Annotated in this window: 119 protein-coding genes, 2 tRNA genes, 1 pseudogene and 1 riboswitch (2 of these 123 running past the window's edge); of the genes and pseudogenes, 72 read left to right on the top strand and 50 right to left on the bottom strand. The window is 70.5% G+C overall.

Annotated features, from left to right (window positions below; all coding sequences use genetic code 11):
• A protein-coding gene (locus OG329_RS23365; RefSeq protein WP_405797795.1) for a hypothetical protein crosses the window boundary here: on the bottom strand, window positions 1-32 show its 5' end (the start). 181 nt of this gene lie to the left of the window's left edge; the window shows 32 of its 213 coding nt (coding positions 1-32); its start codon is at window positions 30-32; the stop codon falls past the left edge of the window.
• Between the two features lie 150 nt (window positions 33-182).
• Between OG329_RS23365 and OG329_RS23360 the strand changes: the two genes are divergently transcribed.
• Together OG329_RS23360 and OG329_RS23355 are read left to right on the top strand one after the other, a co-directional pair.
• Complete coding sequence (locus OG329_RS23360; protein ID WP_405797794.1) at window positions 183-1,025, top strand: helix-turn-helix domain-containing protein; 843 nt, start codon at window positions 183-185, stop codon at window positions 1,023-1,025.
• Window positions 1,006-1,263: a DUF397 domain-containing protein gene (locus OG329_RS23355; protein ID WP_405797792.1), complete on the top strand. Its 258-nt coding sequence runs from the start codon at window positions 1,006-1,008 to the stop codon at window positions 1,261-1,263. Before OG329_RS23360 ends, OG329_RS23355 begins: the two co-directional genes overlap by 20 nt.
• On the opposite strand, the gene OG329_RS23350 is transcribed toward OG329_RS23355, so the two are convergent.
• Window positions 1,238-1,711 (bottom strand): MarR family winged helix-turn-helix transcriptional regulator, encoded by a 474-nt coding sequence (locus tag OG329_RS23350; protein ID WP_405797791.1) that lies wholly within the window; start codon window positions 1,709-1,711, stop codon window positions 1,238-1,240. The genes OG329_RS23355 and OG329_RS23350 overlap by 26 nt on opposite strands.
• Before the next feature lie 89 nt (window positions 1,712-1,800).
• Between OG329_RS23350 and OG329_RS23345 the strand changes: the two genes are divergently transcribed.
• Window positions 1,801-2,547 carry an SDR family oxidoreductase gene (locus tag OG329_RS23345; RefSeq protein ID WP_405797789.1) on the top strand — a complete coding sequence of 249 codons (747 nt, stop codon included), beginning with the start codon at window positions 1,801-1,803 and terminating at the stop codon, window positions 2,545-2,547.
• On the opposite strand, the gene OG329_RS23340 is transcribed toward OG329_RS23345, so the two are convergent.
• From OG329_RS23340 to OG329_RS23330, 3 genes are all read right to left on the bottom strand, one after another.
• On the bottom strand, window positions 2,540-3,061 hold the full coding sequence (locus OG329_RS23340; RefSeq protein WP_405797787.1) for a DinB family protein: 522 nt from the start codon (window positions 3,059-3,061) through the stop codon (window positions 2,540-2,542). The genes OG329_RS23345 and OG329_RS23340 overlap by 8 nt on opposite strands.
• Before the next feature lie 112 nt (window positions 3,062-3,173).
• Window positions 3,174-3,563, bottom strand: coding sequence for a RidA family protein (locus tag OG329_RS23335; RefSeq protein WP_405797786.1), 390 nt, complete (start codon window positions 3,561-3,563; stop codon window positions 3,174-3,176).
• Between the two features lie 150 nt (window positions 3,564-3,713).
• Window positions 3,714-4,679 (bottom strand): superoxide dismutase, encoded by a 966-nt coding sequence (locus OG329_RS23330; RefSeq protein ID WP_405797784.1) that lies wholly within the window; start codon window positions 4,677-4,679, stop codon window positions 3,714-3,716.
• A gap of 150 nt (window positions 4,680-4,829) precedes the next feature.
• On the opposite strand from OG329_RS23330, the gene OG329_RS23325 reads away from it, so the two are divergent.
• The 4 genes from OG329_RS23325 (at window position 4,830) to OG329_RS23310 (ending at window position 8,217) form a co-directional block, all read left to right on the top strand.
• Window positions 4,830-6,176: an erythromycin esterase family protein gene (locus OG329_RS23325; RefSeq protein ID WP_405797783.1), complete on the top strand. Its 1,347-nt coding sequence runs from the start codon at window positions 4,830-4,832 to the stop codon at window positions 6,174-6,176.
• Between the two features lie 284 nt (window positions 6,177-6,460).
• Window positions 6,461-7,375 carry a hypothetical protein gene (locus tag OG329_RS23320; protein WP_405797782.1) on the top strand — a complete coding sequence of 305 codons (915 nt, stop codon included), beginning with the start codon at window positions 6,461-6,463 and terminating at the stop codon, window positions 7,373-7,375.
• A 132-nt stretch (window positions 7,376-7,507) separates the two neighbouring features.
• Window positions 7,508-7,885, top strand: a complete 378-nt coding sequence (locus OG329_RS23315; protein ID WP_405797780.1) for a type II toxin-antitoxin system RelE/ParE family toxin — start codon at window positions 7,508-7,510, stop codon at window positions 7,883-7,885.
• Window positions 7,882-8,217 (top strand): helix-turn-helix domain-containing protein, encoded by a 336-nt coding sequence (locus tag OG329_RS23310; RefSeq protein ID WP_405797778.1) that lies wholly within the window; start codon window positions 7,882-7,884, stop codon window positions 8,215-8,217. The genes OG329_RS23315 and OG329_RS23310 overlap by 4 nt, the downstream gene beginning before the upstream one ends.
• Window positions 8,218-8,362: 145 nt before the next feature.
• Here the strand turns inward: OG329_RS23310 and groL are convergent, their stop codons facing one another.
• The 4 genes from groL to thrC form a co-directional block, all read right to left on the bottom strand.
• Window positions 8,363-9,988, bottom strand: a complete 1,626-nt coding sequence (gene groL / locus OG329_RS23305; protein WP_405797776.1) for a chaperonin GroEL — start codon at window positions 9,986-9,988, stop codon at window positions 8,363-8,365.
• A gap of 318 nt (window positions 9,989-10,306) precedes the next feature.
• On the bottom strand, window positions 10,307-10,510 hold the full coding sequence (locus OG329_RS23300) for a cold-shock protein (RefSeq protein ID WP_005315736.1): 204 nt from the start codon (window positions 10,508-10,510) through the stop codon (window positions 10,307-10,309).
• A 358-nt stretch (window positions 10,511-10,868) separates the two neighbouring features.
• Window positions 10,869-11,144, bottom strand: coding sequence for a ubiquitin-like small modifier protein 1 (locus OG329_RS23295; RefSeq protein ID WP_405797775.1), 276 nt, complete (start codon window positions 11,142-11,144; stop codon window positions 10,869-10,871).
• 55 nt (window positions 11,145-11,199) lie between these two features.
• Entirely contained in the window at window positions 11,200-12,504 is a 1,305-nt protein-coding gene (gene thrC, locus OG329_RS23290; protein WP_405797774.1) for a threonine synthase, read from the bottom strand.
• Window positions 12,505-12,519: 15 nt separating this feature from the next.
• A riboswitch (SAM riboswitch) is annotated at window positions 12,520-12,647 on the bottom strand.
• A 117-nt stretch (window positions 12,648-12,764) separates the two neighbouring features.
• Here thrC and OG329_RS23285 point away from each other — a divergent pair.
• The 3 genes from OG329_RS23285 to OG329_RS23275 all read left to right on the top strand — a co-directional run bounded on the left by OG329_RS23285 (window position 12,765) and on the right by OG329_RS23275 (window position 15,463).
• Complete coding sequence (locus tag OG329_RS23285; RefSeq protein WP_405797773.1) at window positions 12,765-13,706, top strand: glucosyl-3-phosphoglycerate synthase; 942 nt, start codon at window positions 12,765-12,767, stop codon at window positions 13,704-13,706.
• Window positions 13,707-13,798: 92 nt separating this feature from the next.
• Window positions 13,799-13,921, top strand: coding sequence for a hypothetical protein (locus tag OG329_RS23280; RefSeq protein ID WP_405797772.1), 123 nt, complete (start codon window positions 13,799-13,801; stop codon window positions 13,919-13,921).
• A gap of 117 nt (window positions 13,922-14,038) precedes the next feature.
• Window positions 14,039-15,463, top strand: coding sequence for a trehalose-6-phosphate synthase (locus OG329_RS23275; protein WP_405797771.1), 1,425 nt, complete (start codon window positions 14,039-14,041; stop codon window positions 15,461-15,463).
• Window positions 15,464-15,479: 16 nt separating this feature from the next.
• Here OG329_RS23275 and OG329_RS23270 read toward each other — a convergent pair whose 3' ends face one another.
• From OG329_RS23270 to OG329_RS23255, 4 genes are all read right to left on the bottom strand, one after another.
• The gene (locus OG329_RS23270; RefSeq protein ID WP_405801974.1) at window positions 15,480-16,910 is read right to left on the bottom strand and encodes an SDR family NAD(P)-dependent oxidoreductase; all 1,431 of its coding nucleotides are present in this window, start codon (window positions 16,908-16,910) and stop codon (window positions 15,480-15,482) included.
• 316 nt (window positions 16,911-17,226) lie between these two features.
• Entirely contained in the window at window positions 17,227-18,069 is an 843-nt protein-coding gene (otsB, locus tag OG329_RS23265; RefSeq protein ID WP_405797770.1) for a trehalose-phosphatase, read from the bottom strand.
• A 17-nt stretch (window positions 18,070-18,086) separates the two neighbouring features.
• Complete coding sequence (locus OG329_RS23260; RefSeq protein WP_405801973.1) at window positions 18,087-18,305, bottom strand: DUF3263 domain-containing protein; 219 nt, start codon at window positions 18,303-18,305, stop codon at window positions 18,087-18,089.
• Between the two features lie 132 nt (window positions 18,306-18,437).
• Window positions 18,438-19,658 (bottom strand): extracellular solute-binding protein, encoded by a 1,221-nt coding sequence (locus tag OG329_RS23255; RefSeq protein ID WP_405801972.1) that lies wholly within the window; start codon window positions 19,656-19,658, stop codon window positions 18,438-18,440.
• A 365-nt stretch (window positions 19,659-20,023) separates the two neighbouring features.
• Here OG329_RS23255 and OG329_RS23250 point away from each other — a divergent pair, with 365 nt between their 5' ends.
• The 4 genes from OG329_RS23250 (at window position 20,024) to OG329_RS23235 (ending at window position 24,188) form a co-directional block, all read left to right on the top strand.
• Window positions 20,024-20,917, top strand: a complete 894-nt coding sequence (locus OG329_RS23250) for an ROK family protein (RefSeq protein ID WP_405801971.1) — start codon at window positions 20,024-20,026, stop codon at window positions 20,915-20,917.
• On the top strand, window positions 20,917-22,131 hold the full coding sequence (nagA, locus tag OG329_RS23245; RefSeq protein ID WP_405797768.1) for an N-acetylglucosamine-6-phosphate deacetylase: 1,215 nt from the start codon (window positions 20,917-20,919) through the stop codon (window positions 22,129-22,131). The genes OG329_RS23250 and nagA overlap by 1 nt, the downstream gene beginning before the upstream one ends.
• 179 nt (window positions 22,132-22,310) lie before the next feature.
• Window positions 22,311-23,231, top strand: coding sequence for a 1-phosphofructokinase family hexose kinase (locus tag OG329_RS23240; protein WP_405797766.1), 921 nt, complete (start codon window positions 22,311-22,313; stop codon window positions 23,229-23,231).
• Between the two features lie 39 nt (window positions 23,232-23,270).
• Complete coding sequence (locus tag OG329_RS23235; protein ID WP_405797765.1) at window positions 23,271-24,188, top strand: ketose-bisphosphate aldolase; 918 nt, start codon at window positions 23,271-23,273, stop codon at window positions 24,186-24,188.
• A gap of 39 nt (window positions 24,189-24,227) precedes the next feature.
• Here the strand turns inward: OG329_RS23235 and OG329_RS23230 are convergent, their stop codons facing one another.
• The gene (locus OG329_RS23230) at window positions 24,228-25,247 is read right to left on the bottom strand and encodes a carbohydrate-binding protein (RefSeq protein WP_405797764.1); all 1,020 of its coding nucleotides are present in this window, start codon (window positions 25,245-25,247) and stop codon (window positions 24,228-24,230) included.
• 195 nt (window positions 25,248-25,442) lie between these two features.
• Complete coding sequence (gene cdgB / locus OG329_RS23225) at window positions 25,443-27,323, bottom strand: diguanylate cyclase CdgB (RefSeq protein WP_405797762.1); 1,881 nt, start codon at window positions 27,321-27,323, stop codon at window positions 25,443-25,445.
• 551 nt (window positions 27,324-27,874) lie between these two features.
• Here cdgB and OG329_RS23220 point away from each other — a divergent pair.
• Window positions 27,875-28,393: a flavin reductase family protein gene (locus OG329_RS23220; protein WP_405801970.1), complete on the top strand. Its 519-nt coding sequence runs from the start codon at window positions 27,875-27,877 to the stop codon at window positions 28,391-28,393.
• 39 nt (window positions 28,394-28,432) lie between these two features.
• Here OG329_RS23220 and arfB read toward each other — a convergent pair whose 3' ends face one another.
• Complete coding sequence (arfB, locus tag OG329_RS23215) at window positions 28,433-28,864, bottom strand: alternative ribosome rescue aminoacyl-tRNA hydrolase ArfB (RefSeq protein WP_405797760.1); 432 nt, start codon at window positions 28,862-28,864, stop codon at window positions 28,433-28,435.
• A 147-nt stretch (window positions 28,865-29,011) separates the two neighbouring features.
• On the opposite strand from arfB, the gene OG329_RS23210 reads away from it, so the two are divergent.
• Together OG329_RS23210 and OG329_RS23205 are read left to right on the top strand one after the other, a co-directional pair.
• Entirely contained in the window at window positions 29,012-29,587 is a 576-nt protein-coding gene (locus OG329_RS23210; protein WP_354606872.1) for a TerD family protein, read from the top strand.
• 239 nt (window positions 29,588-29,826) lie between these two features.
• On the top strand, window positions 29,827-30,324 hold the full coding sequence (locus OG329_RS23205; RefSeq protein ID WP_405797758.1) for a hypothetical protein: 498 nt from the start codon (window positions 29,827-29,829) through the stop codon (window positions 30,322-30,324).
• Window positions 30,325-30,500: 176 nt separating this feature from the next.
• Here the strand turns inward: OG329_RS23205 and OG329_RS23200 are convergent, their stop codons facing one another.
• Window positions 30,501-31,238 (bottom strand): pentapeptide repeat-containing protein, encoded by a 738-nt coding sequence (locus OG329_RS23200; RefSeq protein WP_405797757.1) that lies wholly within the window; start codon window positions 31,236-31,238, stop codon window positions 30,501-30,503.
• A 135-nt stretch (window positions 31,239-31,373) separates the two neighbouring features.
• On the opposite strand from OG329_RS23200, the gene OG329_RS23195 reads away from it, so the two are divergent.
• Window positions 31,374-32,540 carry an NAD(P)-binding protein gene (locus tag OG329_RS23195; protein WP_405797756.1) on the top strand — a complete coding sequence of 389 codons (1,167 nt, stop codon included), beginning with the start codon at window positions 31,374-31,376 and terminating at the stop codon, window positions 32,538-32,540.
• A gap of 106 nt (window positions 32,541-32,646) precedes the next feature.
• A complete protein-coding gene (locus OG329_RS23190; RefSeq protein ID WP_405797755.1) occupies window positions 32,647-33,657 on the top strand; it encodes a zinc-binding dehydrogenase in 1,011 nt (336 codons plus the stop codon).
• Window positions 33,658-33,708: 51 nt separating this feature from the next.
• Here OG329_RS23190 and OG329_RS23185 read toward each other — a convergent pair whose 3' ends face one another.
• From OG329_RS23185 to OG329_RS23175, 3 genes are all read right to left on the bottom strand, one after another.
• On the bottom strand, window positions 33,709-34,224 hold the full coding sequence (locus OG329_RS23185; RefSeq protein WP_405797753.1) for a hypothetical protein: 516 nt from the start codon (window positions 34,222-34,224) through the stop codon (window positions 33,709-33,711).
• Between the two features lie 198 nt (window positions 34,225-34,422).
• A complete protein-coding gene (locus tag OG329_RS23180; protein WP_405797751.1) occupies window positions 34,423-34,920 on the bottom strand; it encodes a GNAT family N-acetyltransferase in 498 nt (165 codons plus the stop codon).
• 24 nt (window positions 34,921-34,944) lie between these two features.
• Window positions 34,945-35,835: an aminoglycoside phosphotransferase family protein gene (locus tag OG329_RS23175; protein ID WP_405797749.1), complete on the bottom strand. Its 891-nt coding sequence runs from the start codon at window positions 35,833-35,835 to the stop codon at window positions 34,945-34,947.
• Window positions 35,836-35,951: 116 nt separating this feature from the next.
• Between OG329_RS23175 and OG329_RS23170 the strand changes: the two genes are divergently transcribed.
• From OG329_RS23170 to OG329_RS23155, 4 genes are all read left to right on the top strand, one after another.
• Window positions 35,952-36,404, top strand: coding sequence for a rhomboid-like protein (locus OG329_RS23170; protein WP_405797747.1), 453 nt, complete (start codon window positions 35,952-35,954; stop codon window positions 36,402-36,404).
• Window positions 36,401-37,798, top strand: a complete 1,398-nt coding sequence (locus OG329_RS23165; protein ID WP_405797746.1) for an NAD(P)/FAD-dependent oxidoreductase — start codon at window positions 36,401-36,403, stop codon at window positions 37,796-37,798. The genes OG329_RS23170 and OG329_RS23165 overlap by 4 nt, the downstream gene beginning before the upstream one ends.
• Window positions 37,799-37,921: 123 nt before the next feature.
• Window positions 37,922-38,521 carry a TetR/AcrR family transcriptional regulator gene (locus OG329_RS23160; RefSeq protein WP_405797744.1) on the top strand — a complete coding sequence of 200 codons (600 nt, stop codon included), beginning with the start codon at window positions 37,922-37,924 and terminating at the stop codon, window positions 38,519-38,521.
• 110 nt (window positions 38,522-38,631) lie between these two features.
• On the top strand, window positions 38,632-39,201 hold the full coding sequence (locus tag OG329_RS23155) for a carboxymuconolactone decarboxylase family protein (RefSeq protein ID WP_405797742.1): 570 nt from the start codon (window positions 38,632-38,634) through the stop codon (window positions 39,199-39,201).
• Window positions 39,202-39,311: 110 nt separating this feature from the next.
• On the opposite strand, the gene OG329_RS23150 is transcribed toward OG329_RS23155, so the two are convergent.
• The gene (locus OG329_RS23150) at window positions 39,312-40,337 is read right to left on the bottom strand and encodes an IS630 family transposase (protein WP_405801848.1); all 1,026 of its coding nucleotides are present in this window, start codon (window positions 40,335-40,337) and stop codon (window positions 39,312-39,314) included.
• A 134-nt stretch (window positions 40,338-40,471) separates the two neighbouring features.
• Here OG329_RS23150 and OG329_RS23145 point away from each other — a divergent pair, with 134 nt between their 5' ends.
• The 5 genes from OG329_RS23145 (at window position 40,472) to OG329_RS23125 (ending at window position 45,076) form a co-directional block, all read left to right on the top strand.
• Window positions 40,472-41,398 (top strand): fumarylacetoacetate hydrolase family protein, encoded by a 927-nt coding sequence (locus tag OG329_RS23145; protein ID WP_405797741.1) that lies wholly within the window; start codon window positions 40,472-40,474, stop codon window positions 41,396-41,398.
• Entirely contained in the window at window positions 41,398-42,657 is a 1,260-nt protein-coding gene (locus tag OG329_RS23140; RefSeq protein WP_405797740.1) for a VOC family protein, read from the top strand. Before OG329_RS23145 ends, OG329_RS23140 begins: the two co-directional genes overlap by 1 nt.
• A 3-nt stretch (window positions 42,658-42,660) precedes the next feature.
• Complete coding sequence (locus OG329_RS23135) at window positions 42,661-44,259, top strand: bifunctional 3-(3-hydroxy-phenyl)propionate/3-hydroxycinnamic acid hydroxylase (RefSeq protein ID WP_405797738.1); 1,599 nt, start codon at window positions 42,661-42,663, stop codon at window positions 44,257-44,259.
• Window positions 44,260-44,519: 260 nt separating this feature from the next.
• Window positions 44,520-44,666, top strand: coding sequence for a hypothetical protein (locus tag OG329_RS23130; protein ID WP_405797737.1), 147 nt, complete (start codon window positions 44,520-44,522; stop codon window positions 44,664-44,666).
• The gene (locus OG329_RS23125) at window positions 44,663-45,076 is read left to right on the top strand and encodes an NUDIX hydrolase (protein ID WP_405797735.1); all 414 of its coding nucleotides are present in this window, start codon (window positions 44,663-44,665) and stop codon (window positions 45,074-45,076) included. The genes OG329_RS23130 and OG329_RS23125 overlap by 4 nt, the downstream gene beginning before the upstream one ends.
• A gap of 169 nt (window positions 45,077-45,245) precedes the next feature.
• Here OG329_RS23125 and OG329_RS23120 read toward each other — a convergent pair.
• The 3 genes from OG329_RS23120 to OG329_RS23110 form a co-directional block, all read right to left on the bottom strand.
• Window positions 45,246-45,310: transfer RNA gene (locus OG329_RS23120), tRNA-Ser, on the bottom strand.
• 301 nt (window positions 45,311-45,611) lie between these two features.
• A complete protein-coding gene (locus OG329_RS23115; protein ID WP_405797733.1) occupies window positions 45,612-46,280 on the bottom strand; it encodes a YdcF family protein in 669 nt (222 codons plus the stop codon).
• Window positions 46,277-47,077 (bottom strand): GntR family transcriptional regulator, encoded by an 801-nt coding sequence (locus OG329_RS23110; protein ID WP_405797731.1) that lies wholly within the window; start codon window positions 47,075-47,077, stop codon window positions 46,277-46,279. The genes OG329_RS23115 and OG329_RS23110 overlap by 4 nt, the downstream gene beginning before the upstream one ends.
• 532 nt (window positions 47,078-47,609) lie before the next feature.
• Here OG329_RS23110 and OG329_RS23105 point away from each other — a divergent pair.
• From OG329_RS23105 to OG329_RS23020, 18 genes and pseudogenes are all read left to right on the top strand, one after another.
• The gene (locus tag OG329_RS23105; RefSeq protein WP_405797730.1) at window positions 47,610-48,080 is read left to right on the top strand and encodes a transcriptional regulator; all 471 of its coding nucleotides are present in this window, start codon (window positions 47,610-47,612) and stop codon (window positions 48,078-48,080) included.
• Window positions 48,081-48,157: 77 nt separating this feature from the next.
• The gene (locus tag OG329_RS23100; RefSeq protein WP_405797728.1) at window positions 48,158-48,340 is read left to right on the top strand and encodes a hypothetical protein; all 183 of its coding nucleotides are present in this window, start codon (window positions 48,158-48,160) and stop codon (window positions 48,338-48,340) included.
• 96 nt (window positions 48,341-48,436) lie between these two features.
• Window positions 48,437-48,706, top strand: a complete 270-nt coding sequence (locus OG329_RS23095) for a DUF6284 family protein (protein WP_405797727.1) — start codon at window positions 48,437-48,439, stop codon at window positions 48,704-48,706.
• Complete coding sequence (locus OG329_RS23090; RefSeq protein WP_405797726.1) at window positions 48,703-49,053, top strand: hypothetical protein; 351 nt, start codon at window positions 48,703-48,705, stop codon at window positions 49,051-49,053. The genes OG329_RS23095 and OG329_RS23090 overlap by 4 nt, the downstream gene beginning before the upstream one ends.
• Window positions 49,050-50,414: a hypothetical protein gene (locus tag OG329_RS23085; RefSeq protein ID WP_405797724.1), complete on the top strand. Its 1,365-nt coding sequence runs from the start codon at window positions 49,050-49,052 to the stop codon at window positions 50,412-50,414. Before OG329_RS23090 ends, OG329_RS23085 begins: the two co-directional genes overlap by 4 nt.
• Complete coding sequence (locus tag OG329_RS23080) at window positions 50,414-50,806, top strand: RRQRL motif-containing zinc-binding protein (RefSeq protein ID WP_405797722.1); 393 nt, start codon at window positions 50,414-50,416, stop codon at window positions 50,804-50,806. Before OG329_RS23085 ends, OG329_RS23080 begins: the two co-directional genes overlap by 1 nt.
• 97 nt (window positions 50,807-50,903) lie before the next feature.
• On the top strand, window positions 50,904-51,305 hold the full coding sequence (locus OG329_RS23075; protein ID WP_405797720.1) for a DUF6251 family protein: 402 nt from the start codon (window positions 50,904-50,906) through the stop codon (window positions 51,303-51,305).
• Window positions 51,302-51,496: a hypothetical protein gene (locus OG329_RS23070; protein WP_405797718.1), complete on the top strand. Its 195-nt coding sequence runs from the start codon at window positions 51,302-51,304 to the stop codon at window positions 51,494-51,496. Before OG329_RS23075 ends, OG329_RS23070 begins: the two co-directional genes overlap by 4 nt.
• Window positions 51,497-51,581: 85 nt before the next feature.
• Window positions 51,582-51,998 (top strand): hypothetical protein, encoded by a 417-nt coding sequence (locus tag OG329_RS23065; protein ID WP_405797717.1) that lies wholly within the window; start codon window positions 51,582-51,584, stop codon window positions 51,996-51,998.
• A gap of 17 nt (window positions 51,999-52,015) precedes the next feature.
• The gene (locus OG329_RS23060; protein WP_405797715.1) at window positions 52,016-52,351 is read left to right on the top strand and encodes a hypothetical protein; all 336 of its coding nucleotides are present in this window, start codon (window positions 52,016-52,018) and stop codon (window positions 52,349-52,351) included.
• Between the two features lie 335 nt (window positions 52,352-52,686).
• Window positions 52,687-54,579, top strand: coding sequence for an FtsK/SpoIIIE domain-containing protein (locus OG329_RS23055; RefSeq protein WP_405797714.1), 1,893 nt, complete (start codon window positions 52,687-52,689; stop codon window positions 54,577-54,579).
• 202 nt (window positions 54,580-54,781) lie between these two features.
• Complete coding sequence (locus tag OG329_RS23050; protein WP_405797712.1) at window positions 54,782-55,186, top strand: ASCH domain-containing protein; 405 nt, start codon at window positions 54,782-54,784, stop codon at window positions 55,184-55,186.
• 152 nt (window positions 55,187-55,338) lie between these two features.
• Window positions 55,339-56,124, top strand: a complete 786-nt coding sequence (locus OG329_RS23045) for a hypothetical protein (protein WP_405797711.1) — start codon at window positions 55,339-55,341, stop codon at window positions 56,122-56,124.
• A pseudogene (locus OG329_RS23040) lies at window positions 56,121-56,977 on the top strand (bifunctional DNA primase/polymerase). Before OG329_RS23045 ends, OG329_RS23040 begins: the two are co-directional and overlap by 4 nt.
• Complete coding sequence (locus OG329_RS23035) at window positions 56,974-57,333, top strand: hypothetical protein (RefSeq protein WP_405797710.1); 360 nt, start codon at window positions 56,974-56,976, stop codon at window positions 57,331-57,333. The pseudogene OG329_RS23040 and the gene OG329_RS23035 overlap by 4 nt, the downstream one beginning before the upstream one ends.
• Complete coding sequence (locus OG329_RS23030; RefSeq protein ID WP_405797708.1) at window positions 57,330-58,859, top strand: YfjI family protein; 1,530 nt, start codon at window positions 57,330-57,332, stop codon at window positions 58,857-58,859. Before OG329_RS23035 ends, OG329_RS23030 begins: the two co-directional genes overlap by 4 nt.
• Window positions 58,860-59,179: 320 nt before the next feature.
• Complete coding sequence (locus OG329_RS23025) at window positions 59,180-59,380, top strand: helix-turn-helix domain-containing protein (protein ID WP_405797707.1); 201 nt, start codon at window positions 59,180-59,182, stop codon at window positions 59,378-59,380.
• Window positions 59,381-59,442: 62 nt separating this feature from the next.
• On the top strand, window positions 59,443-60,840 hold the full coding sequence (locus OG329_RS23020; protein WP_405797705.1) for a tyrosine-type recombinase/integrase: 1,398 nt from the start codon (window positions 59,443-59,445) through the stop codon (window positions 60,838-60,840).
• Between the two features lie 46 nt (window positions 60,841-60,886).
• Here the strand turns inward: OG329_RS23020 and OG329_RS23015 are convergent.
• A tRNA-Thr gene (locus OG329_RS23015) sits at window positions 60,887-60,960 on the bottom strand.
• Between the two features lie 204 nt (window positions 60,961-61,164).
• Between OG329_RS23015 and OG329_RS23010 the strand changes: the two genes are divergently transcribed.
• From OG329_RS23010 to OG329_RS23000, 3 genes are all read left to right on the top strand, one after another.
• Window positions 61,165-62,301, top strand: a complete 1,137-nt coding sequence (locus tag OG329_RS23010; RefSeq protein ID WP_405797703.1) for an ABC transporter ATP-binding protein — start codon at window positions 61,165-61,167, stop codon at window positions 62,299-62,301.
• Between the two features lie 209 nt (window positions 62,302-62,510).
• Window positions 62,511-62,933, top strand: coding sequence for a hypothetical protein (locus OG329_RS23005; protein WP_405797701.1), 423 nt, complete (start codon window positions 62,511-62,513; stop codon window positions 62,931-62,933).
• Window positions 62,934-62,971: 38 nt separating this feature from the next.
• Window positions 62,972-63,688, top strand: a complete 717-nt coding sequence (locus tag OG329_RS23000) for an NDP-sugar synthase (RefSeq protein ID WP_405797699.1) — start codon at window positions 62,972-62,974, stop codon at window positions 63,686-63,688.
• Between the two features lie 184 nt (window positions 63,689-63,872).
• Here the strand turns inward: OG329_RS23000 and OG329_RS22995 are convergent, their stop codons facing one another.
• The 7 genes from OG329_RS22995 to OG329_RS22965 all read right to left on the bottom strand — a co-directional run bounded on the left by OG329_RS22995 (window position 63,873) and on the right by OG329_RS22965 (window position 71,276).
• On the bottom strand, window positions 63,873-65,633 hold the full coding sequence (locus tag OG329_RS22995; RefSeq protein WP_405797697.1) for a DoxX family membrane protein: 1,761 nt from the start codon (window positions 65,631-65,633) through the stop codon (window positions 63,873-63,875).
• Window positions 65,634-65,773: 140 nt separating this feature from the next.
• Window positions 65,774-66,724 carry a 23S rRNA (guanosine(2251)-2'-O)-methyltransferase RlmB gene (gene rlmB, locus OG329_RS22990; protein WP_405797695.1) on the bottom strand — a complete coding sequence of 317 codons (951 nt, stop codon included), beginning with the start codon at window positions 66,722-66,724 and terminating at the stop codon, window positions 65,774-65,776.
• Window positions 66,725-66,929: 205 nt separating this feature from the next.
• Window positions 66,930-68,348 carry a cysteine--tRNA ligase gene (gene cysS / locus OG329_RS22985; protein ID WP_405797694.1) on the bottom strand — a complete coding sequence of 473 codons (1,419 nt, stop codon included), beginning with the start codon at window positions 68,346-68,348 and terminating at the stop codon, window positions 66,930-66,932.
• Between the two features lie 116 nt (window positions 68,349-68,464).
• The gene (locus tag OG329_RS22980) at window positions 68,465-68,869 is read right to left on the bottom strand and encodes a PPOX class F420-dependent oxidoreductase (protein WP_405797692.1); all 405 of its coding nucleotides are present in this window, start codon (window positions 68,867-68,869) and stop codon (window positions 68,465-68,467) included.
• 141 nt (window positions 68,870-69,010) lie between these two features.
• Window positions 69,011-69,562 (bottom strand): 2-C-methyl-D-erythritol 2,4-cyclodiphosphate synthase, encoded by a 552-nt coding sequence (gene ispF, locus OG329_RS22975; protein ID WP_405797691.1) that lies wholly within the window; start codon window positions 69,560-69,562, stop codon window positions 69,011-69,013.
• Window positions 69,552-70,307, bottom strand: coding sequence for a 2-C-methyl-D-erythritol 4-phosphate cytidylyltransferase (gene ispD / locus OG329_RS22970; RefSeq protein ID WP_405797690.1), 756 nt, complete (start codon window positions 70,305-70,307; stop codon window positions 69,552-69,554). The genes ispF and ispD overlap by 11 nt, the downstream gene beginning before the upstream one ends.
• 486 nt (window positions 70,308-70,793) lie before the next feature.
• Window positions 70,794-71,276, bottom strand: coding sequence for a CarD family transcriptional regulator (locus OG329_RS22965; RefSeq protein WP_003953493.1), 483 nt, complete (start codon window positions 71,274-71,276; stop codon window positions 70,794-70,796).
• Window positions 71,277-71,915: 639 nt separating this feature from the next.
• Here OG329_RS22965 and OG329_RS22960 point away from each other — a divergent pair.
• Window positions 71,916-72,668: a DUF461 domain-containing protein gene (locus tag OG329_RS22960; RefSeq protein ID WP_405797688.1), complete on the top strand. Its 753-nt coding sequence runs from the start codon at window positions 71,916-71,918 to the stop codon at window positions 72,666-72,668.
• An 89-nt stretch (window positions 72,669-72,757) separates the two neighbouring features.
• Here OG329_RS22960 and OG329_RS22955 read toward each other — a convergent pair whose 3' ends face one another.
• Both OG329_RS22955 and OG329_RS22950 read right to left on the bottom strand, forming a co-directional pair.
• Entirely contained in the window at window positions 72,758-73,438 is a 681-nt protein-coding gene (locus OG329_RS22955) for a response regulator transcription factor (protein WP_189110519.1), read from the bottom strand.
• Window positions 73,435-74,697, bottom strand: a complete 1,263-nt coding sequence (locus OG329_RS22950) for a sensor histidine kinase (RefSeq protein ID WP_405797687.1) — start codon at window positions 74,695-74,697, stop codon at window positions 73,435-73,437. Before OG329_RS22950 ends, OG329_RS22955 begins: the two co-directional genes overlap by 4 nt.
• A 200-nt stretch (window positions 74,698-74,897) precedes the next feature.
• On the opposite strand from OG329_RS22950, the gene phoU reads away from it, so the two are divergent.
• Both phoU and OG329_RS22940 read left to right on the top strand, forming a co-directional pair.
• A complete protein-coding gene (phoU, locus tag OG329_RS22945; RefSeq protein WP_405797686.1) occupies window positions 74,898-75,578 on the top strand; it encodes a phosphate signaling complex protein PhoU in 681 nt (226 codons plus the stop codon).
• Between the two features lie 202 nt (window positions 75,579-75,780).
• Entirely contained in the window at window positions 75,781-75,930 is a 150-nt protein-coding gene (locus OG329_RS22940; RefSeq protein ID WP_405797685.1) for a hypothetical protein, read from the top strand.
• Window positions 75,931-76,025: 95 nt separating this feature from the next.
• Here the strand turns inward: OG329_RS22940 and OG329_RS22935 are convergent, their stop codons facing one another.
• A complete protein-coding gene (locus tag OG329_RS22935) occupies window positions 76,026-76,787 on the bottom strand; it encodes a phosphoglyceromutase (protein WP_405797684.1) in 762 nt (253 codons plus the stop codon).
• Between the two features lie 118 nt (window positions 76,788-76,905).
• Here OG329_RS22935 and OG329_RS22930 point away from each other — a divergent pair, with 118 nt between their 5' ends.
• Window positions 76,906-78,195 carry an MDR family MFS transporter gene (locus OG329_RS22930; RefSeq protein WP_405797682.1) on the top strand — a complete coding sequence of 430 codons (1,290 nt, stop codon included), beginning with the start codon at window positions 76,906-76,908 and terminating at the stop codon, window positions 78,193-78,195.
• A 14-nt stretch (window positions 78,196-78,209) separates the two neighbouring features.
• Here OG329_RS22930 and OG329_RS22925 read toward each other — a convergent pair whose 3' ends face one another.
• From OG329_RS22925 to mshA, 3 genes are all read right to left on the bottom strand, one after another.
• Window positions 78,210-79,874: a N,N-dimethylformamidase beta subunit family domain-containing protein gene (locus OG329_RS22925; RefSeq protein WP_405797680.1), complete on the bottom strand. Its 1,665-nt coding sequence runs from the start codon at window positions 79,872-79,874 to the stop codon at window positions 78,210-78,212.
• Window positions 79,875-79,991: 117 nt separating this feature from the next.
• Window positions 79,992-80,537, bottom strand: a complete 546-nt coding sequence (locus OG329_RS22920) for a YbjN domain-containing protein (protein ID WP_405797679.1) — start codon at window positions 80,535-80,537, stop codon at window positions 79,992-79,994.
• Window positions 80,530-81,873 (bottom strand): D-inositol-3-phosphate glycosyltransferase, encoded by a 1,344-nt coding sequence (mshA, locus tag OG329_RS22915; protein ID WP_405797678.1) that lies wholly within the window; start codon window positions 81,871-81,873, stop codon window positions 80,530-80,532. Before mshA ends, OG329_RS22920 begins: the two co-directional genes overlap by 8 nt.
• Before the next feature lie 189 nt (window positions 81,874-82,062).
• On the opposite strand from mshA, the gene OG329_RS22910 reads away from it, so the two are divergent.
• The 3 genes from OG329_RS22910 (at window position 82,063) to OG329_RS22900 (ending at window position 85,880) form a co-directional block, all read left to right on the top strand.
• Window positions 82,063-82,929, top strand: a complete 867-nt coding sequence (locus OG329_RS22910; RefSeq protein ID WP_405797677.1) for a class I SAM-dependent methyltransferase — start codon at window positions 82,063-82,065, stop codon at window positions 82,927-82,929.
• Window positions 82,930-83,113: 184 nt separating this feature from the next.
• Window positions 83,114-84,262, top strand: coding sequence for an NlpC/P60 family protein (locus OG329_RS22905; RefSeq protein WP_405797676.1), 1,149 nt, complete (start codon window positions 83,114-83,116; stop codon window positions 84,260-84,262).
• 307 nt (window positions 84,263-84,569) lie between these two features.
• The gene (locus tag OG329_RS22900) at window positions 84,570-85,880 is read left to right on the top strand and encodes a PP2C family protein-serine/threonine phosphatase (protein WP_405797675.1); all 1,311 of its coding nucleotides are present in this window, start codon (window positions 84,570-84,572) and stop codon (window positions 85,878-85,880) included.
• 31 nt (window positions 85,881-85,911) lie between these two features.
• Here OG329_RS22900 and OG329_RS22895 read toward each other — a convergent pair whose 3' ends face one another.
• The 4 genes from OG329_RS22895 to OG329_RS22880 all read right to left on the bottom strand — a co-directional run bounded on the left by OG329_RS22895 (window position 85,912) and on the right by OG329_RS22880 (window position 88,391).
• Entirely contained in the window at window positions 85,912-86,253 is a 342-nt protein-coding gene (locus tag OG329_RS22895; protein ID WP_405797673.1) for a DUF2516 family protein, read from the bottom strand.
• Between the two features lie 115 nt (window positions 86,254-86,368).
• Window positions 86,369-87,043: a hypothetical protein gene (locus tag OG329_RS22890; RefSeq protein WP_405797672.1), complete on the bottom strand. Its 675-nt coding sequence runs from the start codon at window positions 87,041-87,043 to the stop codon at window positions 86,369-86,371.
• A 17-nt stretch (window positions 87,044-87,060) separates the two neighbouring features.
• Window positions 87,061-87,537 (bottom strand): helix-turn-helix domain-containing protein, encoded by a 477-nt coding sequence (locus tag OG329_RS22885; protein WP_405797670.1) that lies wholly within the window; start codon window positions 87,535-87,537, stop codon window positions 87,061-87,063.
• A gap of 164 nt (window positions 87,538-87,701) precedes the next feature.
• Window positions 87,702-88,391, bottom strand: coding sequence for a nitroreductase (locus tag OG329_RS22880; RefSeq protein ID WP_405797669.1), 690 nt, complete (start codon window positions 88,389-88,391; stop codon window positions 87,702-87,704).
• A 101-nt stretch (window positions 88,392-88,492) separates the two neighbouring features.
• On the opposite strand from OG329_RS22880, the gene OG329_RS22875 reads away from it, so the two are divergent.
• Complete coding sequence (locus tag OG329_RS22875; RefSeq protein ID WP_405797668.1) at window positions 88,493-89,083, top strand: TetR/AcrR family transcriptional regulator; 591 nt, start codon at window positions 88,493-88,495, stop codon at window positions 89,081-89,083.
• A gap of 78 nt (window positions 89,084-89,161) precedes the next feature.
• Here the strand turns inward: OG329_RS22875 and OG329_RS22870 are convergent, their stop codons facing one another.
• Window positions 89,162-89,350, bottom strand: coding sequence for a DUF1918 domain-containing protein (locus tag OG329_RS22870; RefSeq protein WP_405797667.1), 189 nt, complete (start codon window positions 89,348-89,350; stop codon window positions 89,162-89,164).
• 215 nt (window positions 89,351-89,565) lie between these two features.
• On the opposite strand from OG329_RS22870, the gene OG329_RS22865 reads away from it, so the two are divergent.
• Window positions 89,566-90,444: a GNAT family N-acetyltransferase gene (locus tag OG329_RS22865; RefSeq protein ID WP_405797665.1), complete on the top strand. Its 879-nt coding sequence runs from the start codon at window positions 89,566-89,568 to the stop codon at window positions 90,442-90,444.
• On the opposite strand, the gene arsM is transcribed toward OG329_RS22865, so the two are convergent.
• Complete coding sequence (arsM, locus tag OG329_RS22860) at window positions 90,419-91,198, bottom strand: arsenite methyltransferase (RefSeq protein WP_405797663.1); 780 nt, start codon at window positions 91,196-91,198, stop codon at window positions 90,419-90,421. The genes OG329_RS22865 and arsM overlap by 26 nt on opposite strands.
• Before the next feature lie 76 nt (window positions 91,199-91,274).
• Between arsM and OG329_RS22855 the strand changes: the two genes are divergently transcribed.
• The 3 genes from OG329_RS22855 to OG329_RS22845 are packed head-to-tail and all read left to right on the top strand — an operon-like array spanning window position 91,275 to window position 93,209.
• A complete protein-coding gene (locus OG329_RS22855; protein ID WP_405797661.1) occupies window positions 91,275-91,655 on the top strand; it encodes an ArsR/SmtB family transcription factor in 381 nt (126 codons plus the stop codon).
• Between the two features lie 44 nt (window positions 91,656-91,699).
• A complete protein-coding gene (gene arsB / locus OG329_RS22850; protein ID WP_405797660.1) occupies window positions 91,700-92,797 on the top strand; it encodes an ACR3 family arsenite efflux transporter in 1,098 nt (365 codons plus the stop codon).
• Window positions 92,790-93,209 (top strand): arsenate reductase ArsC, encoded by a 420-nt coding sequence (locus tag OG329_RS22845; protein WP_405797659.1) that lies wholly within the window; start codon window positions 92,790-92,792, stop codon window positions 93,207-93,209. Before arsB ends, OG329_RS22845 begins: the two co-directional genes overlap by 8 nt.
• Window positions 93,210-93,242: 33 nt before the next feature.
• Here the strand turns inward: OG329_RS22845 and OG329_RS22840 are convergent, their stop codons facing one another.
• Both OG329_RS22840 and OG329_RS22835 read right to left on the bottom strand, forming a co-directional pair.
• Window positions 93,243-93,971, bottom strand: a complete 729-nt coding sequence (locus OG329_RS22840; protein WP_405797657.1) for an ABC transporter permease — start codon at window positions 93,969-93,971, stop codon at window positions 93,243-93,245.
• Window positions 93,972-94,042: 71 nt separating this feature from the next.
• Window positions 94,043-94,933, bottom strand: a complete 891-nt coding sequence (locus tag OG329_RS22835; protein ID WP_405797655.1) for an ABC transporter ATP-binding protein — start codon at window positions 94,931-94,933, stop codon at window positions 94,043-94,045.
• A gap of 173 nt (window positions 94,934-95,106) precedes the next feature.
• Here OG329_RS22835 and OG329_RS22830 point away from each other — a divergent pair, with 173 nt between their 5' ends.
• From OG329_RS22830 to OG329_RS22815, 4 genes are all read left to right on the top strand, one after another.
• Complete coding sequence (locus tag OG329_RS22830; RefSeq protein ID WP_405797653.1) at window positions 95,107-96,333, top strand: sensor histidine kinase; 1,227 nt, start codon at window positions 95,107-95,109, stop codon at window positions 96,331-96,333.
• Entirely contained in the window at window positions 96,330-96,932 is a 603-nt protein-coding gene (locus tag OG329_RS22825) for a response regulator (RefSeq protein ID WP_405797651.1), read from the top strand. The genes OG329_RS22830 and OG329_RS22825 overlap by 4 nt, the downstream gene beginning before the upstream one ends.
• A 77-nt stretch (window positions 96,933-97,009) precedes the next feature.
• The gene (locus tag OG329_RS22820; protein ID WP_405797650.1) at window positions 97,010-98,230 is read left to right on the top strand and encodes an AAA family ATPase; all 1,221 of its coding nucleotides are present in this window, start codon (window positions 97,010-97,012) and stop codon (window positions 98,228-98,230) included.
• A gap of 35 nt (window positions 98,231-98,265) precedes the next feature.
• Complete coding sequence (locus OG329_RS22815; protein WP_405797649.1) at window positions 98,266-99,828, top strand: VWA domain-containing protein; 1,563 nt, start codon at window positions 98,266-98,268, stop codon at window positions 99,826-99,828.
• Between the two features lie 24 nt (window positions 99,829-99,852).
• Here OG329_RS22815 and OG329_RS22810 read toward each other — a convergent pair whose 3' ends face one another.
• Complete coding sequence (locus OG329_RS22810) at window positions 99,853-100,761, bottom strand: slipin family protein (protein ID WP_405797647.1); 909 nt, start codon at window positions 100,759-100,761, stop codon at window positions 99,853-99,855.
• Window positions 100,762-100,857: 96 nt separating this feature from the next.
• Here OG329_RS22810 and OG329_RS22805 point away from each other — a divergent pair, with 96 nt between their 5' ends.
• Window positions 100,858-101,358 carry a hypothetical protein gene (locus OG329_RS22805; RefSeq protein ID WP_405797645.1) on the top strand — a complete coding sequence of 167 codons (501 nt, stop codon included), beginning with the start codon at window positions 100,858-100,860 and terminating at the stop codon, window positions 101,356-101,358.
• Between the two features lie 31 nt (window positions 101,359-101,389).
• Here the strand turns inward: OG329_RS22805 and OG329_RS22800 are convergent, their stop codons facing one another.
• Entirely contained in the window at window positions 101,390-102,301 is a 912-nt protein-coding gene (locus OG329_RS22800) for a sigma-70 family RNA polymerase sigma factor (protein ID WP_405797644.1), read from the bottom strand.
• Window positions 102,302-102,398: 97 nt separating this feature from the next.
• Between OG329_RS22800 and OG329_RS22795 the strand changes: the two genes are divergently transcribed.
• Together OG329_RS22795 and OG329_RS22790 are read left to right on the top strand one after the other, a co-directional pair.
• Entirely contained in the window at window positions 102,399-103,265 is an 867-nt protein-coding gene (locus OG329_RS22795; RefSeq protein WP_405797643.1) for an SDR family oxidoreductase, read from the top strand.
• Between the two features lie 60 nt (window positions 103,266-103,325).
• The gene (locus OG329_RS22790) at window positions 103,326-104,456 is read left to right on the top strand and encodes a DUF4037 domain-containing protein (RefSeq protein ID WP_405797642.1); all 1,131 of its coding nucleotides are present in this window, start codon (window positions 103,326-103,328) and stop codon (window positions 104,454-104,456) included.
• 64 nt (window positions 104,457-104,520) lie between these two features.
• Here the strand turns inward: OG329_RS22790 and OG329_RS22785 are convergent, their stop codons facing one another.
• Entirely contained in the window at window positions 104,521-105,714 is a 1,194-nt protein-coding gene (locus OG329_RS22785; RefSeq protein WP_405797641.1) for an epoxide hydrolase family protein, read from the bottom strand.
• Window positions 105,715-105,791: 77 nt separating this feature from the next.
• Here OG329_RS22785 and OG329_RS22780 point away from each other — a divergent pair, with 77 nt between their 5' ends.
• Together OG329_RS22780 and OG329_RS22775 are read left to right on the top strand one after the other, a co-directional pair.
• The gene (locus OG329_RS22780) at window positions 105,792-106,688 is read left to right on the top strand and encodes a polysaccharide deacetylase family protein (RefSeq protein WP_405797639.1); all 897 of its coding nucleotides are present in this window, start codon (window positions 105,792-105,794) and stop codon (window positions 106,686-106,688) included.
• A gap of 19 nt (window positions 106,689-106,707) precedes the next feature.
• Window positions 106,708-107,466, top strand: a complete 759-nt coding sequence (locus OG329_RS22775) for a GNAT family N-acetyltransferase (protein ID WP_405797637.1) — start codon at window positions 106,708-106,710, stop codon at window positions 107,464-107,466.
• Here OG329_RS22775 and OG329_RS22770 read toward each other — a convergent pair.
• A complete protein-coding gene (locus OG329_RS22770; RefSeq protein ID WP_405797635.1) occupies window positions 107,445-107,945 on the bottom strand; it encodes a GNAT family N-acetyltransferase in 501 nt (166 codons plus the stop codon). The genes OG329_RS22775 and OG329_RS22770 overlap by 22 nt on opposite strands.
• A 117-nt stretch (window positions 107,946-108,062) precedes the next feature.
• On the opposite strand from OG329_RS22770, the gene OG329_RS22765 reads away from it, so the two are divergent.
• Entirely contained in the window at window positions 108,063-108,503 is a 441-nt protein-coding gene (locus OG329_RS22765) for a cytidine deaminase family protein (protein ID WP_405797634.1), read from the top strand.
• Window positions 108,503-108,868: the 5' end (the start) of an aminoglycoside phosphotransferase family protein gene (locus OG329_RS22760; protein WP_405801969.1), read on the top strand. Its footprint extends 591 nt past the window's final position; only the first 366 of its 957 coding nucleotides appear in the window; its start codon is at window positions 108,503-108,505; the stop codon falls past the right edge of the window. The genes OG329_RS22765 and OG329_RS22760 overlap by 1 nt, the downstream gene beginning before the upstream one ends.

Here is a 108,868-nt window from a genome sequence, read left to right as displayed (position 1 = left end):
TCGGCCGCCCCTACCTGATCCGAAGCCACCATGCCCAGCTCTTTCGCAGTCTTGTCCACTGGTCGCCAACTCCACTCTGAGTGTTCGCTTTCACCACACAGCGTGGTCGTCGTTGGTTAGCCTGAACAGAGACATCCGGCCAACAAGCCCACGTGATTTACGTGCCGCCGATGGGAGTTGCCATGCCCGGCCCCAAGAAGCTCGACCCGTCGTCCTCACCTCGCGCGCTACTGGGAGCGGAGCTGCGGCACGCCCGCGAGAGAGCGGGGATGACCCAAGAGGCCCTGGGTGCACCGCTGTTCGTGAGTGGGGCGTTCATCGGCCAACTTGAGGGGGGTACGCGCCGGATGCAACGGGAGTACGCGGTGAAGCTGGACGAGATCCTGGACACGGCGGGGTTCTTCGAGCGGAACTGCAACGCGGCGACGAAGTCGAAGTACCCGGACCACTTCGCGGACGCGGCGGAGGCCGAGGCGATCGCGACGGCGATCAAGGAGTACGCGCCGCTGCTGATTCCGGGGTTGTTGCAGACGGAGGCGTACGCGCGAGCGGTGTTCCGCGCGTATCAGCCGACGGCGCCGGAGGAGGTGATCGACCAACTGGTCGAAGCGCGACTGGAGCGGGCGAGGCTGCTGTCGGATCCAACGACCCCGCTGTTTTGGGGAATTCTGGACGAGGCGACGCTGCGACGCCAGGTCGGAGGGCCTGCGGTGATGGCCGAGGCACTGCGCCAAGTCGCGGCTCTCGCCCGCCGCTACCGAATCATCGTGCAGGTACTCCCGTTCAGCGCCGGCGCGCATATGGCGCTCGAAGGCGCCCTGAAGCTGATGTCGTTCTCCGACGCCCCACCCCTCGCCTACCTCCAGAGCATGGGCTCGGGCCAACTCCTCGATGATCCGGCCTCGGTGGCGCGGTACGAGCTGACTTACGATCTGCTGGGGGCCGACGCGTTGTCACCGCGTAAGTCCCTGGCCCTGATCGAACAGTTGGCGGAGGATTACGACCATGAAGCGCTACAGCCTTGAGTGGCACAAGTCCAGCTACAGCGGCGGCGATGGCGGCAACTGCCTTGAGATGGGCACCTGGCGCAAGTCCACGTACAGCGGTGGCAGCGGCGGTGACTGCCTCGAAGTAGCCGATGGCCTCGCCGACATCGTCCCCGTCCGCGACTCCAAGTCCCCCGAGATCCCCGGCGTCATCTTCCCGGCCCCGGCCTGGTCCGCGTTCGTCGCGAGCCTCAAGACCGGGTCGCCGCTCGGGTAACCCCCGCCGCTCTGTCCTGCTCGTCCGCGAGCAGTTCGGTGGCCGTGCGTGCCAGGCGGGTGAGTGTGGCGCGGCTGTCGGCGGGCCAGGCGGTGAAGGGTTCCGCGACGGCTGTGGTCACCGCGTCGCGGAAGCGTGCCATCAGGGCCGCGCCCTCGTCGGTGAGGGCGACGTGGGTGACTCGACGGTCTGTCGGGGCGGCCTGGCGTCGCACGAGGGCGCGCCGTTCGAGGCGGCCGACCAGGCCCGTGATGTTCGTCTTGTCGCAGTGCAAGAGGCTCGCGAGTTCGCCGTGGGTACGTTCACCGGGTTCGATCACGCAGAGCAGTTCGGCCTGTTGCGGTGTCAGCCCGAGCCGCCGGCTCTCGGTCGCCTTGACGCCTTCGAGCAGGCGGCTCAGCCCGACCAGGGTGTCGGTCAGCTCTCGGTCTTCCGGTGTGGGGCCCATGCTCCTGATCCTATCTTGACAGTTGATGACCTCTACTATTTAGTCGACAGTGTCGATTGTATGTGTCCTCAACTTTCTGGAGCGCCCTCATGCCGTACGAGCCAGGGTCGGGATCGGGCAAGGTCGCAGTCGTCACCGGAAGCTCGCGGGGCATCGGCCGCGCCGTCGCGCTGCGGCTGGCCGCCGAGGGCACCGACGTGATCGTCAACTACCGCGACGACCTGCGATCGGCATCGGAAGTCGTCCGCGCGATAGAGACCAAGGGCGGGCGGGCCACCGCCGTTCAGGCCGATGCCACCGAACCCGCCCAACTACGCGCGCTGTTCGACGCCGCGCACCGTCGCTACGGCGGCACCGACGTGTTCGTGCACAACGCGGGCGGCTACGTCGGAGGGAACGTCGCCGAGGCCACCGACGAGGACTACGAACGCGCCTTCGCCATCAACGCCCGCGCCACCTTCGCCGCCTTCCGCGAGGCCGCCCGTAGCGTGCGCGAGCACGGACGCGTCGTCTACGTCTCCTCGGCGGCCACCCGCGTGAGCCCGGCCGGCCAAGCCTTGTACGCGGCGTCCAAGGCGGCCGGTGAGCAGTTGGTCCGTACGTTCGCCCGCGAGGTCGGCGCACGCGGAATCACCGCGAACAGCGTGCTGCCCGGCCCCACCCGTACGCGCACCTTCGCCGCGTCGGCCGCGCCCGTGGAGCAACTGGTGGCACGGACACCACTCGGCCGGCTCGGCGAGCCCGAGGACGTCGCGGACGTGATCGCGTTCCTCGCCTCGGACGACGCGCGGTGGGTCACCGGGCAGAGCATCACCGTTGACGGCGGCCTCAGTTGAGCCGAGAGCCCACTCCGGTCGTGCCGTCGAGCATTTCGCGCAGGATGTCCAGGTGGCCGTTGTGGCGGGCCGTCTCCTCGGTGAGGTGAAGGAGGATCCAGCGCAGATCGACATGAAGACCGTCGCGGACGGCTCGCCGGGCCTGCTTGTCCAGGCCGCTCCCGGCGACCAGTTCGCGGTAGCGGGCGCTGTGTTCGGCGTATTCGTCAAGCAACTGCGTGAGCGGGAAGTCGACGGCGATACGCATCTCGCGGTCGGGGTCCTCATCGGTCCAGGGCCCCTGGTCTTCCTCGCCGAGGAAGACCACCTGGAACCAGTAGTACTCGACCCAGCGGAGGTGGTTGATCACTCCGCTCATGGTCATCAGGGGTGAGCCCGGCAGGAGCGCCTTGTTGGCGTTCTCCGCAGAGACGCCGTCACACTTGGCGCGGGCGATGTCACGTGCGTAGTCGAGAAACGTGGTGAGCTGGGTGCGCTCGTCCCACGCGGGCGGCGTGTCGTCAATTCTGGTCATCGCGCGAAGCGTCCCCGATCGGGGCGAGCGGTGTCGAGCTATTTAGCGGGGCCAACCTGCGGCCTGGACCAGCTCGGTGCGTACGCCACCCGCAGTGGTGAGCGTCCACGGTCTAGTGGATCGCGTCGATCTCCACCTCGACAAGCCACTCGGGATCGATGAAGCGCGACACCTCCACGACGGTGCACGCGGGCCGGATGTCGGCGAACCGCTCACCGTGCGCGCGGGCGGCCTCCTTCCACCGCGTCACGTCGGTCAGCATGAGGCGGGTCCGCACGACATGCTCCATCCCCGCCCCCGCCTCCCGCAGCGCGCGCTCGGCGATGTCGAGGCACCGCACGGTCTGCGCGTAGACATCACCGGGCCCGACCGTGGAACCGTCGTCCCCGATGGGAGCCGTACCGGCGACGACGACGTACGACCCCACCCGCACAGCCCGCGAAAACCCGATCTGGGGCTCCAACGGCGACCCCGAGCCCACTACCTGCCGCGCGTCTGCCATACCGCTCCGCTCCTTGTGATGCCTGCGACGTTGCGACGTCATGCCGCCGAAGGCTCAAGGCTCGCACGGCGGGAGGTCCCGCGCCGCCACCAGCCCGTGCACCGGTCCGATGCCGCAGACCGCCGTGATCCGCTCGTCCCGGAACGGTTCCTAACGCAGCGGTACCGCAACGGCGTTGTACGTCGTCTCCGGCGTCGGGGGTGTCGTGAAGCGCGCGTTGACGAGGTAGAGCCGGTCGCCGAGGCGGGCCGCCGTCGTGGGGACGTCGAAGCGCGGGTCGGTGATGGAGCGGCGCAGCGTCGCGGTGGTGGCGCGGGAGTCGAGGTCGAAGACCGTGACGACGTTGAGGCGGTTCTGCACCACGTACAGCGTCCGGCCCACACGCAGCAGACCGTCGCCGTTGACGACGCTGTCCGCGCCCCGCAGCGTGATGAGCGTGGCGTGCCCGGTCTTCGGATCCACGCGGAACAGCGTGCCCGCCGCGCTGTTGACGACGATCAGCGCGCGGCCGTCGGGGGTGGTCTCGATGCCGTTGGCGCTGACGGCGCCGGTGGGTCCTTGCTCCCAGTCGCCGCCGAGCGGGACTTCCCGCAGATCGCCGCCGCGCCCGCCGTCGCCTCGCGGGACGGTGTAGAGCACGGGTCCGTACGAGTCGGTGAACCACGCCCGCCCGCCGTACAGGATCACGTCGTTGACGAATCCGGTCGTCGTCGGCTGGTACGTCGCGGTGAGCTGGTCCGTACGGGTGTCGAGCACCCGGATGGAACCGTTCCTGCCGCCCGAGATGTAGAGCAGCCCGTCGCGGTCGAGCTTCAGACCGTTGGCGATGCCGCCCGTCACCCCCGCCAGGACGGTCCGGCTCTCGCCGGTGCGCAGGTCGGCGCGGCGGATGGAGCCGTCCGCGAGGGAGCCCATATAGGCGTACGGGCCGCTGCCGATGGCGATGCCCTCGGGGCGGAAGCCGTTGGGCAGCGGGAATTCGGTGGGCCAGGTGGGGCGGGCGCGCTCGGTGGCCGTGGCCGCCGTGGCCGTACCGAGCGCGAGCGCGACGGCAGCAGCGCCGCCGAGCAGGGAACGACGGGAGGGTCGGAAGGGATTGGGGGGTGTCAAAGACATGGCGTCGAGCCTCCGGGGCTTCGGGGGTGCCTGGGGACAGGGACAACTCCGGTGCGCTATGCGCACGTAACGCGCCGCACCCGCCGCCGAGTTCCCGGTGCGCTGTTCCCGGTGCCGGAGGCGGGCCCGCGCGGATGTAGCCTCGGCGGCATGCCAGCGAATGATCAGGAGACCGTGTCCGGCGAGTTGACGGCGTGGCTGTCGCACAACGCCGTACCCCTGAGCGGCGGTCTGACCGCCGGCGCGCCCACCGCCGACCTCCAGCCGCTCAAACAAGTCCTCGACGGCGTACGGATCGTGGGGCTGGGCGAGTCCACCCACGGCACACGGGAGTTCTTCCAGCTCAAGCACCGTCTGCTGGAGTATCTGGTGACCGAGCTGGGCTTCACCGTCCTGGCCATGGAGGCGAGCGCGTCCGCCGGCCCGGCCGTCGACGCGTACGTACGCGACGGTGTCGGCGACCCGGCGCAGGTGCTGACCGGGCTGGGGTTCTGGACCTGGCGGACCGAAGAAATCCTGGACATGATCAAGTGGATGCGCGGGTACAACGAGGGTCGCCCGCAGGGCGAGAAGGTCCGCTTCGTCGGTGTCGACCCGCAGCGGTCCGGTGACTCGCTCGCGGTGCTGGAGGCGTTCCTGACCAGCGTGGCGCCGGAGAGGCTGCCCGCCCTGCACTCCTCGCTCGGCGTGCTCGCCACCGCGTATCCGGGGTCGCGCCCCGACCCGGAGCAGAAGCTGATGCGCGAGGCGGTGAAGCTGCTGGAGTTCGTGCGCGCCTGCGACGAGCCCGGCACCCCGGCCGGGGCCGTGGCGGTGCGGCACGCCCGCATCCTGGTGCGGGCCGCCGACCTGGTGACGCGCCGCGGACAGGACCCGGACCCGGAGCGCACCGTGTATGCCGCGCGCGACCGGTACATGGCCGAGGGCGTCGAGGCGATCCTGGACGGCGACCCGGCGGCCAAGGTGGTGCTCTGGGGCCACAACGGCCATATCGCGAAGGGCCGTTCGTCCGGCCCCGGCATCATCCCCACGCCACCGCTCGGCGAGCACCTGCGCGAGCGGTACGGCGACGCGTACTACGCCCTGGGGCTCCTCTTCGGCCAGGGCTCCTTCCGGGCGCACCGCATCTGGCCGGGCCCCTGGAGCGGCGTCGGCGGCCTGACGGGCCGCGCGGCCGAGGGCAACCCCATCGGCGCCCCGGCCGGGACCACGGTGGAGGCCCGACTCGCCGCCGCCACACCCAGGGACCACCTGCTGGACCTGCGCCCCGCCGGCCCGGACGCCACGGATGCCACGGACGCCGCGCCGCGCGCCGTACGGGAGTGGGTCGACGCCACGCACGAGACGCGGACCTTCGGCGCGCTGGTGACGCGCTGGTTCTACCGCCGCAACGTGACCCCGGTCCAACTGTCGGCGGAGTACGACGGCCTGGCCTACGTCGCGCTCTCCACCGACTCCCGCCCGATCGCCTCGTACCGACCGCCCGCAAGGCCGTAGCACCCGGCGCTCCCGTAAGCCGGCGCGACCCGCCCCCGAGGCTCAAGCCCCGCGCTCCGAGCCGTTTCTTAATAAGGAAGTGGGAGGAGGTCCTTCCTACCTACCCCGCCGACGCCTCAACGAGGCCGCATACCAGGGCGGATGACATTTCGTGATCGGCTTGCCACGCGGCGTGTCGACGGTCTAGCGTTCCGAATAGCGAACATAAAACGGCCCCCGCGGTGCTACCAACACCAACGAGGGCCTGACCGACCAGATCGACCACCCAATGAAAAGGCGATCCGATGGCTGGACCCCAGCTTAGTGCTGCCGCGCCCACCGCGCACATGACACCGCCCCCCACTCACCCGTCGGCGAACCCCGGCTACGGCAAGCGTTCGACCCCCGGCCAACAGCCCGCCGCCCCCGGCGACTTCGCGCATCTGCCGGACCGTGAGGCCGGGATCGCGCTCTACCTCGACCGGCTGCCGGACGGCGCGGACATCTCCGTCAAGACGCTGGCGACGATCCTCCCGTACGGCCAGTGCGCGCTGCGCACCGCGCTCCAGTGCCTGCGCCGCACGGGCCATCTGCGGACCGGCCGGGAGCATGTGCGGGGCTCCGGAAGCGCGCGGTGGGTGACGCGTACGTGGTTCTCCCGTACGCCCCGTGACAACGAGTGGTGGGCGGCCTTCGCCGCCGGTGACCTGCCGTCGTTGTCGGCGGCGCCCACCCCGCGCCCGACGCGCTCACGCGCGTACATCCTGCTGGCGGCCCTGCGTCACACCGCGCCCGCACTGGCGCTCTCCGCGATCGACTGCGTGGCGCTGGAGCCGCTGGCGGCGGAGTGGTTCGTGCGGGAGGCGACGGAACAGGACATGGTGCGTGCCCTGGCGTCGGGCCTGCCGCCGGAGGTCCACTGCCCGGTGGCCTTCACCCGGGCCCGCCTCATCAACAAGCTCCCGCCGGAGCCCGTCCGCCTCCCGAAACCGGCGCTGCGCGTCATCGAATGCGCGAAGTGCGGCGCGCCCGGCCGCCCGGAAGCCCTCCCGAACGGCGAATGCGCCCCCTGCCGCGGCGAGCCGACCCCCGTACGCCCACAGCCACGCGCGCCGCTGCCCCCGGGGACCGTCCACGCCCGAGCCGCGGAGGCGCGCGCGGCGGCGACCCGTCCACCGGAGGGGACGGATGCGTGCACGCAGAGGATTTCGAGGAGCTGACGCGGGGACGACGGAGACGGTGGCGCTCGAAGGGCTTCGCCCTGTCAACGACACCAGGCGAGGCAATTCGAAGTGGTGAAAGCCCTCGACATGACCGTACTATGTCGCCTACAGCATAATAGGTTCGAGATCATGGACGCCCCGCACACGATCGAGATGGAGCCGGAAGTACGTGCCTGGCTGGAGCTGCTCCCGGACAAGCACCACCGCAAGGTGGAGGAGTACGCGGAGCTCCTGGCCGACCTGGGCACCGGTACGCCCATGCCCTTCGCCCGTCGGCTACGGGACGGCGTGTACGAACTTCGCCCGACGCTCGGCGGCATCGACGCAAGGATCACGTACTGGTTCGCGCCAGGACATCGCATCGTGCTCCTTACGGTCTTCCGCAAGACCCGGATACGGGAAACGGCTCAGGTGGCCCGCGCGGTAGCGGCACGTGCGGTGTGCGAGGACGAACACGGTCCGGCCCACGAGACGTACAGTCGCGGCCAGAAGGGAGATCCGTCATGAACCACACACGATGGAAGCTCGCCCGTGAGCGGGAGCTCGTCGAGGGGTACACGGAGTCGCCGGAAGCCACAGCCGAGCGGGGAGAGATCAGGATCGCGATGGCCTTCGCGAAGGCCGTGTACGACCGGCGCAAGGAACTCGGACTTTCCCAGGCTCAGGTGGGCGAACGCGCCGGGCTCACCCAGGCGAAGATCTCCCGCATCGAGGGCGCGGACGCCGTACCGACGCTGCCTCTGCTGCGACGCCTGGCGCGGGCGCTCGACGCTTCCTTGAACATCGCCCTGGACGCCGAGCACGAAGAGGTCCGGTTCATCGCCCACCCTGCGGCATGACACCGATCGACCACCCCCAACGCCCGAGGGCGGCACCCCCTCTCGGGAGTACCGCCCTCGGTTCGTCGTACGTCGTGCGTCGTACGTCGTGCGTCGTGCGTCGTTCGTCAATCCGTGCGGGACTGGCGATCAACCCGGAGGTTGATCAGAAGTCCATGTCACCGCCCGGCATGCCGCCCGGAGCGCCGGCGGCGCCGGCCTTCTCCGGCTTGTCGGCGATGACGGCCTCGGTGGTGAGGAACAGCGCCGCGATGGACGCCGCGTTCTGAAGCGCGGAACGCGTGACCTTCGCGGGGTCGATGATGCCCTCGGCGATCATGTCCACGTACTCACCCGTCGCGGCGTTCAGGCCGTGACCGATCTTCAGGTTGCGGACCTTCTCGACGATGACGCCACCCTCAAGACCCGCGTTGACCGCGATCTGCTTGAGCGGGGCCTCCAGCGCGAGCTTGACGGCAGCGGCGCCCGTCGCCTCGTCGCCTTCGAGCTCCAGCTTCTCGAACACCGAGGAAGCCTGGAGCAGAGCCACGCCACCACCGGCGACGATGCCCTCCTCGACGGCGGCCTTGGCGTTGCGCACCGCGTCCTCGATGCGGTGCTTGCGCTCCTTCAGCTCGACCTCGGTCGCGGCGCCGGCCTTGATGACGGCCACGCCGCCGGCCAGCTTCGCCAGGCGCTCCTGAAGCTTCTCGCGGTCGTAGTCCGAGTCCGAGTTCTCGATCTCGGCACGGATCTGGTTCACGCGACCGGCGACCTGCTCGCTGTCACCGGCACCGTCGACGATGGTGGTCTCGTCCTTGGTGATGACGACCTTGCGGGCACGGCCCAGCAGGTCGAGACCGGCGTTCTCCAGCTTGAGGCCGACCTCCTCGGAGATGACCGTGCCGCCCGTGAGGATGGCGATGTCGTTCAGCATCGCCTTGCGGCGGTCACCGAAGCCCGGGGCCTTGACGGCGACGGACTTGAAGGTGCCCTTGATCTTGTTGACGACGAGGGTGGAAAGCGCCTCGCCCTCGACGTCCTCGGCGATGATCAGCAGCGGCTTGCCCGACTGGATGACCTTCTCCAGGAGCGGCAGAACGTCCTTGACGCTGCCGATCTTGGAGTTGACGATCAGGATGTACGGGTCGTCGAGCGACGCCTCCATACGCTCCATGTCGGTGGCGAAGTACGCCGAGATGTAGCCCTTGTCGAAGCGCATGCCCTCGGTGAGCTCAAGCTCGAGCCCGAAGGTCTGCGACTCCTCGACGGTGATGACGCCTTCCTTGCCGACCTTGTCCATCGCCTCGGCGATGAGCTCGCCGATCTGGGTGTCGGCGGCGGAGATGGAGGCCGTCGAAGCGATCTGCTCCTTGGTCTCCACGTCCTTGGCCTGCTCGAGCAGCGCACCGGAGACGGCCTCGATGGCCTTCTCGATACCGCGCTTGAGGGCCATCGGGTTGGCGCCGGCGGCCACGTTGCGCAGGCCCTCGCGGACCAGGGCCTGGGCCAGGACGGTCGCGGTGGTCGTACCGTCACCGGCGACGTCGTCCGTCTTCTTGGCGACTTCCTTGACCAGCTCGGCGCCGATCTTCTCGTACGGGTCCTCGAGCTCGATCTCCTTGGCGATGGAAACACCATCGTTGGTGATCGTGGGGGCGCCCCACTTCTTCTCGAGGACGACGTTTCGGCCCTTGGGGCCAAGGGTGACCTTGACGGCGTCGGCGAGCTGGTTCATCCCGCGCTCGAGACCGCGCCGTGCCTCCTCGTCGAACGCGATGATCTTGGCCATGTGAAGTGGTCCTCCCGGACAGGGGGTGGATTCTCCGGACCGTGCCCGCGCCCGCGACGGACGGCCTGAAAGCCTTGCGGTTCCTTGCCCCACAGGCTCTCGGGCCTCGCTGACCCGGTCCATAAGTTGTCACTCTCACCTACAGAGTGCTAACGCCAATGATTAGCACTCGACCCCCGAGAGTGCAAGCGCCTCCCGGGCCCTCCCGGTCATCCACAGACCCGCGCACGCCTCGCGCGCACGCACGTGGGGCCCGTATCCCCTACCGGGATACGAGCCCCACGTGTGTGAGTGCGTCGTTGGCCGATCGCGCCGGAATCAGACGGCGAGCTTGACCATGTCCGCCTGCGGACCCTTCTGGCCCTGCGAGATCTCGAACTCAACTCGCTGACCTTCTTCAAGGGTGCGGTAGCCGTCCATCTGGATCGCGCTGTAGTGGACGAAAACATCCGCACCACCGTCGACCGCGATGAAGCCGTAGCCCTTCTCCGCGTTGAACCACTTGACGGTGCCCTGAGCCATGCCTAACTCCCCTATTACTGGCCCCTGCGCGGGACCGCACTTCGCGCCGGAACGCGTCGACCGCGGCTGAATGTATCTGCCCAACTGCCCTCTGCAACAGGTCAATCGGACGAGAATTCTGGGCATGGCCGAACACGCAAAGGGGTGAATTGCCGGGCCACCAGGGCAAGTCGGGCCGGGCAAAGCGCAAGGAACCGCGCAAACAGCGTCCGCACTTCGACCGCATCTTGTCGCGAACTCATATGCTCGTGGCACAGGCGGCGGCGGGGCTACCCCAACTCTACCGCCTTCAACCTCATGGAATTGCCCCCTCCGTTTCTCTTGCGGAGGGGGCAACACCGTTCACCGTGCGTGCTGTTCAGCCGCCGGCGACCGCCGGGATGATCGAGATGCCGGCGCCGTCCGGGGTGGCGGTCTCAAGGCCCTGCTCGAAGCGGACGTCGTCGTCGTTGACGTACACGTTGACGAAGCGCCGGAGCTTGCCCTGGTCGTCCAGGACGCGGGCGGCGATGCCCGGGTGGTTCGCCTCCAGGGACTCGATGACCTGGGAGAGGGTCGTACCCTCGGCCGGAACCTCGGCCTTCCCGCCTGTGTACGTACGGAGGATGGTGGGGATACGGACGTTCACGCTCATCGGATTCTGCCTTCCGGGAAGTGGCGGGTGGTGCCGCTGGACGGTGTCAGGAGGCTCAACGCGCGAGGCCCGCGGCGCGGAACGCGTCGAGGCTCGGCGGGATCGTCGCGGTCGCCTGCGACGTCGCGGCCACGGCGTCCAGCGTCTTGAGCCCGTCACCGGTGTTCAGCACGACCGTCGTGAGCGCCGGGTCGAGCAGACCCGACTCGATGAGCTTGCGCGTCACCCCCACGGTCACCCCGCCCGCCGTCTCGGCGAAGATCCCCTCGGTCCGCGCGAGCAGCTTGATCGCGTCGACGACCTGCTCGTCGTTCACGTCCTCGACGGCGCCGCCCGTGCGACGGGCGATGTCCAGCACGTACGGGCCGTCGGCCGGGTTGCCGATCGCCAGCGACTTGGCGATGGTGTTCGGCTTCTGCGGCCGTACGACGTCGTGGCCGGCCTTGAAGGCGGCGGACACCGGCGAACAGCCCTCGGCCTGCGCGCCGAAGATCTTGTACGGCTTGTCCTCGACCAGGCCGAGGGCGATCAGCTCCTTGAGCCCCTTGTCGATCTTCGTGAGCTGCGAGCCGGACGCGACCGGGATGACGAGCTGGTCGGGCAGCGTCCAGCCGAGCTGTTCGCAGATCTCGTACGCGAGGGTCTTCGAGCCCTCGCCGTAGTACGGGCGCAGGTTGACGTTGACGAAGCCCCAGCCCTCGCCCAGCGGGTCGCCGATCAGCTCCGAGCAGAAGCGGTTGACGTCGTCGTAGTTGCCCTCGATGCCGACGAGTTCACCGCCGTAGATCGCGGCCATGACGACCTTGCCCTGCTCCAGGTCGTGCGGGATGAACACGCAGGAGCGGAAGCCGGCGCGGGCCGCTGCGGCGCCCACGGCGCCCGCGAGATTGCCGGTGGAGGAGCAGGAGAGCGTGGTGAAGCCGAAGGCGCGGGCCGCCTCGACGGCGATGGCGACGACACGGTCCTTGAAGGAGTGCGTCGGGTTGCCGGAGTCGTCCTTCACGTACAGGCCGCCGGTGACGCCCAGCTCACGGGCGAGGTTGTCGGCCTTGACGAGCTTGGTGAAGCCGGGGTTGATGTTCGGCTTCGAGGCCACGTCGGCGGGGACGGGCAGCAGCGGGGCGTAGCGCCAGATGTTGTCGGGACCGGCGGCGATGCGCTTCTTCAGCTCGTCGGGGCTGTCGGTCGGCAGGTCGTAGGCCACTTCGAGCGGGCCGAAACAGCTCTGACAGGCGAAGATCGGGCCGAGTTCGAAGCGTTCCCCGCATTCGCGGCACGAGAGGGCGGCGGCGGGTCCGAGATCCACGCGACCCGTGTCGGCGGCGTCGGAAGCGTTGTCGTGAACAGTCTGCACAGCCATGAAGGCGAGGCCCTTTCCTCATCTTCCTCGCGACGCGTCTCGCCGCAAGACGGAATTGGCACCTTCCCCACCGTGACCTCGCGGTCGGCGGGAGGGTTGCCGGGGCTTCAACGGGCCGTTCCCTCTGCCCCTCTGGATGAGCGGTATTCGATTGTCAGCGTGAGGACCCCCGACATGCGACGGTCATCCGCGTTGTTCAAGACTGTAACCGAACCCCTGGACGGTTGAATGCCTCGTCCGATCCGCGAGATGGAGATCACGTGCTGGAAGAGGTGGAGCGCTGGCTGGCCCGGCGGTCCTGGTCCGCGGCGGACCGGCCGCTCGCCGCGCTGGCCGCCGCGAAGCAGGGTACGCAGGTCAGCGTGGTGCTCCCGGCCCTGAACGAGGCCGCGACGGTCGGCCGGATCGTGTCGGTGATCCGCCGCGAACTCATGTCGGGCCCGGCGCCGCTCGTGGACGAACTGGTGGTGATCGACTCGGGTTCGACCGACCGTACGGGGGACGTCGCGGCGGCGGCCGGGGCGCGGGTGGTTCACCGGGACGACATCCTGCCGAGGCTGCCGGCGGTGCCGGGCAAAGGCGAGGTGCTGTGGCGCTCGCTGCTCGTGACGAGCGGCGACATCGTCTGTTTCGTGGACGCGGACCTGAAGGACTTCTCGGCGGATTTCGTCTCGGGGATCGTGGGGCCGCTGCTGACCGAGCCCGACGTGATGTTCGTGAAGGCGATGTACGACCGCCCGCTCGGCGACGAGCCGGGCCAGGGCGGCCGGGTGACGGAGCTGGTGGCGCGTCCGCTGCTGAATCTGCACTGGCCGCTGCTGGCGGGGTTCGTGCAGCCGCTGGGCGGCGAGTACGCGGTACGGCGCTCGCTGCTGGAGCAACTGCCGTTCCCGGTCGGCTACGGGGTGGAGCTGGGGCTGCTGGTGGACGCGCTGCACACGGTGGGGCTGGACGCGCTGGGCCAGGTCGACGTGGGGGTGCGCAGGCACCGGCACCAGGACGGGCAGGCGCTGGGGCGGATGGCGGCGGCGATCTACCGCACGGCGCAGTTGCGGCTGTCGCGGGGGCATCTGGTGCGGCCGGTGCTGACGCAGTTCGAGCGGGGCGAGGGCGGCTTCGAGCCGCGTACGCACGCGGTGGACACCGAGGAGCGGCCGCCGATGCGGGAGATCGCGGAGTACGAGGCGGGGCGGGCGGCGTAGGCGGGCGGCGTAGCTGTCGGACCGGAAGTGCGGCGCGGACGGCCCGCGTGGCACTTCCGGCCCATTCGTACGATTTGCCTATATTGCCTGGTATGGCGATGAACGCGGTGACCCTGACCACGGAACAGATCTGGCTCCTGGGCGGCATCGCCCTCGCCCTCGTCGGCGCCGGGGTGGTGGCGCTGGCGGCGAGCCGGGGCCGGGGGCGTGGCTGATGCCGGGGGGCATGGGTCGTGCCGGGGGGCGTGGGTCGTGCCGGGGGGGCGTGGCTGATCCTCGCCGACCTGAATCCGTACGTTTGAGCGTTTCCGCGACGGGCTAGGTTTCGGCACATGGTCTCCGAGCAAGCCGCCCAAGTCCTTGTCGCGTCCAATCGCGGCCCCGTCTCGTACGTGATCGGCGAAGACGGCGAGCTGACCGCCGGGCGCGGCGGCGGGGGGCTCGTGTCGGGGCTCTCGGCCATCGGGCCCGACACGAACGCAGTATGGGTGTGCGCGGCGCTCGGTGACGGCGACCGCGAGGCGGTCCGGCGCACCGGCGGCCGGCTGGACCCCGGCGACACGGGCGGACAGCGGGTGCGGATGCTCGGCATCGAGCCTGAGGTCTACGCGGACGCGTACAACGGCGTGGCGAACTCCACGCTGTGGTTCATCCACCACCTGCTCTACCAGACCCCGCTGGAGCCGGCCTTCGGTACGGAGTTCCGGGCGCAGTGGGCGTCGTACGAGACATACAACCGCGCCTTCGCCGAGGCCCTGGCCGACGAGGCGGGCGACGGCGCGGCCGTCCTGATCCAGGACTACCACCTGGCGCTGGTTCCCGGCATGCTCCGGGCGCTGCGCCCCGATCTGCGGATCGGTCTCTTCTGGCACACCCCATGGGCGTCGGCCGACTACTACCGGCTCCTGCCCGACGACATCGGGCGCCAGCTCCTGCGCGGCGTCCTCGGCGCCGACCGGGCCGCCTTCCACACCCACCGCTGGGCCGACGCCTTCACCGACTGCTGTACGCAACTGCTGGGCGGCACCGGCAAGACCCGGATCGGTGTGCACGCCCTGGGCGCCGACGCGGACTTCCTGCGCGAGCGCGCGAACCGGCCCGACGTGGACGAGCGGCTGGCCGAGCTGCGCGAGCAGATCGGCTCGTACGAGGGGGCGCCCCGCAAGACGATCGTGCGGGTGGACCGTACGGAGCTGTCGAAGAACATCGTGCGCGGGATGCTGGCCTACCGGCAGTTGCTGACGGACCGTCCGGAGTGGCGCGAGCGGGTCACGCATGTGGCGTTCGCCTATCCCTCCCGGCAGGACCTGGCGGTCTACCGCGACTACACGGCGCGGGTGCAGGAGGTGGCCGACGAGATCAATTCCACGTACGGCACGCCCGGTTGGACGCCTGTGGTGCTGCACGTCAAGGACGACTTCGCGCGCTCACTCGCCTCGTACCGCCTCGCGGACGTGGCTCTGGTCAACCCCATCCGCGACGGCATGAATCTGGTCGCGAAGGAGATCCCGGTCGTCTCGGAGGACGGCTGCGCGCTGGTGCTGTCGCGTGAGGCCGGCGCGTACGAGGAGCTGGGCGAGGACGCGCTGGTGGTGAATCCGTACGACCTGACGGCCACGGCCGCCGCCCTGCACGAGGCGCTGACGATGGACGGTGACGAGCGGGCGGCGCGCACGAAGCGCCTGGCCGCCGCCGCGACGGCACTGCCGCCGCAGCGGTGGTTCCTGGACCAGTTGGAGGCGCTGCGCGCGCTGTGACGACGGCCCCTGGGGCTCACCAGGCGACGGGCCGGTAGTCCTTGAGCAGTACGCCGTGGACGGGGCTGCCCGCCTGCCCCTGCACGATGGGGTGGTAGATCCGCGCCGCGCCGTCCACGATGTCCAGCGGCGGGCGCCATCCGGTGGCGGCGTGCCGCTCCCTGGCGGGCAGCGGTTTCTCGTCGGTGACCCAGCCGGTGTCGACGCTGCACGCGTGGATGCCCCGCTTCGCGAGATCGGCGGCGCTGGTGCGGGTGAGCATGTTGAGGGCGGCCTTGGCCATGTTGGTGTGCGGGTGGCCGCTCGTCTTCTTACGGACGGTGAACCGGCCCTCCACGGCTGACACGTTGAGCAGATACCGCCGGGGCCGGGGTGAGGACTCCAGCAGGGGCAGCAGCCGGTCGGCGAGCAGGAACGGGGCCACCGCGTTGACCAGTTGGACCTCCAGCATCTCGGCCGGGTCGATGTCGCCGAGCCGGGCGGTCCAGGAGTTCTCGGCGGCGGTCTCGGTGAGCAGCCCGGCTTCGTCGACGGCCGGCAGCACGGCGGGGGCGGAGGCGGTCGCGGGGGCGGTCGCGGGCGTCGGGCGTGGTACGAGCCCGGCGGCCCAGGGGCGCGCCTCGACCTCGGTGCTCCCCGCGCCGGGAACGGCGAAGTCGGGGGCCGTCCAGAGCGCGGGCAGCGCCGTGCGCGCCGGCGCGGCCTCGGCGGCCTCGGCGGCGGCCAGGGCGGAGTAGGCGCGCGGCGAACGGCGCAGCGTCTGGGCCGCGTTGTTGATCAGGATGTCCAACGGCCGTGCCTCGGCGAGCAGATGGTCGGTGAAGGCCAGCACCTGACGGGGGTCGCGCAGGTCGAGCGCGGCGACGCGCAGCCGGTCCCACCAGTCGGCGGCGTCGGGGGCCGCCGCGAAGCGCCGTACCGCGTCACGGGGAAAGCGGGTGGTCACGGTGAGGTCGGCGCCGTCGCGCAGCAGCATCAGCGCGAGCTGGTGGCCGATCTTGACGCGCCCGCCGGTCAGCAGCGCGCGGTGGCCGCGCAGGTCGGTACGGGCGCCGCGACGGGTGAGGTTGTCGTGGGCGCAGTCGGGACAGAGCCGGTGGTAGAAGTGGTGGACGCGCCGGTAGTGGTCCTTGCAGACGTAGCAGCGCTGCGGGCGGCCCAACTCGCGGCCCAACTCGCCCACGTCCGCGTCGCCTTGCGCGTCCGGCAGCGCGGCATCCATCGTGCGGTCCGGCGCGCCCATGACCGTGCCGGCCTGGATCTCGGCGTCCGCCACCGCGCGCGATCCCCGGGTGACCGAGCGGCGTTTGCGCCGCCCGTCCCGGAAGAGTCCGCTCGCGGCCCGCTCCAGTCGCTCGCGCCGGGGATCCTCGATCGACAGGTCCCGTGCCTCGTCCAGCAACTCCAGCGTCGCCTGTATCCGCTCGTCCGTCAGACCGTCGCTCATCGCGCCCTCGCCCCCGCCCCCGCTCACACCGAACGACCATGATGCGCGAGCCGCCCGCCCGGTGTCGCCCGCGTTTCCGCGCGACGGCCCCCGCGAATCGCAGCCCGTCCGGCGATTGAGGACCACCCGACCAACGGCCGCAACCAATCCAGCCCGTCCGGCGACTGAGGACCACCCAACCAACGGCCGCAACCAATCCAGCCCGTCCGGCGATTGAGGACCACCCGACCAACGGCCGCAACCAATCCAGCCCGTCCGGCGACTGAGGACGAACCGGCCCACCGGACGGACCCGGTGAACCTCTCCGGTCACGGTTCTAAAGACGCGCCGCCACCGACGCGAGGAAATCGGTCAGTGCTCCCGGGCCCGGTAGCACCAGGTCGGCCTTCTCGGCGAGTTCGGGGACCTCTCCCGTACCGCTGCACAGCAGCAGACCCGGGTGGCCCTTCGCGCGCAGGGCGTTGACCGCCGCGAAGGCCGGGAGGTCGCCCAGGTCGTCGCCGCCGTAGACGACCGTCTCGGCGCCGACCTCGCGGACGTACTCCTCCAGGGCCACGCCCTTGTCCACGCCCGGCGGGCGCAGTTCCAGGACGAGGCGGCCCGGTTCGAGCACCAGGCCGTGGCGGGCCGCCAGGTCGGCGAGGGGGCCGCGCAGGGCGTCGAAGGCGCCCTGGGGGTCCGTGGCGCGGCGGGTGTGGACCGCGACCGCCTGGCCCTTCTCCTCGATCCACGTGCCGCTCCAGGAGTCGAAGCGGTCGAGGAGGGCGGGGAGTTCGGCGCGGACGGCGGCGACTCCGGGGTGCGGTGCCGGGGCGCGTACGGTGCCGCTGACCGCGTCCCAGCGTTCGGCGCCGTAGTGGCCGAGGACGACGAGGTGCTCCAGGCCGGGGACGCCGGCGAAGCCGCCGTACCGTACCGCGACACCGGCCGGGCGGCCGGTGATCACCGCGAAGGACGCGACGTGCGGGGCGAGGGCGACGAGCGCGGGGACCGCGCCGGGGTGGGCGCGGGCCTGTTCGGGGTCCGGGACTATGTCGGCGAGCGTGCCGTCGAAGTCGAGCGCGACGACGGCCTTGCCGGGCCGGGCGAGAAGCGCGGCCAGCCCTTCGGCGCCGGCGGGGGTGACGGGGGTCGGCAGGGGGTGCGAGTGGCTGCCCATGGTCCGACCCTAGCCCGTCAGCGGCGGGCGCGGCGGGAGTCCCTGATCCGGCGCAGGCGGTTGACCGTCACCGGGTCGTGGGCCAGGGCGAGCGGGTCGTCGATGAGGGCGCCAAGGACCTGGTAGTAGCGGGTGGGCGAGATGCCCAGCCGCTCGCGGATCACGCGCTCCTTGGCGCCGGGGCCCGGCCAGGAGCGCTTCTCCACGGCGAGGACGGCGCGGTCCCGCTCGGTCAGCTCGGACCGTCCGGCGGGACCGGGCCCCTCGTGCGACGTGCGCTCGGGCTCGGGCTCGGGTCGCGACGTGCTCTCGGGCTCGGGCTCAGGTACGGGCTCGGGTGAGGGTGCGGCGGTCATAGGGCTGACACGCTACTCGGCGTTCTCCGCCGTCGTGGCGTCCCGGCCGATCCTCGCCAGGATCTCCGACGGCACCGCGCCGGGCCGCACCGCCTTGCCGATGTTCTTCTTGATGTCGTCGCTGACACCCGCCCACGACGTCTTGCCGAACGGGTACAGCTCGGCGGTGGGCAGCGCCTCCAGGAACTGCCGCAGATCCTTGTGCTCGTCGTCCGCCACCATCGTCTCGGACGCGCTGTAGGTGACCGGCAGGAGGTCGTACTGCCCGACGAAATCCATCACGTTCTTGTCCTCGAAGGTGAAGTCGAGGAATTTGCCCGCCTGTTCGCGGTGGCCGGGCTGCTTGAAGGCCATGATCCAGTCGGCGACACCCATCGTCGCCTTGGACTTGCCGTTGATGCCGGGCAGCGGCACCATCCCGACGTCGACGCCGGCCTTCTCGGCCTCCTGCATCATCGTCGGGTGCCCGTTGAGCATGCCGACGTTGCCGCCGGTGAACGCCTTGAAGGCGTCGGCGCGGTCCAGTTCGCCGGGCGCCACGGGGCCGGTGAGGCCCTTGCCGACCAGCTCCTTCTGGAGCCATTCGAAGGTCTTGATGTTCGCGTCCGAGTCGACCGCGTACGAGCCGTCGGTCGCGTCCTGGTAGCCGCCGCCACCGCTGAGCATCCACATCATGGTCTCGGCCTGCGCCTCCTCGGCGCCGAGCGGAAGGGCGAACGGGGTCGGTACGTCCTGCTCCTTCAGCGCCTCGGCGTCCGACTGGATGTCGTCCCAGTTCTTCGGCGCGTCGAGACCGGCCGCCGCGAAGAGGCCCTTGTTGTAGAACAGCAGCCGCGTGCTGGCGACGAACGGCATTCCGTACTGGGTCTGTTCGACCTTTCCGGCGTCGGCGAAGCGGGAGAGGAAGTTCGCCTGGGTGGGGATGGAGAGCAGCTCGTCCGCGCTGTACAGCTCCTCCTTCTTCACGTAGTCGGCGTACGCGCCGATCTGCGCGATGTCGGGCGCCTCACCGTCCTTGACCATCTTCGCCACGTCGGCGTCTACGGTCTTCCAGGAACGGACGTCGACGTCGACCTTGATGCCCGGGTTCTCGGCCTCGAACTCCTTGGCCAGGCTGTTCCAGTACTTCTCCGAGCTGTTGGCGGCACTGCTGCCGTAATCCGCCGCGACGACTTTCAGGGTGACGTCACCTGAACCGCTGGGGCTGCCGCAGCCGCTCAGCGCCATCGTCATGCCCAGCGCGGCTATCGCCGCGGTCTGCCCCAGGAAGCGCTGCTGCACAGCTCTTTTCCCACCCTTGTTTTCGCTCGGCCGTCTTTACGGCGTTCGTCGTCCGTCGTCCGTCGTCCGTCGTCCGTTGCTCCGGTCGCTCCCCCGCGACGTCCTGCGTTGACGATCTGCGATTTTCCCCCATGGTGCCGCCGGAGGTCTACACCAGCCTCGTATCGCTTCGGCAACTTCCCCTGCCTGTTCAGGTTTGACGAAGACTTTGTATGGGCTGGCAACAATCCCGCACAGTGGACTAGACCTTTCTTGGGTTTTCGCGCGAGAATGCGCTCGTGAGACACGTCATCGCCCTGGATGTGGGCGGCACCGGTATGAAGGCCGCCCTGGTCGGTACGGACGGCGAGCTGCTGTACGAGGCTCGGCGCGCCACCAGCAGGGAGCGCGGCCCCGACGCGATCGTCGAGACCGTCCTCGGCTTCGCGGCGGATCTGCGCGCGTACGGCATCGAGCACTTCGGCGAGAGCGCGGTCGCGGCCGGGGTCGCCGTACCGGGCATCATCGATGCCGAGCGCGGGATCGCGATCTACGCGACGAACCTCGGCTGGCGCGACGTACCGCTACGGGATCTGCTGGGCGCGCGCCTCGGCGGCGTACCGGTCGCGCTCGGGCACGACGTACGCACCGGCGGGCTCGCCGAGGGGCGCATCGGCGCGGGCAGGGGCTCGGACCGGTTCTTCTTCGTCCCCCTGGGCACCGGCATCGCGGGGGCCATCGGTATCGACGGCCGTATCGAGGCGGGCGCGAACGGCGCCGCCGGCGAGATCGGGCACGTCGTGGTCCGGCCCGACGGACCCGTGTGCGACTGCGGACAGACCGGCTGTATGGAGACGCTGGCCTCGGCCGCGGCCGTGACCCGGGCATGGGCGGCGGCCAGCGGTGATCCGCAGGCCGACGCCGCCGACTGCGCGAAGGCCGTCGCCTCCGGCGACCCGAGGGCCGTGGCGGTCTGGGCGGACGCCGTCGACGCGCTCGCCGCCGGGCTGGTCACCGCGCTCACCCTGCTCGACCCCCGAAGGCTGATCATCGGTGGCGGTCTCGCCGAAGCCGGGGAAACGTTGTTCACACCCCTGCGGGCGGCGGTCGAGGAGCGCGTCACGTTCCAGAAGCTGCCCGAGATCGTCCCGGCGGCCCTCGGGGACACCGCCGGATGCCTGGGCGCGGGGCTGCTCGCCTGGGATCTTCTCTCCACGGAGGTATCCACCTGATGGCCGCACGCGCCGAAAGCACTGTTCTCACCGGAGCCCGGGTGGTACTGCCGACCGGGGTCGTGGAGAACGGACGGGTGAGCGTCGTGGGCGGACGTATCACCGAGGCCGGGCCGGCCGCCGCCTCTGTAGGAGACGTCGTCGCAGACTCCGTAGGAGACTCCGTAGGAGACGTCACCCCGGGGACGCTCGACCTGGCCGGCCACTGGGTGGTGCCCGGCTTCGTGGACATGCACAACCACGGCGGTGGCGGCGCCTCCTTCACCTCGGGCAGCGTGGACGACGTCCTCAAGGGCGTCCGTACGCACCAGGAGCACGGCACCACCACGCTCGTCGCCTCCACCGTCACCGGCGAGATGGACTTCCTCGCGCAGCGCGCCGGGTTCCTCTCCGAACTCGTCGAGCAGGGCGATCTCGCCGGAATCCACTTCGAGGGCCCGTTCATCTCGCCCTGCCGCAAGGGCGCGCACAGCGAGGCGCTGCTGCGCGACCCGGAGCCGGCCGAGGTGCGCAAGCTCCTCGACGCGGCACGCGGCACGGCCAGGATGGTGACCCTCGCCACCGAACTGCCGGGCGGCATCGAGTCCGTACGACTGCTGGTCGAGCACGGCGTGATCGCCGCGATCGGGCATACGGACGCGACGTACGAGCAGACCGTCGAGGCCATCGACGCGGGCGCGACGGTCGCCACGCACCTGTTCAACGCGATGCCGCCGCTCGGCCACCGCGCGCCGGGGCCGATCGCCGCGCTGCTGGAGGACGAGCGGATCACCGTCGAGCTGATCAACGACGGCACGCATCTGCATCCGGCGGCGCTGGAGCTGGCGTTCCACCGCGCGGGCGCGGGGAGGGTCGCGTTCATCACGGACGCGATGGACGCGGCCGGTTTCGGCGACGGCGTCTACCAACTCGGGCCGCTGGAGGTCGAGGTCAAGGACGGTGTCGCGCGGCTCGCCGTGGGCGGGTCGATCGCGGGCTCGACACTCACCCTGGACACGGCGTTCAGACGCGCGGCGACGATCGACCGGCTGCCGGTCGCCGACATCGTGCGGGCGATCTCCGGCAACCCGGCGCGACTGCTGGGCGTGTACGACCGGGTGGGCTCGCTGGAGCCCGGCAAGGACGCCGACCTGGTGATCCTGGACGCGGACTTCGCGATCACGGGCGTGCTGCGCAAGGGCGAATGGGTGGTCGGGCCCCAACTGGGCCGGTAGATCCGGTAGATCCGGTAGATCAGGCCCGTCCGGCGATTGAGGACGAGCCGGCCGGGCCGCCTGATCCCCAAGGGGCCCCAGGCCGCCCGTCCCCCGTCCCCCGTTTGGCATGATCGGGGCAGTACGGAACCGGTACGGAGCGGGCAGCCCCCTCCCCGACACATCCCCGAGGGGGCCGCATGATCCTCACGGTCACGCTCAACACCGCCCTCGACATCACCTACCGGACCGCCGCGCTGACCCCGCACACCACCAACCGCGTCGCCGAGGTCCGCGAACGGCCCGGCGGCAAGGGCCTCAACGTCGCCCGCGTGCTGTCGGCGCTCGGCCACGAGACCGTCGTGACCGGGTTCGCCGGCGGCCGTACCGGCGACGCGCTGCGCGAACTGCTCGCCGCCGAGGGCCCGTCCGACGCGCTCGTGAGCATCGCGGGCACCACGCGCCGCACCGTCGCCGTCGTGGACGAGGCGACCGGCGACACGACCCAGTTGAACGAACCGGGCCCCACCGTCACCCCCGCCGAGTGGGCCGCGTTCCTCACCTCCTACGAAGGACTCGCCGCCCGCGCGGACGCGGTGGCGCTGTGCGGCAGCCTGCCGCCCGGTATCCACGTCGGCGCGTACGCGGAGCTGGTACGTCTCGCGCGGGCCGCGAACCTGCCCGTGCTGCTCGACACCAGCGGCGAACCGCTGCGCCGGGGCATCGCCGCCCGCCCCGACCTCGTGAAGCCCAACGCCGACGAACTGGCCCGGCTCACCGGCACCCGCGAGCCGCTGCGCGCGACCCGTGACGCGCGCAGGCGCGGCGGCCGTGCCGTGGTCGCCTCGCTCGGCGCCGCCGGGCTGCTCGCCGCGACCCCGGACGGCTCGTGGCAGGCGGCCCCGCCGAAGGCGGTACGGGGCAATCCGACGGGCGCGGGCGACTCGGCGGTCGCGGGGCTCCTGTCGGGGCTCGTGGAGCGGCTGCCCTGGCCCGACAGGCTCGCGCGGGCGGTCGCGCTGTCCACGGCGACGGTCCTGGCCCCGGCGGCGGGCGAGTTCGACCGGGAGGCGTACGCGGACCTGCTGCCGCGCATCGCAGTAACGGAACAAGCACCGTGATGTCGAAGACGGAACGCACCAGTCGGAACAGAGGACCACATGCCACTCGTCAGCACCGGTGAACTCGTCGCAGCCGCCGTCGCAGCCGCAGCCACCGCGCCCGCAGCTTCGGCCTCGGCCTCGACCTCGGCCGAAGATCGGAGCGGGCACGGCGGCATCGTCGCGTTCAACGTCATCACGCTGGAGCACGCCGAGGCGATCGCCGCCGGCGCCGAACGGGCGGGCCGCCCCGCGATCCTCCAGATCTCCGAGAACGCGGTGAAGTTCCACGGCGGCCGGCTGACGGCCATCGCCGCCGCCACCGCCGCCGTCGCGCGCGCCTCGGACGCCCCGCTCTCACTCCATCTCGACCACGTCGAATCGGCCGAGCTGCTGCGCGCGGCCGACGGCGAGGGCTTCAGCTCGGTGATGTTCGACGCGTCGAAGCTCGACTACGACGCGAACGTCGCCGCCACGGCGGAGGCGGTCGCCTGGGGCCACGCGCGCGGCATCTGGATCGAGGCCGAGCTGGGCAAGGTCGGCGGCAAGGACGGCGAACCGCCGCTCGGCGCCCACGCCCCCGGCGTCCGTACGGACCCGGCCGAGGCGGTCGCGTACGTACGCGCCACCGGCGTCGACGCGCTCGCCGTGGCGGTCGGCTCCTCGCACGCGATGACGGACCGTACGGCGGCCCTGGACCACGAGCTGATCGGCGCGCTGCGCCGGGCCGTCCCCGTACCGCTGGTGCTGCACGGCTCGTCGGGCGTCCCCGACGCGGAGATCCGGCGGGCCGTCACGGCGGGCATGGTCAAGATCAATGTCGGTACGGCCCTGAACACGGCCTTCACGGGCGCCGCCCGCGCCTACCTGGCGGCCGACCCGAAGACGGTCGACCCCCGGAAATACCTCGCCCCGGCTCGCGAGGCGATGACCGGGACGGTGGCGGCTTTCCTGAAGGTGGTCGGCGGAGAGCCTTAAGGGTGCCGCGCGGGGCGCCACACGTAGCGCCTGGCGGGCTCAGCCGTTCGCCTTGCCCGCCTCCAGGGAGACCTGGTCGAGGATGGCGTCGCACTGGTCGCCCGTCTCGCACGAGAGCTTCAACGTGTTGCTGCCCTTGGCGAGGTTGACGTAGGCGTAGGTGGTGGTCCACCCCTTCTCCCAGTCGCCCTCCTTCGCCTTGGCGAAATTGGACATGTTGACCGAACGCGGCGTCTCGCCGTTGATCGTGAGCGACGTCTTGGCGTCCTTGCCCGGCACGCTGTAGGTGATGAACAGCGTGTACTCACCTGCCTTCGGCAGGTCGACGCTCCAACTGGCCGAGCCACCGGGCCCGTTGAACGTCACATAGGCGCCGTCCGCGCCCTTCGCGCCCTTGATGTCCTTCGCCAGCACCGCCGGCGCCCCGAGCTGGAGCGTCGCCGCGTCCTGCTTCGGGAGTTCGACCGGCTTGTCGGGGTCCGGAGCCTTCTTGCCGGGGTCCTCGCTCGGCGTCACCGACTCACCCGTGGTCGGGCCGCCCGTCGGGGTGCCGTCGGCGTTTTTGCTGTCGTCTCCGTTGGAGAGCAGCGCGGCCGTGATCCCGATCACGACGACCGCCACGACGGCGACCGCGCCGATGAGCAGTCCTTTGGTGTTGGGTCCGCCGCCGTTGCCACGGCCGCCTCCGCCCCGCTGGGCGGGGACCGTACGGGTGGGTGCGCCGCCGATCTCGGGGGCCGCGTAGTGCGCGTCGGGCGCCTGTCCGTAGGGAGCCTGCTGCCCGTAGGGCTGCTGCTGGCCTCCGTACTGAGGCTGCTGCCCGTAGGGCTGTTGCTGCTGTTGTTGCTGCTGCGGGACCTGGCCGTACTGACGCTCGCCGACGGTCCTGACCTGGTTGTACGACGTTCTCGGCACACCGGGCTGAGAGGCGGGACCGGGGTAGCCGTAGCCGCCGCGCCGGGCCTGCGCACCGTTCGCGGCCGTCTGTCCGTCCTCGTACAGATAGCCGAACGGATCGTCGTCCTCGGGCGTACTCGCGCCGTTGTTCCCGGCCGTCATCCCTGGGTCACTCCTTACCATCTCGCCAGCGTCGCCGACCGGCCGAGCCTACCTCGATTGGGCAAGCATACGGACGGGCCTTGACGGGAGTGGGCGGTTGCCCCATCCCCCGATGAACATCGGGAGACGTCGGTGGACATCGGTGAACAGCCGTACAGAGAGATACGACACGGCGGCCCCCGCACACCGCCGACGTTATCCCGCCCGGCGGTGGACCTTGTTCCGCGAACGCTTCTCGATATACATGCGCTGGTCCGCGGATTTGAGCACTTCCTCGACCGTCATGCCGCAACTCGCCCAGCCGATACCGAAGCTGGCGCCCACGCGGACCGCCCTGCCGTCCACCCTGATGGGCGGGATGATCGCGTTCCGCAGCCGAACGGCCAGGTCAGCGGCGTCCGTCGCGCCGAGGCCGTCGGCCAGGACCACGAACTCGTCGCCGCCCAGGCGCGCGACGGTGTCGCCGTCCCGTACGCCGGTGTTGAGCCTGCGGGCGACTTCGATGAGGACGGCGTCGCCGGTGTTATGGCCGAAACGGTCATTGATCGACTTGAAACCGTCCAGGTCGCAGAAGAGGACGGCGAGGCCCTTGCTCCCGTCGTCGGGGTCGGCACCCGGCGCGACCGTGTGCACATGGTGGTCGAGGGGCGCGGGCGCGGAGGACGGGTCGAAGCCGTCTCCTTGGAAGGCGCGCTCGGAAGCGGGGTCCCGGTACTCGTAGGGCTCATACGGTTCGTACGACTCGTAAGGCTCGTAGCCCTCGACCGCGCCGCCGTAGCCGGGGGCGGGCACGGGCGCGTAACCGGCGCCGCTGGTCCCGTTGTAGCCGCCATAACCGTTGCCGTTGCCGCCGCCGTAGGCCGGTGCCTGTCCCGGTCCCTGGCCGTGACCCGGTCCCTGGCCGTACGGGACGACGCCGCCGTTGCCGCCCTCGTATCCGCCGTACGCCTTGTCCAGCGCCTGTACCGCCGTCTCCCGTACCGATATGGCGTTGGGACGCTCGCAGAGGCGGGCGCTGAGACGGGCGCGCAGCTCGGCGCTGTTGGGCAGGCCGGTCAACGAGTCGTGCGAGGCGCGGTGCGCGAGCTGGAGTTCGTTGCGCTTGCGCTCCTCGATGTCCTCGACATGGGTAAGGAGGAAGCGGGGGCCGTCGGTGGTGTCGGCGACGACGGAGTTGCGCAGCGACACCCATACATAGGTGTTGTCACGGCGCGCCAGCCGCAGCTCCGCGCGACCGCCCTCGGCCGACGTGCGCAGCAGCGTGCCGATGTCCTCGGGGTGGACGAGGTCGGAGAAGGAGTAGCGGCGGATCGCGGAGGCGGACCGGCCGAGCAGCCGGCACAGCGCGTCGTTCGTCCGCAGCAGCCTGCCGTGCTGGTCCCCGCCCATCTCGGCGATGGCCATCCCGCTGGGCGCGTACTCGAACGCCTGCCGGAAGGACTCCTCGCTGGCCCGCAGCGCCTGCTGCTCGCGCTCCAGCCGGACCAGCGCGCGCTGCATATTTGCTCTGAGTCGGGCGTTACTTATCGCAATGGCGGCCTGGGAGGCGTACATCTGGAGCGCTTCACGCCCCCAGGGGCCCGGACGGCGCCCGCCGCGCGGCCGGTCGACGGATATGACCCCCAGAAGCTCGCGCCCGCCCCCAGGGGCGTACATCGGCGCGTAGAGGCGGTCCTGCGGATGCCACTCGTCCTCGAAGCGCGGATCGGGTCCCTCGGTGTACCACTGCGGGACGTCGTCCTCCAGCAGGATCCAGCCCTCGGTATGGGGTATGTACCGCAGCTCGCCCCAGCTCTCGCCCATGCTGAGCCGGCGTTCCCAGGAGGCGCGCGCGCCGACGCGTCCGGTGATCAGTGCTTCGGCGGCGGCGTTGCCCGCGAAGGCGGCGACAACCAGGTCACCGTCCGGCTGTACGAGATTCACGCAGGCCAGCTCGTAGCCGAGACCCTTGACTATGCCGTCGGCAACTGTCTGCAAGGTGTCGGCCAGGCTGCGGGCCGTATTGAGCTCGCCGACAACGTCGTGCAGTTGCCGCAGGGTCGCAAGGCGGACGTACGGCTCCGACTCGGTCTCCATCGTTCGCTCTCCCCGAGACCTCGACAGCAACTCCAGAATTCTCATCGGCTCGCTTGATGCGGTATCCCGGCCACTGAATCACAGCGAGCTGTGCACCCGGTACACAGGGTCAACAATTACTCCGACCTGTGACCCAAGTCACATGTGGGGAAGGGGAGTTGGGTGGGGGCGTGGGAGCGCTCCACAGCTTTCATGAACGCAAATATCGAGGTCGGAGTCGTGCGGCGGGGGGCGCGCGAAGGGGCGCACTGTGAGCGCGCACTACGGCGCGCGGAGGCGGTGAGGCCCCTGCCTGGCTCCCGCGAGATCACCCGCCAGGTCCCTCGCCAGGCCCCTAGCCAGGTCCCTCGCCACGTCCCCCGCGAGGGCCCCGCGAAGTCGGCTGGACCTAGGTCCTGGCTGGTTCTGTGGTCCGATGCGGGCAGGTGACCGCCGGGGCTAGCGTGGACGGCGTGTTGCAAAAGACGACCGCCCCGCGTACCAAGGACGAGCCTCCCGACGCCACGTCCCCCGACACCGCGTCTCCCGAGGCCGTCCCCCATCCTGAGGGAGTGAGCAACGACGAGTTCCGCACCGCGCTCTCCCGGCTGGCCGCCGGGGTGGTGCTGGTCACCGCGTTCGACCCGGACGACGGCCCGAAGGGCGCGGACGCGGGGATGACGGCCACGTCCTTCATGTCCCTGTCCCTCGATCCACCACTGGTGGTCGTGAGCCTGCGCACCGGCTCCCGGATGGACGACCTGCTGGACGAACAGCCGATGTGGGCGGCGTCGATGCTCTCCGAGAACCAGGTACGGATCGCCGGCCGCTTCGCGATGAAGGGCCGGATCAGCGACCGGCTGCTCTTCGAGGACGTGCCGTACCGGCGCGGCGAGGTGAGCGGGGCGCCGCTGATCGACGGCGCGCTGTCGGTCCTGGAGTGCCGTACGGAACAGCGGATCGTGACCGGCGACCACACGCTCGTCGTGGGCCGGGTGCTGACGGCGGCGGTGCCGGGGGGATCGGGCGACGCGGGCCCGCTGGCGTACTTCCGTGGGAAATACCGGCAGTTGGGCCAGGGCCAGGGCTGAGGAACGACCGCGCCGAACCGACCGGGGCGCCTGGCGGCGCTACGCCCAATCCTGCCCGTTGCGCCCGCGCTTGGTCTGCGCCCGCTGCTTCTTCTGCCGCAGCCTGCGCTCGTTGATACCGCGCGGGATCTTCGTGGCCCGGCGCGGACGCGGCGGCGGTGCCGTCGCCTCGGCGAGGAGCGACGCCATCCGTACGAGGGCCGTCTCACGGTTGCGCCACTGGGAACGGTGTTCGGACGACCGTACGCTCACGACACCGCCCACCAGGCGGTTCCCCAGCCGCTCCAGCGCCCGCTCCTTCCACACTTCGGGCAGCGCCTCCGTCCTACCGAGGTCGAAGCGCAGCTCCACCTGCGAGTCGCTGGTGTTGACGTGCTGCCCGCCGGGTCCCGAGGAGCGCGAGAAACGCCACATGAGCTCGGCCTCCGGAAGGGAGACGGAGCCGCGGATGACGTGCGGGGACCCGGACATGTGTCCATCGTCCCGTGTCCGCACAGACAAATCAAAGGCGTTAAGGAACCTCTGAGTCCTCTGTCTGCGTTATGCCGGGTGACGGTAGCTTCGGAAGCCGATCGAAGCCCGCGCACGAGCTCGTACACAACGAAAGGGACCATCCCCATGGCTGTAAGCCTGTCCAAGGGCGGCAACGTCTCGCTCACCAAGGAGGCACCGGGCCTGACAGCCGTCACGGTCGGCCTCGGCTGGGACGTCCGCTCCACCACCGGTACGGACTTCGACCTCGACGCCTCGGCGATCGCGGTCAACGCGGGTGGAAAGGTCGTCTCCGACAGCCACTTCATCTTCTTCAACAACAAGTCCACGCCGGACCAGACCATCGTCCACACCGGCGACAACCGCACCGGCGAAGGCGCGGGCGACGACGAGGCGATCAACGTCAACCTGGCGGGTCTGCCGGCCGACGTCGACAAGATCGTCTTCCCCGTCTCCATCTACGACGCGGAGACCCGCAGCCAGAACTTCGGCCAGGTCCGCAACGCGTACATCCGTATCGTGAACCAGGCCGGGGGCACCGAGATCGCCCGTTACGACCTGAGCGAGGACGCCGCCACCGAGACCGCGATGGTCTTCGGCGAGCTGTACCGCAACGGCGCGGAGTGGAAGTTCCGCGCGGTGGGCCAGGGTTACGCGTCGGGCCTCGTGGGCATCGCGACGGACTTCGGCGTCAACCTCTGAGCGAGTGACCGGCTGAGTGACTGACTGACGCGTGCGAGGGGCCTCCGGCTGCGGCCGGGGGCCTTTGGCCTGTGGACGCGGAATCCGGTGCTGCGCCTGGTGCGGCGGCTGCTGCGGCTGGTGCGGCTGGTGCGGGCTCAGGTGTCGCGGCTGGTGCACGCGGCGATCGCAGGCCGCGCCCGGCCCGCTCCCCGGCGGGCGGAAACTCGTCCGCGCGCCGCCGTGACACCATCGGGCGCGTGCTCGACATCGGCTACTCCCTCTCCCGTCGCTTTCCCGATCCCCCGCAGACCGACTACCGCCTCGCCGACGTCCGGACCCTGCGGCACGATCTGTTCTGCGGCGATGTGTATCTCGCCGACACCAAGGCCGACCGCGAGGTGTCCACAGGCTGGGGATGGGTGCCCGTGCTGGACTTCGCGTGGGCGCTGTGCGACATCGTGGAGCAGCTCGACCGCGATCCGCGCGGCAACCGGTCGGCCCACCGGCAGTACGCCGAACTGGACTTCACCGAGTCGACGGACCGCCTGCTCTTCGAGCGGCGCTTCGGCTGGGTGGACGTGGCCGCCGACTGGATGCCCGCCGACGAGCCCCCGCTCACCTTCGGCCACCGGCTGCTGCGCCGCGAGTCGCGCGACTTCCTGCACGACCTGCTGGCCGATCTCGGGGACATGCACGAGGGTCTGCTGGACAACCCCATGATCTGGGACATCCAGTCGCGCTTCCCCCGCGTCTGACCGCCGGCCCCGTGGGACGGGTTCGCATCGGCGGGCGTACATCGCCCGGAACCGGGCAGACGCAGCTCTGCCGGGACGCCACCAGGAACCGGACTCCGGTTCACCCCCCACATGGCTGAGCCCCCGGAGCACACTGAAGGCCCCGACCCACCCCCCACGGTCGGGGTCTTCAGTCACTACGCGAGTGGCCCGTCCTCCACCCGTACGCCGATCTGCGCCGCGAACGCGGGCGCCAGATCGAGCAGTTGCGCCGTACTGATCACCGCGCCGGCCAGTCGATCGATCCCGCGCGCGATGCCCAGCTCGGCGACGGTCCGCAGGTCGACGTCCTTCATCCGTACGCCGCTGAGGTCCGCTTCCTTCAACACGCAGTCACGGAACTCGACGCGCTCCAACTCCGCTCCCCCGAAATCCGGCTCGGCCAGGACACAGCCCTCGAACACCACGTCCTTCAGCTTCGCCTTCCGCAGATTCAGATAGTCGATCTTGCCGCCCCGGATCAGCACCCGCTCGAACACCGCACCGTGCAGTTGCACCCCGCCCAGGCGCGCGTCCACCACCTCGACATCGCGCAGCGACGCTCCCCCCAGATCCGTGCCCACGCCCCGGATCCCCTCGAGGACACAGTCGATGAAGCGGGCCCGGCCCAGATCCGTACGGTCGAGTCCGCACTCGCGCAGCGCGCAGTCGATGAACCGGGCACCCGGGCCCTCCTGGTCCGCCAGATCCAGCCCGCCGAACTCCTGCCCGTCGTAATCCCCGTCGGGCTCCAGCTCTCCCTCGTACGGCACGAGCGGCGGCAGCCGGACCTCCGGCCGCCGCGCCGCCACACTCCGGCCCCTGCCGGCCGTCCCCGATTTCCCCGTCCCTGATTTCCCCGCCGCCGTATTCCGTGCCGCCGCTCTCCGAACCATGAACCCATGGTGACGCACACCACTGACAGCCGTCCGAAATGCCCGACTTCGGATGTCACAAACCACCCCCCTACCCCGTCACCTGAAGAGAGAGCACGCACAGGGACACCGTGAACCAGTGAAGGGACAACAGCCATGGACCGCATCACCGTCGTCGGCGGCGGCTTCGCCGGGCTCACCGCGGCCATCTCGGCGGCCGAGTCGGGCGCCAGGGTGACCCTCTACGAGGCGCACCACACGTTCGGCGGACGGGCCCGCACCACCGAGGGGCCGTACCACGCCAACGAAGGGCCGCACGTCTTCTACCATCGCGGCCCGCACTGGGCCTGGCTCCGGCAGCGCGGTCTGCTCGGCCCGATGGCCCGTGTGCCGGCCCTCGAAGGCGCCCGCATGCGCTTCCACCGCGGCGGCGCGCTGCGCAAGGCGCCGCCCTTCGGGCTGCTCAAGGCGAGCCGCAGCCGAGCCGAACGGGCGCCCGTGGACGTCGACTTCCACACCTGGGCCGCCGAACGGCACGGCCACGACGCGGCCGTCGCCGCCGCCCGTTACGCCGCCGTCGCCCTCTTCCACCACGACCCGGGCTCGCTCTCGGCCGCCTTCGTCCAGGAACGGCTCCGGCGCGCCGCGACCGTCCCGCCGGAGGCCCACTTCGCGGTCGGCGGCTGGAGCCAGGTCATCGACCGGATGCTCGGGCGGGCCTGGAATCTGGGCGTACGGGTCGAGACCGTCGCGCGCGTCCACACCCTCCCCGAGAACGGGCCGGTGATCGTCGCGACGTCGCTCGACGCGGCCCGGACGCTGCTCGGTGACGACAGCCTGCGGTGGGAGAGCGGGCGCACCGCCCTGCTGGACCTCGCGCTGACCACGCGCAGGGGCGACCCGTTCGTCATCAGCGATCTCGACGCGCCGGGCTGGCTGGAGCGGTTCACCGCCGCGGATCCCTCGCTGGCACCGGCCGGTGAACAACTGCTCCAGGGCCAGTTCCCGCTCGCCCCCGGCGAGTCCACGACCGTCGGCATCGCGCGCGCGGAGGGCCTGCTCGACCTCGGCTTCCCCAACTGGCGCGAACGGGCGGTCTGGCGGCGCCAGTCGCTCGCCGCGGGCCGTACGGGAGCGGTCGACCGGCCGGGCACCACCTGGCGCGACCGGCCGCGCGTGGACCGGGGCGACGGCGTCTATCTCGTCGGCGACCAGGTCGCCGCGCCCGGCGTCCTGTCCGAGGTGTCGTTCAACAGCGCGATCGAGGCGGCCTCGCTCGCGCTGCTGAGGGTCGGCGGCCTACGGCTGCGAGACTCCGCTTGACCTCAAGTCCGCTTGAGGTCGGAAGCTGGCTCACGTACGCCACACCGGGACGCGCCGCACGCGAACACCGCGCACCGCGCGCCCGGAATCGACGAGGGAGCCAGCCATGCACGCCATCCGTCTCCACGCCTTCGGACCCGCCGAGAACCTGGTCCACGAGTCGGCCGAGGACCCTGTCCCCGGCCCCGGCCAGGTCCGGATCGCCGTCGCCGCGGCAGGAGTTCACCTCCTCGACGCGGCCCTGCGCGAGGGCATGCAGGGGCCGTACCCCACGCCGCTCGAACTGCCCACCATCCCCGGCCGTGAAGTGGCGGGCACCGTGGACGCGCTCGGCGAGGGCACCGACCCGAGCTGGCTCGGCAAGCCGGTCGTCGCCCACCTGGGCATGGTCCCCGGCGGTTACGCGGAACTGGCCGTCGTCGACGCCGCCCGGCTCCACGAGATCCCCGACAACCTCGACGCCGCCGAAGCGGTCGCCATGATCGGCACCGGCCGCACCACCATGGGCATCCTGCTCTACGCCGACCTCGGCCCGGACGCCATCGCGATCGTCCCCGCCGCCGCCGGAGGCATCGGCACCCTCCTCGTCCAGTACGCGAAGAACGCCGGCGCCACCGTCGTCGGCCTCGCCGGCGGCCCCGCCAAGGTCGCGCGCGTCACCGAGAACGGCGCCGACATCGCCGTCGACTACACGCTGCCCGACTGGCCCGAGACCGTCCGCGCGCAGCTCGCCGGGCGCAGCGCCACCGTCGTCTTCGACTCCGTCGGCGGCGCGACGGCCCGCGCCGCCGTCGACCTCCTCGGCAAGGGCGGACAGCACCTCGTCTTCGGCTGGTCCGGGGAAGGCATCAAGGACGGCGAGGCGCTGACCTTCACGGAGGAGGAACTGGCGGCGCGCGGCATCACCTCCGAGAGCGTCCTCGGCCCCGTGATGCTCAAGAAGGCCGGCGGCGACATCCGCGTACTGGAGGACCGTGCCCTGTCCGAGGCGGCGGCGGGCCGTCTGCGGCCCGCCGTACAGCGCTTCCCGCTCGCCGACGCGGCCCGCGCGCACCACGCGCTGGAGACGCGCGGCACGATCGGCAAGGTGGTCCTGGAACCGCGGCCCCGCCCGTAAGCCCGGCCCGTAAGCCCCGCCCGTAGGCCCTGTCCGGCGGACAGGACCTGGTCAGACCGGCGAACGGCCGGGCGCCGCCGGGCGCTCGGCCAGCCGGTCGGCCAGCCGCAGCCGGTCGGCCAGCCGGTCGAGACCGCCCTTGATCAACTGCCCGTACCCGTCGTCACCGAGCGTGCCCACCGCGGCCAGCCCGCGCGCCAGATGCTCGCGCGCCCGGTCGAGATCGCCCAGCCGCCGGTACACATCCCCCAGGTTGAGATGCAGCGACGGGTAGAACGCCGCCACCGGGCTCACCACCCCCGCGGCCCGCGCCCGCTCGTCCGAGACCAGGTCCGCCGCCTCCAACGCCCGCAGGTCCCAGACCAGTTCCTCCCGGGGATCGTCCTGGACATCGGCCATGGAGTGGGCCAGCGCGCATATGTGGAACGGGTCGCCGTCCGCGCCCAGTTCGCCCCACACCCCGGCGAACACCCGCCGGGCGGCGGCCCGTTCACCACGCTGTCCCAGCTCCATGCCACGGCCGATCTCGGCCATCACCGGATCGGGCTGCTGAATCGTCTCGGACACGCGGTCCCCCAGGGAAGTCGGCGAACATCGGCGAACATCGGCGCACGCCGACGAAAACCCGGCGACATCCGCACTCGTCACCGACAGTAGCGCCCCCCACTGACAATCCAGCCGCCCGACAATCCCCCGGCCGCTGCGCGGGGCAGTTCCCCTACCCGCCCGCTCCCGAAACCGGGGCGCTGCCCCGCACCCCGCTCCTCAAGCGCCGGAGGGGGTGGTGGCGGCGGGCGCCCCCAGCGCGGCCAACTCCCCGTCCGTCAGCCGGAACACCGTCCAGCCGTCCTGCGCCCGCGCCCCCAGCGCCCGGTAGAACGCGATCGACGGCTCGTTCCAGTCCAGTACGGACCACTCCAGCCGCTCGTACCCGCGCTCCACACAGATCCGCGCCAGTCGCGTCAGCAGCGCCTTCCCGTACCCGCCCCCGCGCAGCTCCGGACGGACGTACAGGTCCTCCAGATAGATGCCGTGCACCCCGCGCCACGTCGAGAAGTTCAGGAACCACAGCGCGAACCCCGCCACCGCGCCGTCGTCCGTCTCCGCGATGTGCGCGTACGCGGCGGGCCGCTCCCCGAACAGCGCCTGGCGCAACTGCGCCTCGGTCGCCCGCGCCTCGTCCGGGGCCTTCTCGTATGCCGCGAGTTCCCGGATCATCGCGTGGATCACCGGAACGTCAGCGGCCGTCGCCGTACGAATCATGACCGCAGCCTGCCGTTTTTGCGCCTACGGCGCCAGCAGGGCCCGTCCCACGGCCGCAGGCACGGGGTCCGGTGTCCGCTCGCCCTCGTGAATACCCCACAGACAGGTCTGGAGCACCCGCCCCAGCGTCCACGCCCGTGCGCGCTCCCGGTCCAGCCCCATGACCTCCGTCATGAGATCGAACCTCCACAGGATGTCGCCCGCGTCGAAGCGGTTGACGAGCGCGGGCAGCAGCTCGAACGCCGGATCCCCGGCCAGCGGCTTCGGGTCGATCGCCAGCCACGGCTCACGCCCCGCGCCCCCGACCGGCGCCAGCACGTTCTCGAAGTGCAGATCCCAGTGCAGCAGCCGGTCACCGGGCTCGCCGGCCACCTCACGTACCGCCGCCGCGCAGTCCAGGAGCAGCCGCCGGTCCGCGCTGTCGGCGAGCGACCTCACCGTCACCGGCGTCTCGTCCAGCATCGCCGCCGCGATCCCGCCCAGTTCCCGCATGCCCGCCGGTGCGGGCAGCGCCGTCAACCGGGCCAGCAGCCCGGCGATGACCGCCACCCCGTCCCGTACCGGAACACCGCTCAGGTCCCGCCCCGCGTCCAGGCCCTCCAGCAGCAGCGTGCCCGACTCCTCGTCGTACTCCAGCAGCCGCACCGCGCCGTCGCCGTCCCACTGCCGCAGCGCCACCGGCTCACCGGCCGTCTCCTCGTCGAGCTGCTGGAGCTTCAGTACGCAGGGCGTACCGTCCGCCCGCTCCACCGGCAGGACGAGCGCGCACATCCCGTGCGTCACCGGGCCGGTGCTCCGCAGCTCCCACCTCTTCAGGAAGTGGGCCGCGCGCTCCGGAAGCGCGGCGATGAACGCGCGCCCCCGCGCACCGAAGAACCTCTCCTGCGTCTTCGCCAACTCCGCCGGGATCTCCATGGCGCCAAGCCTAGGAGCACGCCTGCGAACCCTTCGACCGCATTTCCCCCCTCGCCGCTCCCCCCTCCGGAATGTCGATCCGGCCGAAGCCCCCGCCCCCGTGGGTGAATCACCCCATGCGCCGCCCTCTCCGCAAGGCCACCCCCGGCACCCGGGTCCGGTTCAGGACCGCCCCCGGCACCCGCCCCTGGCTCGCGGCCCTCCTCGTCACCACGGTCGCCGCACACGTCGGCGCCACCCTCGTCAGCGAAGGCATCGTCAGTTGGGCCATCCACACCGGCCGCGCGCACGAGGCCGCCACCCACACCCTCGACGTCGGCGTCAGCTACGCCTTCGCGGGCGTCGTCGCCGTCCTCACCTACCGGATGGCCGCGCAGTGGCGATATCCGTACGGAGGAGCCGTCCTCATCTTCTACGGCATCCCGCTCATCGCCGGCCCCGGCTTCACCGACATCGGCCACTTCACCGCCGTCCTCATCGGTCTCGCCTGCTACCCGCTCACCCGGGCCCGCCCCCGTACCCCAAACCTGGACACAGGTACGAAGCGCGGTGTACGAACACCCTCATGAGCAGCAGCACCGTCAACGGCGGCATCTCCTTCTGGTACGCCCAGGACGGCATCCCCGCCCCCCGCGAACCTCTCCCCGGCGACGCGACGGCCGACGTCTGCGTCGTCGGCGGCGGCTACACCGGCCTGTGGACGGCCTACTACCTGAAGAAGGCCGTGCCCTTCCTCAACATCACCGTCCTGGAAGGCAAGTTCTGCGGATACGGCGCCTCCGGGCGCAACGGCGGCTGGCTCTACAACGGCATCGCCGGCCGCGACAGCTACGCCCTCAAGCACGGCCACGAGGCCGCCGTACGGCTCCAGCAGGCCATGAACGACACGGTGGACGAAGTCGTACGCGTCGCCGCCGACGAGTCGATCGACGCCGACATCCACCGGGGCGGCGTCCTCGAAGTCGCGTACACACCCGCGCAGCTCGCCCGGCTCAAGGACTTCCACACCACCGAGATCGCCTTCGGCGAGACGGATCGCACCCTGCACGGCGCGCGCGAGACCGCCGAGCGCGTACGGGTCACCGGAGCCGTCGGCTCCACCTGGACCCCGCACGGTGCCCGGCTGCACCCCGTCAAACTCCTCAAGGGCCTCGCCGCGGCCGTCGAAGCGCTCGGCGTCACCATCCACGAGTCGACGCCCGTCACCGAGATCAAGCCCAAACACGCGGTCACCCCGTACGGCACCGTCCGCGCGCCCTACATCCTGCGCTGCACCGAGGGCTTCACGGCGGCCCTCAAGGGCCGGCGCCGCTCGTGGCTGCCCATGAACTCCTCGATGATCGCCACCGAACCGCTGCCCGCCGCCCTGTGGGACACCATCGGCTGGGAAGGCCGCGAAGCCCTCGGCGACATGGCGCACGCCTACGTGTACGCCCAGCGCACCGCCGACGACCGGATCGCGCTCGGCGGCCGGGGAGTGCCGTACCGCTACGGCTCCCGCACCGACAACGACGGCCGCACCCAGCCCGCCACCATCGCCGCCCTGCGCGACATCCTGGTCCGCTTCTTCCCCACCACGGCCGGTGTCCGCATCGACCACGCCTGGTCGGGCGTCCTCGGCGTCCCCCGCGACTGGTGCGCCACGGTCACCCTCGACCGCTCAACGGGCCTGGGCTGGGCGGGCGGCTACGTGGGCTCGGGCGTCGCCACGGCCAACCTCGCTGCCCGCACCCTGCGCGACCTCATCCAGCAGGACTCCGGCCAGGGCGGCCCCACGGACCTCACGACCCTGCCCTGGGTCAACCACAAGGTCCGCAAGTGGGAACCGGAACCCTTGCGCTGGCTCGGAGTCCACACCCTCTACGCGGCCTACCGCACGGCGGACCGCCAGGAGGCCACGTCCCGCACGACGACAACGCACCCCCTGGCCCGCGCGGCGGACCGCATCTCGGGCCGCCACTGACTTCGGGCCGGTCCCAGGGCCTCCCCCGATCCGGACCGGCCCATCAAATAGTACGGTTGCGTTTCTCCCGACCCTGGTCTACTTTGATGGTACGAAACAGTTCCGTACTCAAGGGAGCTCGTAATGGCCCGCACCAGCGGCGATGAACCGATCCGCCGTCCTCGGATGACCCCCGAACGGGAGGAGGAGCTGCTTGCGGCGGTCATGGACGTGGTGCGGGAGGTCGGGTACGGCGAGTTGTCCATGGACCTGGTCGCGGCACGGGCGCGGTGCAGCAAGGCGACGCTCTACCGCATGTGGCCGGCCAAGCCGCAGATGGTCGCGGCGGCGCTCCATGCCACCCGGCCGCTGAGGCCGGAGGAGATCGACACCGGAACGCTTCGCGGCGATCTGATGGCCATGGTCGAGCTGTTCGGCCCGACCGTGGAGAAGGACTCGGCACTGATCGCAGCCCTGGGCCATGCCGTGCTCGCCGACGAAGATCTCGCCGAGGCGCTGCGCACCACGCTGGTGACGCCCTGGTTCAGGGATCTCACCGGTGTTGTCGACCGGGCCGTCGAGCGGGGTGAGCTGGCCGCCAGACCCGCCGCGACGGAGTTCCTGCCCCAGGTGTTCCTCAGCGTGGCCTTGACCCGGCCGGTGTTCCAGGGGGCCGCCGCCGACGCGGACCACCTGGCGCGCTGCGTCGATCAGATGCTGCTTCCGGCGCTTCTGAACACCTGATCCGGCCTGCCGGATCAGGCCGGCCGCGAAAACGCCACCGCCGCGCCCCTGAGTACGCGGAACGGAGAACGGAGAACGGAGAACAACGAACGACCGATAGGGGCAGAGTCATGACCCGAGAAGTCCCTCCACCGACCGCGTCCGTCCCCACTCCGCTCGCGCCCGCCGAGCGCACGCGGGAGCAGCGTGAACTGCTCTCCGGAGTCTTCGGGGACGACGCACCGAATCTCTTCAGCACCGTGGTGCGCCACCCGGAACTCTTCCGGGCCTGGCTGCCCTTCTGTCTGCGACTGCTGGCGCACTCGGTGTTCCCGGGCAGGGAACGCGAGTTGCTGATCATCCGGACCGCCTGGCGCTGCGGCTGCGCCTACGAACTGACGCACCACGTCGGACTCGGCGCCAGGGAAGGGCTGTCCGGCCACGAACTGGCCGCGCTCACCGGTGAAGCCGCGGTGACCTGGTCCTCGCGCGAGCGGCTGCTGATCGCCGCGGCCGACCAGCTCCACGCGGACCACGTGATCCACGACGACACCCTGCGTGAGCTGGGCGGGCTGCTGACCACGGAGCAGTTGATCGAACTGCCCATGCTCGTGGGCCACTACGTCCTGCTGGCCGGAACTCTCCGGTCCCTGGCAGTGCCGCTCGACGGCCCGCACGCCGCCTCGGCGTTCCCGCTCTGAAACCACTGGCACGAGAGCCACGAGAGCCACGAGCACCACCAACACCACCAGAAGCCCCAGAGCTTCAGAACCTCCATCCCCCATGAGCCGAAGGAGGCGCCGTCATGCGCCTAGTGATCTGGTTCGGAGATGCGTGAGCAGTAGCGGCAGATCCGGTCAAGGATCTGATCGGCGGTCTTGGTCCACTTGAATGGCCGGGCTTCGTCGTTCCAGACCTTGATCCAGTTCTCCAGTGCGGCCTTGAGGTCGTCGAGGGAGCAGAACACACCGCGTTCGAGGCAGCGTCGTTCCAGCTCGGCGAACCACCGCTCGACCTGGTTGATCCATGACGAGTAGGTGGGGGTGAAGTGCAGGTGGAAGCGGGGGTGCGCGATCAGCCACTTGTGCACCACCGGTGCTTTGTGGGCGGAGAGGTTGTCGCAGATCACGTGGACCGCCAGGCCAGGTTCCGTCTGGCGGTCGATCTCGTCGAGGAAGTCGCGGAAGTCGACGGCCCGGTGCTGCGCGGAGAGTTTCGTGATCACCTTGCCCGTCGCGGTGTTCAACGCGGCGAACAGATCGACGGTGCCGTGCCGGACGTAGTCGAAACTCCGCCGCTCGGGGACCCCGGGCACCATCGGCAGCACCGGCGCGGTCCGTTCAAGGGCTTGGATCTGCGGCTTCTCGTCCACCGCGAAGACAGCCGCGTTGGCCGGCGGGGCGAGACAGAGGCCGACGACGTCACGGACCTTGTCGATCAGGAACGGATCCGGGGAGATCTTGAAGGTCTCGGTCCGCCACGGCTGCAGACCGAAAGCGTGCCAGATCCGCAGCACACTCGCGGGGGAGATCCCCACGGCCCTGGCCAGTTCCCGCTTCGACCAGTGCGTCCCGCCTTCGGGTGTCTGCTCCAGGGTGCGGACCACCACCTCTTCGACCTGGGCATCGGTGATGCTCCGCGGTACCCCGGGCCGAGGCTCATCAGCGAGCCCGTCGAGCCGGTCCCGCAGGAACCGGGTCCGCCATTTCGCGACCGTGCCCCGGTTCACCCCCAGCCGGGCCGCGACCGCCAGGTTCGGCCCGCCCTCCGCACACGCCAGCACGATCCGCGCCCGCAGGGCCAGACCCTGCGCGGTCGTCCGGCGCTTGACCCACATACTCAACACCTGCCGCTCGGCCTCACTCAGGACCAACGGCTCCAGCCTGCTGTCACCCACAACCGACAGCAGACCGAAGCCCACCGGCACCCGTCAGCCGAACCCGCGAATTGGTGCGCAAAGCGACTCACGTGGTGCCCAACGAACTCACAACCAGATCACTAGGAGTCATCGCCAACCGCCTGGTCCTCGTCGCCGAGGACACCGCCGTCGATCTGGAACAGGCCAGCAAGGGCCGCTTCCCGGCCGATCCCGAGGGTGTCTTCGACACCTGGGACGCCCTGGTCGGGTGGGCCGCCACGTACACCTGGGACGAGGAGCAGGAGCGGCTGCCCCTCGACGGGCTGCAGAATCCCGTACCGGCGCCTCGGCAGGTCTTCGGTATCGGCGCCAACTACCGGGACCACCTGGAGGAGGCCGCCCGCGCCCAGGGGCACCAGGGCGAGATCCCGGCGCCCGAAACCCCCCTGATCTTCACCAAGTTCCGCACCAGCCTCACCGGCCCGTACGACGCCGTCCCGCTGCCCACCCGGGGCGTCGACTGGGAGGTCGAACTCGTCGTCGTCATCGGCCGGCACGCCGAGCGCGTGACGGAGAGCGACGCGTGGAGCCATGTCGCCGGCCTCACGGTGGGCCAGGACATCTCCGAGCGCGCCGTGCAACTGGCCGGCATCGCCCCTCAGTTCAACATGGGCAAGTCCTACCCCGGTTTCGGTCCGATGGGACCCGTACTCGTGACGCCGGACGAGTTCGACGACCCGGACGATCTGGAGATCGGGTGCAGCCTGGCAGGCCAGGTCATGCAGACGGGACGTACCAGTGACCTGATCTTCTCGGTCCCCGAGCTGATCGCGTACATCTCCGGGGTGTGCCCCCTGCTGCCCGGCGACGTGATCTTCACCGGCACGCCCGCGGGCGTCGGTCTGTTCCGCGACCCGCCCCGTTTCCTCCAGCCCGGAGACACGCTGGTCACCTGGGTGAAGGGCGTCGGTGAACTGCGCAACCCCGTGACGGCGGGCCCCGGTTACTCCGCCACGGACGAACCGAACGGAGACAAGTGATGACCACCTCGACACCCGACACGTCCAGCACCGGACCTGAGCGGTACGACGTCGGCGGAGTGCTGCTGCCCCGCCCGTTCAAGATCCGGCGCTTCGGCCACTTCGGCTTCAACTCCGACCACCTCGACGAGTCGATCGCCTTCTACACCGACCTCCTGGGCTTCCGCGTCACCGACGAGGTCAGCCTGTTCGACCAGGTGCCGCCGGAGGTGAGGCCCCTGCTGGAGGACGTCGTCAGCGACCCGCGCATGATCTTCACCAGCAACTCCTCCGACCACCACGCGCTGCTGCTGGCCCACCGCACCTTCGGCACGGTCAACGGCAACGACCGGATCGGGAAGGACATCACCCTCAGCCAGATCACCTGGCAGGTCGGCACCCTCCAGGAAGTGCACGACGCGGAGGAGTATCTGCGCGACAAGGGCGTGGAGTTCGGGCGCGTCGGACGGGACATGCCGGGCGGGAACTGGCACATCTATTTCCGCGACCCGGACGACAACATGGTCGAGCTGTACTACGGCATGGAACAGGTCGGCTGGTCCCGCAACTCCAAGCCGCACGCGATGCACTACCGGGGATTCGACAACAGGCCGCCCCTGCCCCAGATGTCCGAAGCCGCGGAAGTCCGCGAGGCGCTGGACAAGGGCATCGACATCCACTCCGGCTGGCGGCCCGCCGAGTCCCACCTGGAGGAGACCCACGATGTGGGCGGGATCCTCCTGCCGCGCCCCTTCAAGGTCACCAGGCTCGGACCGGTGTCGGTGTTCACCGAGCGCATGGACGAGATGGTCACGTACTACACGGAGCTGCTCGGCTTCGAGTACGTCGAGGAGTCCGAGTACCGCGGCAAGCGCGTCGTGTTCCTGCGCAACGGCACCGAGCACCACTCCTTCGTCCTGGCGGACAAGGCGCTGCGCGGCATGCTCGGGCTGAGCGAGCACACCTCGTGCCTGAGCATGGGCATGGAGGTCGGCAGCTACCGCCAACTGCGCGCCGCGGTGGAGTTCCTTCAGAGCCACGGCCACACCCGGGTCGAGGGCATCCCGCCGGAGCTGTACACGGGCATCGACTACGCGGCCCACCTGCGCGACCCGGACGGCCATCTGGTCTGCCTGTACTACTACATGGAACAGGTCGGCTGGGACGGCAGGCCGAGGCCGCGCGGCGAACGCCGCACCGTGACCGACGCCTGGCCCGAGACACTGGAGCCGTTGTCGGACACGTATGTCGATCAGACCTACATGGGACCCCTGGGCTGAGCGATGAACGACAACGAGACGACCACGACGAACGACGACGCGGCACGCCCCACGGACGCCGACGTCCTGATCGCGGGCGCCGGCCCGGTCGGCCAGGTACTGGCACTGCTGCTGGCCCAACAGGGCCTGCGCGTAAGCGTGGTGGAGCGGTGGGAGCGGCCCTACCCGTTGCCGCGCGCCGTGGCCATGAGCCACGACGTCCAACGAGTCCTGCGGCAGCTCGGCATGGGCGACGAACTCGACGGGATGCTCGAACCCTGGGGCCTGGACGGGCAGCGGTTCAGCTTCGCCGACGCCTCCGGGCGGACACTGGGCGAGTCGGAGTACCCGCTGGCGTCGGAGTCCGGGCACGCGCAGATGTCCGGGTTCTCGCAGCCCGACCTGGAGGCCCTGCTCGAGCGGCGGGTGCGGGCCGACCCCCGGATCGACCAGTACCGGGGCTACTCGCTCGACGGGCTGACCGACGACGGGACCGGCGTCAGCGCCACCGTACGGCCGCACACCGGGCTGGCCCCGGTGCCGGACGGAGCGCCGCGCACGCTGCGCGCGTCCTACGCCGTCGGCTGCGACGGCGCCAACAGCACCGTGCGCTCGCTGCTGGGGCTGGAGCTGACGGACCTCGGCTTCAGCCGTGACTGGCTGGTGGTCGACGTCGTCCCGCACGTCCCGCTCACCTGGCTGCCCTACGCCTGCCAGGTGCTGGGCCCGGGAAGGCCGACAACCCTCGTACCGGCGGGGCCGGGTCGGCGCCGGTGGGAGTTCATGATCATGCCGACGGACGACCAGGAGTCCGTCGACACCGACGACAACTCCTGGGAGCTGCTCAAGCCGTTCGACATCCACCCGGGCAACGCCGAGCTGGTCCGCCATGCCCGGTACACCTTCCGGGGCCGCTGGGCCGACCGGTGGCACCAGGGCCGTATCGTCCTGGCCGGGGACGCCGCACACCAGATGCCGCCCTTCACCGGCCAGGGGCTGAACTCCGGCATCCGCGACGCCGCGAATCTCGCCTGGCGCCTGGCCCTGCTGGTCCGGGGCGGGAGCGACGAGCGGCTTCTGGCGGACTACTCGGCCGAGCGCTCCGGGCAGATCGCGCGCATCATCCAGGACACGGTCGGCCTGGGCCAGTTGATCTGCATGACCGACCCGGACGAGTGCGCGAAGCGCGACGCCATGATGGGCGGCAGCGTCGGCATGGTCCACGAGGTGCGGGAGAACTGGACCCTGCGCGGCGGCACCCTCCAGGACGACGGGATCGGCGGCGGCCTGGGATTGCAGGCCACCGTCGGCACGGGGACGCGGACCGGTCTCCTCGACGAGGTCGTCGCTCCGGGAAGCTTCCTGCTGGTGGGACGCGACCGCGACCCGCTGGAACTGCTCTCGCCGGCCCACCGCACGGCCTGGCAGCAACTGGGCGGCCGCAGCGCCCACTTCGGGCCCGGCGGACTCACGGACACGGAGGGCGAGTACGCCGCGTGGTTCGAGCGGCTGAACGCGTCGGTCGTCGCGGTCAGGCCCGACTTCCACATGTACGGGGGAGTGCGTAGCCCGCATGCCGTGGACGCGTTGGTGCGCAACCTGACCGAACGCGTCGTGTCCTGACCGCTCGGTCACGTGCCCGCCGGGCGTAAACGTCCGGCGGGCACGGTCACCGGCCATCGGTCACCGGGTCGGAGTCGGCCGGGTCAGGTGAGCGTCAGCCCGTACGCGGTCAGCACCTCGTTGACCGGCTGCCAGTAGGTGATGCCCGACGTGGTGCAGGAGGTGCTGCCGACGGACAGCAGGCCGAGCGCCAGGTTCCCGGAGAAGGACGCCGTTCCGCTGTCGCCGGGGGCGGCGCACGCGTCCGCACGGAACAGCCCGTGGACGATGCCGTCGGCGAGGTGGCGGACACGTTGACGGCCTGGAACACCGACGTCATGTGGGTCCCCGGAAACTCGGTGCCCCGCTTCATCCCCGTCGATACGACCTTCCCACCCACCCTGGCCGCCCTGGAGGAGCAGACGTGACGCAGCAGAACGCGGAGCAGCGCCCCGGCATCGCTGCGGCCATCGTCGTCAGCGAGGCGCGCGTGCTCATGGTGCGTCGCAGGGTCAGCGAGGGACAGCTCTCCTGGCAGTTCCCGGCCGGCGAGGTCGAGCCCGGCGAGGCGCGCGAGGACGCCGCCGTGCGGGAGACCCGGGAGGAGACCGGCCTGGAGGTGGCCGCCCTGAAGCTGCTCGGTGAACGGGTCCACCCGAAGACGGGCCGGCTGATGTCGTACACGGCCTGCGAGGTGGTGGGCGGCACCGCGTACGTCGCGGACACGGAGGAGCTGGCCGAACTCGCCTGGGTCGCGCACGGCGCGATCCCGCAGTACGTGCCGTACGGACTGTTCGAGCCGGTCCAGGACCACCTCGACGCGGCCATGCTGCCCTGAACGGCAGGAAGAAGACGAAGCGGAAGAGGACCGGGAAGTAGGTATCTGCTGCCCTCCACCCACGCTTCGCTCACGCGCGCCGTCCCACGACACCCCGCCCCTGGCCCCGCCACGCCTCACACAACAGAAAACCCCAGGTCACAACCAAGGTGACCGGGGGTTCTCGCCGAGCCCCCTGTCGGATTCGAACCGACGACCTACGCATTACAAGTTGTCCGATCTTGTTCCGGGGGCGTCCACACACGTCCGCCCGGCTGCCTGCCTCGCTGGTCAAAGCCCTGGAGGGATACTCCTGGACTGCGGTGGACTCCCCTGGAAGCGAGGGCAATTGAGACCGGGACTGAGACCGCGCCCCGGCGGTCACGACGGTTTGGCGCCTGCCTGCCAATCGAGAAGTGGCAGGACCGCCGGATGGGGTTCGACACCTTGGGCGTAGCAGTGAAAACGGCGATGCCCGCGCAGTCTGCGCGGGCATCGCCGTAGTCGTTGGTGGTCGTCATCGCCGCCGTTCGACAACCCGCAGGCGGCCCCCGGTTCAGCGGTCGGCCGGGGCTCCGTCAGTCACGATTCGGCTTGTGAAGCCTTCCTGGCGCAACCGCTCGTAGGCCGCCTCCACGTCGTTCGGTACAGGCTGGGAGATCATGAACCCCTGCTTCGGGTAGATCATCAAACGCTGTAGCGCTCCGACAAGCATGTCAAGCACGAGGCGCCCGTCACCGATGGAATCCACGTACGCCTCAAAGGTCATCGGCGTCGACGCGCTCACGATTTCGACCTCAGGCCAGAGCTTGCGCGCCGTGGCGTACGCGCGCCGTTCCTCGTATGGCTTGCTGATCAACAACACAGAGGACACCTTCACGTCGGCCTCTGTCAGCAGTGCCCGCGAGAAGCGGATGTTCTCGCCCGTGTTTCGAGCCTGAGGCTCGACGAGCACGGCGGCGGCGGGCACCCCAAGCGCGAGGGCGCGCTCCCGGTAGTGGACGGCCTCGCCGCGTGGCATGCGCTCCGCCGTGGTTCGGCTGGTCGCCCCTGTGAAGACGATGAGCGGCGCCATGCCACGCCGGTAGAAGTCCACGGCGGTGTCAGCGACTCCCAGGTCATGGCTGCCGAGGCCGACCGCGACCGAGCACGGTCTCGGCTCATGGTGCATCTGGTGGAAGTCCCACAGTCTCCGGGCGTCTGCCCATGCCTGACTTGAGATCATCGATCTTCCCTCGTCTCTTGTGCGGAGTCAGGGACTTTGAAGTCGTACTCCCACGCAAAGCGTGAGGCGGCGTGCACCCCCAAGGCGAACTCAACGACTGTGCCATCTGCCGTGTAGGTGGTTCGGTGCAACTCAACGACCGGCTCACCGGTCGGCAGGTGGAGCAGCTTCACCTCCTCCGGCGTCGGGATGCGAGCGAACAACGACTCGGTCATGTGGTCGATCTCGTATCCCGCGTCGTACAGCACACGGAACCCACCGCCTCGGCCGGCTGGTCCAGGGGTGGGGTCGACCAGTCGAGTTCCCTCGACGTGCTCGGGTCGGTAGTAGCTGGTCAGGGTGTGCGTCGGCTGGTCGCCTTCCTTCACAAGACGCGCTCGGGCATACAGCTCAGCACCCAGAGGAAGGCCATGAGCTGCCGTGGCCTCTGCGGGCGCTGGGCCGAAGCTTATGGCCTGCGTCTGCTCGTCACGGCGGTACGCGCGGCCGGAAGCGACACGGTCGGCGATGAACGCGACCTCGTCGCCGTCCCGCCATTTGGCCTTGTCGTACCGCCCGGTTCCCAGCCGCTTGAGCGGCGTCTGCTGCCGCACGACGGTGCCATGCCCGCGCGATGAGGTAACCAGCCCTTCGGCCTCTAGCGCCTTGTAAGCGGCGTGGACCGTGGACTTGGAACCTTCACCAGCCTCGACCAGGTCGCGAATGTGAGGCAGTTGGTCACCTGGGCGGTATCCACGTTCACCGCTCTTGATCCGGTCCGCGATCCGGTCTGCCAGTTCTCGCCACTTGGGCGCCATGAAGAACTCCTCTCGACAGACCTAAGTCAAACACAGTCCCAGGACTATTGACAGTCCCGAGACTGTGCGGCAGAGTCTCACTCGTCAGCCACAGTCCTAGGACAGTGGGGCTGGTGCTGGTGTGTCGGTTCGGGATTGCTCGCTCTGGAAGACGGCTTCGGTCGTGCGCCATCGGGCCCTGAGCTGGTCGTTTCTTGAGAACTCAACAGTGGACACAAATTGGGCCGCCCGCCTCGATTCGGCGGCCAGTGCGGCTCACGTCCGCGCAAGGCAGCCCTGTGCTGCACGTCGTTGACCAGCCCCTACCGCTTCTGCGGGCTGGGTTGGTCGTCGGCGTGGGGATGCAGGAAGCCCCATCACACACGAGTGCGTCGCCCGGAGAGGCAACTCCGGGCGACGCCTTACAGGCACCTGACAAGGAGGCACCTGTGGTCATCAGTTTGACAGAGGAGCAAGAGGAAGAGATGCGGCGTCTGGTCGCTGAGGCGAACAAGCGCAGTGCGGACGCCGCGCGTGGGCGGGGTGGTCGGTGATGGCCGCCGCCACGTTCGCCGCCGTGTTCGTCGCCCTGTACGTCGGCCATTCGGTCGGGGATCACTGGGTTCAGTCGTCGTGCCAGGCCGCCGACAAGGGGAAGCCGGGGTGGGTCGGCCGTCTGGCCGATGCCCGGCACGTCCTTGGTCTGACGCTCACGAAGGCGGTAGCGCTGCTGCTGGTCGTCTTCCTGCTTGACCTTCGGGTGAGCGCCCTCGGTCTTGTCCTGGGGTTCGCGGTCGACGCGGTCACCCACTGGTGGGCCGACCGCCGGTCGACGCTCGCGTGGCTGGCCAGGGTGACCGGGAAGGGTGAGTTCTACCGCCTGGGGACGCCGGCGCACCCGGCGGCCCCGGCCACCGCAGAGGGCGGGTACGCCCCGACGCTCGGGACCGGCGCCTACGCGCTGGACCAGTCCTTTCACCACGTGTGGCTGCTGGTCGGCGCGCTGATCATCGCGTCCGTCTGACGGCTGCCTGTAGTCCCGGCTCCGCCGGGGCTGCGGGGAACCGGACAGTCCGGGCCCGTGATCCGAGGGAGAGTCCCATGCCGAAGTACCGCTTCACCGCCGAAGACCTCGCTGACGCCTTGAACCCTGGGGAGATCACGAGCGCGAGCGGCACGCTGAGCGCATCGTCGCCGCAGGCCGCCAAGAAGGCGGTTGAGAAGAGTCTGCGCTCAAGGGGATACGAGCCGACCGGCAACGTCACGGTCACCGCCCAGAAGTAGCCCCGCCCACACCCCACCCGCAACGGCGCGCGGCCCCGGAGTTGCACCTCCGGGGCCGCTGGTGAGCCGTGCCACCTGCTAGGGAGTACCCGACTCATGAATCACATCGTCACCGTTGAACAGGCCGTTACCGCCTTCGCCCCGTGGCTTGAGCCCACCGACGCGGAGCTGGACGCGGTCGAGCTGGAGATGCCCGCGATCCTCGCGGACGTCGACCTGCTGGACGCGCAGATCACCGCCATGGACCGGCCGGCCAACGAGCTGGACACCCGCCGTATCCGCCGGGCCCGGCACCGCGCGCTGACCGCCCGCCGGGAGCTCTCGAACCAGGGCGCCACCGTGAGTGTGCCGGGGGGTGCGGCATGAACGGGGTCCTGACGCTTGACGCGCTGGCCGTGCCGTTGCGGGCTCTGCGCCTGCTCGCGGTCGACTTCGGTCACCTGCCGGCGCCCGCGCTGGACGTGTCCACGATCTTCCCGAACCGGCTGGTTCTTTCGCTCCACGGGACGACCGTGGGCGAGAGCTTCGCCGCTTTCGAGCAGTGGCGCCACGCCCTGAACATCGAGCCGGACGCCGTCGACTTCCACGTCCAGAGCGGGGGCCGTGCCGCCGCTCTGGAAGCGCACGGAACGTACGGGGGCGCGGACATCGAGCTGGTCGCCTACGCGGCCGTTCCGCAGGCGGCGGACACCGGCGCGGGGGTGGCGGCATGAGCGACTACCGCCAGGAACGACGCGCCGACCAGGCCGCCGAGGCGGAGCAGCGGCGGATCGACGCCGCTGCCGCTGAGGAGCGGCGCGTGGTCCGGCAGCGGGCCGCCGACGAGCGGGCGGCCCGGTTGCGTGAGCAGCAGTCCGCCGAACGGGCCGCCGCCCAGCGGGCGCGGGCCGATGCCCGGTCCGACCGCAGCGCGGCGCGGGGTGCGGCCCTGACCGCCGGGAACGTGTACCGCAAGGGCACTTTGGCGCTGGTCACCGCGTCCGCGCTCGGCAGCCTGCCCGCGCAGGTCCTGCACTTCGTGCACATCTCCCCGATGCTGCTGCCCCTGCCGTTCGCGATCGAGGGCGCCGCGTGGGTCATGGCGGCCGGCGTCGCGTACGCCGATGAACGCGGTCTGCCGGGCTGGGTACGGTGGCTGCTGCGCGGACTGGTCGGCGTGGCCGCCGGTTTCGCCGCCTCGGTCAACTACAGCTACGGCACCGGTCTTGACGGGCTGTCCCCGTCCGACGCGGCGACGGCCGGTATCGGGCTCGCCGCCGTGACGCTGCTCGGGCCGGTCCTGTTCGAGGTCCGCCAGTGGGTGTCGACGCTCTCCGCGAAGGCGGGTGAGGGCGACCAGCGGCAGCAGCGTCGGCACGACCGGCGCCGCCGCCGTCACCACAAGACGGTTGCCCGACTCGCCGACCGACTGACGTCCGCCGCCCCGCTCGGCAGCCTCCCTGCCGAGGACGCGTGGGCCCGCGCATGGTCGATCGTCCACGGCACCGACGAGCCCGGTATGACGCCGCAGCTCCACCGGTACGCGGTCCGGTCGACCACCGCTCTCACCGACGCCATGCGCGAACCGACTCCCGCCGCCCCGGCGCGGACCGGTATCGCCCGGCGGGTCGCGGACTGGCTGATGCACCGCCAACCCATCCCGACCACAAACAGCCACAAAATGATCGCGATTGGCATCAATCAGTCTATGTCTGACCTGGGAGAGTCGACCCCGGAACCTGCCGCCGCGCCCGCTCCGGTCGGCCTTCCCGACCCGACTCCGGTCGACGCGAGCGCACCGGTCGTACCGGTCGGGTCGCCCCCCGTTCTCGCGTCGGTCGCCGCCGAGTCGCCCCGCCCGCGCCGGGCGACCGGTCGGGTACCGGACGCCGCACGCACACCCCGAACGAAGCGCACACCCGACCAACTTCTCACCGAGGCACGGGAGTTGACGGCCGACTGGTCGGACCGCGCCCTGACGGCCGACGCGATCCGCAAGGCCGTCCACACGTCGGCGGAGAAGGCGCGCGGACTGCGTGACACTCTGCGCGCCGAACGCGCCACCGGAGCGGACGGGGCGGGGGTGGCTGCCTGATGACCGCCCGGTTCTTCGACCCGGACGGCGACATGTACGGCATCCCGACCTTCCCGTTCCACATGGCCCCGGACGGCTACGCCACCCGCCGTCAACTCCGCGCCTCCGGGCTTCGGCCCGGCGGCCAAGGCGTCGCCGCACAACTCCTGTGGTACTCCAACCGCCGCCGGAAGTCGGGCTCCCCGCCCGCCCTGCGCGTCGCCTACCTCTACCACCGCGACCGCGCCCTGCCGGTACGGCCGATGACCCCGGCCAAGTGGGCGGCTCTCGCCAGGGCGAACGCCGCTCAACGCGTCTGTCCCGAGTGCCACCACGACGCCGGATACCGCATCCCCACGTCGCTCGGCATGTGCGTCCCGTGCGCCACCCCCGAGGAACAGCACGCCGCCTGACCAGCTCGTCCGCCCCGGCAACGTGCCGTGAGGGCGCCGGATCGAATCCGGCTCGGGGCACTCCCCGCACCACCTGGTCACCCGAGAGGACACCACCATGGACCAACTCCCCATGCCCGCGCCGTTGGTGCGACGGCCCGATGGGACGTATGCCTACGCCACCGAGACGGACCTGACCCCTTACCAGGCGCCCGCCGCGCCCACGGTTCCGGCGGGTCCGCAGGTCGTTCACCAGCACATCCACCAGGCCCCGCCGGACCGCACGGTTCAGCGGATCGCGCTCGGCTCCGGCATGGGCGCCGGAACCGTCGCGGCCGGCGTGTACTTCGGCCCGCTCCTCGTCGGCGCCCTGACCGCCATCGCCGCGAACCTGGCCATCCTCACGTTCCTCGCCGTCGCCCTGACCTGGGGCGTCGTATCTGTCGTGCGCTCCGTGGGCGGTGCGGACGGCACGGCCGCCGCGCACAACGTGCGCAAGGCGCGTCGGGGGAAGTCGTGAGCGGCTTCCAGGCAGGCGAAAAGGTGCGGATCACCTCCTGCCAGGACGACCCGCGTGCGGCCGGTCGAACCGGCCGGATCGTGGACGAAGTCCCGCCCGGACCGCTGACCGAGGGCCGCTGGACCGTGAACGGGATCAGCCTGCTCATCGGCCCGGTGCTGTGCCACACCAGCGAGTTGCGGCCCGCCTGACGGCTGCCTGATCCGCCCGTCCCGTACGGGCGGTGAGGGGAGCCGACCAGGCCCGCCATCACCCGCTGAACCGGGAGGACTCCCGATGAATCATCTGCCTCGCTTGTTCGCCGACTACCTGACGTTGTGGCGGGACATCGTCCGCTTCCCGCGTCAGGTGCTGCTGAACCGGTCGCACTCGATCGCGTCCATCACCGCCATCGGCGGGTTCTGCGCGGTTGATCTGTTGATCGCGCATCCCTTCGCGACGGCCGTCACGTACCTCGCGCTGGCCGTGTTCGTTCCGTCCGCGATCGTCTCGGTCGCCGGTTCTGTTGCCCACTCCCTGTGGGACCGGGGCCTGATCTGGGCGGACATCGAATGCGAGTGGTGCGGCGACGACCCCGACGACGACGGACCTGATGACGCTCTCGGGCCCGAGGACCCGGACGACCCCCACGGCCTCATCCGGGAGATCAAGGCCTACCTGAGCGACCAGCACACCCTCGCCCTGACCCGCTGATCTGGGAGGACACCGTCATGTCGAGTGACACCTACCGCAGCTACACCCCCGCCGAGCGTCGTCAGCGTGCCCGTGCCCTGTTCGGTGGGGTGCGCCAAGCCGCCGCCGACGCCGACACCACCCGCTACGACCGGGCCATCGACCGTATCGACGCCGCCGCCGAGGAGCGCGGCGCGCGTGAACTGGCCGCGATGCGAGGCCAGTTGGAGAAGGACCGGAACGCGGTCGCCGCCGCGAAGACCACCGTGCGCACGAGCGACCGGTCCGGCCGTGACGCCGCCAGGAAGGCGATGCGCACGGCTGAGGACGCGCTCAAGCGAACGGAGAAGGCCGCGCGGCGCCTCGGACTCTGACCACCCCCGGACGGCCGGCGACTTTGCCGGTAGACGGCCGTCCGGGGTTCCCGCCGCTCCACTTCAGAGAGCAGGAGGCATTCATCATGACCGACTTGATAGCGGAGGTTCCAGCCGTGGGTACCGTGCACCGCCTTGACGACCACCGGCCCGAGGCTGAAACGCCAGTCGTGAAGCCGGTGGAAGACACCACCCCTCCGGGCTCGGACGGGGCACCGGTCGAGACGTCGGCGGCCCGACGTGGCGGGCTCCGCAGGGTTCTGACCCACCGCCGGACGCGCACTGCGGCCCGTCTGGTTGCCCGGCACGGTTCGTACGTGGTCGGTGGCGGGCTCGTGCTGACGAAACGTGCGTGGGACGGCCGGACGACGGCCGTTCATCAGCGGATGATCAAAGCGGCCGAAGTGTCCGGGCAGCAGGAAGTGGCCGCTGAGTGGCAGGACCGGGCCGACCGGTTTCGCCAGGCCCGTCATGCCCGGCGGATGGCGCTGGTCACCGGTATCCCCGGCATGGCCAAGGCCGGTGTCATCGGCGTGGCTGCGGCGGAGGGTGCGCTGCTGGGCATCGGGACCGTCATGGCGGCCTCGGGCGGTGATATCGGCGATGTGATCGCGCCGACGATGGGCGTGGTCGACTTCATCTACACCATGTGCATGATCGTCGGTGTGGTCGGGGGTCCGGCCATGGTCCTCGCCCCGTGGCTGGCCGTTCTCGGGTTGTGGGCCGTGGGTAGGTCCCGTGGTGCGGCCCCGAAGTGGGCGATGCCCGTCGCCAAAGGGGATGGGCAGGATGTTGTCCCTGATGAGGGCGCCATTCTGGACGCGCTTCGGCACCTGGGTATCGCTCCGCTGAACAAGGCGGTCAAGGAAGGCTGGCAGCCCCGTTGGGTCTCCGGTACCGGCCGTCTGGGCAACGGCTGGCACACCCAACTCCAGCTCCCGCTGGGGGTCACGGTGGAGATGGTCAACGGCAAGAAGGCCGTCCTCGCGCACAACCTGCTGCGCAAGCCGGTGGAGGTGTGGCCGACCGAGCCGCACAACCAGCCCGGTGTGCTGGACCTGTGGGTGGCCGACCAGGGCTCGTTGTCGGGGAAGGTGCCGGACTGGCCGCTGCTTGCCGCGGGTGAGGCCGACTACTTCAAAGGCGTGCCCCTGGGGGTGTCCCAGCGTGGTGAGCCGGTGGCGGGCAAGCTCATGGCCGCCAACTACATGGTCGGCGGCATCATGGGCTCGGGTAAGTCCTCGCTGGTCGTGGGCCTGCTGCTCGGTGCGATGCTCGACCGGCTGGTCGAGATCGAGGTCTACGTCATGGCCTACAACGTCGACTACGACGTGATGAAGCCCCGACTTCGGACCCTGGTCAAGGGCGACGAGGACGAGCAGATCGAGGCCGCGCTGAAAGCGCTGCGGTCCCTGCGGGATGAGGTCACCCAGCGCGGGAAGCTCCTGGATGAGATGGGCGGGGACGAAGTGGCCCTCACGCGCGGGATCGCGGAGCGGGATCCGAGGATGCGCCCGAAGGTGGTCGTGTTCGATGAGTGCCACGAGCTGTTCATGCACAAGAAGTTCGGTGAGGAGGCCGCCGAGCTGGCGGTGAAGGTGATGAAGAAGGCCCGCAAGGTGGGCATCACCCTGATCTGGGTGACGGTCTCCCCAACGGCGGACAGCATCCCGAAGGACGTCACCCGCAACACGAGCCACCGTGTCGCGTTCGCGGTCGGGGACCACATCGCCAACGACGGGCTGCTCGGCACCGGCAAGCACAAGGCGGGCATCACCGCGACCACCCTCAACCCTGCCGAGAACATCGGCACGGCCCTGACGGTCGGATTCACCAAGAATCCCTTCGAACTGGTCCGGGCCTACTACGTCAAGAAGGACACCAAGACCGACCAGATCACCCCCGTCGTCAACCGCGCCCTGGCCCTGCGCGACGGCATCACCCCCGCCGCCGGCGGTACCACCAACGAGCCCGCCGACCACCCGGCCAACATCCTCACCGTCCTCGGTGACAGGGCCACCATGCGCTCCACCGAAGTCCTGGCCGCCCTGATGGCGACCTGGCCCGACCAGTACAGCAAGTGGACCTTCGCCGACCTGACCGGAGCCCTCGCGGAGATCGGAGCAGAGCCCCGCAAGCTCTCCGGGATCATGACCGTCCGCCGCTCCCGCGTCCTCGAAGGCATCGAAGACCGCGACGAGGACACCGCCGAAAGTGACGCTTCGTAAGGGGAGGTAGTAGGGGAGGCGGGGAGTTCTCCCCTACTACCTCCCCTCCACCGCCTCCCCGCGCCTGATCAGCACAGATCAACGCTAGGGGAGGCAGGGGAGGCACCCCTCCACACCTCGGGAAACCCCGGAAACAGCGCCTTCCTGGGGAGACTCCCGCCTCCCTCCCTGCACGCACAGTAACCATCGGGAGGAACGCAGTATGCGGTCACTGACCATCAAACAGCCGTGGGCCGACGCGATCACCCACGGCACGAAACGCGTCGAAAACCGGTCCTGGACCACCCGCTACCGGGGCCCGGTCCTCATCCACGCCGGGGCCACTTACGACCCCATGGGCCGGTTCATCATCACCGACCGGGAAGCCCTGGCCGCGTGGCCGGACACACGCCGCGCGGTCATCGCCACCGCCGAACTCGTCGACATCCACGCAGCATCGGCTGGCGGATGCTGCGCCCCGTGGAGTGAACCCAACGCCTACCACTGGGCACTCACCCAAGTCCGCACCCTCTCCGAGCCCGTACCGGCAACAGGGCGCCTGCGCCTGTGGACACCCACCACCGACCTCCTGCGCGCCGTACACAACCAACTCGAACCCGACCAGTAGCACGACCGAGGGCGGCCCCCGTCTCGCCAAAGCCGGGGCCGCCCTCGTCTGCCAGCACCCATCACAGGACTGGAGACATTCAGCATGACTCAACCGACCTTGATCCGGCGACCCCGCCGGGAGCTCCCGACCCACGCGGTCCGGGAGGCGTCGTGAAGTTCTACCTGACCACCCACAAACGCCACTGGGTGAAGCTCACCGACAAGCCGCTGTTCTTGAAGTCAGAGCACTTCGTGAAGGCGGTCAAGCTGCCCGAAGCCCTCGGCCCCTATGCCGTGGACTCCGGTGGTTTCTGGGAGCTCCAGGAACACGGCCGCTGGACCCGCAGCCCCCGGCAGTACGTCGCGGATCTGCGCCGCATCTGGGAAGGAGTCGGCCCCTTCGACTGGGCGGCCCCGCAGGACTGGATGTGTGAACCGCTCATCATCCACGGCGGCACGGCCGGGCCGCTCAGGTTCGTCGGCACCCATCTGAGCGTCGCCGAACACCAGCGCCGGACCGTCGCGAACTACCTCGAACTGCGTTCGCTGGCACCGGAGTTGCCGATCATCCCCGTGTTGCAGGGCTGGGAACTCCAGGACTACGAGCACTGCGTCGACCTGTACGACCGGGCCGGTATCGACCTCACGGCGGAACCGCTCGTCGGGCTCGGCTCGGTCTGCCGCCGCCAGTCCACCCGCGAAGGCGCCGAGATCGTCACCACGCTTGCCGGGCACGACATCAAGCTCCACGGCTTCGGCTTCAAAACCCTCGGGCTGGAGAAGGTCGGCCACCTCATGGCCACCGCCGACTCCATGGCCTGGAGCTACCACGCCCGCAAACGCCCACCCATGCCCGACCACACGCACAAGAACTGCGCCAACTGCATCGAGTACGCCCTCAAGTGGCGTGAGCGGGTCCTAGGCGGACTGCCTCCGCAGATGGGAGCTCCCGCATGAGTGAGTACCTGCGAACCGCCCTGGAACTCGCTACGGCGGGTGTGCCGGTGCTGCCGCTGCGCTCGGGGAAGCTGCCATTCGGGAACTGCCCGGCATGCCGTGACAACGCTTGCGGCGACCGTCCGCACATGAAGCGCGCGGGCGCGTGCGTCTGCCCGGCGCCGTGCCACGGATGGGCCGCCGCAACCACCGACACGACCGTGCTTACCTCCCCGCCGTGGGCGGGCGCGTGGCGTGAGGCGCGGGCGGTCGCCTACTACCCCGGCGGTGCTGGGCTGACCGTCGTGGATCTCGACAACGCCGCCGCCGTGGCATGGGCGCGTGAGAGCCTTCCGCCGACCCGGATCGTGGCCACGACGCGTGGGGAGCACTGGATCTACCTCGGTGCCATGCGGTCCGCCAACAACGTGCGTCCCGGTGTGGACATCAAGTCCCTTATGCAGTACGCCCGTTGGCTCGGGTCGGGCACGGGCACGATCGTCCGTCTGCCGGACGCCGTGCGCGCGCTGGTTGAAGGTGAAGAGACCACCCCCGCCGGCGGAGGGGTGGTCTCTTCACCCCCGGAGCGCGCCGCGTGGGATGCCTCGGTGGCCACCGGCTGCGTCATACCGAACGCTACGTACGCACCGGTCTGGAGCGGGGCACGGCCCTGATCCGCTCTCGGAGTGAATCGGGCGCCGGGTCGCAGGCGTTCGGCGTTGCTCAGTTCCTTGCCCGGCAGCACGCGCAGTGCCCCGGACCCTGCGGACTGGACGTCCTCGGCTCGCACATCATCAGCGTCGCCGTCTCGGTCGGCGTCCCTGAGGCGTACGCGGCTCGTGCCGTCGCCAACGGTCTGGGGAGGGCGGCATGAGCGTGCTGCCGGAACCGGAACAGCTCGCCCTAGACGGCGCCCCGCCCGCGCCCCCGGCGTTGCCCCGTGCCGGGCGTGCGGTCGTTGTCGGGAAGTCGTCGGCCGCAGGCCGTCCTTCTCAGCCTGTCCGCCATGACCCGCAGACGTCCACGGGCCGCACCGAGGTCGTGGGCTGGCTGCGGGTTGTGGCACCGCCGGACTGGTCGGCCAAGGTGTCCGGCCAGTCGTGGTGCCGGTGCGGGTACGACCGGACCGCGATCGGCCGTGCCGCCGTGCAGCAACTCGTAGAAGCCCACACCGACCACCGCGCACACTGCCCGCTGCTCGACGGCGGGGAAGGGAGCTTGGCCGCATGAGCACCACTGATCTGTGGGAAGGGTTCGACGCGCTCGATCCCGAGACCATCACCGGCCCGGTGTGGGACGAACCCGTACCGCTGTCCGCCCGCCGGGAGCTCCCGGCGTTCCCCGTGGACGCGCTCCCCGACTGGCTGCGGAACATGGCGTCCGAGGTCGCGGAGGAGACACAGACCCCGGTGGAGCTGGCCGGGTGCCTGGCCCTGGCGGTCATCGCCACCGCCGCCGGCGGACGCGCCACCGTGTGCGTGCGCGGTCACTGGCGCGAGCCGGTCAACATCTACACCGCCGTCGCACTCGATCCCGGCAACCGCAAGTCCGCCGTATTCGGGCTCATGGTCGACCCGCTGTTGGCGGTGGAGAAGATGCTGGTGGAACTCTCCGCACCCGTCCGGGCGGAAGCCGAGACAACCGCGAAGCTTGCCAAGGCGGCGGCGGAGAAGGCCGCGCAGAAAGCCGCCTGCGCCGAACCGGAGAAGCGCGACCAGCTCACTGCCGAAGCCGTCAGTCTCGCGCAGACAGCGGAGAGCCTGAGCGTTCCCGCCGTGCCGCAACTCGTCGCGGACGACGTGACACCGGAGGCCATCGGCTCACTCCTCTACGGGCAGGGTGGACGCATCTCCGTCATGTCCGCAGAGGGCGAGATCTTCGACATCATGGCCGGCCGCTACAGCGGGAAGTCGAACATCGGGATGTTCCTCAAGGGCCACGCCGGGGACATGATCCGCGTCAACCGGCAGGGCCGCGACAGCGAGCACATCGAACACCCCGCCGTCACCATGGGCCTGGCCATCCAGCCCCAAGTCCTCGACTCCATCGGCCGCATGGAAGGAGCCGAGGGGCGCGGGCTCCTCGCGCGGTTCCTGTACTCCCGGCCCGAATCCCTCGTCGGCCGCCGCAACCTCACCCCCGCGCTCCTGTCCGAGGAAACCGCCACCACCTACGCCAAACGCCTCGGTGGCCTGGCCATGGCCTTGGCGGACTGGACCGACCCCGCGCTGCTGACGCTCACTCCGGAGGCGGACGCGTTGATGCTCGCCTACCAGAAGGTCACCGAGTCTCGACTCGGCAAGGGCGGGAGCCTCTACCCGATCATCAAATGGGCGTCCAAGCGCGACGGCGCCGTCGCCCGGATCGCGGGACTCCTGCACCTGGCCACGCACCCGGACAACGGATGGACGCTGCCCATCGAGGCGTCCACGATGGCCGCCGCGACAGAGCTGGGTGACTACTTCACCGCTCACGCCGTGGACGTGTTCGACGCCATGGCAGCGGACCCCGCGCAGGAAGCCGCCCACCACGTCCTCACGCACCTGCGGGAGATGCGGCCGGCCGACTTCACCAAACGGGCTCTGTTCCGGGGCCTGTCCCGCGCGGACTTCCCCGCCATGGCCGACCTGGACCCCGCCCTGGCGCTGCTCGAAGAACACGGATGGGTCCGGCAACAGCCCCTCCCGCCCCGCACCGGACGGGGCCGGCCGCCGTCCCCGCGCTACCAGGCCCACCCCCGCCTCACCACCGGCTGACAGAAACCCCCCACCCGCTGACAGAAATGACAGAAATCCCGCGAACCGGCCCTGACCTGCGGAAACAGCCGCTCCGGGGCGCGTGACAGAAACAATAAGAAGTCCGACAGAAACCCGGCACCTCCCCCGATCCGATCCGGCACCGCCGGGCCGGACGGCCCCGGATGGGATTTCTGTCAGATTTTCCGCGATTTCTGTCACGCCCCCACCCGAGGCCAAAACCCCAGCTCAGAGGCCCAATCAGCGATTTCTGTCATTTCTGACAGCCCATCCGGCATTTATCGCGCCCGCCGCACCCAGCGCCGAGGAGGCATGCACCGATGAGCACCGCATCCCCGCCCGCCGACCAACTGCTCTACACCCCCGCCGAAGCAGCAGCCGTTCTCCGCTTCGGCCGCTCAACTGTCTACGAGCTGATGGCCGCCGGGGTCTTGAAGTACGTCAAGCAGGGCCGCTGCCGGCGCATCCGTCGCAGCGACCTTGAGTCGTACGTGAACCACCTCGAACCCCTGCCCCGCTGATCAGCACCAACAAGGCGGCCCCGGACGATCTGTCCGGGGCCGCCTCTCGCATGGAGGAGCACATGAGCCCCCGCAAGCCGAACATGGAATCCACCATCTACCTGGGCAGTGACGGGTGGTGGCACGGACGCGTCACCATGGGAATCCGGGACGACGGCAAGCCCGACCGCCGCCACCGTCGCGCCCGCACGGAACCGGAGATCAAGCGCAAGGTGAAGGCGCTGGAAGCACTCCGGGACAAGGGCCGTGCGCCGAAAGCCGGGCGCAAGCCGACCGTGGCCGGGTGGATGGAGACCTACCTCACCGACATCGCGAGCCTTAAGCTCAAGCCTCGTTCCCTGGATGACTACTGGTCCAAGACCCGTAACGACATCGTTCCCGGCATCGGTGCCCACCGACTCGACAAGCTCCAGCCCGAGCACCTGGAGAAGATGTACCGGTCCATGCTCGACGCCGGACACGCCCCCTCCCACGTGCTGAAGGTGCACAGGATCTTGTCGCGTGCCCTGAAGATCGCCCACCGCCGCCGGATCATCGGCGAGAACGTCGCCACCCTCGTGGACCCACCGTCCGTGGACGAGACCGAAGCGAACCCCTTCACCCAGGAACAGGCCAAGGCGTTTCTCATCGCGGCGGCCAAGCGGCCCACGTTCATGCGCTGGATCGTCGGCGTCGGCATGGGCTTCCGACAGGGCGAGACGCTGGGACTGCGCTGGTCGTACGTCGACCTCGACAACGAGCTGTTCCACCCGCGTTGGCAGCTCCAGCGCCTCACCTGGCGCCACGGCTGCCCCGACCCGCACGCCTGCGGGGGCCGCCTCCACCGGTTCGCCCCCTGCCCGCCCGACTGCGCCACGCACAAGGGCTACACGCGCGGCTGCCCCAAGCCCTGTGCGAAGAAGTGCGCCCGTCACGCGAGCACCTGCCCGCAGCGAAAGGGGGGCGGACTGGTCTTCACCCGACCGAAGACGAAGAAAAGCCAGAACCCCGTCCCCATCCCGCCGCCGTTCATCCCGCCCCTGCGCGAACACAGGGCGGGTCAGGAGGAAGCCAAGGCCGCCGCGGGCGACTCCTGGCAGGAGAACGACGTGGTGTTCACACGCCCGGACGGGCGCCCGCTCGACCCGCGCGCCGACTGGGAGGAGTTCAAGGAACTTCTGGAGGAAGCGGGGATCAGCGACCGCCGCCTGTACGACGGAAGCCGCCACACCGCCGGCACGATCCTCAACGAACTCGGGGTCGACCTGGTGACCATCATGGAGATCCTGCGCCACACCCAAGTCAGCCAGACCCGCCGCTACGTCAAGGGCCGCTCAACCCTCTCCAAGGACGCCATGCAACGCATGGGAGACGCATTCTTCCCCACCCACGAGTCGATCGCAGAACCCGCGACTGAGACCAGAACTGAGACCACCGACAGCCGCGCGGCACGTGCGCGACGGCGCCGACGCATCCGCTGAACACAGAACCCCAGCTCGGACGGGGTCCGGGCTGGGGTTCCTGTTGAGCCCCCTGTCGGATTCGAACCGACGACCTACGCATTACAAGTGCGTTGCTCTGGCCAACTGAGCTAAGGAGGCGTGCGGGAAAACTATAACCGGCACGGATCACAGGTCGGCCGGGAATTTCGTCGCGGCTCACCTACTGACAGATCCTGAAACGCGAGGTAGCGTCACCTCAAGTTCATCCAGGTGGACTAGACCCTTCCTCCGTTCTTCGCGGAGGAGCCATTCCTTTACTCGGATCGTCCGGCACGTTCCTGCCGGTGAAGGGACCACATCACCATGGCCACTGTCTCGTTCGACAAGGCGACCCGTGTGTACCCGGGTTCCACCAAGCCCGCCGTCGATCAGCTCGAGCTCGACGTCGCGGACGGCGAGTTCCTCGTGCTCGTCGGGCCTTCCGGCTGCGGCAAGTCGACCTCCCTGCGCATGCTCGCGGGGCTCGAGGACGTCAACGGCGGATCCATCCGCATCGGTGACCGCGACGTCACGCACCTGCCGCCCAAGGACCGGGACATCGCGATGGTGTTCCAGAACTACGCGCTCTACCCGCACATGTCGGTCGCCGACAACATGGGCTTCGCGCTCAAGATCGCCGGCATCAACAAGGCCGAGATCCGTAAGAAGGTCGAAGAGGCCGCGAAGATCCTCGACCTCAGTGAGTACCTGGACCGCAAGCCGAAGGCGCTCTCCGGTGGTCAGCGCCAGCGTGTGGCCATGGGTCGCGCCATCGTGCGTGAGCCGCAGGTGTTCCTCATGGACGAGCCGCTGTCGAACCTCGACGCCAAGCTCCGTGTCTCGACCCGTACGCAGATCGCCTCGCTCCAGCGCCGACTGGGCATCACGACGGTGTACGTCACGCACGACCAGGTCGAGGCCATGACCATGGGCGACCGGGTCGCCGTCCTCAAGGACGGTCTTCTTCAGCAGGTGGACTCGCCGCGCAACATGTACGACCGTCCCGCCAACCTCTTCGTCGCCGGCTTCATCGGCTCCCCGGCCATGAACCTGGTCGAGGTCCCGATCACCGACGGCGGTGTGAAGTTCGGCAACAGCGTCGTCCCGATCTCCCGTGAGGCGCTGTCCGCCGCGGCCGACCGCGGTGACAGCACCGTCACCGTCGGTGTCCGCCCGGAGCACTTCGACATCGTGGAGCAGGGCGGCGAGGCCGCCAAGTCGCTGTCGAAGGACACCGAGGACAAGCCGGCCGGTCTGGCTGTCACCGTCAACGTCGTCGAGGAACTGGGCGCCGACGGTTACGTGTACGGCGACGCGCAGGTCGGCGGCGAGCACAAGGACCTGGTGGTCCGCGTCAACGGCCGTGCCGTTCCCGAGAAGGGCGCCAAGCTGCACGTCGTGCCGCGTCCGGGCGAGACGCACGTCTTCGCGTCGTCCACGGGCGAGCGCCTCAGCGACTGAACGCAGGACTGAACGTAAGAGCGTATGAACGGCCCCGCACCGACCGTGCGGGGCCGTTTGCGTATGCCGCTCGCGCGGACAAATACCCCGGCACACCGGTCATTTCGAATCGTGTGCGTCAACACCCGATTCGAAAAGCCCTGTCGAACCATCCCTCGGCCGAGTGACTAAATGTCGCCAAATCATCACTGACCGCTACGCTCGCCTGCGTGACCCACACTGCCCGCCGAATCGGCCGAAGTCTCGCCCTCGTACTGCCCGTCGTCCTCGTACTCTCCGGAACCCTGGCGGTCGCGACCGTCCCGTGGGCCGCGAAGAGTTCCGAGGCACAGATTCTCACCGCGTCCTCGGACAAGGCGTCCGTACGCGCCAAGTCCCGTGCCCCGCAGGACGTTCTGCGCGACAAGCTGCTCGTGGAGCTTCAGGAGAAGGACCCAGGAATCGCCCTGACCCACCTCCAGCGCCAGATCGAGGAGCGCCCCTCGCTCGCCAAGCACTGCATGTCCCTGGCCCGCGCGCTCGGCCGGGCCGCGGTCGCGCACTACGGTCCCACCCGCGCGCAGTCGTTCTCCCGCCCCGTCTGCGACACCTCGTTCGCCTACGGGGTCTCCCAGCAGACCGCGGGGCACTGAGCACCGGCTCCCCGGCCGACCCGCCTATCGTTCACGGCATGATGACGTTTCCGACGCAGGCCGTGGTCCTCGCGGGCGGCCAGGGTTCGCGGCTGCGCCCGTACACCGACGACCGTCCCAAGCCGATGGTCGAGATCCCCGGGACGGGGACCCCGATCATCGGCCATCAGCTTGCCTGGCTGGCCGCCGAGGGCGTCACGGACGCCGTTGTCTCGTGCGGCCATCTCGCCGAGGTGCTTCAGCAGTGGCTGGACGCGTCGGAACTCCCCCTGCGTGTCACGACCGTGGTGGAGAAGGAGCCGCTGGGGCGCGGCGGTGGCCTCAAGTACGCCGCCGCCCGACTGCCCGAGCCCGGTCGGCCGTGGTTCGCCACCAACGGCGACATCTGGACCCGTTTCTCGCTGCGCGACATGGCCGCGTTCCACGCCGAGCGCGACGCCACCGCGACGCTCGCCCTGGCCCGGCCGCGGATTCCCTGGGGGGCCGTGGAGACCGACGAGTTCGGCCATGTGCTGGACTTCATCGAGTCGCCGCCGTCGCCGTATCTGATCAACGCGGGTGTGTACGTGTTCTCTTCGGCGTTCGCGAGTCTGCTGCCCGACCGCGGCGACCACGAGCGGACGACCTTTCCCAAGCTGGCGCGCGAGCGGAAACTGGCGGGCTTCCCGCTGCCGCAGGGCGCGTACTGGCGGGCCATCGACACCGCGAAGGACCTCACGGAGGCGGCCAAGGAGCTGGCCGCCGCCGCCCGTTGACGTTCATGGCGGGAGTGGCGGGAGTGGAGCGCTCCTGACGGGCCCTGTGGGGCCCGGAGACCCCCTGGCCCCCCTGGGAGCGGTACGGGACGTTCCGGGCCCGCAGACGGGCATACAGCGCGCGTACGAGGGCGGCCACCCGATCCCGCCGGGTGGCCGCCCTCGTACGCGCTCCGGTCGCCGCTCAGCCGAGCAGGCCGCCGATCGGGTTCTTGGCGCCGCCACCGCCGCCGGTGGACGAGCCGCCCCCGCCGCCCGTGCTGCCGGTGCTGCCGCCGCCGTCGCCTCCGCCGGTCGTGCCGCCGCCTCCGCCTCCGCCGCCCGTCGAGCCACCGCTCGTGGCGGGGCCCTGGCTGCCCGACGGCGGTGGTGCCTGCTGCGCTGTCCGCGGGGGTGCCTGGCCGGTGCCCTGGGACTGGCTGGGCTGTCCGGCCGCGCCGGTGCGGCCGGGTTCGCGGGCCGGGTCCGTGCCCGGCGTCGACTGCTCGGCCGCCGGGCCGCTGGTCTGGCCGGCCGTCGGCGCGGCGCTGCCGCCGTTCTGCCGGGTGTCGCCGGTGGGCGAGCCGGACGCGCTGCTCTTGCCGGACTTCTGCGGGAGCGGTGAGCCGGGCAGTTGGTTGACCGGGTTGTTCGGGCCGGGCACGGTCACCATGTCCGTGGACCGTACGGCTCCGCCGAGCATCGAGCCGATGAGCAGCGTCAGACCGATGACGACGGTCGCCACGATCGCGCCGCGGCGCAGGACCCGGCGCCGCAGGTCCCTCAGGGGCGAGCGCGGGCCGAGCTTGCGCCATGCCTCGCCGGCCAGGCGTCCGTCCATCGAGTAGACCGGGGCGCCCGCGATGATCAGCGGGGACCAGGCGGCCAGGTAGATGATGTCGGGCGCGTCGTAGACCGGGACGGTGCGCCAGCTCACGGTGAGGATCAGCGCGGCGGAGAGCAGCGCCCCGAAGCAGGCGGCGAGCCGCTGCCAGAGGCCGAGGACGGTGAGCACACCGGCGACGACCTGGAGGAACGCGACGCTGAGTCCGGCGCCGACGGGGTGTGACAGGGCGAAGTCGCGCAGGGGTTCGGCGAGCGCCCACGGCTGGAGCGAGGTGAGCCAGGTGACCATGGAGCCGCGCTTGCCGCCGTCGAAGTAGACGGGGTCGCAGAGCTTGCCCATGCCCGCGTAGATGGAGATGAGGCCGAGGAAGACGCGCAGCGGCAGGAGCACCACGCCGAGGTTCATACGGCGGCCCGGGTAGTAGGCGTGCCGTACGGCGGCCTCGGCGGCCTGTGCCCCCGAGATGTCGTGGCGCGGGTCGTCGTAGTCCCCGCCGTCGTAGCCATGACCGTCGCGGCCGTAATCGCGGTCGTAGTCGCGCTCGTACTCGCGGTCGTCACGGTCGTCGTGCCCGCCGCGGTGGCGTGCGCCGCCCGCGCCGTACGTGTCGTACTCCGGTGCGTCGTACGCGCCCACGGCCTGGCGCATGGGAGGCAGCAGAGGGGTGTCGGACCCCGCGCCGCCACCGCGCCGCGGCACGCGGGGCGTCGGCATCGTGTCTTCCCCCACGTCGATGCGCGGGATGACCTGGGTGGAGCCGGTGGCCCCCGTCTCGTACGGGCCGCCCGGCCCTTCGGCGAGGGCGGCGCCCGCCGTTGTCGCGGAGGAGTTCCGTACGGCCTGGAGGAGCCCGGTGGCTCCGAGGTCGCCCGGCTCCGACCTGCCGCTCCAGACGACCGGGGCCCGGCGGCGGACCGCGCCTCCGGGGCCGCTCATCGCGGGGATCCGCGCGGTGTCCGCGGTGGCGCGTGCGGGGCTGGGGCGCTGGCTCGTTGCGAGCTGCACCCGAAAGCTGGCGTGGTTCACGATGACCTGCGCGGGATCGCAGTCCACCTTGACCATGCTCAGCGGGGGCTGTTCGTCGAACCCGGGCCGGGGCGTTCTGGTGTCCACACTCATCTAACCGAGTGACTTGTGTTTAGGACACTGCCTTGACGGCCGGTAAATGTCCGAGACCCGTCAAGAGTGCCGGGACGGGGACATCTGTACGAAGGTGGCCCCCCGCCCCGGTACGAAGGCCGCCCCGCACCCCGCCCCGCTCAGGCGCGCCGGCGGGCCGCCTCGTACAGCACCACACCGGCCGCGACGCCCGCGTTCAGCGATTCGGCGCCGCCCGGCATCGCGATCCGCACCCGGTAGTCGCAGGTCTCGCCCACCAGCCGGGACAGGCCCTTGCCCTCGCTGCCGACCACGATCACGACCGGGCCGCCGAGCGCCGGGAGGTCGCCGACCTCGGTGTCCCCGTCGGCGGCCAGACCGACGACGGCCAGGCCCGCCTTCTGGTAACTCTCCAGCGCCCGGGTGAGGTTGGTGGCACGGGCGACGGGCGTACGCGCGGCGGTGCCGGCCGAGGTCTTCCACGCGCCGGCGGTCATCCCGGCGGCGCGCCGCTCGGGCACGACGACGCCGTGACCGCCGAAGGCGGTGACGGAGCGGACGACGGCGCCGAGGTTGCGCGGGTCGGTGATGCCGTCGAGCGCGACGATCAGCGGGTCCTCGCCCTCGTCGAAGGCGGCGGCGGCCAGGTCCTCGGGGTGCGCGTACTCGTACGGCGGGACCTGGAGGACCATGCCCTGGTGGTTGAGGCCGTTGGTCATGCGGTCCAGCTCGGGCCGGGGGGCCTCCATCAGATGGATGCCACCGCGGTCGGCGGCGAGCTGAAGGGCCTCGCGTACGCGCTCGTCGTTCTCGATGTACTGCTGTACGTAGAGCATCGTCGCCGGTACGCCGTCGCGCAGCGCCTCGAAGACCGGGTTGCGGCCGACGACCATCTCGCTGGTGCCCTTGCCGCCGCGCCGCGCGACCTGGCGGCGGGCGGTCAGCTTGGCCTTGGCGTTGGAGACACGGTTCTGCACATGGCCCTTGCGGGCGGACGCGGGCGGCGTCGGGCCCTTGCCCTCCAGGCCGCGGCGTCGCTTGCCACCGCTGCCGACCTGCGCGCCCTTCTTGTTGGACGTGCGGCGGTTCCTGCGTTGGCTGTTCCCGGCCATGACCTACCTGTTTCGTTGCTTTCGTCGGTTCGTGAGAAATTCACTTCGTTCACGTCGTTCACGTGAGTGTGCCGCCCGGCGGCCGGACAGCACAATCGCGGGCCGGCGGGCGGAGCCCCGCAGTGCCCGGCCCCTCCTCTTCAGGAGGCCGTGGCGCCCGCCTTCAGCAGACCGTGGTGTCCGCCCGGCTCAGCGCCCGCCCCGCTCAGCGCGGGCCCAGCGTCCACCGCGGGCCCGCCGGGCCGTCCTCGATGACCAGTCCGGACTGCTGGAGCTGGTCCCGGATGGCGTCCGCCGCGGCCCAGTCCTTGCGGGCGCGCGCCGCCTCGCGCTGGTCGAGCACCAGTCGTACGAGGGTGTCGACCACCCCGTGCAGGCTGTCCCGCCCGTCGGGGCCGTCCTCGCCGGCACCCGCTCCCGTCCAGTGTGCGTCCAGCGGGTCCAGACCGAGAACTCCGAGCATCGCGCGGACCTCGGCGAGGCGGGCGACCGCCGCCTCCTTGTCGTCGGCGGCGAGGGCCGAGTTCCCCTGCCGGACGGTGGTGTGGATGATCGCGAGGGCCCCCGGGACCCCCAGGTCGTCGTCCATCGCCTCGGCGAAGGCGGGCGGCACCTCGTCGGCGGGCTCGACGGTGTGGCCGGCCAGCTCGATGACGCGCTGGACGAAGCCCTCGATCCGCCCGAAGGCGGACTCGGCCTCGCGCAGGGCCTCCTCGCTGTACTCGATCATCGAGCGGTAGTGCGGCGTGCCGAGGTAGTAGCGCAGGACGATGGGGCGCCAGTGCTTGACCATCTCGCTGACCAGGACCGAGTTGCCCAGCGACTTGGACATCTTCTCGCCGCTCATCGTGACCCAGGCGTTGTGCAGCCAGTACGCGGCGAACTCGTCGCCGTACGCCTTGGCCTGCGCGATCTCGTTCTCGTGGTGCGGGAAGACCAGGTCGAGGCCGCCGCCGTGGATGTCGAAGGCGCTGCCGAGGTATTTGTGCACCATGGCGGAGCACTCCAGGTGCCAGCCGGGCCGGCCGGGGCCCCAGGGGGTCTCCCAGGACGGCTCGCCGGGCTTGGCGGCCTTCCACATCGCGAAGTCGCGCGGGTCGCGCTTGCCGGTCTCGCCCTCACCCGAAGGCTGGCGCAGCTCGTCGATGTCCTGGTTGGAGAGCTGGAGGTAGTCCGGGAAGGACCGCACGTCGAAGTAGACGTTGCCGTCGCTCACGTAGCCGTGACCGCGCTCGATGAGGCCGCGCATCATCTCGATCATCTCGGGGATGTGCCCGGTGGCGCGCGGCTCGTAGGTGGGCGGCAGGCAGCCCAGGACGTCGTAGCCGGTGTTGAAGGCGCGCTCGTTCTCGTAACCGATGGCCCACCAAGGGCGGTTCTGCGCGGCCGACTTGGCGATGATCTTGTCGTCGATGTCGGTGACGTTCCGCACGAAGGTCACGTCGTAGCCGCGGTGGGTGAACCAGCGCCGCAGGATGTCGAAGTTGAGCCCCGACCTGATGTGCCCGATGTGCGGTGCGGCCTGCACGGTGGCACCACAGAGGTAGATCGAGACACAGCCCGGGACGAGCGGGGTGAAGTCACGGATCTGCCGGGCGCCGGTGTCGTACAGCCGAATAGTCACGCGACAAGGGTAGTGCGCGCGGAGCAGTGCCCCGGGCCCCTTGGGGGCACGGGACACCGAAGCGTGACGTTGACCGCGTCCGGGTGTGCTCGTCGGGGGCGCCCGGCCGGTGGGTGTCACATGCGGCCGACGACCTTGCGCGGGGTGATCCGGATGACGACGCGCTCGCCGTCCTGGTCAGCGTTGGGGTTGTACTCGCGGTACGGCTTCCCGGTGTACTTCACCGCCAGCTCGTCGATCAGCTCCTGCCCGCCCTCCGTAGTGAGGGTGGCCGATCCGCGGATCTCGGCGTACGAGTACGGCGCGTCGAAGGGCTGGAGCATGACCGTCACCCTCGGGTCGCGCCGCAGGTTCTCCTCCTTACGGCGGCCGACGGCCGTCGAGATGAGGATGTCGTCTCCGTCGCGCTTCACCCATACCGGCGACACCTGGGGGCTGCCGTCGGGCTGGATGGTGGCGATCGCGACGAAGACGGGGCTGTCGAGAAGCTCCTTGAGCTTCTCGGAGAGAGCGGCTGCCATCGGTGGTGCCTTCCTGAGGAGGGGGTGCGCGGGCGGGGACGCACACGGCGGGGTGCGCGCCGCGGTACGCGTACCCCGCGATGCTTCCTCAACAGAAGCCGGTCGCCCGGTATTTCGTGCCCACGCCACGCGCCCGGCGGGTCAGCGCTCGCGCACCAGCAGCGCCGTCGCGATGGCGGCCAGGCCCTCGCCGCGTCCGGTCAGCCCCAGCCCGTCCGTGGTCGTGCCGGACACGGAGACGGGCGCGCCGACCGCTTCGGACAGCGCCTTCATGGCTTCGGCGCGCCGCTTGCCGATCTTCGGCCGTACGCCGATGACCTGGACGGCGACATTGCCGATCGCGAAACCCTCGGAGCGGACGATCCTGGCCGCCTCTTTAAGGAGGGTGACGCCGGAGGCGCCGGACCACTCGGGCCGCGAGGTCCCGAAGTGCGCGCCGAGGTCACCGGCGCCCGCCGCGGAGAACAGCGCGTCGCAGGCGGCATGGGCGGCGACGTCGCCGTCCGAGTGCCCGGCGAGGCCGTAGCCGTCGTTCTCGGGGCCGTCCCACAGCAGGCCGGCGCACCACAGCTCGCGCCCGGCCTCGAAGGCGTGGACGTCGGTACCGATGCCGATCAGGGGCAGACCGGCGACCACCGGTGCGTGCGGTGCGGGCTGTGCGGGCGGTGCGGGCTGTGCGGGCTCAGAATCCATCGTTGGCCCTCCTGCGGGCGAGTACGGCCTCGGCGAGCACCAGGTCCAGCGGCCGGGTCACCTTGAACGCCTCCTCGTGGCCCGGCACGACCACGACGGGCGCGCCGAGCTGTTCGACGAGCCCGGCGTCGTCCGTCGCGCCCTGGCCGGCGAGCGGCACGCTCAGGTGCGCGCGTACGAGCGTGTCCCGGTCGAAGCCCTGCGGGGTCTGTACGGCGCGCAGCCTGGCCCGCTCGGGGGTGGCGACGACAAGCTCGGGCTCGTCCTTCTCGCCGGGCTCCCTGGGCTCGACCTCTTTGACGGTGTCGGCGAGCGGCAGGGCGGGCACGACGGCGGGTGCGCCGGCCCGTACGGCGTCGACCACCGCGTCGACGGTGTCGACCGGCACGAGCGGCCGTGCCGCGTCGTGGACGAGGACGGTGGTGATGTCGTCCGGCAGGGCCTCCACACCGAGCCGTACGGACTCCTGGCGGGTATCCCCGCCGGGCACCACGAGATAGTCGGTGCGCGCGGGCAGCGAGTGCTCGCCCAGGAGCAGCTTCACCGTCGCCGCGTCGCCGGGCGGGGCCACCACGACCACGAGGGAGACCGCGCGGGAGGCCGCCATGGCCCGTACCGCGTGGACCAGCATCGGGGTGCCCCCCAGGGTACGGAGCGCCTTGGGGGCGCCGGGGCCGAGCCGTATGCCACGGCCCGCCGCGGGGATCACGGCGGCGGTGCGGTGTGGGCTCGATTCGTCTGACATCGGTTGCACTCCGGCAGGTTTGTTTCCTCGGCCGACATGGGTATGGCCTCAGCGTGCCGGGCGCGGCGCCTTGACCGGACCCTTCCGTGACACTGGTTGAGACAGGCTGCGCCAGCTACCCGGGCCCGGCACACCAGTGATCGGGCGCAGGCGCGTGTGTCGGATGCGAGTACGGATACGGACATACGGATACGGGGACTGCGGGATATTCGGTTGTGACGGCAGTGACGGCACATCACATCCGAGTAGATCTTAGGGCCGGACGGGGCTGGTGACCGGACGAGGCTGTGAAGAGATCCCGCCGCAGAGATTTCACTTGAGTGATTTCCTCTGTTCTCACCCCCGGGATCCGTGGAATCCTTGGGATTCCGTGACCTTCTCCGGGCATGCCGCAGTGCCCGGCGACGCAGCATGTAAATCACTGCTGGTCAGCGGGCACTGCGGCATTGATGCCTGCTCCTGCTGCACGCCCGGGTCAGGACCCGGTCAGGACGCGAGGACCTCGTCGAGCAGGGCCTCGGCCTTGTCCTCGTTCGTGTTCTCCGCGAGAGCCAGCTCGCTCACCAGAATCTGGCGCGCCTTGGCGAGCATGCGCTTCTCACCTGCGGAGAGTCCGCGCTCTCGTTCCCGACGCCAGAGGTCACGGACCACTTCGGCGACCTTGATGACATCGCCGGAGGCGAGCTTCTCAAGATTTGCCTTGTAGCGCCGGGACCAGTTCGTCGGCTCTTCTGCGTACGGTGCCCGCAGCACCTCGAAGACCCGGTCCAGCCCATCCTGACCGACCACATCGCGCACTCCGACGAACTCCGCATTGTCCGCCGGGACACGAACCGTCAGGTCGCCCTGGGCGACCTTGAGCACCAAGTAGGTCTTGTCCACGCCTTTGATCTGACGAGTTTCGATAGCCTCGATCAGCGCGGCCCCGTGATGGGGATAGACCACGGTGTCGCCAACCTTGAACGTCATGTGACAGGTACCCCTTCCGTGGCTATCCAGGGTAACACGGGAACGGCTTCTTCTGAATGGCGTTTTCGCAGGTCAGGACGGTTCTCGGGGCTTGACAACAGCAATAGGAACGTGCTGCGAGCGGGTTCCGGAACGGGGTATTCGCAGGTGGGAGCCGCTGCGAAGCCGGACAGAAACACACCTGTTCCACCGCCCTGAACCCCATCACGATGGGCCGAACGTCCGCATTTGTCTAGTTCCGAGGGCTGAACTTCCCATGCTCCGTTCGGATGTCGGTCACACATACGGACGGAAGTGTGAACCCAATCCGAATTTGATCACCGGGGGTTTCCGAGGCTATCCGGCGCTATTCGTAAGGAATGTGTGTCGGGTCGGGGAATTGATCACGGGATTTATGTGAACGGCGTACTAAACATGCCGTCCACAGTTACTTCGGACCGCACCGCGGCTCTCGCTTCCGGACTTCCCCGTGAAGGACGGTCGCGAAGGCCGCCGTGGGTCGGGCGCGGTGGTCGGGCGCCGTAGAGGGCGGGTCGGGTGTGGAGGCGCGACAGGGGCTCGGTAACCTAGGCCCGCTGAACCATCGTTAGCCGTCAGCCGTCCTCAGCTCGCCCGTTCGTCCAAGGAGTTGCCGCCGCCGTGAGCCGCAGCCTTCGACGCGGCACCCTCGCCGCGTCTGCCATCGCGTTCTCGATCGCCTCGCTCGCCGCGTGCGGTGCTGGCAACAACGCGCAGACGCTCGGCGTCCGACCTGACAACGCCTCGACCTCGATCGGCGAGATCAGCGTCCAGAACGCCACGGTCGTCACCGAGCCCAAGGCCACCACCGGGGGCCCCGCCGCCATCACGGCGAAGCTTTTCAACAACGGCCGCACCGACCAGACGCTCGACGCGATCACGCTGCCGGACAGCGGCGCCACGGTGAAGATCACTCCGGCCAAGGGCAAGGGACCGCTCAAGGTGCCCGCCAACGGCTCGGTCCTGATCGGCGGCGAGGGCAACGCCTCCGCCGTCATCGACGGTGGCGACGAGGCGGCGCGCAACGGCGACGCCCAGCGGGTCGTCTTCCAGTTCAGCGACACCGGCGACGTCGGGCTCGACGCCTTCGTGGTGCCGGCGACCGGCCCCTTCACGGGCTTCGGGCCGACCGTGGCGCCCTCCCCGTCGACCACGCCGTCGACCACCCCGACGGACGGCGCCTCCGGCGCACCCGGCGAGGGCGCGACAGACGGAGCCACAGACGGGGCGACGGACGGAGCGACGGACGGAGCGGCCAACGGCGAGTCCGAACCGCCCGGGGGCACCGCCGAGGGCGCGGACCAGGGCAGCGACGAGGGCGACCAGTCGACGCCCACGGACTCCGCCTCGGCCTCCACGGACACCGAGCACTGACGCGGGACGCACCGAGCCTACGTAGGAGGGCGCCGCACCGGGATCGACGGTGCGGCGCCCTCCTACGTACGTCCGACGAACGAGTCGGTCTACGGCTCGAACTTGTAGCCGAGACCGCGCACCGTCACCAGATACCGCGGCGCCCCCGGATCGGGTTCGATCTTGGCGCGCAGCCGCTTGACGTGGACGTCGAGGGTCTTGGTGTCCCCCACGTAGTCCGCGCCCCAGACCCGGTCGATCAACTGCATACGGGTCAGCACCCGGCCCGCGTTGCGCAGCAGCATCTCCAGGAGGTCGAACTCCTTGAGCGGCAGGTCGACCTTGCCGCCGGAGACCGTCACGACGTGGCGGTCCACGTCCATGCGGACCGGTCCCGCCTCCAGAGCGGCCGGCGCGACCTCCTCCGGCTCGCCCCTGCGGCGCAGCACCGCGCGGATGCGCGCCACCAGCTCCCGCGAGGAGAAGGGCTTGGTCACATAGTCGTCGGCTCCTATTTCCAGGCCGACGACCTTGTCGATCTCGCTGTCCTTGGCGGTCACCATGATCACCGGGACGTTGGACTTTCCGCGCAGTTGCCGGCACACCTCGGTGCCGGGCAGACCGGGCAGCATCAGGTCGAGGAGGACGAGATCGGCGCCGTTGCGTTCGAACTCGTCGAGCCCCGCGGGCCCGGTGGTCGCGATCGCGACCTCGAAGCCCTCCTTGCGGAGCATGTAGGAAAGAGCGTCGCTGAAGGATTCCTCATCCTCGACGACGAGCACTCGGGTCACGGAAGGACCTCCGGGGCAGGGATCTCAGTCGATTGGTCAAGATCGTTGACGTCGTGGTGAAAGCGGCGCTGGGCGTCTTCGTCCGGGCCGGTTGGTGTGCGGTCCCGTCCGGCGCCCGCCTCGGGGAGCCTCAGGGTGAAGGTGGAGCCCTGGCCTTCGGAGCTCCACATCGTGACCTCCCCGCCGTGCGAGGCGGCCACGTGCTTGACGATGGCCAGGCCCAGGCCCGTACCACCGGTGGCCCGGGAACGGGCCGGGTCGACTCGGTAGAACCGCTCGAAGACGCGCTCGCGGTCCTTCTCGGAGATGCCGATCCCCTGGTCGGTGACGGCTATCTCGATCAGATCCCCGCCGGGCGCGGCCACCGGCCGGGCCGCGATGCCCACACGGGTGCGGGCCGGGGAGTAGTTGACGGCGTTCTCGACGAGATTGCCGAGGGCTGCGGCCAACTGGCCGCGGTTACCCCAGACTCGCAGATCGGCGGCGCCGCCCGCGGCCATGGTGATCTGCTTGGTGGACGCCGCGTGCCGGGACCTGTCGATGGCCTCGGCGACCAGTTCGTCCACCCGTACCGGCTCGGCGTCCTCCAGCGGGTCGTCGTTCTGCACCCGCGAGAGGTCGATGAGTTCCTGTACGAGATTGGTGAGCCGGGTCGCCTCGATCTGCATACGGCCGGCGAAGCGGGTGACCGCCTCGGGGTCGTCGGAGGCGTCCATGACGGCCTCCGAGAGCAGGGAGAGCGCTCCGGTGGGGGTTTTCAGCTCATGGCTGACGTTCGCCACGAAGTCACGGCGGACCGCTTCGATCCTACGTGCCTCCGTAAGGTCCTCGACCAGGAGCAGGACGAGGCGGGAGCCGAGCGGTGCCACCCGGGCCGATACGGCAAGGGCCTCGCCGCGGCCGGTGCCGCGCCGGGGCAGATCCAGCTCCACCTGGCGTATCTCACCGTCACGACGGGTGTCGCGCGCCATGTGCAGCATCGGGTCGACGGCCAGCTTGCCGCCTCTGACCAGGCCCAGCGCGTACGCGGCGGAGCTGGCCTTGACCACCGAATCGCTCTCGTCGAGCACGACGGCGGAGGAGCGCAGGACGGAGAGCACGGTGTCGACGCCGGGCGGAAGGCCGGCCTCCGTATGCAGTGAGCTACGGCTGGGCCTGGCCTGGTCGCGCTCGCTCCAGCGGAACGCCAGCATGGCGATCACGCCGGTACAGGCCCCGGCGATCGCTGCCACTGCGGCGACTGCCGCGTTCACGTCCATGCATCCAGGTTATGCGCGGTGAGCTGCACTCTCCCAGCCGTACAGGTGTCACCTGGAACACTCGTCGCCCAGAGTTCACCGTGGGGAAAGTGCCGGTTCACTTGGGAGGGAGCAGCCGGACTCCTGGCGGCCCGAACGTGGGAGCGTGGGGGTTCGCCGGCCCCCGGACCACCAGCAGGAAATCCAGAGAGGGACAGCCCATGCGGGACGCGTACCACGAGGAACTTGACTCGATCGGCGAGGGCCTGGTCGAGATGGCCCGGCTGGTCGGGTCGGCGATCGGGCGCGCCACCACGTCCATGCTCGACGCCGATCTGACGCTCGCCGAGAGCGTGATCGCCGGCGACCAGAAGGTCGACGATCTCCAGCACGATCTGGAGGCCAGGGCCATCGCGCTGCTGGCGCGGCAGCAGCCGGTCGCCACCGATCTGCGGATCGTGGTCACGTCGCTGCGCATGAGCGCGGACCTGGAGCGCTCGGGCGACCTGGCGCAGCACGTCGCCAAGCTGGCCCGGCTCCGCTTCCCGGTCAACGCCGTGCCGCACGACCTGCACGCGACCATCCTGGAGATGGGGCAGCTCGCGCAGCGGCTGATGGCGAAGGCGGCCGAGGTCATCATCACCAAGGATGTCGACCTGGCGCTCCAACTGGAGCAGGACGACGACGAGATGGACCTGCTGCACCGCACGCTGTTCCAGCATCTGATGGACGACCGCTGGAAGCACGGCATCGAGACGGCGGTGGACGTGACGCTGCTCGGCCGGTACTACGAGCGGTTCGCCGACCACGCGGTGTCGGTCGCCAAGCGTGTGGTCTACCTGGTGACCGGTGAGCACGCGGACGAGATCCAGCAGGCCGAGGCTCCGGTCGAAGGGGCCTGACGGAGGCGCGCTTCGGGGTGCGCTTCGGCCTGTGCTTCGGGGGGCGCTTCCGCGTGGGCTTCGCAGGGGGCGCGTGGGGGCGTGCGGAGGTGCCACTGGCGGGCGCCTGCGCGCATGCGCCGTTGATGCGCCCGCCGGGGTGCCGCTGCAATGGGCGCAGACGCCACCCCCGTATGCCCGTGCACCTTCGAGGAGGAACCCCATGGCCGAGTCCCCTGTGACCGAAACCCCCCAGGAAGCGCCCGTCGAACGAGCGTGGCTGGAACTCCTCGGCGCCTGCGGCTGCGGCTCGGGCTGCGGCTGCGGCTGCCAGTCGGGCGGGCCGTGCGCCTGCGGGGGCAACTGCGGCTGACCAGGACAAGGGCCCGGCCCGGTGGTGGACCTCCACCCGGGACCGGGCCCTGCTACGTAAAGCCTGCTACGCGGTGCCCGCCCGCGACCGGCCGCCTACTTCTTCTTGCCCTGATTCTTGACGGCCTCGATCGCCGCCGCCGCCGCGTCCGGGTCCAGGTAGGTGCCGCCCGGCTTGAGCGGGCGGAAGTCGGCGTCCAGGTCGTAGGTGAGCGGGATGCCCGTGGGGATGTTGAGGCCCGCGATCTCCGCGTCCGAGACGCCGTCCAGGTGCTTCACCAGCGCGCGCAGGCTGTTGCCGTGCGCGGCGACCAGGACCGTACGGCCCGTCAGCAGGTCCGGGACGATGTTGTCGTACCAGTACGGCAGCATGCGTACGACGACGTCCTTGAGGCATTCGGTGCGCGGGCGCAGCTCCGGCGGGATCGTCGCGTAGCGCGGGTCGTCGCTCTGCGAGAACTCGGCGCCGTCCTCCAGCTCCGGCGGCGGGGTGTCGTACGAGCGGCGCCAGAGCATGAACTGCTCCTCGCCGAACTCGGCGAGCGTCTGCGCCTTGTCCTTGCCCTGGAGGGCGCCGTAGTGCCGCTCGTTCAGGCGCCAGGAGCGGTGGACGGGGATCCAGGAGCGGTCGGCGGACTCCAGCGCCAGCGTGGCGGTGCGGATCGCGCGCTTCTGTAGGGAGGTGTGCAGGACGTCGGGCAGCAGGCCGGCGTCCTTCAGCAGCTCACCGCCGCGTACGGCCTCCTTCTCACCCTTGTCCGTGAGGTTGACGTCCACCCAGCCGGTGAACAGGTTCTTCGCGTTCCATTCGCTCTCGCCGTGGCGGAGGAGGATCAATTTGTACGGTGCGTCGGCCATGGGCCCGAGCCTAATCGAACGATTCCGATTGACGGCTGCCGTCAATCGACTGGTGGCCGGGGGACGCCCGTACGTAAGTTGCGGTTGACCAGTCGGCCACTTACCGGGGGAACGCCACATGTCCATCGCCGGACTCAGACGCGCCACGGGCGAGAGCGTCAGAAAGAGCGTCGCGGGGCTGCCGCGTGAGTTCTGGTGGCTGTGGACGAGCACCCTGGTCAACCGTCTCGGTGCGTTCGTCACCACCTTCATGGCGCTGTATCTGACCATGGAGCGCGGCTACTCGGCGTCGTACGCCGGTCTCGTCGCCTCGCTCCACGGTCTCGGCGGTGTCATCTCCGCGGTCGGCGCCGGGGTGATGACCGACCGGCTCGGGCGGCGGCCCACGCTGCTGATCGCGCAGTCCTCGACCGCCGCGTCGGTGGCGCTGCTCGGCTTCATGCAGCATCCGGTGGCCATCGCCGCCGTCGCGTTCCTGGTCGGTATGACCTCCAACGCCTCGCGCCCCGCGGTGCAGGCGATGATGGCGGACATCGTGAAGCCCGAGGACCGGGTACGGGCGTTCTCGCTCAACTACTGGGCGATCAACCTGGGGTTCGCGATCTCGGCGGGCGCGGCCGGCTTCATCGCCGAGTACAGCTATCTCGCCGGTTTCCTCGGTGAGGCGGCGCTGACGCTGGTGTGCGCCGTACTGATCTACGTCAAGCTGCCCGAGTCCCGGCCCGAACGCGTCCTCGTGAACGGCAAGCGCGCGCCGGAGGTCGGGATGGGGGCGGTCCTGCGGGACAGCCGCTTCATGGGTGTGGTCGGGCTGTCGTTCGTGGTCGCGCTGGTCCTCCAGCAGGCTTTCGTGGGGCTGCCGGTCGCGATGGGCGAGGACGGGTTCAGCAGCTCCGACTTCGGGATGATCATCGCGCTCAACGGTGTGCTGATCGTGGTGCTCCAGATCCCGGTCACCCGCTTCATCGAGCACCGCGACACCCGCCGGCTGCTGATCCTCTCCTCGCTGCTCATGGGGTACGGCTTCGGGCTGACGGCCTTCGCCGGGTCGCTCGCGCTGTACGCGCTGGCGGTGTGCGTCTGGACCGTGGCCGAGATCGTCAACGCCCCGACGCAGACCAGCCTGGTGGTGCGGCTCTCGCCGGTCCAGGGCCGGGGCCGCTACCAGGGCATGTACACGATGTCGTGGGCGGTGGCCGGTCTGATCGCGCCGGTGCTGGCGGGTTTCCTGATCGACCACTACGGCGCCGACTGGCTGTGGGGCCTGTGCGCGGTGCTGGGGACGGTGGCCGCGAGCGGGTACTGGCTGCTGATGCGGGGGCTGCCGACCAAGGACAGGGCGGAGACGGACGGGGTGCCTGTCGTGGCGGAGCCGGGTGCCGTACGAGAGGTGACCGAATCGCTGTGAGAGCGGTCAGCCGGTCAGGCCCCCGGGGGCGGACGCTGTCTTTCCGCCGCCGTGTTCCCGTACACGCTCCGTACGTTGTCCCTCGGCGCCGGCTTGCCGCGCCCGGCCGGGCCCGCCGCGAAGGCGCGGAGCACGTTCTCGGTGGTACGGGTGACGAACGCGCCGGTGCGCGCGTCCATCCCGTGGTTGCGGCCGTTCTCCTCGGTCCCCGCCATGAGAGCTTCGACCCACCGCATCGTCCCGGAGGCGAAGACGCCCGCGCCGCCGGGCACCGTGTAGTACGCGGAGTCCGCGTGGCTGCGGCGCCCGGCGCAGACCAGCGGCGAGTGGGCGACGATCTCCAGCGGTGACGGTGTGGGCTGCCCTGGGGTCACCCGGTCGTACTCCACGCCGACCAGGTGGTCGAAGGTGTCGCCGCGCTTCACCCCGGTCCCCTCAAAGATCCAGTGGTCCGCGCCGTGGACGACGTACGGAGCGTCCACGGGGAACCCCTCGTACAGGACGCCGGTCAGTGAGGACTCCGGGTCGGCGGCGGGCGGCAGGCGGAAGTCGGTGGTCGCCATGGTGCGGTGTTCCACGAGATACGGGTCGTTCTGGGAGTCGCTCTTGAAGCAGACGACCGTACGGACGGGACCGGTGCCGCCGTCCTGTTCCAGCCGGATCCGGCGGTAGCAGGTGTTGGCGCCGAGGAACGCCACGTTCGTTCCGCTGTCGCGGGCCTGGGTGACATGCCGCCGCTGCTCGGGGGTCCAGTACTCGTCGTGCCCGAGGGAGACCACCGCCGTGGCGCCGGCCAGCACCGCGGGGGCGAGGTGGACGTCCACGCCGGTGGTGTACGCCAGCGGGATGCCGAGGCGTTCGGCGAGGACCACGGCGGCGCGTTCGTAGACGAGGAACTTCTCGGCGCCGTTCTTGTCGTACGGCCGGTCGAAGCTGACGGCCAGCGAACGGGACCCGTACGCGCCGCCCTTGCCCTCGTAGAGGTTGTGGCCGCCCCACAGGTTGTACGCCTGCCACGTCGCGGGCGCGTGCATCAGCACCGTGCGGCCGGCCGCACTTCGCGAGCGGACGATCAGCGGGACGTATCGCTGGTGCCCGTTCTCGGCGTCCAGCCGCAGCAGATACGCGCCCTGAGGCCAGCCGTCCGCGTGGACGGCGAGGCTACGTTTCCAGTCGGCCCGCACGGTGTCGGTGAAGGTCACCATGCGCGGGCCGCTCTGGACCCGGCCCGCCACCCGGCCGGAGCGCCACACCAGCCGGGCCTGGGCTCCGCCGTACCAGCCGACCCGGTAGGCCGAGACCCGGAAGCCGGGCGCGGTGGTGGAGACGTACAGCCCGAACTCGTCGCCCGGCTCCACGCTCACCGTGTCCGTGTACCCCTCGACCGCGCCGGCTGGGCCCACGGAGCGGACGCGCCAGTCGGGGCTGCCGGAGCGCGCACGCTCGGCGGCGTCCGCAGCGGCTGCGGCTGTCGGGTCGGCATCAGCACCGACACCGGTACGGGCCGGGGCGCGGCCCGAGGAGTCGCAGCCGGCCACCGCTCCCACCGCGACCCCGGCGGCCCCTGCGGCGGCGGCCTCCAGAAAGCGCCGGCGGTCCAGCCGGCCCGTGCGTGCGGGGTGCCCGGGGTGCTCGGGGTGCCCGGGGTGCTCGCACCGCCGCTCTGCGTCGTCGTCCATCGCCCGTCGCCCGTCACCCGTCGCCCGTCGCGGGTCTCGCTTCCGCGTGTCAGTACGATCCTGAGTCGGTGGGTGTCGCGGGGCGACCCCAGGAGGGCCGAATGCGGGTACGGCCGGTCAGTTCGGCGCGGGACGGGTCAGGTGGGTGAAGGCGTCGAGGTTCCGCGTGGACTCGCCGCGCGACACCCGCCACGCGTACTCCTTGCGGATCGCGCCCGCGAACCCCAGCTCCAGCAGCGTGTTGAACGAGCCGTCCGCCTCTTCGAGTACGGAGCCGAGCAGCCGGTCCAGTTCGTCCTCGCCCACGGCGGACAGCGGCAGCTTGCCGGAAAGGTAGACGTCGCCGAGGCGGTCGACCGCGTACGCCACCCCGTACAGCTTGAGGTTGCGCTCCAGCAGCCAGCGGTGGACGCCTTCCTCGTTCTCGTCCGGGTGCCGGATCACGAAGGCGTTGACGGACAGGGAGTGCCGGCCGACGCGCAGCGAGCAGGTCGTGGAGAGCTTGCGGGTGCCGGGGAGGGTGACGACGAAGGAGCCGGGCCCGGGGCTCTCCCACTTCAGGCCGGAGTCGTGCGCGGCGGCCGTGAGGGCCCGTTCGACAAGGTGCGCGGCGTGCGCGGCGACCGTGTCCCCGCTCGCTTCCGCCCGCGCTTCGTCAGCCATGGTGCGAGCGTACGCGACCTCGGTGATCATGCATGGCTGCCGTGTAGACGTCCGCCGTCGCCGACGCGGCCGTGTCCCAGCCGAAGGACTGCGCGTGGCGTGAGGCCGCCAGGCCCATGCGGTCCACCAGCTCGGGCCGGTCGATGAAGCGGGCGAGCGCCTGGGCGTACGCCTCCGGCTCGTGACCGGGGATCAGGAAGCCGGTCTGGCCGTTGCGTACGGCCACCGGCAGACCGCCCACCGCGGCGGCGACCACTGGGGTGCCCACCGCCTGCGCCTCGATGGCGACCAGCCCGAACGACTCGCTGTACGACGGCATGACCAGCACCGACGCCGCGCGGAACCAGTCGGCGAGCCCTTCCTGTCCGACCGGCGGCCGGAACCGTACGACATCGGCGATGCCCAGCCGGGCCGCGAGTTTGTGCAGCCCCTCCGGCTTCGCCAGACCGCTGCCGCTCGGGCCGCCCACGACCGGAACGACCATCCTCTTACGGAGGGCGGGTTCACGGTCCAGCAGGACGGCCACGGCCCGCAGCAGTACGTCGGGTGCCTTGAGCGGCTGGATACGGCCGGCGAACAGCGGGACGAACGCGTCCTGCGGCAGCCCGAGGCGGGTGCGCGCCGCCGCGCGGCCGTCGGCGGGCGTGAAGAGGTCCAGGTTCACACCGGGGTGGACGACCGCGACCTTCGCGGGGTCCGCTTCGTAGAAGCGGACGAGTTCGTCGGCCTCCTCCGAGGTGTTGGCGATCAGCCGGTCGGCGGCGCGCACGATCTGCGTCTCGCCGATGACACGGGCCGCGGGCTCGGGGGTGTCGCCCTCGGCGAGCGCCGCGTTCTTGACCTTGGCCATGGTGTGCATGGCGTGTACGAGGGGCGCGCCCCACCGCTCGGCGGCGAGCCAGCCGACATGGCCGGAGAGCCAGTAGTGGGAGTGGACGAGGTCGTAGTAGCCGGGGCGCTGGCCGGCCCATGCCTGCATCACGCCGTGCGTGAACGCGCACAGTTGGGCGGGCAGTTCCTCCTTGGCCAGGCCCTCGTACGGACCGGCGTCCACGTGCCGTACGAGCACGCCCGGCGCCAGCTCCACGCTCGGCGGCAGGGCGCCGGTGGTCGAGCGCGTGAAGATCTCGACCTCGATGCTGATGGCGGCCAGCCGCTTGGCCAGCTCGACGATGTAGACGTTCATGCCGCCCGCGTCGCCCGTCCCCGGCTGGTGCAGCGGGGAGGTGTGGACGCTGAGCATGGCGACGCGCCGCGGTCTGCGGGGGTGGCCGGGGATCCGGAGCCGGGGTGGTGACACCAGGGTGCCGGCAAGCCTGGACACGTACTGGCTCACGTCGACGGACCTCTCGCTCGGAGCGCTCGGAGCATGACAAGCGGAGGGTGTGGGGCCCTCTGGGAAGCGGAAACACCGGAATGCCCTTCTTCATTTCCCGCTTTGCCGAATCATTACCGTCGGAGGCTCAACCCTCGGCGGGTGTTCCGGGGACCCGCGCGGTGCCGTGGCCTCGTTAGGCTCACCCGCATGCCCGCGCGCCCGCCCTCCTCGCCCCGCCGCCCTGTGGGCACCGTCACACGCGGGACGACCAACCCGAACCGGCTGCGCCGCATGGACCGCTGGATCGCCGCCGTGCACGGCCCCGCGCTGCGCCGCTCGGCCGACCCCGTCGCCGTCGATCTCGGGTACGGCGCCGCGCCCTGGACGGCCGTCGAGCTGCTGCGGCGGCTGCGGTCGGCCGAGCCGCGCACCGCGGTGGTGGGCGTCGAGATCGAGCCCGCGCGGGTCGCGGCGGCGCTTCCTTACGAGGAGGACGGGCTCAGCTTTGTACACGGCGGGTTCGAGATCCCGCTGCCGCCGTCCGGTGGCGGCGCCGGGCGCCGGCCGCTGCTGATCCGGGCGGCGAACGTCCTGCGGCAGTACGAGGAGAGCGAGGTCGCGGCCGTCTGGGACCGGCTCCGCGCGCGCCTGGCGCCCGGCGGGCTGCTGGTGGAGGGGACGTGCGACGAGATCGGGCGGCGGCATGTGTGGGTCGCCCTCGGTACGGAGGGCCCGCGCACGGTCACCTTCGCGACCCGGCTGGGCTCGCTGGAGCGCCCTTCGGATCTGGCGGAGCGGCTGCCGAAGGCGCTGATCCACCGCAATGTGCCGGGCGAACCGGTGCACGCGTTCCTGCGGGACTTCGACCGGGCGTGGGCGGCTGCCGCCCCGTACGCCTCACTGGGTGCCAGGCAGCGGTGGATCAGGGCCGTACAGGATCTGTCGGCGGACTGGCCGCTGGCCGGTCCGGCGGCGGGGGGCGGGCGGAGCAGATGGCGGCAGGGTGAAGTCACGGTGGAGTGGGGAGCGCTGGCGCCGAACTCTGGCGAAACGGATGGGTTCAAGGGAACGTGAGCGACGGGCCGTTCGTCCCTGACGGGTGGTGGACGCGAGCGGCGCCCGGCACTGCCCCCTGTCGTTCCGGGGACGGGCATGGCACGATCACGTCGGCGCAGAACAGTAACTGACAGTAAGTCAGATGTCGGACGTCAGTTATCCGATGCGGTTGTCCGAAGTCCGGAGTCCGGAGGGGAAGCTCGTGAACCGACGCCGTTGTGTCACAGCCGCGATCACGGTCGTCTGCGCCTTGGCGGTGCTGACATCACCGGCGTTGCTGAACCAGGCGTACGCGGCTCCCGCTTCGCCTGCGGCCCCCGCGGCCCCCGCCTCGCCCAGCGACCCGCCCGTCGCGCCCCGCCCGTTCGACCGCACCCTGCCGCCCGGGGCGGACGGCGAGTCCCCCGCCGCCGAGGACTCGAAGCTCGAAGCGGTGCGCAGGAAGATCGACGGGCTGTACGGCAAGGCCACCTCGGCCACCGACGCGTACAACCTCGCCGAGGCCCGCGCGGACAACCAGTCGGCCGAACTGGTCAGGCTGGCCAGCGAGATCGTCAACGGCCAGGTCCGGATCGACAAGCTCAAGCAGCAGGCGGGCGCCGCGGCCCGCGCGCAGTACCGCGCGGGCGGGCTGCCGCCCGAGGCCCAGTTGATGCTCACCGACGACCCGCAACTCTTCCTGGACGGCGCGGGCAGGGTCCAGCGGGGCCAGAAGGCGACCAAGGACCTGCTGGGCCGGATGACCGAGGCGCAGGACGACTTGACCTCGTATACGAAGAAGGCCGGCGCCGAGTGGACCAAGCTCGAGGCCAGCCGGGTCAAGCAGGCGAAGGCGAAGAGTGAGATCAAGCGGCAGATCAAGGCCGCCGAGAAGATCGAGGCGGGGCTGGAGAAGGAGGAGCGCGACCGGCTGCTGATGCTGGAGCAGCAGGAGGCGGCCAAGGCGCAGGCGGCCTGGCTGAGTTCGGGCTCGCTCAAGGACATCAACGGCAAGGCGAGCGCCCAGGGCAAGAAGGCGATCGAGTACGCGACGGCGCAGATCGGCAAGCCGTACGAGTGGGGTGCCGAGGGCCCGTCGTCGTACGACTGCTCGGGGCTGACCTCCGAGGCGTGGGGGGCGGCCGGCCGGGGCATCCCGCGTACCTCACAGGAACAGTGGCGGCTGCTGCCCCGCGTCCCCCTCGGGGAGATGCGCCCCGGCGACCTGATCATCTACCACGACGACGCGAGCCATGTGGGTATGTACGTGGGCGACGGCTCGATCGTCCACGCGCCGCGACCGGGTCGGCAGGTGACGCTGACGGGGGCGGGCTCGATGGTGATTCTCGGGGTCGTCAGGCCGGACAAGTAGGACCGGGCCCGTCCGGGCCCGGCCGGGCGCACCCCGGGAGCACCCCGGGGGCGACTCGTCCCGTACGCCCCCTTCGCCCCTTCCGTACCCCCCGCACGTGATGTTTGTCATGGCCGTCTCGACTCCGCCGCCCGCCCCGATCGCGCCGGATGCGTGGCGGGAAGCGGCATATGGCGCGGGATCTTCTCCCTACCGGCGTCCCGCACGCCATTCCTTTCGGGCGCCGGCTACCGCTAGGGTCCCGGTCGGTGGGGTGTCGATCGTCGTCCCACCGCGCCCTCGGGGGGAGGGAAGGACTCACAGACCGATGGCCGTACCTGTACCCGTGCCGCGACAGCGCACGGGCTCGACAGTCGAGACAGTCGAGAGTGCGCCCGCCCCGGAGACCTCCGGAGGAGGCGACCTCACGCTCCTCGTCATCGAGGACGACCCCGCCGGCACCTTCAGCGCACCGGAACTCCCCGACGCGGCGGGCACCCGCGTCCGTATCCGCACCGCGCGCAACCTCACCGAGGCCGAGCGGCTGCTCACCGACGACATCCAGTGCGTGCTGGTGGACCTCGCGCTGCCGGGCCGTGACGACGGCGACCACGACGGTCTCGCGCCGCTCAAGCACGTACTGCGGCTCGCGCCCCGCCACGCCGTACTCGCGCTGGCCGCCGAGGGCGACAGCGAGCGCGCCGCCGCGGCGGTGCGGGTGGGCGCGCAGGACTACCTCTTCCGCGACGAGCTGGACGGCCGGCTGCTGAGCCGCGCCATCCGCTACGCCGTCGAGCGCAAGCGCGCGGACGTCGCGCAGCGCCAGCTCACCGAGTCGCGGCTGCGGGCACAGGAGAACGCCCGGCTGGAGCGCGGCCTGCTGCCCACGCCGCTGCTCGAGGGCTCGAATCTGCGGTTCGCCTCCAAATACCGGCCCGGCCGCTCCCGCGCCCTGCTCGGCGGCGACTTCTACGACACGGTCCGTACGCCCGACGGCACGGTCCACGTGATGATCGGCGACGTCTGCGGCCATGGCCCGGACGAGGCCGCGCTGGGGGTGGAACTGCGCATCGCCTGGCGGGCGTTGACGTTCGCCGGGCTCAGTGGGGACATCCTGCTCTCGACGCTCCAGAAGGTGCTGGAGCACGAGCGGGAGAGCGAGGAGATCTTCGCGACGCTGTGCACGGTCGACATCGCGCCGGACGGGCGGCGCGCGGGGCTCTGTCTGGCCGGGCACCCGTCCCCGCTGGTCGTCCGCGCCGGCCGGGCGCCCGAGCTGCTGCCGTACGACGGGGGCGGCCCCGCGCTCGGCCTGCTCCCGCGCGCCCGCTGGCCGCGCCGCGAGGTCGAGCTGGGTGAGGCGTGGAGCCTGATGATGTACACGGACGGGCTGATAGAGGGGCGCGTCGGAGCGGGCACGAAGCAGCGGCTGGGCCAGGACGGCATGGTCGAGATGATCACGGCCCAGTTGGCGCGGGGCCTGAGCGGCGAGGAGCTGCTGGAGGCCGCCGTGGCCCAGGTGCGGGAGCTGAACGGCGGCGAGCTGACGGACGACGTGGCCGTACTGCTGCTGGACCGCGGCCGGGTGACGGAGCGGGCGGCGCGGACGGCGCCGGGTTCGCCGTCCTGGGGTCACTGACCCGGCTACGGCTACGGCTACGGCTACGGCTTTACCGGCCGCCGTTGTACGGCCCGTAGGGGCCGTCGCTGCTGGAGCCCCCGGCGCGGCCCCGGCCGCCACCGGCGCCGCCGATCTGCCTGATCGCGGGACGCACATCGACGAAGTACACGATGACCGCGATGAGCCCGATGATCGGCAGGAAGGAGAGCAGCGGGAAGATCAGGCTCACCACGAGCGCGATCGCGAGAATGATCAGCCAGAACGGCTTGGTCTGCTTGTCCGCGGCGCGGAAGGCGTCCTCACGCCGGATGAACGCGTCGACCAGCGCGAAGCCGGCGAACACGGTCAGCGGAATACTCAACAGCGCCACGAGCCCGTCGAATCCTGCCATCAACACGTTGCCCACCGCCCGTTTCTGTCCGAATCATGTGCCGACAAGGTACCCGTACAACGGACCGGACACCGCTGGGGTGCCCGGTCCGTCCATATTGCTGCCACCGTCGCTGTCACTTGCCCGCCGGAGGCGTGGCCTTCTTCGCGGCGGCCGGCTTACGGGCGGCGGTCGTCTTCCTGGCGGCGGGCTTGGCCCCGGCGTCCTTGGCCTGGGCGGAAGGCTTGGCCTGGGCGGCGGGCTTGGCGGGCGCGGGCTTGGACGCGGGCTTCGCCGGAGCCGGCTTGGCCGCCGGCTTCGTCGCGCGCTCGGACCTGCGCTCGGACCTGCGCTCGGACTTCGGCTCGACGGCGACGGCGATCTCCGTCATCTCGTCGGCGGCGTCGCCGCGCCAGTTCCGTACGGACTGCTCGCCGCGCTCGGCGACCTTCTCGTACGTCTCACGGGCCTTGACCGCGTACTCCGCGGCCACGCCCACGCCCCGCAGCGCCAGGTCCTGAGCGGTCTCGCCCAGCTTCTTCAGATCGGTGTCGAGCGACCCGAGCGCCTCGGCGACCTTGGCCTGAACGGTCGTCTGCGCCTCCTTGGCCTGCGAGGTGACCTTGTCCTGGACGAGCTTGGGGTCGGCGTTGCGTACCGCGTCGATACGGCCCGGGGCCTCCGCGCGCAACTGCTCGATCAGCCCGGGAACCTTCCTGGCCTGCTCGACGGCGAGGTCCGCCGTACCGGCGGCGAAGTAGAGGGGGGTCGGGTCGCTGAACGTCTTACGCAGGTCATCGGTGATGGCCATGACTGTGATCCTCCGGATCAGTGTGAGGGTGGACTGACGGCACCGCCGCCGGCCGTACCGGACGTGTCCCCGTCGGCGTCCCCGCCACCGCTACCGGCGCCCTTACCGGCCGGTCCCGCGGTCGCCGCCGCTTCCGTACTCTCCGCGCTGAGTCCGTTCTCCTTGCGGAAGGACTCGTAGATCTGTAGGAGAACCTGTTTCTGCCGCTCGTTGATCGACGGGTCGGCGAGGATGACGGCACGCGTCTCCAACTCCTCACGCTCCCGCTCGTCGAGCATCCCAGCCTGCACGTACAGCGTCTCGGCGGAGATCCGCAGCGCCTTGGCGAGCTGCTGGAGGATGTCCGCGCTGGGCTTGCGCAGGCCGCGTTCGATCTGGCTGAGATACGGATTGGACACCCCGGCGGCCTCGGAGAGCTGCCGCAACGAAAGCTGCGCGTTGCGCCGCTGCTCGCGCAGATACTCACCGAGATTGCCGACGTTGAGTGATGCCATGACTCCAGGGTGCCCACTGATGCTAACTTTTGCAAGCACCCGCTTGCAAAAGTGTTCCACGCAACACGAGAACACCCTCCGCCTCTCGGGCATCGCTCGCTCGTCCACCCGAAGCCCGCCGCCGAGCTGCTCGCAAACCTCGCAGCGTCCGGCACACGAACCGACTAGCCGTGGAAGGTCGTGACCGCTTCGAGCGCGGCCCGACCGGTCGTGACGTGGTTGACCGGCGCCGCTTCGTCCGCGTAGCCGAAGGAGATACCCACAAGCAATTGCCCTGCGCCGACCGCGAGTTCGGCGCGGACCGTGTCGGCGTAGAAGCTCAGCAGCCCCTGCGGACAGCTCGCCACGCCGTAGGCGGTCATCGCCAGGAGCAGGGTCTGCATGTAGGCACCGACGTCGGCGGCGGGCCGGGCCCCGCCGTCCCCGGTGACGAACAGGAACGCGGCGTGCGGCGCGCCGTAGAAGCGCAGGCTCTGCGCGTCGTAGGCCGCCCGCGCGTCGTGATCGTGGGTACCGATGCCCAGCGCTCCGTACAACTGGGCACCGAACGCCGCCCGGCGCGCCTGGAGCACCTGCGAGTACATGTCCTCGGAATACGGAAAATCGACCGAGACGCGCTTCTCGGCGTGGGCCGCCCGCAAGGCGTCGGCCAGGCGCTCACGAGTGGCGCCGCTCACCACCTCCACCTGCCAGGGCTGCGCGTTGGAGTTGGAGGGCGCGGCGCCGGCCAGCGAGAAGATCGCACGCATCGTGTCCTCGGGCACGGCTTCCGGACGGAACGCACGGGTCGCGTGACGGCCACGTATCAGCTTTTCCGCGCAGTCACTCAGCTCGGTGGGGACCAACAGGCTCATGGAGCACTCCTCGACAGCAATCAATGTAAACGCAACCGTTTACATCGCGGGACCATAGCAGGCGCCGTCCCTTGAAGTAAACGCGGCCGTATACTTGATGCATGAGTGCGACGACTACGGCATCTCGAGGGCGAGGGCGTGGCGGACGGGAACGCATCCTCGCCGCCGCCGCCCAGCTATTCGCCACCCACGGGATCAACACGACCGGTATGGAGCAGGTCGCGGAGGCGGCGCCCGTGTCCAAGCGCACGCTCTACGCGCATTTCCGGACCAAGAGCGACCTGGTGGTCGCCCATCTCCAGGACCTCACCTCGTCGGGGGCCACTCTGGAACACGTGCTGACCCGCGAGGACCTCCCCCCGCTGGAGCGGATCCTCGGGCTGTTCGAGCCCGTGCCGGACGCGTCACCGGTACGAGGGTGTCCATTCATCGACGCCGCGGCGGAGTTCCCCGATCCGCGGAGCGCGGTCCACTCGTACGCCCGCGAACAGAAACTGCTGATGGTACGGCTGGTCACCACGCTGGTGACGGAACTGGGCTGCCGCGAACCCGCCGCACTCGCCGAACAACTGGTCACCCTCGCGGACGGGGCGGCCAGTCGTGCCATGGTGCTCGGCGAAGCGGACTACGGCCGGCACGCACGGGCGGCAGCGAAGACCCTCCTCGCGCACGCCCTGCCGAGCACGGCCTGACGCGGAGGAGTCCGCGCCCCGCCGGAGGCCGGAGCTGTGTGCGAGGTCGTGGGCTCGGTCCCGGCGGGGCTCGGTCGGTCAGGCGCCTCGGGGCTGCACTACGGAGTCGGGGCCGGGAGACATGATCGTCTCGTGTCCGTCCTCCGTCCGTACGCGGTAAGGGGGCGTGCCGTTGGGGCCCAGAATCTCGACGATCTCCACCACATGGTCGTTCTCGCCCACGACACGGCCGTGGACCACAAGGCGGTCTCCCTTACTGGCGTGCATCTCACCGATTCCTTTCGCTGGGGGATCAGGACTGACGCACCGACCTAACCAGAGCGGCATGCCCACAGCGGCGAATGACGTCTCCAGACACGAACGGCCGGGGCGCGGTCACCCGTTCACGCTCGGGAGGGGAGGGGAGGGGAGGGGAGGGGAGGGCGGGCCGTGGCCCTGGCGCGAAAGTACGGGCACGGTCACAGCGCGGGTGAGCATGGAGCATGCGCCCCGACGGCTGGCACCTCACCGAAGACCTGGACGACTTCCTCGCCCGGACCGGCGACTTCCTGCGCTCGCGCCCCGCCCTGCACACCATGCCGCTGACGGTGCTGGAGAGACTGCGGGCACATGGGTCGCAGGCGTACGGCCCCGAGGGTGGCGAGGGCGCCGTGTTCGGCCGGCTGAAGCGGCGGGGCGAGGTTCGCGCCATCTTCTACCGGCTGCCGTCCCGCGGTCTGAGCCTCACCCCCCTCTCCCCCGAGGGGGCCGGCACCCTGGCCGCCCATCTGGCCGGCCTCGGGCACCGCCTCCCCTATGTCACCGCCGCCCACAGCACCGCCACCGCCTTCGCCGAGACATGGCGGCGGCACACGGGCGCCGATGCGGTGCACAGGATGCGGATCCGTCTCTACCGTCTCGGTACGCTCACCCCGCCGCGACCGCGCCCGCGGGGCGCGGGTCGTGTCGTACGCGAGCGGGATCAACTCGTGCGCTGGTGCGGCGAGTTCGTCGAGAGCGTCGGGGAGGTCCCGGCCGTGACCGCCGCGTCCTGGGCAGGTTCGCGCTTCGCCGACAGACACTTCACGTTCTGGGAGACCCCGGACGGCACTCCCGTCTCCATGGCGGGCGCGACCTCGATGGTCGCCGGCATGGTCCGGGTCGAGCCCGTCTACACCCCGGCCCACCAGCGCGGTCGCGGCTACGCGGGCGCCGTGACGGCCGAGGTGAGCCGCGCCGCGCTGGCCGCGGGCGCGACGGATGTCGTGCTCTTCGCGGACCCGGCCAACCCGACCAGCACCGCCCTCTACCTGCGTATGGGATACGTCCCCGTCACCGACTGGTCCGTGTACGACTTCACCGGGGCACCGGCGCGGGCTTGAGCGCGCGGACCACGGCGGAGTGCATGCCGTCCGCGACCGCGTGCGTGGGGGTGATCTCGATGCCCGTGAATCCGGCGGCTTCCAGGCCGGCGCGGTATTCGGCGAAGGAGAGGGCGCCGGCGATACAGCCGACGTAGTCACCGCGTTCGGCCCGCTGGGCGGGGGTGAGCGGGTCGTCGGCGACGACGTCGGAGATGCCGATCCGGCCACCGGGGACCAGGACACGGAACATCTCGGCGAAGACGGCGGGCTTGTCGGTGGACAGGTTGATGACGCAGTTCGAGATGACGACGTCGACCGTGTTCGCGGGCAGCGGGACGGCCTCGATGGTGCCCTTGAGGAATTCGACGTTGGTGGCGCCGGCCTTGCGCTGGTTGGCCAGGGCGAGGGCGAGCATTTCCTCGGTCATGTCGAGGCCGTACGCCTTGCCGGTGGGACCGACGCGGCGGGCGGAGAGCAGGACGTCGATGCCGCCGCCGGAGCCGAGGTCCAGGACGCGCTCGCCTTCGCGCAGGTCGGCGACGGCGGTGGGGTTGCCGCAGCCGAGGGAGGCGGCGACGGCTTCGGCGGGCAGTTGGTCGCGCTCGGCGGCGGCGTAGAGGGTGCTGCCGAAGGTCTCGCCGACCTCGATGGCGGTCACCGTCGGACCGCAGCACCCGCCGCCTTCGGTGACCTGGACGGCGGCTGCGGCATAGCGGCGGCGGACGGTTTCGCGCAGGTCGTCCGTACCGCTGTCGGTGGTCTGCTTGGACATGCCTACCCCATCAGGTTGAATTGATGTTCGTCGATACAACCTTGCGCCTTGAATCGAAGACTGTCAATATCGAAGCATGTCGAAACAAGAGCTTGCCGCCGAGGCGTGCTGCCCGACGCTGCTGAGCGCCCCACTGGACGAGGAGACAGCCGCCGAACTGGCGCCGGTCTTCAAGGCGTTGGGCGATCCGGTGCGGCTGCGGCTGCTGTCGATGATCGCCTCCCGCGCGGGCGGCGAGATCTGCGTATGCGATCTGACCCCGGCCTTCGACCTGTCCCAGCCGACCATCTCCCACCACCTCAAGCTGCTGAAGCAGGCCGGGCTGATCGCTTCCGAGCGTCGCGGGACCTGGGTGTACTACCGGCTGCTCCCCGAGCAGACGGACCGGCTGGCCGCGATCCTGACGCGGACGCGGTCGGACAGCGACGTAACGGCCGGGACCGGAGCCGTCTCGTGAGCGACGCCGTGAGCGACGCTGTGAGCGACAGCGTGAGTGACAGCATGAGCGACGTGAGCACCGCGCCGGCGGCGCGGCTGTCGTTCCTGGACCGGTTCCTCGCCGTATGGATCCTCCTCGCGATGGCCGCCGGTCTCGGTCTGGGCCGTCTCGTGCCCGGCCTCGGGGACGCCCTCGCGAAGGTGACGGTCACCGGCGTCTCGCTGCCGATCGCGCTCGGCCTGCTGGTGATGATGTATCCGGTGCTGGCCAAGGTCCGTTACGACCGGCTCGGCACCGTCACCCGCGACCGCCGCCTCCTCGTACCGTCCCTCGTCCTGAACTGGGTTCTGGGACCGGCCCTGATGTTCGCGCTCGCGTGGATCTTCCTGCCGGACCTGCCGGAGTACCGCACCGGGCTGATCATCGTCGGGCTCGCCCGCTGCATCGCCATGGTGATCATCTGGAACGACCTGGCCCGCGGCCACCGCGAAGCGGCCGCCGTCCTCGTCGCCCTCAACTCCGTCTTCCAGGTGGTCATGTTCAGCCTGCTGGGCTGGTTCTATCTCGACCTGCTGCCCGGTTGGCTCGGTCTTCAGACCACCGGTCTCGACGTGTCGGTGTGGGAGATCGCCCGCAGTGTCCTGATCTTCCTCGGCATCCCGCTGCTCGCCGGGTTCCTGACCCGCCGGCTGGGCGAGAAGGCCAAGGGACGGGCCTGGTACGAGAGGGAACTCATCCCCCGGATCGGCCCGTTCGCCCTCTACGGACTGCTGTTCACGATCATCGTGCTGTTCGCGCTCCAGGGCGACGCGATCACCTCGCAGCCGCTGGACGTGGTACGTATCGCCCTGCCCCTGCTGGTGTACTTCGCCGTCATGTGGGCCGGGTCCATGGCTCTGGGCAAGGCGGTGGGCCTGGACTATCCGAAGGCCACCACCCTCGCGTTCACGGCCGCGGGCAACAACTTCGAGCTGGCCATCGCGGTGGCCATCGCCACGTTCGGCGCCTCGTCCGGGCAGGCGCTGGCCGGCGTCGTCGGCCCGCTCATCGAAGTACCGGTCCTGATCGGTCTGGTGTACGTCGCCCTGCGCGCCCGGCGCTTCTTCCCCGACACCCCTCGGCTCGCTGCCGCCGCGACGAAAGGCTCCGCCCATGTCTGACACCTCGAAGCCGTCAAAGCCGTCGGTGCTGTTCGTCTGCGTCCACAACGCCGGCCGTTCACAGATGGCCGCCGCCTTCCTCACCCACCTCGCCGGCGACACGGTCGAAGTCCGTTCCGCCGGATCCGCCCCCGCCGACTCCGTGAATCCGGCCGTCGTGACGGCGATGAACGAGGTCGGCATCGACATCTCCGCCGAGTCGCCGAAGGTGCTGACCGTGGCGGCCGTCCAGGCGTCCGACGTGGTCATCACCATGGGCTGCGGCGACACCTGCCCCGTCTTTCCCGGCAGGACGTATCTGGACTGGACACTCGACGACCCCGCAGGTCAGGGAGTCGACGCGGTCCGGCCGATCCGGGACGAGATCCGACGGCGGGTCGAGTCCCTGATCACCGGCCTGCGGACCGACTGATCCGGCTGATCCGGCTGATCCGGCTGATCCGGCTCATCGGCGCGGTTCCCAGCGGAAGAAGCGGGAGGCCAGCGCGACGGCGGCGACGACCCAGCCCAGGGTGGGCAGCAGCAGAAGCAGGGAGTCCGCCACGGGAACGCCGCCGTTCCAGGCGTTGAGGGCCAGCTCGGTGGCCGAGCCGCCGGGGAGCAGCCGCTTGAGCACGGTGAGTTCCCCGGTGCCGGTGATGCCCACCCAGTTGACGACGGCGACGGAACCGAGGCTGATGGGCAGCGTCGTCACCTGGGCGTGCTCGGGGGAGTTCGTCACTCCGGCCGTGGCCAGTCCCAGGCCGAGCATCATGATCAGCGTCGAGAGGACCGCCATCGCCAGCAGGACGACATCGGCCGGCCCGCCCGCGACCACGGCCAGCACGGCGAGGATCACGGTCACCTGAATCAGCGCGAGGACGGTGACCGGCAGCAGCAGCCCGGCGAGAATGCCGGCGTCGCTCGCCGGGGTGGAGCGCAGCCGCTTGAGGAAGAGACTCTGCCGGCGCGAGGCGAGGGTGGTCACCGTGGTGGCGTAGAGCCCGAACGCGGCCACGGTGAACAGCACGACCGCCCCGATGTAGCCGAGGCTGCGCAGGTCGGCGAAGGTCTCGTGCTGGTAGACGAAGAAGGCGCAGGCCGCCACGGGAATGATGAAACTGTTCAGCAGAACCAGCCGGTTCCGGAAGATCTGGGTCAGCTCGGTGTGAGCGATGGGGAGTACGGAGCGCATGGCGAAGGTCCTCTTCTTGGACTCTTGGGCTCTTGGACTGTTGAACTGTTGAACTCTGGAAGTTCCGGTGGCTAGTCGTTGCCGATGGAGCGGAAGACGTCGTCCAGCCGGGTCGGTCCGGCCTGGAGTTCCCGTAGCTCCACTCCGTTGGCGTGCGCCCAGGCGAGCAGCGCGTAGAGGTCGTTCTGCAAGGCGAAGGTCTTGATGACGAACTTCCCGTCGCTCGCCCGCGCCGCCCGCAGCGGTGGCGGCGGCGCGGGCGCGGGGGCCGGCAGGGCGAAGCCGATGGCGGCGGGCAGCGTCTGCGTCAGCTCGGTGACCGTCCCTTCCTGGCGGAAGGCGCCCTTGTGCATGAGCCCGACGCGGTCGGCGCGCTGCTGGGCCTCCTCCAGGTAGTGCGTGGTGAGCACGATGGTGGAGCCGTCTTCGCGCAGCTTGTCCACCGCGTCCCACAGCGCGTCCCGGGACTGGATGTCCAGCCCGGTCGTCGGCTCGTCCAGGAAGATCAGCTCGGGGCTGCCGTACACGGCGGTGGCGAAGTCCAGGCGTCGTTTCTCGCCGCCGGAGAGCTGGGAGACCAGGGTGCCTGCCTTGTGCGTGAGGCCGACGACGTCGAGTACGCGCTCGGCCGTGTCCGTACGCCGGGAGAGTCTGCCGATCAGCCGGACCGATTCCCGCGCGGTCAGCTCCGGGGAGAATCCGCTCTCCTGGAGCATGATCCCCATCCGTGGCCGTACGGCGCGCCGGTCGCGCGGGCTGCGCCCGAAGACCCGCACGGTGCCCGAGGTCGCCTTGCGGTGGCCTTCGACGGTCTCCAGGATGGAGGTCTTCCCGGCCCCGTTCGTGCCGAGGAGCGCGTACAGCTCCCCCTTCCTGACCTGGAAGGACAGATCTTTCACGGCGTGGAAGTCGCCGTAGCTGACGTTCAGACGTTCGACGTCGATGACGGGTGTCGAGTTCATACGTCGATCTCAGCCGTCGTCCCGTCCGCGCGGCAGTGGCGTGGTGTCATCACTCCGGCATGACATTCCTCGGCACGAACGCGTGACACGGTGTCACTGGCGCCGTCGACCGGGCCGGAAGAATACTGCGGGGCAGAGGCTTCACCCCGTACGACCCCGAGAGCCGCGATGCCATGCCCGAGTACGCCAAGCACCCCGAGCACGCCCAGCGCACCGAGCACGCCCAGCGCACCGAGACGACGGCACAGGGACCGCTGCGCACATGGAACCGCGTCACGTTCGTCCCGCCGCTCGCCGCCATCGGCGCGCTGCTGGTGGCGTCCGATGCCCGGACCTGGTGGGACGCCGCCGTACTGAGCCTGGGCGTGCTCGCCGGCCTGCTGGTCCTCGCGCGGTGGACGCCCGACGCCACCTCACGCGTCACGCTCCCCTGCCTGGTCGTCGCGGCGGCCGTGTGGCCGTACGGGGTGCTGGTGGCCGACAGTGACAAGGCGTTCTACGGCCTGACGATCGTGGGCCCCCACCTCATCCCCCATCTCCCGCGCCACCGAGGCGCGGCAGCCGTGGCGCTGGCCGTCTTCGTCGCCGGGGTGGGCGCGGCGAGGCTGACGCGGACACCGGACGACGTTTCCGGCGTACTGGTCAATTACGTCCTGATCCCCACGGCCGTCACGGTGGTGGCGACCGGCCTTCACTTCGCCAACCGGCGCTTCTACCAGATCCTGGAGCAGTCGCGGGAACGTGAGGCGGAGCTGGCCGTCTTCCGGGAACGTGTCCGTTTCGCGAGCGATCTGCACGATATCCAGGGCCACACCCTGCATGTGGTGAAGCTGAAGGTCACGCTGGCGCAGAAGCTGGTGCGCAGCGACGCCGGGCGTGCGGAGGACGAGCTACGGGAGGTGCACGCCCTGGTCAGCGACACCATCGCGCAGACGAAGGAGCTGGTCTACGCGCAGCGGCGGCTCAATCTGTCCGTGGAGCTGGAGAACGCGAAGAACCTCTTCGAAGCGGCGGGCATCCGCGTGCACGTCAGCCGTGAGACGGACGATGGGGACGCTGTTGAAGGTGACGGTGACGAGCGGGTCAACGGGCTGCTCAGCCAGGTCCTGCGCGAGACGACGACCAACATCCTGCGCCACGCGCAGGCCACGCGGGTGCGGATCGCTCTCTCGGAGTCGTACATCAGCATCGTCAACGACGGCGCGCCGGACACTCCCCTGCCGGCGCTCGGCGGACTGGCCGCCCTCAGGGAACGCGTGGGCGACAACGGAGGCGAGCTGACGGTGGAGCAGGACAGCGGGCACTTCCGCACGGCTGCGGCGTTTCCCCGCCTTCGTACGGCAACGGCAACGGCAACGGCGGCGGCGACTGCGGCGACGTCGCGGGAGGGCGGCCGATGACCACCGTGGTGCTCGCCGACGACGAGGCCCTGCTCCGCAAGGCGCTCGCGGCGCTGCTGACCCTGGAGGGCGAGATCACCGTCGTCGCCGAGGCGCAGGACGGCGAATCGGCCGTCGAAGCGACGCTCCGACACCGGCCCGACGTGCTCGTCATCGACCTGGAGATGCCCGGCGTGGACGGACTCGGCGCCGTCGAACGCATCCGCCGTACGCGGCCGGACCAGGTGGTCCTCATGCTGACCCGCCATGCCAGGCCGGGGGTGCTCCGCAAAGCCCTGCGGCTCGGGGTCCAGGGCTTCGTCAGCAAGTCGGCGGAGCCCGCGCACATCACGTCGGTCATCAACACGCTGCACCAGGGCAGGCGTTGGATCGACCCGGACGTCTCCGCGCGCGCCGTCGTGGACGACTGCCCGCTCACCGACCGGGAGATCGACGTCCTGCGCGTGACCGGCGAGGGGTACTCCGCCGCCGAGATCGCCGCCCGCCTGCATCTGGCGGAGGGCACCGTACGCAACTACCTCTCGAACGCCATGCGGAAGACCCGGACCCGCACCCGGCACGAAGCGGCGCGTTACGCGCGTGAGCACGACTGGCTCTAGTGACGGGGCGGGCCGTCGGCCGGCGCCGTGCAGCCGACCGAACAGTGCGTCGCGGGCATGGAGTTGAATAGGGGCGCATGGAGTTGAATACGGGCACACACGACGCCAAGGACACGGCCACCACGCTGCGGGCCATCAGCGACGAGGTGTCGGACCGTTTCTACGAGCGGGCCGACGTGGTGCGGACGCTGCTGGTGACACTGCTGGCCGGGCAGCATTCGCTGGTGCTCGGCCCGCCCGGAACGGCGAAGTCCGAGATGGCGCGGGAGCTGACGGGCCGGATCGACGGGGCGGCCTACTGGGAGATCCTGCTGTCGAAGTTCACCGCGCCGACGAAGATGTTCGGTCCCGTCGACGTCGCCGCGCTGGCCCGGGGTGAGTACCGCCAGGTCTTCGACGGCCGCGCCACGACCGCGCACATCGCGTTCATCGACGAGATATTCAAGTGCTCCACGGCTGCGCTGAACGAGACGCTGGGCTTCCTCAACGAGCGGATCTACCACCCCGAGAGCGGCGGCGAGCCGATCCGCTGCCCCCTGATCGGAGCCATCACCGCGAGCAACGAACTGCCCGGCGGGGAGGATTCGGCCGCGATCTACGACCGGCTGCTGGTACGGATCGAGGTCGGGTATCTCGCGGATCCCTCGAACTTCGCCGCGCTGGTCCGCTCCGCCGTCAGCCGCCCGGCGGCCCCGACGCGGACCACCATCGAGCTGGCCGCGCTGCGGGACGCGGTGAGCGAGGGCGTTCCGGCCGTGGACGTGCCCGATGTGATCGTGGACGCGGTGTGTACGTTGCGGGCCGCCCTGCGCCGCAAGGAACTCGTCACCTCCGACCGCCGCTGGCGCCAGGCGGTTGGCCTGCTCCAGGCGTCCGCGTATCTCGACGGCCGCCCGGCGGTCGCCGAGACCGACCTGTCGGTGCTGACCCATGTGCTGTGGGACTCCCCCACCGAACGCCCGACCGTCGAGCGCGAGGTGCTGCAACTGGTCAACCCCGACGCCAAGGAGGCGCTTGATCTGGCCGACGCCATCGAGGAGTTGGAGGCCCAGCTCGACGCCATGGCCGGGCAGTCGCGCGAGGCGCTGAGCGAGTGGGTCATCAAGAAGGCCCACAACAAGCTCGCCATGGCGGGGAAGCGGCTGGAGAAGCTGCGCGAGGAGGCGGCGGGCGCCGGGCGCTCCACCGCCGCGATCGACCGGGTCACCGGCCGCCAGCGCGCGGTCCGCGCCCGCGTACTCACCGAGGCCCTTGGGGTGGACGCGAGCATGGTGCCGGCCCCCCGGTCCCAGCTCTGAGCGAGGAGGAGGAGAAGAAGGAGGGGGGCAGGACCATGGGTGAGACACCGAACATGCCCGCCGGAAAGTGGCACACGGCAGCCGTGGTCGCGGACCGGTTCGAGCGGATCGCCTGGCGCGACACGTACGAGCAGTCGGCCGGACTGCGCGAGCTGGCCGAGGAGTTGAACGCGCGCCACGAGTGCGCCACCGACCTGCTGGCCGACGCGTTCCTGGCCGCGTACAAGATCCGCCCGAGGCTGCGCGAGCGCGCGGAGATGGACCCCGCCCGGCTGGTCAATCACCAGGTCGTCAACTCACTGCTGGAATCACCGGAGTTCGCCGAGCTGCGCCGCGAGACGGCCGGTGACCCGTACGCCGCCGCCATGGCCGTGCTGGCCCAGGGCGCGGCGCTGCGCCGGATGCTGGAGGGCTCCCGGGACGCCCAGGACCGGGCCGAGCGGGCGAAGAAGGCCCGGCGGGCCGCCGAAGGCGCGGCGGCGGCCGTGGGCGGGGCGGCGGGGAGCGGCGAGGACGGCGGTGAGGGCGGCGGGACCCCCGCCGCCGTACAACGGGCGATCGAGGCCGCGAAGGCCGTAGGGGAGCAGGCCGACCGGGCCGCCGCGCGGGCCCTCGCCGCCGCGGTCCCCGGTATCCGCGCGTCGGCGCGGACAGCGGCGGCGGAGGCCGCCGAGGCCGTACGGGAGGAGGCCGCGCTCATGCGGGCCTGGGGCGTCGCGCCCGGCCAACTGGAGCGGATGCCCTTCGACCGGCGCGCCCGGCTCGCCGAGCGGCTGCGCGCCAGCCGCCTCGCGCAGTGGGCCGAACTGATCGGCCGTTTCCGGCAGATGGCCGACGCGGAGCGCGCCCGCAAGGTGGAGAACACCACCGGGGAGCTGATCGGCGTCACGCTCGGCGACGACCTCTCCCGCCTCATCCCCTCCGAGCTGGCGAGCCTCGGCCTGCCCGAGCTGCGCGCGGTGTTCGCCGCGCGCTACGCCGCCGGGGAGCTGATGCTCTACGACAGCCAGGGCGAGCAGCCCACCGGCCGGGGCGCGATCATCGCCTGCGTGGACACCTCGCACTCCATGTACGTGGCGGGGCCGGGCGGAGTCAGCCGGGAGGCGTGGGCCAAGGGGTGCGCCCTGGCCCTGCTGGACCAGGCCCGGCACGCCAGGCGCGATTTCGTCGGCATCCTGTTCTCCGCCGCCGACAAGATCCAGGTCTTCCGCTTCCCGGCCGGCGAGTTCCACGCCGACGAGCCCGCCGGGATCGCGCGGGTGCTGGACTTCGCGGAGTCCTTCCTCGGCGGCGGTACGAGTTACCAGACGCCTTTGTCGGCAGCCGCCGAGCTGCTGGAGGAAGGGTTGAACGACGACACGCGCTCGCGCGGCGACATCGTGATGATCACCGACGACGAATGCGGGGTCACCGAGGAGTGGATGCGGGGCTGGAACGACGCCAAGCGCCGGCTGGGCTTCCGCGTCTTCGGCCTGGCGGTGGGCGCCCCGCGCGCCGCCGAGGCCGGCTCGGTGCTGGACGCCCTGTGCGACAACCTCCGGTCCATCGAGGACCTGACGGACGTCCACGCCGCCGCCGACCTCTTCCGCGTGATCTGACGCTCTGCCTCGGGGTCCACCGATTCAGACGGTCGTCTTCTCCCGTCCTGCCTGCTTCTCCTGCTTGTCCTGCTTGTCCTGCGCTTCCTGCTTCTCGGGAGCTTCCGGAGCCGCCGGAGCCGGGGCTCGCCGCAGTGCGTCCGAGGCCGCCTCGATGGCCTTGGCCTTCTCCGCCGGGGTGGCACGTTCCAGGAAGCGGAGCAGTTCGACCGGGAACGGCAGCACGAGCGTCGAGTTCTTCTCGGCCGCGACAGCCACCACGGTCTGGAGCAGCCGCAGTTGAAGCGCCGCAGGCTGCTCGGACATCTGCTCCGCCGCCTCCGCGAGCTTCTTCGACGCCTGCAACTCCGCGTCCGCGTTGATCACCCGCGCGCGGCGCTCACGGTCCGCCTCGGCCTGACGCGCCATGGACCGCTTCATGGTCTCCGGCAGCGATACGTCCTTGATCTCGACGCGGTCGATCTGTACGCCCCAGCCGATGGCCGGGCTGTCGATCATCAGCTCAAGGCCCTGATTCAGCTTCTCGCGGTTCGACAGCAGATCGTCCAGATCGCTCTTACCGATGATCGACCGCAGCGAGGTCTGCGCCATCTGCGAGACCGCGAAGCGGTAGTCCTCGACCCGGATCAGCGCGTCCGCCGCGTCGACCACCTTGAAATAGATCACCGCGTCCACGCGCACGGTGACGTTGTCGCGCGTGATGCCGTCCTGTGCGGGGACAGGCATCGTCACGATCTGCATGTTGACCTTGTGCAGCCTGTCCACGAACGGGGCGATCAGCGTGAATCCGGGCCCCCGGATGCCTTCGTGCAGCCGACCGAGACGGAAGACCACACCGCGCTCGTACTGCTTCACGACCCGGGCGGCCGACATCGCGATGATCCCGCACACGCATATCGCCGCTATGACCCCTATGACCAGTCCCTCGACCATGATGACCCCCTTCGTGCCGGACGAAGGTCTCACTGACAACGATATGCCCGGAATGACCGCTGGTCGATCGCCGGACAGGCTCTCTAGGCTCTGCCCATGCATCGGGCGCGCTCCACGCGGGACCAGTTGGCCATGATCGACAGCCTGAGTGCCCGCCCGTTCCCCGAGCGGGTGGAGAAAGGGGCCGGGGGCGGCAGGTGGAGCGGTCCCGGTCACCACGTTGTCGTGCTGCGCGAAAGCCGGGACTTCTGGGAGGAGCGCGGCGAGGAGATCGTGGCGGAGGCCGAGCGGGAGATCGAGGCGGACCACGACGCGCTGGCCGCGATCCTGACCGGCCGCTGGGGCGAGCCACGGACCGTTGATCTGTCTCCGTATCTGTCGGTCGGCAACCCCGACGCCGACCCCGACGCCGACCCCGACCCCGGTTTCGTGGCGCCCGAGCCGATGGGCTTCCTGTGCATGCTCGCGGGCAGCATGCGCGTATGGCGACCGGCGCCCGCCGGGCGGTGGATCGCGCTGGCCGTCGGCCAGGCCGATCCGGAGTGGCCGATCCAACTCCTGGCCGCGTTCGGCGAGGCGTCCGCACTGCCGAGCTGATCCGGCTGCCGGCCTGCCCAACTGCCCGGCGTTACGCGTCGAGAACCGCCACCTCCACCCGCCCCAGCCGGTCCGCGTCCGCGATGATGTCGATCTCCGTCACCTTGTCGTCCGTGATCGTGAACGCGAGCACCAGGAACAGCCGTCCGCCGGGAGCCATCACCAGCCCCGGCGACCCGTTCACCAGCGCGGGCCGGGTGAATCTGACCCGCGCGGCCGACCTGGACGCGCCCTCGGCCACCTGCCGCGCGCCCCGGAGCAGCACCGGTGCGGGGGTGGGGCCGACCGCCCGGTCGGCCCGGAGGATCACGTCCGAGTCGAGCAGCGCGACCAGCGCCTCGAAGTCCCCGCCCCGCGACGCCGCCATGAACGCTTCGACGACATGGCGCCGGCGCGCCAGATCCGCCTCCGACAGCGGCGAGGCCCCCTTCACCCGGCGGCGCGCACGGCTCGCGAGCTGTCTCGCCGCCGCCGGGGAGCGCTCGATCATCGGGGCGATCTCCCCGAAGGGGACGGCGAACATGTCGTGCAGGACGAAGGCCAGCCGCTCGGCCGGCGCCAGCGTGTCGAGTACGACCAGCAGCGCCAGCCCGACCGAGTCGGCCAGGACCGCCTCCTCCTCGGGGGCGTACTGCCCCTCGTACTCCCCCTCGCGCGCGCCCGCCGCGCGAGCCTCGTCGGGGCGGCCCGGTACGTCGAGCGGTTCCTCGCGCCGCGAGGCGCGCGTACGCAGCATGTTCAGGCACACCCGTGCCACCACCGTGGTCAGCCAGCCGGGCGGGTTCCGGATCTCGCCGGTGTCGGCGCGGCTGACGCGCAGCCAGGTCTCCTGGAGGGCATCATCGGCCTCGCTCGCGGAGCCGAGCATCCGGTAGGCCACCGCGCGCAGCCGAGTCCGGTCTTCCTCGAAGCGCTCCAGAAGCCAACTGTTCTCGTCCCTCACGTCACATTCCTCACTCGCCGGGTGTCACGGCAATAGACCCTCCCATCCCGGCAGATGTGACCGGCGAACACCCGGTCCACGAGACATCGGAGAAGCCATGACGTCAACGTCAACGTCAACGATCCTGGTCACAGGCGGCACCGGCACCCTCGGCCGCCTTGTCACGCCCCTGCTGCGCGACACCGATCACCACGTACGGGTGCTGACCCGGCACGGCCGCGCACCCGAGGGTGACGCCGGTGGCGCCGGTGGCGCCGGTGGCGCCGGTGGCGCCGGTGGCGCCGGCGGTGTCGAGTACGTCGCCGCCGACCTGCTCAAGGACGAGGGGATCGACACCGCGCTGGACGGCGCCGAGATCGTCCTGCATCTCGCGGGGGCCGCCAAAGGCGACGACGTGGCGACCCGGAATCTGGTGCGGGCCGCGACGCGTAGCGGCGTACGGGACGCCGTACGGCACCTCGTCTACATCTCGGTCATCGGCGCCGACCGGATTCCGCTCGGCTATCCCAGGGCCAAGCTGGGCGCGGAGCTGGCGGTGGCCCAGTCCGGGCTGCCGTGGACGACGCTGCGTGCGGCCCAGTTCCACGACCTGGTCCTGACCGTGGTGCGCGCCATGGCGAAGCTGCCGGTGGTCCCGGTCCCCGGCGGGCTGCGGTTGCAGCCGGTCGACACCCGCGATGTGGCGGACCGGCTCGTGGAGCTGACCCTCGGCGAACCGGCCGGCCGGGTGGCCGACCTGGCCGGGCCGAAGGTGTACGGGCTGGGGGAGCTGAGCCGGGGCTACCTCTGGGCGCGCGGCAAGAAGCGCCCGACGATGCCGCTGCGGATTCCGGGCAAGGTCGGCCGCGTGTACCGGGCCGGGGAGAATCTGACCCTCGTCGGGGCCGACCTCGGGAGGCGGACCTGGGAGGACTTCCTCGCCGAGCGGGTGAGCGGGGACGGGGCTCACGTACGGCGGCGCTGAGACACGGCAGCGTGGGATATCGCGTGGCCGACACCGCCACCCGTCCGGCACAGTGAGCCCGTGGACACCGTGAACACCCCGCCCTCCCACCCCACCCCCGACTTCATCCCCGGTCTCGATCTGTCACGTCTCCTCTACGAGGAGGCCGTGCGGCCCGTCCTTGACCGCGCGTATCCGGGGCTGCGGTACGCCGCCGCGCGGGTCGGCTCCGGGTCCGAGGTGCTGGGGTTCGACACCGCCCGGTCCGCCGACCACGAGTGGGGGCCACGGCTGAATCTGTTCCTCGCGCCGGACGACGCCGCCGAGCACGGGGCCGACCTGCGCCGACTGCTCGCGGAACGGCTGCCGAAGCACGTACGCGGCTGGCCCACCCACTTCCGGCTCGCCGACCCCGAAGTCCCCATCGGCCACATGGAGTTGACGGACAGCGCGGTCGACCACCGGGTGTCGGTCGACGACCTGGACCACTGGCTGCTCACCCAGCTCGGGGTGACGGCGGCGGAGCCGGCCGTCCGCGACTGGCTCGCGATGCCCCAGCAGCGGCTCGCAGAGGTCACCGGTGGCGCGGTGTTCCACGACGGGCTCGGCACGCTCGGCCCGGCGCGGGCGCGGTTGGCGTGGTACCCCGACCAGGTCTGGCGCTATCTGCTGGCCTGCCAGTGGCAGCGGATCTCCCAGGAGGAAGCCTTCGTCGGCCGGTGCGCCGAGGTGGGGGACGGTCTCGGGTCGGCGGTCGTCGCGGGACGGCTGGTGCGCGATCTGATGCGGCTGTGCCTGCTGCTGGAGCGGACGTACGCCCCGTACGGCAAGTGGCTGGGCCGCTCGTTCGGGCGGCTCGCCGTGGCCGGGGAGCTGACGCCGTCGCTGGCGGGCGCGCTGGCCGCGACCGAGTATCCGGCGCGGGAGCGGCATCTGTGCGACGCGTACGAGTACGTGGCCGGGCTCCAGAACGGGACGGGCCTCGCGGCGCCCGTGGACCCGGCCCGCCGCCCGTACCACAGCAGACCGTTCCAGGTGCTGCACGCCGAACGCTTCGCCCAGGCCCTCGCGGCGACCGTCACCGACCCCGAACTGCGCGGGCTGCCGCTGACCGGCGGGGTGGACCAGTGGGCGGACAGCGCGGACTTCCTCGGGCCGGCCGGGCCCCGGCGCGCGGCGGTCGACGCGCTCGCACGCGCCGCGAGGGCGTGACCGCGAAGTGGCGCCGGCCTTGCCCTCCGTGACGCCTGGCCGGGCGGGACTCCACGGACACGCCCTACGGTGTGAAGGTGCGGAAGAACGCCCGTACGTCGCCCACCAGCAGCTCCGGCACCTCCATCGCCGGGAAATGGCCGCCCCGGTCGTAGGAGGTCCAGCGCGTGATGTTGTTCGTGCGGTCGGCGATGTGGCGCAGCGGGACGAAGTTGTCGTGCGGGAAGTCGGCCAGCGCGGTGGGGACCGTGGACGGCTTGGGCGGCGAGCCCGCGTACGCGGCGTGCGCCCGCTCGTAGTAGATACGGGCGGACGAGCCTGCCGTGCCGGTCAGCCAGTACAGCATCACGTTCGTCAGCAGCCGGTCGCGGTCGATCGCGCCCGCGCCGCCCGTGGTGTCCGCCCACTCCTCGAACTTCTCGGCGATCCAGGCCAGTTGACCGACCGGCGAGTCCGTCAGGCCGTACGCCAGCGTCTGCGGGCGCGTCGACTGGATGTCGGCGTACCCCTGGCGGTCGCGGGCGAACTCCCGTCCCCGCTCCCAGGATTCCACCGTGCGCCGGCCCTCCTGCGGGCTCAGCGCGGCCAGTTCCGCCGCGCTCGGCTCGTGCGTCGCGCCCCCGCCGGGCAGCAGATTGAGGTGTACGCCGATGACGTTGCCCGGCCTGATGCGGCCCAGCTCGCGGGAGATCGCCGCGCCCCAGTCGCCGCCCTGGGCGCCGTACCGCTCGTAACCCAGGCGCTCCATCAGCTCCGCGAACGCCCCGGCCACCCGCTCGTACTCCCAGCCCTTCTCCCGCGTGGGGCCGGAGAGACCGAAGCCGGGGATGCTCGGGAGCACCAGATGGAACGCGTCGGCGGGGTCGGCGCCGTGCGCGCGGGGGTCGGTGAGCGGGCCCGCCACGTCGGCGAATTCGACGATCGAGCCCGGCCAGCCGTGCGTCATGATCAGCGGCGTCGCGTCCGGCTCCGGCGACCGGATGTGGGCGAAGTGGACGGTCGCCCCGTCGATCGTGGCGGTGAACTGCGGCCACCGGTTCAGCTCGGCCTCGGCGGCCCGCCAGTCGTAGGTGTGCCGCCAGTGGTGCGCCAGCGCGCGGAGATGGCCGAGCGGGACGCCGTACTCCCAGCCCGCACCCGGCAGTTCGTCGGGCCAGCGGGTGCGGTCGAGCCGGTCGTGGAGATCGTCCAGGTCGCTCTGCGGGATGTCGATACGGAACGGGGCGATACGGAACGGGGCGGGGCGGGCGGGGCTCATAACGGCGCATCGTAATTCCGGCGGCCCGGACAGCCCCACCCAATTCCGCTCCTCCGCCCGCCTTGACCCTCACACCAATGGCACTGTTCGAGCCTGTGGTCATGGACAACCAACTCTTCGACTACAGCCCGATCACCGAACGTCCCCCCGTCCACTGGCCGGACGGCGCCCGCATCGCCTTCTACGTAGGACTCAACGTCGAGCACTACCAGGTCGACCGCCCCTCCACGAGCATCTTCGCGGGCACCGCCGGCCTGGCCCCCGACCCGCTGAACTACGGCTGGCGCGACTACGGCCCGCGCGTGGGCATCTGGCGGCTGGTCGACAGCCTCGACCGGCACGGCGTACGCGCGAGCGTGATGCTCAACTCCGATGTCGGCAGCCGCTATCCGCAGATCGTCCGCGCGGGCCGCGAACGGGACTGGGCGTGGATCGCGCACGGCAGGAACAACTCGATCTTCCAGGCCGACATGTCGGAGAACGAGGACGCGGAGCGGGCCTATCTCACGGAGGTGGTCGACACCATCGAGAGGGACACCGGCCGCCGCCCGCGCGGCTGGCTGGGGCCGGCGCTCACCGAGACCTTCCGGACTCCGGAACTGCTCGCCGAGCTGGGTCTGACCTATGTGCTGGACTGGTCGAACGACGACCAGCCGTACCGGCTCAACGTGCCGGGCATGCTGAGCGTTCCGTACTCCATCGAGGTCAACGACATCAGTCTGTTCGTCGGCAAGAGCCTCAGCGGGCCCGACTTCGTGCGGATCGTCAAGGATCAGTTGGACCAGCTCTACGACGACGCGGCGGACAGCGGCCGGGTGATGTCGCTGGTGCTGCATCCGTTCGTCATCAACCAGCCGTTCCGGCACAAGTATCTGGACCAGGCGCTGGAGCACATCGCGAACCATCCGGGCGTCTGGCTGACGACGAGCGACGAGATCGCCGAGCACTACGCGAGGCACCGCGCGAGTCAGTGAGGGCGGCTACCGTCCCCGTATGGATTCAGGGACAGTGACCCACGCACGCGCGCTGTGGAGCGAACTCGCCGGTGTCCGAGTCGAGTTCAGCTCCCCCGGCGCCGTCGTGATCGCGCCCGGCTCGCGGCTCTGCCCGCCGGGCTGGGCCGGGATCGTACGGATCGGTGACGCCGCCGTCGTCACCGCGCCGGACGCGCGCTGCGCGAGGGCGCTGAACGAGGCGGTACGGAAGCTGACGTACGCGGAGCTGACCGACGCCGAGCTGACCGACCCGGTCCGGCTCGGCGAGGCGCTGAGCGGTACGGCAGCCCCGGTGCTCGACGCACTGGGGCCGGCCGCGCTCGCCTATCTGGACCGGGGCGACCGGGACGCGTTCGTGCCCGCGCTTCCTAAGGAGGCGGGCGTGAGCGTCGAGCGCGCGGCAGCTCACGACGACTCGGCGTTGGCCGCGCTGCTGGCCGGTGTCGGGAAGGGTGACGCCGGCGAGAGCGGTCTGGACGAGATCACGTCGCCCGCGTTCCTGATCCGCGAGTACGAGGATGTGGTGGCGGCGGCCGGTTATGTGACCTGGCCACGGTCGGTCGCCCACGTATCCGTCCTGGTCGCCCCGGACCGGCGGGGCCGGCGGCTGGCGCGGATCGTGGCCTCGGCCGCCGTGTCCCACGCGCTCGACGCCGGTCTGCTGCCGCAGTGGCGGGCCAGGCCGGAGCCCTCGCGGAGAGTGGCCAGGGCCCTCGGCTTCCGGGAGTTGGGCGCTCAGCTCAGCGTGCGGATGTAGGCCGTGGCCGGGCGGTCGTCGATCGCGATCTCGCCGGTGGCGACGAATCCGGTACGGGTCAGGACGGCGCGCGATGCGGGGTTGTCGTGGGTGGTGCGCGCACGCAGCGTCGTCAGCCCGTACGTCCGCGCCGCCAGCTCGCAGATCTGCCGGACGGCCTGCGTCGCCACGCCCTTGCCCGCCGCCTTCTCCGCGATCCGGTACCCCAGCTCGGCCGACCCGTCCGCCACGTCGACCAGGTTCACGCGCCCGATCACCTCGTCCGCCGCCGTACCGCCGCCGTCGTCGCTCACCAGCACATGGAAGTAGCACACCCCGGCGCTCTGTTCGGCGATCAGATCCTCGAGCCGCGCGGCGAAGTCCGTGAAGAAGGAGTCGCCCCGGTCGGGGACCGACGCGGCGAAGTAGGCACGGTTCTCCCGCTCGAACGCGAGCAGTGCCGGAGCGTGGTCGAAACGGAGCAGTTGAAGTGCGGGCATGCTCGCACGCTACCCGTTGGAGTGCACGTCAAGAGGCGTACGTGAGGCATTGTCGGCAGGCGCCCGGCGCCGAAAATCGGTGGGCCGACACGCCGTCCCCGAGTACCGTTCCGTCGCGTGACTGCTGACCTCGATCATGAACTCGACCACGACCTCGCCGAACTCGTCGACGCGGCGACCCGCCTCGTCGTGGCCCATGCCAAGGGTGACGACCACACCGTGGCCTGCGCCGCCCGCGACCGGGACGGCCGGATCATCACCGGTCTGAACGTCTACCACTTCACCGGCGGCCCCTGCGCCGAGCTGGTGACCATCGGCGCGGCGGCGGCCGTCGGCGCGTACGACCTCGTCACCGTCGTGGCGGTCGGGAGCGACAGCCGGGGTGTGATGCCGCCGTGCGGGCGCTGCCGGCAGGTGCTGCTCGACTACTTCCCGCAGGTCGAGATCGTGGTGCGGACGGAGAACGGTCTGCGGGCCGTGCCGGTACGGGAGTTGCTGCCGTACGCGTACGAGGTCGAGCGGGACGAAGCCGAGCGGAACGAAGCCGACCCCGCGTGATGCACGCCGACGAGGTGCCGACCGATGTCGCTCTCGTACGCCGGCTGCTCGCCGCGCAGTTCCCGCACTGGGCCGAACTGCCCGTCGAACCCTTCCCGTCCACCGGCACCGTCAACGCCGTGTACCGGCTCGGCGACGACATGACCGTACGACTCCCGCGTATCGAGGGCGGCGTCGAGGACCTGGCGAAGGAGAACCGCTGGCTGCCGTGGCTCGCCCCGCAGCTCCCGGTCCCCGTCCCCGTCGTCCTCCTGGGCGCGGGCACCCCCGCCGAGGGCTATCCCTGGCCGTGGTCGGTCTACCGCCGGCTCGACGGCGCGCACCCGGAGGCCGGGAGGCTCAGCCAACCCGGGGCGCTGGCAGCG

Origin of the sequence: Streptomyces sp. NBC_01506 (assembly GCF_045040295.1) — a bacterium.
GTDB lineage: Bacteria > Actinomycetota > Actinomycetes > Streptomycetales > Streptomycetaceae > Streptomyces.
Note: the sequence above shows the minus strand (reverse complement) of the source record. Positions and strands in the feature narration are given on the sequence as shown.

Excerpts from the sequence above, each read along its gene's own strand:
- OG329_RS23090 (WP_405797726.1), top strand. The coding sequence starts at position 48,703 with ATGAACGGGGTCCTGACGCTTGACGCGCTGGCCGTGCCGTTGCGGGCT.
- OG329_RS23175 (WP_405797749.1), bottom strand. The coding sequence starts at position 35,835 with ATGGAGATCCCGGCGGAGTTGGCGAAGACGCAGGAGAGGTTCTTCGGT.
- OG329_RS22845 (WP_405797659.1), top strand. The coding sequence starts at position 92,790 with ATGTCTGACACCTCGAAGCCGTCAAAGCCGTCGGTGCTGTTCGTCTGC.
- OG329_RS23165 (WP_405797746.1), top strand. The coding sequence starts at position 36,401 with ATGAGCAGCAGCACCGTCAACGGCGGCATCTCCTTCTGGTACGCCCAG.
- OG329_RS23065 (WP_405797717.1), top strand. The coding sequence starts at position 51,582 with ATGAATCATCTGCCTCGCTTGTTCGCCGACTACCTGACGTTGTGGCGG.
- OG329_RS22855 (WP_405797661.1), top strand. The coding sequence starts at position 91,275 with ATGTCGAAACAAGAGCTTGCCGCCGAGGCGTGCTGCCCGACGCTGCTG.
- OG329_RS22870 (WP_405797667.1), bottom strand. The coding sequence starts at position 89,350 with ATGCACGCCAGTAAGGGAGACCGCCTTGTGGTCCACGGCCGTGTCGTG.
- OG329_RS23275 (WP_405797771.1), top strand. The coding sequence starts at position 14,039 with ATGGTCTCCGAGCAAGCCGCCCAAGTCCTTGTCGCGTCCAATCGCGGC.
- groL (WP_405797776.1), bottom strand. The coding sequence starts at position 9,988 with ATGGCCAAGATCATCGCGTTCGACGAGGAGGCACGGCGCGGTCTCGAG.
- OG329_RS22935 (WP_405797684.1), bottom strand. The coding sequence starts at position 76,787 with ATGGCCGACGCACCGTACAAATTGATCCTCCTCCGCCACGGCGAGAGC.
- OG329_RS22820 (WP_405797650.1), top strand. The coding sequence starts at position 97,010 with ATGGAGTTGAATACGGGCACACACGACGCCAAGGACACGGCCACCACG.
- OG329_RS22770 (WP_405797635.1), bottom strand. The coding sequence starts at position 107,945 with ATGCCCGCACTTCAACTGCTCCGTTTCGACCACGCTCCGGCACTGCTC.
- OG329_RS23355 (WP_405797792.1), top strand. The coding sequence starts at position 1,006 with ATGAAGCGCTACAGCCTTGAGTGGCACAAGTCCAGCTACAGCGGCGGC.
- OG329_RS23140 (WP_405797740.1), top strand. The coding sequence starts at position 41,398 with ATGACCACCTCGACACCCGACACGTCCAGCACCGGACCTGAGCGGTAC.
- OG329_RS23170 (WP_405797747.1), top strand. The coding sequence starts at position 35,952 with ATGCGCCGCCCTCTCCGCAAGGCCACCCCCGGCACCCGGGTCCGGTTC.
- OG329_RS23315 (WP_405797780.1), top strand. The coding sequence starts at position 7,508 with ATGGACGCCCCGCACACGATCGAGATGGAGCCGGAAGTACGTGCCTGG.
- OG329_RS22830 (WP_405797653.1), top strand. The coding sequence starts at position 95,107 with ATGCCCGAGTACGCCAAGCACCCCGAGCACGCCCAGCGCACCGAGCAC.
- OG329_RS23155 (WP_405797742.1), top strand. The coding sequence starts at position 38,632 with ATGACCCGAGAAGTCCCTCCACCGACCGCGTCCGTCCCCACTCCGCTC.
- OG329_RS23095 (WP_405797727.1), top strand. The coding sequence starts at position 48,437 with ATGAATCACATCGTCACCGTTGAACAGGCCGTTACCGCCTTCGCCCCG.
- OG329_RS22835 (WP_405797655.1), bottom strand. The coding sequence starts at position 94,933 with ATGAACTCGACACCCGTCATCGACGTCGAACGTCTGAACGTCAGCTAC.
- rlmB (WP_405797695.1), bottom strand. The coding sequence starts at position 66,724 with ATGGCCGGGAACAGCCAACGCAGGAACCGCCGCACGTCCAACAAGAAG.
- OG329_RS23030 (WP_405797708.1), top strand. The coding sequence starts at position 57,330 with ATGAGCACCACTGATCTGTGGGAAGGGTTCGACGCGCTCGATCCCGAG.
- arsB (WP_405797660.1), top strand. The coding sequence starts at position 91,700 with ATGAGCGACGTGAGCACCGCGCCGGCGGCGCGGCTGTCGTTCCTGGAC.
- OG329_RS23190 (WP_405797755.1), top strand. The coding sequence starts at position 32,647 with ATGCACGCCATCCGTCTCCACGCCTTCGGACCCGCCGAGAACCTGGTC.
- OG329_RS22795 (WP_405797643.1), top strand. The coding sequence starts at position 102,399 with ATGACGTCAACGTCAACGTCAACGATCCTGGTCACAGGCGGCACCGGC.
- OG329_RS23110 (WP_405797731.1), bottom strand. The coding sequence starts at position 47,077 with ATGGCGCCCAAGTGGCGAGAACTGGCAGACCGGATCGCGGACCGGATC.
- OG329_RS22815 (WP_405797649.1), top strand. The coding sequence starts at position 98,266 with ATGGGTGAGACACCGAACATGCCCGCCGGAAAGTGGCACACGGCAGCC.
- otsB (WP_405797770.1), bottom strand. The coding sequence starts at position 18,069 with ATGGGCAGCCACTCGCACCCCCTGCCGACCCCCGTCACCCCCGCCGGC.
- OG329_RS23195 (WP_405797756.1), top strand. The coding sequence starts at position 31,374 with ATGGACCGCATCACCGTCGTCGGCGGCGGCTTCGCCGGGCTCACCGCG.
- OG329_RS22910 (WP_405797677.1), top strand. The coding sequence starts at position 82,063 with ATGCCCGCGCGCCCGCCCTCCTCGCCCCGCCGCCCTGTGGGCACCGTC.
- OG329_RS23270 (WP_405801974.1), bottom strand. The coding sequence starts at position 16,910 with ATGAGCGACGGTCTGACGGACGAGCGGATACAGGCGACGCTGGAGTTG.
- OG329_RS23050 (WP_405797712.1), top strand. The coding sequence starts at position 54,782 with ATGCGGTCACTGACCATCAAACAGCCGTGGGCCGACGCGATCACCCAC.
- OG329_RS23160 (WP_405797744.1), top strand. The coding sequence starts at position 37,922 with ATGGCCCGCACCAGCGGCGATGAACCGATCCGCCGTCCTCGGATGACC.
- ispF (WP_405797691.1), bottom strand. The coding sequence starts at position 69,562 with ATGGATTCTGAGCCCGCACAGCCCGCACCGCCCGCACAGCCCGCACCG.
- OG329_RS22865 (WP_405797665.1), top strand. The coding sequence starts at position 89,566 with ATGCGCCCCGACGGCTGGCACCTCACCGAAGACCTGGACGACTTCCTC.
- OG329_RS22995 (WP_405797697.1), bottom strand. The coding sequence starts at position 65,633 with ATGAGTGTGGACACCAGAACGCCCCGGCCCGGGTTCGACGAACAGCCC.
- OG329_RS23035 (WP_405797710.1), top strand. The coding sequence starts at position 56,974 with ATGAGCGTGCTGCCGGAACCGGAACAGCTCGCCCTAGACGGCGCCCCG.
- OG329_RS23255 (WP_405801972.1), bottom strand. The coding sequence starts at position 19,658 with ATGACGATGGCGCTGAGCGGCTGCGGCAGCCCCAGCGGTTCAGGTGAC.
- OG329_RS23105 (WP_405797730.1), top strand. The coding sequence starts at position 47,610 with ATGGCCGCCGCCACGTTCGCCGCCGTGTTCGTCGCCCTGTACGTCGGC.
- OG329_RS23000 (WP_405797699.1), top strand. The coding sequence starts at position 62,972 with ATGATGACGTTTCCGACGCAGGCCGTGGTCCTCGCGGGCGGCCAGGGT.
- OG329_RS23115 (WP_405797733.1), bottom strand. The coding sequence starts at position 46,280 with ATGATCTCAAGTCAGGCATGGGCAGACGCCCGGAGACTGTGGGACTTC.
- OG329_RS22890 (WP_405797672.1), bottom strand. The coding sequence starts at position 87,043 with ATGGCCATCACCGATGACCTGCGTAAGACGTTCAGCGACCCGACCCCC.
- phoU (WP_405797686.1), top strand. The coding sequence starts at position 74,898 with ATGCGGGACGCGTACCACGAGGAACTTGACTCGATCGGCGAGGGCCTG.
- OG329_RS23080 (WP_405797722.1), top strand. The coding sequence starts at position 50,414 with ATGACCGCCCGGTTCTTCGACCCGGACGGCGACATGTACGGCATCCCG.
- OG329_RS23330 (WP_405797784.1), bottom strand. The coding sequence starts at position 4,679 with ATGTCTTTGACACCCCCCAATCCCTTCCGACCCTCCCGTCGTTCCCTG.
- OG329_RS23085 (WP_405797724.1), top strand. The coding sequence starts at position 49,050 with ATGAGCGACTACCGCCAGGAACGACGCGCCGACCAGGCCGCCGAGGCG.
- OG329_RS22930 (WP_405797682.1), top strand. The coding sequence starts at position 76,906 with ATGTCCATCGCCGGACTCAGACGCGCCACGGGCGAGAGCGTCAGAAAG.
- OG329_RS23075 (WP_405797720.1), top strand. The coding sequence starts at position 50,904 with ATGGACCAACTCCCCATGCCCGCGCCGTTGGTGCGACGGCCCGATGGG.
- cdgB (WP_405797762.1), bottom strand. The coding sequence starts at position 27,323 with ATGGAGACCGAGTCGGAGCCGTACGTCCGCCTTGCGACCCTGCGGCAA.
- OG329_RS23100 (WP_405797728.1), top strand. The coding sequence starts at position 48,158 with ATGCCGAAGTACCGCTTCACCGCCGAAGACCTCGCTGACGCCTTGAAC.
- OG329_RS23200 (WP_405797757.1), bottom strand. The coding sequence starts at position 31,238 with ATGGTTCGGAGAGCGGCGGCACGGAATACGGCGGCGGGGAAATCAGGG.
- OG329_RS22950 (WP_405797687.1), bottom strand. The coding sequence starts at position 74,697 with ATGGACGTGAACGCGGCAGTCGCCGCAGTGGCAGCGATCGCCGGGGCC.
- OG329_RS23020 (WP_405797705.1), top strand. The coding sequence starts at position 59,443 with ATGAGCCCCCGCAAGCCGAACATGGAATCCACCATCTACCTGGGCAGT.
- OG329_RS23335 (WP_405797786.1), bottom strand. The coding sequence starts at position 3,563 with ATGGCAGACGCGCGGCAGGTAGTGGGCTCGGGGTCGCCGTTGGAGCCC.
- OG329_RS22980 (WP_405797692.1), bottom strand. The coding sequence starts at position 68,869 with ATGGCAGCCGCTCTCTCCGAGAAGCTCAAGGAGCTTCTCGACAGCCCC.
- OG329_RS22900 (WP_405797675.1), top strand. The coding sequence starts at position 84,570 with ATGGCCGTACCTGTACCCGTGCCGCGACAGCGCACGGGCTCGACAGTC.
- OG329_RS23340 (WP_405797787.1), bottom strand. The coding sequence starts at position 3,061 with ATGACCAGAATTGACGACACGCCGCCCGCGTGGGACGAGCGCACCCAG.
- ispD (WP_405797690.1), bottom strand. The coding sequence starts at position 70,307 with ATGTCAGACGAATCGAGCCCACACCGCACCGCCGCCGTGATCCCCGCG.
- thrC (WP_405797774.1), bottom strand. The coding sequence starts at position 12,504 with ATGGCTGTGCAGACTGTTCACGACAACGCTTCCGACGCCGCCGACACG.
- OG329_RS23350 (WP_405797791.1), bottom strand. The coding sequence starts at position 1,711 with ATGGGCCCCACACCGGAAGACCGAGAGCTGACCGACACCCTGGTCGGG.
- OG329_RS23280 (WP_405797772.1), top strand. The coding sequence starts at position 13,799 with ATGGCGATGAACGCGGTGACCCTGACCACGGAACAGATCTGGCTCCTG.
- OG329_RS22875 (WP_405797668.1), top strand. The coding sequence starts at position 88,493 with ATGAGTGCGACGACTACGGCATCTCGAGGGCGAGGGCGTGGCGGACGG.
- arsM (WP_405797663.1), bottom strand. The coding sequence starts at position 91,198 with ATGTCCAAGCAGACCACCGACAGCGGTACGGACGACCTGCGCGAAACC.
- OG329_RS22940 (WP_405797685.1), top strand. The coding sequence starts at position 75,781 with ATGGCCGAGTCCCCTGTGACCGAAACCCCCCAGGAAGCGCCCGTCGAA.
- OG329_RS23320 (WP_405797782.1), top strand. The coding sequence starts at position 6,461 with ATGGCTGGACCCCAGCTTAGTGCTGCCGCGCCCACCGCGCACATGACA.
- OG329_RS23250 (WP_405801971.1), top strand. The coding sequence starts at position 20,024 with ATGAAGGCCGCCCTGGTCGGTACGGACGGCGAGCTGCTGTACGAGGCT.
- OG329_RS22780 (WP_405797639.1), top strand. The coding sequence starts at position 105,792 with ATGGCACTGTTCGAGCCTGTGGTCATGGACAACCAACTCTTCGACTAC.
- OG329_RS22885 (WP_405797670.1), bottom strand. The coding sequence starts at position 87,537 with ATGGCATCACTCAACGTCGGCAATCTCGGTGAGTATCTGCGCGAGCAG.
- OG329_RS23025 (WP_405797707.1), top strand. The coding sequence starts at position 59,180 with ATGAGCACCGCATCCCCGCCCGCCGACCAACTGCTCTACACCCCCGCC.
- nagA (WP_405797768.1), top strand. The coding sequence starts at position 20,917 with ATGGCCGCACGCGCCGAAAGCACTGTTCTCACCGGAGCCCGGGTGGTA.
- OG329_RS23150 (WP_405801848.1), bottom strand. The coding sequence starts at position 40,337 with ATGTGGGTCAAGCGCCGGACGACCGCGCAGGGTCTGGCCCTGCGGGCG.
- OG329_RS23230 (WP_405797764.1), bottom strand. The coding sequence starts at position 25,247 with ATGACGGCCGGGAACAACGGCGCGAGTACGCCCGAGGACGACGATCCG.
- OG329_RS22825 (WP_405797651.1), top strand. The coding sequence starts at position 96,330 with ATGACCACCGTGGTGCTCGCCGACGACGAGGCCCTGCTCCGCAAGGCG.
- OG329_RS22805 (WP_405797645.1), top strand. The coding sequence starts at position 100,858 with ATGCATCGGGCGCGCTCCACGCGGGACCAGTTGGCCATGATCGACAGC.
- OG329_RS23300 (WP_005315736.1), bottom strand. The coding sequence starts at position 10,510 with ATGGCTCAGGGCACCGTCAAGTGGTTCAACGCGGAGAAGGGCTACGGC.
- OG329_RS22920 (WP_405797679.1), bottom strand. The coding sequence starts at position 80,537 with ATGGCTGACGAAGCGCGGGCGGAAGCGAGCGGGGACACGGTCGCCGCG.
- OG329_RS22775 (WP_405797637.1), top strand. The coding sequence starts at position 106,708 with ATGGATTCAGGGACAGTGACCCACGCACGCGCGCTGTGGAGCGAACTC.
- OG329_RS22810 (WP_405797647.1), bottom strand. The coding sequence starts at position 100,761 with ATGGTCGAGGGACTGGTCATAGGGGTCATAGCGGCGATATGCGTGTGC.
- OG329_RS22925 (WP_405797680.1), bottom strand. The coding sequence starts at position 79,874 with ATGGACGACGACGCAGAGCGGCGGTGCGAGCACCCCGGGCACCCCGAG.
- OG329_RS23295 (WP_405797775.1), bottom strand. The coding sequence starts at position 11,144 with ATGAGCGTGAACGTCCGTATCCCCACCATCCTCCGTACGTACACAGGC.
- OG329_RS23180 (WP_405797751.1), bottom strand. The coding sequence starts at position 34,920 with ATGATTCGTACGGCGACGGCCGCTGACGTTCCGGTGATCCACGCGATG.
- OG329_RS22880 (WP_405797669.1), bottom strand. The coding sequence starts at position 88,391 with ATGAGCCTGTTGGTCCCCACCGAGCTGAGTGACTGCGCGGAAAAGCTG.
- OG329_RS23240 (WP_405797766.1), top strand. The coding sequence starts at position 22,311 with ATGATCCTCACGGTCACGCTCAACACCGCCCTCGACATCACCTACCGG.
- OG329_RS22965 (WP_003953493.1), bottom strand. The coding sequence starts at position 71,276 with ATGACGTTCAAGGTTGGCGACACCGTGGTCTATCCCCATCACGGGGCC.
- OG329_RS23310 (WP_405797778.1), top strand. The coding sequence starts at position 7,882 with ATGAACCACACACGATGGAAGCTCGCCCGTGAGCGGGAGCTCGTCGAG.
- OG329_RS23325 (WP_405797783.1), top strand. The coding sequence starts at position 4,830 with ATGCCAGCGAATGATCAGGAGACCGTGTCCGGCGAGTTGACGGCGTGG.
- OG329_RS22785 (WP_405797641.1), bottom strand. The coding sequence starts at position 105,714 with ATGAGCCCCGCCCGCCCCGCCCCGTTCCGTATCGCCCCGTTCCGTATC.
- OG329_RS23010 (WP_405797703.1), top strand. The coding sequence starts at position 61,165 with ATGGCCACTGTCTCGTTCGACAAGGCGACCCGTGTGTACCCGGGTTCC.
- OG329_RS23235 (WP_405797765.1), top strand. The coding sequence starts at position 23,271 with ATGCCACTCGTCAGCACCGGTGAACTCGTCGCAGCCGCCGTCGCAGCC.
- OG329_RS22840 (WP_405797657.1), bottom strand. The coding sequence starts at position 93,971 with ATGCGCTCCGTACTCCCCATCGCTCACACCGAGCTGACCCAGATCTTC.
- OG329_RS23345 (WP_405797789.1), top strand. The coding sequence starts at position 1,801 with ATGCCGTACGAGCCAGGGTCGGGATCGGGCAAGGTCGCAGTCGTCACC.
- OG329_RS23060 (WP_405797715.1), top strand. The coding sequence starts at position 52,016 with ATGTCGAGTGACACCTACCGCAGCTACACCCCCGCCGAGCGTCGTCAG.
- OG329_RS22895 (WP_405797673.1), bottom strand. The coding sequence starts at position 86,253 with ATGGCAGGATTCGACGGGCTCGTGGCGCTGTTGAGTATTCCGCTGACC.
- arfB (WP_405797760.1), bottom strand. The coding sequence starts at position 28,864 with ATGTCCGGGTCCCCGCACGTCATCCGCGGCTCCGTCTCCCTTCCGGAG.
- OG329_RS23135 (WP_405797738.1), top strand. The coding sequence starts at position 42,661 with ATGAACGACAACGAGACGACCACGACGAACGACGACGCGGCACGCCCC.
- OG329_RS23210 (WP_354606872.1), top strand. The coding sequence starts at position 29,012 with ATGGCTGTAAGCCTGTCCAAGGGCGGCAACGTCTCGCTCACCAAGGAG.
- OG329_RS23360 (WP_405797794.1), top strand. The coding sequence starts at position 183 with ATGCCCGGCCCCAAGAAGCTCGACCCGTCGTCCTCACCTCGCGCGCTA.